General features: G+C 69.2%; 107 protein-coding genes, 1 tRNA gene, 1 other RNA gene and 1 pseudogene (1 of these 110 running past the window's edge). 66 read left to right on the top strand and 44 right to left on the bottom strand.

All coding sequences use genetic code 11. The annotated features are described in order from the left end of the window. On the top strand, positions 1-258 hold a 258-nt coding region (locus tag HH310_RS43185; RefSeq protein ID WP_211192251.1), incomplete at its 5' end, for a hypothetical protein. Positions 259-304: 46 nt separating this feature from the next. Next, positions 305-817: a GNAT family N-acetyltransferase gene (locus HH310_RS17190; RefSeq protein WP_169176577.1), complete on the top strand. Its 513-nt coding sequence runs from the start codon at positions 305-307 to the stop codon at positions 815-817. 69 nt (positions 818-886) lie between these two features. Here the strand turns inward: HH310_RS17190 and HH310_RS17195 are convergent, their stop codons facing one another. Both HH310_RS17195 and fabF (HH310_RS17200) read right to left on the bottom strand, forming a co-directional pair. Next, on the bottom strand, positions 887-2500 hold the full coding sequence (locus tag HH310_RS17195) for a class I adenylate-forming enzyme family protein (RefSeq protein ID WP_169176578.1): 1614 nt from the start codon (positions 2498-2500) through the stop codon (positions 887-889). Between the two features lie 39 nt (positions 2501-2539). Continuing rightward, positions 2540-3763, bottom strand: a complete 1224-nt coding sequence (fabF, locus tag HH310_RS17200; protein ID WP_169176579.1) for a beta-ketoacyl-ACP synthase II — start codon at positions 3761-3763, stop codon at positions 2540-2542. Between the two features lie 180 nt (positions 3764-3943). Between fabF (HH310_RS17200) and HH310_RS17205 the strand changes: the two genes are divergently transcribed. Next, positions 3944-5437, top strand: coding sequence for a M1 family metallopeptidase (locus HH310_RS17205; RefSeq protein ID WP_169176580.1), 1494 nt, complete (start codon positions 3944-3946; stop codon positions 5435-5437). 2 nt (positions 5438-5439) lie between these two features. Here HH310_RS17205 and HH310_RS17210 read toward each other — a convergent pair whose 3' ends face one another. Further along, complete coding sequence (locus HH310_RS17210; RefSeq protein ID WP_169176581.1) at positions 5440-6102, bottom strand: hypothetical protein; 663 nt, start codon at positions 6100-6102, stop codon at positions 5440-5442. Between the two features lie 144 nt (positions 6103-6246). Here HH310_RS17210 and HH310_RS17215 point away from each other — a divergent pair, with 144 nt between their 5' ends. Further along, the gene (locus HH310_RS17215) at positions 6247-7239 is read left to right on the top strand and encodes a DUF1996 domain-containing protein (protein ID WP_169176582.1); all 993 of its coding nucleotides are present in this window, start codon (positions 6247-6249) and stop codon (positions 7237-7239) included. Here HH310_RS17215 and HH310_RS17220 read toward each other — a convergent pair whose 3' ends face one another. Then, positions 7240-7554, bottom strand: a complete 315-nt coding sequence (locus HH310_RS17220; protein WP_169176583.1) for a DUF4333 domain-containing protein — start codon at positions 7552-7554, stop codon at positions 7240-7242. It abuts the gene before it with no gap. Positions 7555-7798: 244 nt separating this feature from the next. On the opposite strand from HH310_RS17220, the gene HH310_RS17225 reads away from it, so the two are divergent. Then, positions 7799-8350, top strand: coding sequence for a sigma-70 family RNA polymerase sigma factor (locus tag HH310_RS17225; RefSeq protein WP_169176584.1), 552 nt, complete (start codon positions 7799-7801; stop codon positions 8348-8350). Continuing rightward, the gene (locus HH310_RS17230; protein WP_312034151.1) at positions 8347-9078 is read left to right on the top strand and encodes a zf-HC2 domain-containing protein; all 732 of its coding nucleotides are present in this window, start codon (positions 8347-8349) and stop codon (positions 9076-9078) included. Before HH310_RS17225 ends, HH310_RS17230 begins: the two co-directional genes overlap by 4 nt. Here HH310_RS17230 and HH310_RS17235 read toward each other — a convergent pair. The 3 genes from HH310_RS17235 to HH310_RS17245 all read right to left on the bottom strand — a co-directional run bounded on the left by HH310_RS17235 (position 9059) and on the right by HH310_RS17245 (position 12411). After that, the gene (locus HH310_RS17235; protein ID WP_169176585.1) at positions 9059-10405 is read right to left on the bottom strand and encodes a neutral zinc metallopeptidase; all 1347 of its coding nucleotides are present in this window, start codon (positions 10403-10405) and stop codon (positions 9059-9061) included. The genes HH310_RS17230 and HH310_RS17235 overlap by 20 nt on opposite strands. Positions 10406-10480: 75 nt before the next feature. Next, a complete protein-coding gene (locus tag HH310_RS17240; protein ID WP_169176586.1) occupies positions 10481-11428 on the bottom strand; it encodes a hypothetical protein in 948 nt (315 codons plus the stop codon). A 140-nt stretch (positions 11429-11568) separates the two neighbouring features. Further along, the gene (locus HH310_RS17245) at positions 11569-12411 is read right to left on the bottom strand and encodes an SDR family NAD(P)-dependent oxidoreductase (RefSeq protein ID WP_169176587.1); all 843 of its coding nucleotides are present in this window, start codon (positions 12409-12411) and stop codon (positions 11569-11571) included. A gap of 59 nt (positions 12412-12470) precedes the next feature. On the opposite strand from HH310_RS17245, the pseudogene HH310_RS45810 reads away from it, so the two are divergent. From HH310_RS45810 to HH310_RS17265, 6 genes and pseudogenes are all read left to right on the top strand, one after another. After that, positions 12471-12647: pseudogene (locus HH310_RS45810) on the top strand (TetR family transcriptional regulator); the annotation flags it as partial. Between the two features lie 67 nt (positions 12648-12714). Next, positions 12715-12849: a hypothetical protein gene (locus HH310_RS45365; protein ID WP_312034152.1), complete on the top strand. Its 135-nt coding sequence runs from the start codon at positions 12715-12717 to the stop codon at positions 12847-12849. Beyond that, the gene (locus tag HH310_RS45370) at positions 12846-13214 is read left to right on the top strand and encodes a hypothetical protein (protein ID WP_312034153.1); all 369 of its coding nucleotides are present in this window, start codon (positions 12846-12848) and stop codon (positions 13212-13214) included. Before HH310_RS45365 ends, HH310_RS45370 begins: the two co-directional genes overlap by 4 nt. Positions 13215-13289: 75 nt before the next feature. Then, a complete protein-coding gene (locus HH310_RS17255) occupies positions 13290-13718 on the top strand; it encodes a cupin domain-containing protein (RefSeq protein WP_169176589.1) in 429 nt (142 codons plus the stop codon). Positions 13719-13757: 39 nt separating this feature from the next. Next, the gene (locus HH310_RS17260; protein WP_211192252.1) at positions 13758-15431 is read left to right on the top strand and encodes a glycoside hydrolase family 3 protein; all 1674 of its coding nucleotides are present in this window, start codon (positions 13758-13760) and stop codon (positions 15429-15431) included. An 18-nt stretch (positions 15432-15449) separates the two neighbouring features. After that, positions 15450-16127: a DUF4184 family protein gene (locus HH310_RS17265; RefSeq protein WP_169176590.1), complete on the top strand. Its 678-nt coding sequence runs from the start codon at positions 15450-15452 to the stop codon at positions 16125-16127. Positions 16128-16150: 23 nt separating this feature from the next. Here the strand turns inward: HH310_RS17265 and argS are convergent, their stop codons facing one another. Next, positions 16151-17791, bottom strand: coding sequence for an arginine--tRNA ligase (gene argS, locus HH310_RS17270; protein ID WP_169176591.1), 1641 nt, complete (start codon positions 17789-17791; stop codon positions 16151-16153). A gap of 279 nt (positions 17792-18070) precedes the next feature. Between argS and HH310_RS17275 the strand changes: the two genes are divergently transcribed. Continuing rightward, positions 18071-18535 (top strand): SRPBCC family protein, encoded by a 465-nt coding sequence (locus HH310_RS17275; protein WP_169176592.1) that lies wholly within the window; start codon positions 18071-18073, stop codon positions 18533-18535. 123 nt (positions 18536-18658) lie between these two features. Next, positions 18659-20452 (top strand): bifunctional UDP-sugar hydrolase/5'-nucleotidase, encoded by a 1794-nt coding sequence (locus tag HH310_RS17280; protein ID WP_169176593.1) that lies wholly within the window; start codon positions 18659-18661, stop codon positions 20450-20452. A 55-nt stretch (positions 20453-20507) separates the two neighbouring features. On the opposite strand, the gene HH310_RS17285 is transcribed toward HH310_RS17280, so the two are convergent. The 4 genes from HH310_RS17285 to HH310_RS17300 form a co-directional block, all read right to left on the bottom strand. Beyond that, positions 20508-21008 carry a GyrI-like domain-containing protein gene (locus HH310_RS17285; RefSeq protein ID WP_169176594.1) on the bottom strand — a complete coding sequence of 167 codons (501 nt, stop codon included), beginning with the start codon at positions 21006-21008 and terminating at the stop codon, positions 20508-20510. A gap of 51 nt (positions 21009-21059) precedes the next feature. Further along, the gene (locus HH310_RS17290) at positions 21060-22484 is read right to left on the bottom strand and encodes a serine/threonine-protein kinase (RefSeq protein WP_169176595.1); all 1425 of its coding nucleotides are present in this window, start codon (positions 22482-22484) and stop codon (positions 21060-21062) included. Positions 22485-22557: 73 nt separating this feature from the next. Next, a complete protein-coding gene (locus HH310_RS17295; RefSeq protein ID WP_169176596.1) occupies positions 22558-23133 on the bottom strand; it encodes a YdeI family protein in 576 nt (191 codons plus the stop codon). A 56-nt stretch (positions 23134-23189) separates the two neighbouring features. Continuing rightward, positions 23190-23642 carry a hypothetical protein gene (locus HH310_RS17300; protein WP_169176597.1) on the bottom strand — a complete coding sequence of 151 codons (453 nt, stop codon included), beginning with the start codon at positions 23640-23642 and terminating at the stop codon, positions 23190-23192. Positions 23643-23936: 294 nt separating this feature from the next. Between HH310_RS17300 and HH310_RS17305 the strand changes: the two genes are divergently transcribed. Then, complete coding sequence (locus HH310_RS17305) at positions 23937-24302, top strand: STAS domain-containing protein (RefSeq protein WP_169176598.1); 366 nt, start codon at positions 23937-23939, stop codon at positions 24300-24302. An 11-nt stretch (positions 24303-24313) separates the two neighbouring features. Here the strand turns inward: HH310_RS17305 and surE are convergent, their stop codons facing one another. The 4 genes from surE to HH310_RS17325 all read right to left on the bottom strand — a co-directional run bounded on the left by surE (position 24314) and on the right by HH310_RS17325 (position 27496). Beyond that, a complete protein-coding gene (gene surE, locus HH310_RS17310) occupies positions 24314-25156 on the bottom strand; it encodes a 5'/3'-nucleotidase SurE (RefSeq protein WP_169176599.1) in 843 nt (280 codons plus the stop codon). Next, a complete protein-coding gene (locus tag HH310_RS17315) occupies positions 25156-26085 on the bottom strand; it encodes a 1-phosphofructokinase family hexose kinase (RefSeq protein WP_248294103.1) in 930 nt (309 codons plus the stop codon). The genes surE and HH310_RS17315 overlap by 1 nt, the downstream gene beginning before the upstream one ends. Before the next feature lie 69 nt (positions 26086-26154). After that, positions 26155-26463, bottom strand: coding sequence for a hypothetical protein (locus HH310_RS17320; protein WP_169176600.1), 309 nt, complete (start codon positions 26461-26463; stop codon positions 26155-26157). A 121-nt stretch (positions 26464-26584) separates the two neighbouring features. Then, positions 26585-27496, bottom strand: coding sequence for a cation diffusion facilitator family transporter (locus tag HH310_RS17325; protein WP_169176601.1), 912 nt, complete (start codon positions 27494-27496; stop codon positions 26585-26587). A gap of 120 nt (positions 27497-27616) precedes the next feature. On the opposite strand from HH310_RS17325, the gene HH310_RS17330 reads away from it, so the two are divergent. Then, a complete protein-coding gene (locus HH310_RS17330; protein ID WP_169176602.1) occupies positions 27617-28525 on the top strand; it encodes an SMP-30/gluconolactonase/LRE family protein in 909 nt (302 codons plus the stop codon). Here the strand turns inward: HH310_RS17330 and HH310_RS17335 are convergent. Next, positions 28522-30642, bottom strand: coding sequence for an AAA family ATPase (locus HH310_RS17335; RefSeq protein WP_169176603.1), 2121 nt, complete (start codon positions 30640-30642; stop codon positions 28522-28524). The two genes, HH310_RS17330 and HH310_RS17335, sit on opposite strands and share 4 nt — an antisense overlap. A gap of 158 nt (positions 30643-30800) precedes the next feature. On the opposite strand from HH310_RS17335, the gene HH310_RS17340 reads away from it, so the two are divergent. Together HH310_RS17340 and HH310_RS17345 are read left to right on the top strand one after the other, a co-directional pair. Further along, positions 30801-31133, top strand: a complete 333-nt coding sequence (locus tag HH310_RS17340) for a metalloregulator ArsR/SmtB family transcription factor (RefSeq protein ID WP_312034156.1) — start codon at positions 30801-30803, stop codon at positions 31131-31133. Then, the gene (locus HH310_RS17345; RefSeq protein ID WP_169176604.1) at positions 31130-31591 is read left to right on the top strand and encodes an SRPBCC family protein; all 462 of its coding nucleotides are present in this window, start codon (positions 31130-31132) and stop codon (positions 31589-31591) included. The genes HH310_RS17340 and HH310_RS17345 overlap by 4 nt, the downstream gene beginning before the upstream one ends. A 52-nt stretch (positions 31592-31643) precedes the next feature. Here the strand turns inward: HH310_RS17345 and HH310_RS17350 are convergent, their stop codons facing one another. Then, positions 31644-32558, bottom strand: coding sequence for an alpha/beta fold hydrolase (locus HH310_RS17350; protein WP_169176605.1), 915 nt, complete (start codon positions 32556-32558; stop codon positions 31644-31646). Positions 32559-32692: 134 nt separating this feature from the next. On the opposite strand from HH310_RS17350, the gene HH310_RS17355 reads away from it, so the two are divergent. Further along, complete coding sequence (locus HH310_RS17355; RefSeq protein ID WP_169176606.1) at positions 32693-33313, top strand: carbonic anhydrase; 621 nt, start codon at positions 32693-32695, stop codon at positions 33311-33313. A gap of 63 nt (positions 33314-33376) precedes the next feature. Here the strand turns inward: HH310_RS17355 and HH310_RS17360 are convergent, their stop codons facing one another. After that, complete coding sequence (locus tag HH310_RS17360) at positions 33377-33703, bottom strand: hypothetical protein (protein ID WP_169176607.1); 327 nt, start codon at positions 33701-33703, stop codon at positions 33377-33379. Between the two features lie 233 nt (positions 33704-33936). Here HH310_RS17360 and HH310_RS17365 point away from each other — a divergent pair, with 233 nt between their 5' ends. After that, positions 33937-34428, top strand: coding sequence for a DUF3145 domain-containing protein (locus HH310_RS17365; RefSeq protein ID WP_169176608.1), 492 nt, complete (start codon positions 33937-33939; stop codon positions 34426-34428). Positions 34429-34474: 46 nt separating this feature from the next. Here HH310_RS17365 and HH310_RS17370 read toward each other — a convergent pair whose 3' ends face one another. From HH310_RS17370 to HH310_RS17395, 6 genes are all read right to left on the bottom strand, one after another. After that, complete coding sequence (locus HH310_RS17370) at positions 34475-35893, bottom strand: carboxyl transferase domain-containing protein (protein WP_312034157.1); 1419 nt, start codon at positions 35891-35893, stop codon at positions 34475-34477. A gap of 14 nt (positions 35894-35907) precedes the next feature. Then, the gene (gene fabF / locus HH310_RS17375) at positions 35908-37134 is read right to left on the bottom strand and encodes a beta-ketoacyl-ACP synthase II (protein WP_169176609.1); all 1227 of its coding nucleotides are present in this window, start codon (positions 37132-37134) and stop codon (positions 35908-35910) included. A gap of 1 nt (position 37135) precedes the next feature. After that, entirely contained in the window at positions 37136-37378 is a 243-nt protein-coding gene (locus tag HH310_RS17380) for an acyl carrier protein (RefSeq protein ID WP_169176610.1), read from the bottom strand. Between the two features lie 52 nt (positions 37379-37430). Then, on the bottom strand, positions 37431-38381 hold the full coding sequence (locus tag HH310_RS17385) for a beta-ketoacyl-ACP synthase III (protein WP_169176611.1): 951 nt from the start codon (positions 38379-38381) through the stop codon (positions 37431-37433). A gap of 25 nt (positions 38382-38406) precedes the next feature. Beyond that, a complete protein-coding gene (locus HH310_RS17390; protein ID WP_169176612.1) occupies positions 38407-39579 on the bottom strand; it encodes an acyltransferase domain-containing protein in 1173 nt (390 codons plus the stop codon). 165 nt (positions 39580-39744) lie between these two features. Continuing rightward, positions 39745-40941 carry a helix-turn-helix domain-containing protein gene (locus HH310_RS17395; RefSeq protein ID WP_169176613.1) on the bottom strand — a complete coding sequence of 399 codons (1197 nt, stop codon included), beginning with the start codon at positions 40939-40941 and terminating at the stop codon, positions 39745-39747. Positions 40942-41415: 474 nt separating this feature from the next. On the opposite strand from HH310_RS17395, the gene HH310_RS17405 reads away from it, so the two are divergent. The 3 genes from HH310_RS17405 to HH310_RS17415 are packed head-to-tail and all read left to right on the top strand — an operon-like array spanning position 41416 to position 43281. Then, positions 41416-41964 carry a TetR/AcrR family transcriptional regulator gene (locus HH310_RS17405; RefSeq protein ID WP_169176615.1) on the top strand — a complete coding sequence of 183 codons (549 nt, stop codon included), beginning with the start codon at positions 41416-41418 and terminating at the stop codon, positions 41962-41964. Positions 41965-42010: 46 nt separating this feature from the next. Then, complete coding sequence (locus HH310_RS17410) at positions 42011-42526, top strand: RNA polymerase sigma factor (protein WP_169176616.1); 516 nt, start codon at positions 42011-42013, stop codon at positions 42524-42526. Then, the gene (locus HH310_RS17415) at positions 42523-43281 is read left to right on the top strand and encodes a hypothetical protein (protein WP_169176617.1); all 759 of its coding nucleotides are present in this window, start codon (positions 42523-42525) and stop codon (positions 43279-43281) included. The genes HH310_RS17410 and HH310_RS17415 overlap by 4 nt, the downstream gene beginning before the upstream one ends. A gap of 10 nt (positions 43282-43291) precedes the next feature. Here the strand turns inward: HH310_RS17415 and HH310_RS17420 are convergent, their stop codons facing one another. The 3 genes from HH310_RS17420 to HH310_RS17430 all read right to left on the bottom strand — a co-directional run bounded on the left by HH310_RS17420 (position 43292) and on the right by HH310_RS17430 (position 46945). Continuing rightward, on the bottom strand, positions 43292-43960 hold the full coding sequence (locus HH310_RS17420) for a hypothetical protein (RefSeq protein ID WP_211192253.1): 669 nt from the start codon (positions 43958-43960) through the stop codon (positions 43292-43294). Positions 43961-44277: 317 nt separating this feature from the next. Continuing rightward, positions 44278-45687, bottom strand: a complete 1410-nt coding sequence (gene gltX, locus HH310_RS17425) for a glutamate--tRNA ligase (protein ID WP_169176618.1) — start codon at positions 45685-45687, stop codon at positions 44278-44280. 13 nt (positions 45688-45700) lie between these two features. Further along, a complete protein-coding gene (locus HH310_RS17430) occupies positions 45701-46945 on the bottom strand; it encodes an MFS transporter (protein ID WP_169176619.1) in 1245 nt (414 codons plus the stop codon). 252 nt (positions 46946-47197) lie between these two features. Between HH310_RS17430 and HH310_RS17435 the strand changes: the two genes are divergently transcribed. Together HH310_RS17435 and HH310_RS17440 are read left to right on the top strand one after the other, a co-directional pair. Continuing rightward, entirely contained in the window at positions 47198-47731 is a 534-nt protein-coding gene (locus HH310_RS17435) for a dihydrofolate reductase family protein (protein WP_169176620.1), read from the top strand. Between the two features lie 13 nt (positions 47732-47744). Beyond that, complete coding sequence (locus HH310_RS17440) at positions 47745-48071, top strand: metalloregulator ArsR/SmtB family transcription factor (protein WP_312034160.1); 327 nt, start codon at positions 47745-47747, stop codon at positions 48069-48071. On the opposite strand, the gene aceE is transcribed toward HH310_RS17440, so the two are convergent. After that, on the bottom strand, positions 48068-50806 hold the full coding sequence (gene aceE / locus HH310_RS17445; protein ID WP_169176622.1) for a pyruvate dehydrogenase (acetyl-transferring), homodimeric type: 2739 nt from the start codon (positions 50804-50806) through the stop codon (positions 48068-48070). The genes HH310_RS17440 and aceE overlap by 4 nt on opposite strands. Before the next feature lie 134 nt (positions 50807-50940). Beyond that, positions 50941-51345 (bottom strand): YjbQ family protein, encoded by a 405-nt coding sequence (locus tag HH310_RS17450; RefSeq protein WP_169176623.1) that lies wholly within the window; start codon positions 51343-51345, stop codon positions 50941-50943. A gap of 134 nt (positions 51346-51479) precedes the next feature. Here HH310_RS17450 and HH310_RS17455 point away from each other — a divergent pair, with 134 nt between their 5' ends. The 6 genes from HH310_RS17455 (at position 51480) to HH310_RS17480 (ending at position 63798) form a co-directional block, all read left to right on the top strand. Then, positions 51480-58643, top strand: a complete 7164-nt coding sequence (locus tag HH310_RS17455) for a fibronectin type III domain-containing protein (RefSeq protein ID WP_169176624.1) — start codon at positions 51480-51482, stop codon at positions 58641-58643. A 126-nt stretch (positions 58644-58769) separates the two neighbouring features. Next, positions 58770-61025, top strand: coding sequence for a thiamine pyrophosphate-dependent enzyme (locus HH310_RS17460; protein ID WP_169176625.1), 2256 nt, complete (start codon positions 58770-58772; stop codon positions 61023-61025). Positions 61026-61123: 98 nt separating this feature from the next. Beyond that, positions 61124-61555 (top strand): DUF3052 domain-containing protein, encoded by a 432-nt coding sequence (locus HH310_RS17465; RefSeq protein WP_169176626.1) that lies wholly within the window; start codon positions 61124-61126, stop codon positions 61553-61555. A gap of 67 nt (positions 61556-61622) precedes the next feature. Next, positions 61623-62096, top strand: a complete 474-nt coding sequence (locus HH310_RS17470) for a peroxiredoxin (protein ID WP_169176627.1) — start codon at positions 61623-61625, stop codon at positions 62094-62096. Between the two features lie 16 nt (positions 62097-62112). After that, positions 62113-62184: transfer RNA gene (locus HH310_RS17475), tRNA-Val, on the top strand. A 1203-nt stretch (positions 62185-63387) separates the two neighbouring features. Continuing rightward, positions 63388-63798 carry an NUDIX hydrolase gene (locus tag HH310_RS17480; protein ID WP_169176628.1) on the top strand — a complete coding sequence of 137 codons (411 nt, stop codon included), beginning with the start codon at positions 63388-63390 and terminating at the stop codon, positions 63796-63798. A 100-nt stretch (positions 63799-63898) separates the two neighbouring features. Here the strand turns inward: HH310_RS17480 and HH310_RS17485 are convergent, their stop codons facing one another. Beyond that, the gene (locus HH310_RS17485; RefSeq protein WP_169176629.1) at positions 63899-64477 is read right to left on the bottom strand and encodes a helix-turn-helix domain-containing protein; all 579 of its coding nucleotides are present in this window, start codon (positions 64475-64477) and stop codon (positions 63899-63901) included. A 47-nt stretch (positions 64478-64524) separates the two neighbouring features. Between HH310_RS17485 and HH310_RS17490 the strand changes: the two genes are divergently transcribed. Further along, entirely contained in the window at positions 64525-65358 is an 834-nt protein-coding gene (locus HH310_RS17490; protein WP_169176630.1) for an NAD(P)/FAD-dependent oxidoreductase, read from the top strand. Here the strand turns inward: HH310_RS17490 and HH310_RS17495 are convergent. Continuing rightward, entirely contained in the window at positions 65312-66178 is an 867-nt protein-coding gene (locus HH310_RS17495) for a hypothetical protein (protein ID WP_169176631.1), read from the bottom strand. The two genes, HH310_RS17490 and HH310_RS17495, sit on opposite strands and share 47 nt — an antisense overlap. A 228-nt stretch (positions 66179-66406) precedes the next feature. Between HH310_RS17495 and HH310_RS17500 the strand changes: the two genes are divergently transcribed. Continuing rightward, positions 66407-66934, top strand: a complete 528-nt coding sequence (locus tag HH310_RS17500) for a hypothetical protein (protein ID WP_211192255.1) — start codon at positions 66407-66409, stop codon at positions 66932-66934. Positions 66935-68969: 2035 nt separating this feature from the next. On the opposite strand, the gene HH310_RS17505 is transcribed toward HH310_RS17500, so the two are convergent. Continuing rightward, positions 68970-69584: a bifunctional DNA primase/polymerase gene (locus HH310_RS17505; protein WP_169176632.1), complete on the bottom strand. Its 615-nt coding sequence runs from the start codon at positions 69582-69584 to the stop codon at positions 68970-68972. 268 nt (positions 69585-69852) lie between these two features. On the opposite strand from HH310_RS17505, the gene HH310_RS17510 reads away from it, so the two are divergent. The 13 genes from HH310_RS17510 (at position 69853) to HH310_RS17570 (ending at position 81701) form a co-directional block, all read left to right on the top strand. Continuing rightward, positions 69853-71079 carry a helix-turn-helix domain-containing protein gene (locus tag HH310_RS17510; RefSeq protein ID WP_169176633.1) on the top strand — a complete coding sequence of 409 codons (1227 nt, stop codon included), beginning with the start codon at positions 69853-69855 and terminating at the stop codon, positions 71077-71079. Positions 71080-71113: 34 nt separating this feature from the next. Further along, positions 71114-71698, top strand: a complete 585-nt coding sequence (locus tag HH310_RS17515) for a flavoprotein (RefSeq protein ID WP_169176768.1) — start codon at positions 71114-71116, stop codon at positions 71696-71698. Between the two features lie 21 nt (positions 71699-71719). Next, positions 71720-72568 (top strand): Nif3-like dinuclear metal center hexameric protein, encoded by an 849-nt coding sequence (locus tag HH310_RS17520; RefSeq protein WP_169176634.1) that lies wholly within the window; start codon positions 71720-71722, stop codon positions 72566-72568. After that, the gene (locus HH310_RS17525; RefSeq protein ID WP_169176635.1) at positions 72565-73299 is read left to right on the top strand and encodes a zinc ribbon domain-containing protein; all 735 of its coding nucleotides are present in this window, start codon (positions 72565-72567) and stop codon (positions 73297-73299) included. Before HH310_RS17520 ends, HH310_RS17525 begins: the two co-directional genes overlap by 4 nt. Continuing rightward, the gene (locus HH310_RS17530) at positions 73296-74402 is read left to right on the top strand and encodes a bifunctional RNase H/acid phosphatase (RefSeq protein WP_312034162.1); all 1107 of its coding nucleotides are present in this window, start codon (positions 73296-73298) and stop codon (positions 74400-74402) included. The genes HH310_RS17525 and HH310_RS17530 overlap by 4 nt, the downstream gene beginning before the upstream one ends. 79 nt (positions 74403-74481) lie before the next feature. Beyond that, the gene (locus tag HH310_RS17535) at positions 74482-75759 is read left to right on the top strand and encodes a glycoside hydrolase family 18 protein (protein WP_169176637.1); all 1278 of its coding nucleotides are present in this window, start codon (positions 74482-74484) and stop codon (positions 75757-75759) included. 218 nt (positions 75760-75977) lie between these two features. Then, positions 75978-76205, top strand: coding sequence for a DUF3311 domain-containing protein (locus HH310_RS17540; RefSeq protein WP_169176638.1), 228 nt, complete (start codon positions 75978-75980; stop codon positions 76203-76205). Between the two features lie 4 nt (positions 76206-76209). After that, entirely contained in the window at positions 76210-77853 is a 1644-nt protein-coding gene (mctP, locus tag HH310_RS17545) for a monocarboxylate uptake permease MctP (RefSeq protein WP_169176639.1), read from the top strand. 87 nt (positions 77854-77940) lie between these two features. Then, positions 77941-78741, top strand: a complete 801-nt coding sequence (locus HH310_RS17550) for a 1-aminocyclopropane-1-carboxylate deaminase/D-cysteine desulfhydrase (RefSeq protein WP_169176640.1) — start codon at positions 77941-77943, stop codon at positions 78739-78741. Between the two features lie 13 nt (positions 78742-78754). After that, a complete protein-coding gene (locus HH310_RS17555) occupies positions 78755-79906 on the top strand; it encodes an MFS transporter (RefSeq protein WP_169176641.1) in 1152 nt (383 codons plus the stop codon). Positions 79907-79945: 39 nt separating this feature from the next. Beyond that, positions 79946-80404, top strand: coding sequence for a MarR family winged helix-turn-helix transcriptional regulator (locus HH310_RS17560; protein ID WP_169176642.1), 459 nt, complete (start codon positions 79946-79948; stop codon positions 80402-80404). Positions 80405-80515: 111 nt separating this feature from the next. Then, positions 80516-81139, top strand: a complete 624-nt coding sequence (locus HH310_RS17565) for a hypothetical protein (RefSeq protein WP_169176643.1) — start codon at positions 80516-80518, stop codon at positions 81137-81139. A 94-nt stretch (positions 81140-81233) separates the two neighbouring features. Beyond that, positions 81234-81701 carry a hypothetical protein gene (locus HH310_RS17570; RefSeq protein WP_169176644.1) on the top strand — a complete coding sequence of 156 codons (468 nt, stop codon included), beginning with the start codon at positions 81234-81236 and terminating at the stop codon, positions 81699-81701. 633 nt (positions 81702-82334) lie between these two features. Here the strand turns inward: HH310_RS17570 and rnpB are convergent. Next, an RNA gene (gene rnpB / locus HH310_RS17575) (RNase P RNA component class A) lies at positions 82335-82742 on the bottom strand. Between the two features lie 70 nt (positions 82743-82812). On the opposite strand from rnpB, the gene HH310_RS17580 reads away from it, so the two are divergent. Next, positions 82813-83517 carry a tyrosine-protein phosphatase gene (locus tag HH310_RS17580; RefSeq protein WP_169176645.1) on the top strand — a complete coding sequence of 235 codons (705 nt, stop codon included), beginning with the start codon at positions 82813-82815 and terminating at the stop codon, positions 83515-83517. Here HH310_RS17580 and HH310_RS17585 read toward each other — a convergent pair. Then, positions 83455-84339 carry an alpha/beta fold hydrolase gene (locus HH310_RS17585; RefSeq protein ID WP_169176646.1) on the bottom strand — a complete coding sequence of 295 codons (885 nt, stop codon included), beginning with the start codon at positions 84337-84339 and terminating at the stop codon, positions 83455-83457. The two genes, HH310_RS17580 and HH310_RS17585, sit on opposite strands and share 63 nt — an antisense overlap. Positions 84340-84456: 117 nt before the next feature. On the opposite strand from HH310_RS17585, the gene HH310_RS17590 reads away from it, so the two are divergent. From HH310_RS17590 to HH310_RS17610, 5 genes are all read left to right on the top strand, one after another. Continuing rightward, the gene (locus HH310_RS17590; RefSeq protein ID WP_169176647.1) at positions 84457-85800 is read left to right on the top strand and encodes an FAD-dependent oxidoreductase; all 1344 of its coding nucleotides are present in this window, start codon (positions 84457-84459) and stop codon (positions 85798-85800) included. Continuing rightward, complete coding sequence (locus tag HH310_RS17595) at positions 85797-86630, top strand: helix-turn-helix transcriptional regulator (protein ID WP_211192259.1); 834 nt, start codon at positions 85797-85799, stop codon at positions 86628-86630. Before HH310_RS17590 ends, HH310_RS17595 begins: the two co-directional genes overlap by 4 nt. A 13-nt stretch (positions 86631-86643) precedes the next feature. Continuing rightward, positions 86644-87405, top strand: a complete 762-nt coding sequence (locus HH310_RS17600; protein WP_169176648.1) for a sulfite exporter TauE/SafE family protein — start codon at positions 86644-86646, stop codon at positions 87403-87405. Positions 87406-87425: 20 nt separating this feature from the next. Then, a complete protein-coding gene (locus tag HH310_RS17605) occupies positions 87426-87614 on the top strand; it encodes a hypothetical protein (RefSeq protein ID WP_169176649.1) in 189 nt (62 codons plus the stop codon). A 980-nt stretch (positions 87615-88594) separates the two neighbouring features. Then, a complete protein-coding gene (locus HH310_RS17610; RefSeq protein ID WP_169176650.1) occupies positions 88595-89524 on the top strand; it encodes a catalase family peroxidase in 930 nt (309 codons plus the stop codon). Here HH310_RS17610 and HH310_RS17615 read toward each other — a convergent pair. The 4 genes from HH310_RS17615 to HH310_RS17630 all read right to left on the bottom strand — a co-directional run bounded on the left by HH310_RS17615 (position 89511) and on the right by HH310_RS17630 (position 93729). After that, positions 89511-90173, bottom strand: coding sequence for an HAD family hydrolase (locus tag HH310_RS17615; protein WP_169176651.1), 663 nt, complete (start codon positions 90171-90173; stop codon positions 89511-89513). The genes HH310_RS17610 and HH310_RS17615 overlap by 14 nt on opposite strands. A gap of 1 nt (position 90174) precedes the next feature. After that, a complete protein-coding gene (locus HH310_RS17620; RefSeq protein ID WP_169176652.1) occupies positions 90175-91080 on the bottom strand; it encodes a threonine/serine dehydratase in 906 nt (301 codons plus the stop codon). 11 nt (positions 91081-91091) lie between these two features. After that, positions 91092-92150, bottom strand: a complete 1059-nt coding sequence (locus tag HH310_RS17625; RefSeq protein WP_169176653.1) for a type I glyceraldehyde-3-phosphate dehydrogenase — start codon at positions 92148-92150, stop codon at positions 91092-91094. A gap of 346 nt (positions 92151-92496) precedes the next feature. Beyond that, positions 92497-93729 (bottom strand): MFS transporter, encoded by a 1233-nt coding sequence (locus tag HH310_RS17630; protein WP_211192261.1) that lies wholly within the window; start codon positions 93727-93729, stop codon positions 92497-92499. A gap of 91 nt (positions 93730-93820) precedes the next feature. Between HH310_RS17630 and HH310_RS17635 the strand changes: the two genes are divergently transcribed. Genes HH310_RS17635 through HH310_RS17645 form a run of 3 tightly spaced genes read left to right on the top strand, consistent with a single transcriptional unit; the run spans position 93821 to position 96522 of the window. Beyond that, a complete protein-coding gene (locus HH310_RS17635) occupies positions 93821-94729 on the top strand; it encodes a LysR family transcriptional regulator (protein WP_169176655.1) in 909 nt (302 codons plus the stop codon). A gap of 27 nt (positions 94730-94756) precedes the next feature. Further along, complete coding sequence (locus tag HH310_RS17640; protein ID WP_169176656.1) at positions 94757-95881, top strand: ABC transporter permease; 1125 nt, start codon at positions 94757-94759, stop codon at positions 95879-95881. Positions 95882-95919: 38 nt separating this feature from the next. Further along, the gene (locus HH310_RS17645) at positions 95920-96522 is read left to right on the top strand and encodes a D-alanyl-D-alanine carboxypeptidase family protein (protein WP_169176657.1); all 603 of its coding nucleotides are present in this window, start codon (positions 95920-95922) and stop codon (positions 96520-96522) included. On the opposite strand, the gene HH310_RS17650 is transcribed toward HH310_RS17645, so the two are convergent. Continuing rightward, complete coding sequence (locus tag HH310_RS17650; RefSeq protein ID WP_169176658.1) at positions 96519-97316, bottom strand: class I SAM-dependent methyltransferase; 798 nt, start codon at positions 97314-97316, stop codon at positions 96519-96521. The genes HH310_RS17645 and HH310_RS17650 overlap by 4 nt on opposite strands. Positions 97317-97418: 102 nt before the next feature. On the opposite strand from HH310_RS17650, the gene HH310_RS17655 reads away from it, so the two are divergent. The 4 genes from HH310_RS17655 to HH310_RS17670 all read left to right on the top strand — a co-directional run bounded on the left by HH310_RS17655 (position 97419) and on the right by HH310_RS17670 (position 101692). Beyond that, entirely contained in the window at positions 97419-98444 is a 1026-nt protein-coding gene (locus HH310_RS17655; protein ID WP_169176659.1) for an aspartate-semialdehyde dehydrogenase, read from the top strand. A gap of 147 nt (positions 98445-98591) precedes the next feature. Then, positions 98592-98798: a hypothetical protein gene (locus tag HH310_RS17660; RefSeq protein ID WP_169176660.1), complete on the top strand. Its 207-nt coding sequence runs from the start codon at positions 98592-98594 to the stop codon at positions 98796-98798. A gap of 85 nt (positions 98799-98883) precedes the next feature. Beyond that, positions 98884-100185, top strand: a complete 1302-nt coding sequence (locus HH310_RS43190; RefSeq protein WP_211192262.1) for a hypothetical protein — start codon at positions 98884-98886, stop codon at positions 100183-100185. Positions 100186-100270: 85 nt separating this feature from the next. Next, entirely contained in the window at positions 100271-101692 is a 1422-nt protein-coding gene (locus tag HH310_RS17670; protein WP_169176661.1) for an RNB domain-containing ribonuclease, read from the top strand. On the opposite strand, the gene HH310_RS17675 is transcribed toward HH310_RS17670, so the two are convergent. Both HH310_RS17675 and panB read right to left on the bottom strand, forming a co-directional pair. Further along, entirely contained in the window at positions 101689-102942 is a 1254-nt protein-coding gene (locus HH310_RS17675) for an ATP-binding protein (RefSeq protein ID WP_169176662.1), read from the bottom strand. The genes HH310_RS17670 and HH310_RS17675 overlap by 4 nt on opposite strands. Positions 102943-103172: 230 nt before the next feature. Then, positions 103173-104003: a 3-methyl-2-oxobutanoate hydroxymethyltransferase gene (gene panB, locus HH310_RS17680; RefSeq protein WP_169176663.1), complete on the bottom strand. Its 831-nt coding sequence runs from the start codon at positions 104001-104003 to the stop codon at positions 103173-103175. 172 nt (positions 104004-104175) lie between these two features. On the opposite strand from panB, the gene HH310_RS17685 reads away from it, so the two are divergent. Next, complete coding sequence (locus HH310_RS17685; RefSeq protein ID WP_169176664.1) at positions 104176-105528, top strand: glutamine synthetase family protein; 1353 nt, start codon at positions 104176-104178, stop codon at positions 105526-105528. A 36-nt stretch (positions 105529-105564) separates the two neighbouring features. Further along, entirely contained in the window at positions 105565-105990 is a 426-nt protein-coding gene (locus HH310_RS17690) for a DUF350 domain-containing protein (protein ID WP_169176665.1), read from the top strand. Between the two features lie 11 nt (positions 105991-106001). Here HH310_RS17690 and HH310_RS17695 read toward each other — a convergent pair whose 3' ends face one another. After that, positions 106002-107144: a low temperature requirement protein A gene (locus HH310_RS17695; RefSeq protein ID WP_169176666.1), complete on the bottom strand. Its 1143-nt coding sequence runs from the start codon at positions 107142-107144 to the stop codon at positions 106002-106004. 48 nt (positions 107145-107192) lie between these two features. Between HH310_RS17695 and HH310_RS17700 the strand changes: the two genes are divergently transcribed. From HH310_RS17700 to HH310_RS17720, 5 genes are all read left to right on the top strand, one after another. Next, a complete protein-coding gene (locus tag HH310_RS17700; protein ID WP_169176667.1) occupies positions 107193-107981 on the top strand; it encodes a type 1 glutamine amidotransferase in 789 nt (262 codons plus the stop codon). Then, positions 107981-110878 (top strand): bifunctional [glutamine synthetase] adenylyltransferase/[glutamine synthetase]-adenylyl-L-tyrosine phosphorylase, encoded by a 2898-nt coding sequence (locus HH310_RS17705; protein WP_169176668.1) that lies wholly within the window; start codon positions 107981-107983, stop codon positions 110876-110878. The genes HH310_RS17700 and HH310_RS17705 overlap by 1 nt, the downstream gene beginning before the upstream one ends. Positions 110879-111036: 158 nt before the next feature. Further along, the gene (locus HH310_RS17710; RefSeq protein WP_169176669.1) at positions 111037-111519 is read left to right on the top strand and encodes a hypothetical protein; all 483 of its coding nucleotides are present in this window, start codon (positions 111037-111039) and stop codon (positions 111517-111519) included. Positions 111520-111605: 86 nt separating this feature from the next. Beyond that, complete coding sequence (locus tag HH310_RS17715; protein ID WP_211192263.1) at positions 111606-112898, top strand: KGGVGR-motif variant AAA ATPase; 1293 nt, start codon at positions 111606-111608, stop codon at positions 112896-112898. Next, positions 112895-114364 (top strand): hypothetical protein, encoded by a 1470-nt coding sequence (locus tag HH310_RS17720; RefSeq protein WP_211192264.1) that lies wholly within the window; start codon positions 112895-112897, stop codon positions 114362-114364. Before HH310_RS17715 ends, HH310_RS17720 begins: the two co-directional genes overlap by 4 nt. A 679-nt stretch (positions 114365-115043) precedes the next feature. Here HH310_RS17720 and HH310_RS17725 read toward each other — a convergent pair. Further along, on the bottom strand, positions 115044-115343 hold the 3' portion of the coding sequence (locus HH310_RS17725; protein ID WP_169176671.1) for a GNAT family N-acetyltransferase. The gene runs 132 nt beyond the window's last position; the window shows 300 of its 432 coding nt (coding positions 133-432); the start codon falls outside the window, past its right edge; the stop codon is at positions 115044-115046.

Raw genomic sequence — 115343 nt, forward strand, 5'->3', positions numbered from 1 at the left:
CGAGCATGTCTCCGGACAGCCCGTCACCAGTTACGTACCGAACTTCTGCCTACGTGCTTAGAGGACTCGGCAGGCATCCTGATCCTCCTCACCATCGCCTCGATCGCCGTCGTTTTGATCTTGGTTTCGGCGACCCTTCGCCGCGCGACGATCGTCATAAGTGGGGACGACGCGGGACGACTGGCAGTCCGAATGTTGGTAATAGCGACCTTCGTTGCTGTCATCCTGGCAATGATTGTTACCGGTCGCTCGCGCTGAGCTCGATGGCTTTGTCTGGCGCGGCAGTAGAAGGCGTTTGGACAACTTGACGATTGACGCAATAGAGATCCGGCCGGCGGACGAGGGCGACCTGTCAGCGTTCGCCACGGATCCCGACTTTGGCCTGCTTCCGGAGCGGCTCGACCGGCGCGCCGCCGAGAAGGGCGAGTTGCTGGTCGCTCGCGAAGGAGGTGTGCCCGTCGGTCATGTGTACATCTGGGATGAACGTGCCGATGAACCGGAGCTGCGCAAGCACCTTGGCGATACGCCTCTGATCATGAACCTGTGGGTTCAGGAGGACCGCCGTCGGCGGGGTGTCGGCTCGAAGCTCATGACCAAGGCCGAAGACTGGGCGCGAGAGCGTGGCCATTTGCTGGTCGCTCTCGGCGTGCTTCCGGACAACGACGCGGCGATCAAGCTTTACCTCGGCCGTGGCTACCGCGAATGGGAGCACGGGGAGGTCAAGACGCATCACGATCATTACATTGACGGTGATCATTTCGAGACGAGTGAGATCTGCGTGATCTTCGTCAAGAAGCTGATGCCGGACTCGTCGTGAGCCGGACGGCGTGGACCTGCGCGCCGGCGTGGCAGCCGACCCATTCGTAGGGAGGCTGCCCGCGGGCGCTTACTCCGGGCGGGTCAGCTGGGCCACCTCGGCCGGGTCGGTCAGGCGTTGCCTGATCATGTAGTGCATCTTCTTGCCGGTGGCGGTTCGGGGTAGCTCGGAAACGAAGCGATACCGCCGCGGCCGCTTGAAGTCTGCCAGCATCGGGTGCGCCCTGGTGTGCTTGTCCAGCTCGCTCGCCGTCAAGTCGCCGCCGGTCGGCACCACGTACGCCACGACCAGCTGGCCCCAGCGCTCGTCCGGCAGGCCGACCACAATGGAGTCGCTCACCAGCGGATGCTCGTTGAGCACCTCCTCCACCTGGACGGGGTGCACGTTCTCGCCGCCTGAGATGATCATGTCGTCCTTGCGGCCCGCGATCGTCACGTACTCCTGGGCGTCCCAGGTGGCCAGGTCGCCCGTGTAGAGCCAGCCGTCGTGGAACTTCGCGGCCTGCTCGCGGTCGTTGTTGACGTACGCGTACCCGCTCTTGATCGACCGCATGATGACCTCGCCGGTCTCGCTGCCGTCCTTGGCCACCAGATCGGTGGGGTCGGCGAGACGGTCCTCATACACCCGCACCACGGCCACGTCGTCGTCCGTGCACGCCCGCCCGGCGGATCCCGCGTGGTCCGGCAGGTCGGCCGGGCGCAGGAACGTGTTCCAGAACGCCTCGGTGGTCCCGTACCCGTTGAAGATGCGCGGCGTGAGCACACGCTGGTAACGCAGGCAGGCCTCGCGCTCCAGGGGCGCACCCATGGTGACGATGCCGCGCAGTGTCGAAATGGTGCGCGGCCGGGTCTCCTGGGCCGCGGTCAGTAACGCCAGGTTGGTGGGCGCGCCGATCAGGAAGGTCAACCCGTGCGCCGACACCTGGTCGAGCACCGAGTCGGCGTCGAACGCACGCATCGTGACCGCCGCCGCGCCGACGTAGAAGACCGCGGTGGGGCCGCCCGGCATGATGCCGCCGCGGTGGAACCACGGGGTCATGTTCAGCGTCCGGTCGTCGGGGTCGAGCGGGAAGTGCATGCTCACGTCGTGCGCGCTCAGGACCTCGGCGATGCTGGGCAGCGACACCCCCTTGGGCATCCCGGTGGTGCCCGACGTGTAGAGCCGCAGCGTCTCGTCCCACGTCGTACCCGCGTACGGCTGAGGTCGTGATCCGTGTTCGAGCAGCGTGCCGAAGTCGCCGGTGCTCAGCGTCGTGCCGGGCCGATGGGACGCCAGGTGAAGAGCCTCGTCGACACTCGCGGCGAGCGCGGCGTCGTAGACGAACACGCGCGGCCGGCTGTCGTCGAGCACGTGCGCGGTCTCGCCCGGCGAGAAGCGGAAGTTGATCGGCGAGGCGATCGCCCCGAGATGCTCGCTGGCCAGGTAGAGCAGAGCGAACTCGGAGCCGTTGAACAGCTGGAACGTGACGACGTCGCCGGGGCCGACCCCGTGCTGCGCCAGGCCGGCCGCGACCCGGGCCACGTCCTCGCCGAGCTCCGCGTACGTCCAGTCACGGCCCTTGTCGGTGTCACGGAGAGCGAGACGCTCGGCGTAACGGTGGGTGTTGCGCCAGAACCCGGCCAGGAAGGTGAAGTGATGATCGAACACGTCCCGGAAGGCGGCCGGATCATACTGATAAGTCATAATTCCCCCAAAGCCGAGCAAACCGGGATGAACAGGACGTCACTCGTCGGCGACGAACACCGCCACACAGTTCTGGCCGCCGAACCCGAAAGCGTTGGCCGCGGCCGCCCGCACCGGCATGTGCCGGGCCACGTTCGGCACGTAGTCCAGGTCGCACTCCGGATCGGGGCTGGTCAAATTGATGGTAGGAGGCACGACGCTGTCCCGGATCGCGAGCAGCGCGGTCATCGCACCGAGCGCCCCGGCCGCCCCGATCAGGTGCCCGACCATCGACTTCGGGCTGCTGACCACAAGATCATCAACCTTTTTCCCGTACGCCGTACGCATGGCCATCGTCTCGGTCCGGTCGTTGGCCCTCGTGCCCGTGCCGTGCGCGGAGACGTAATCGATCTCCTCGGGGGCGACCCCGGAATTCTCCAGAGCCCGGGTGATGGCCGCCGCCGCGTACCGGCCCTCGGGCGCCGGCGCACTGATGTGGAAGGCGTCCGAGGTCAGCGCCCCGCCCGAAAACTCCCCATAAATCCGGGCACCACGCTCCCGGGCGTGGGTCGCCGACTCCATCACGAGCACGACCGACCCCTCCCCGAAGACGAACCCGTCCCGCTCCGCGTCGAACGGCCGCGACGCCCCGGCCGGATCGTCGTTCCGCTTGCTCAGCGCACCCATCGACGACAAGCCGGCGAACATGACCTCGGTGATCGCCGCATCGGTCCCGCCGCAGATCACCACGTCCGCGTCCCCGGCCAGGATCAGCCGCCGCGCCTCCACCAACGCGTAGTTACCGCTCGCGCAAGCAAGTGCGCTGGCCGTGACCGGCCCGTGAATACCCAGGTCGATCGCCACCTCGCAGGCCGGCATGTTGGTCAGCGAGGACGCCACGAAATACGGGCTGAGCCGATGATCGCCCATCAGCTTCGTCGCGCTCTCGATCGTGTCGAAACCGGCAACGGCCGCGTTGATCACCACGCCGGTGCGCGCGGGGTCGCTCACGGTCAGATCGGCGTCGGCGACGGCCTCGCGCGCCGCGGCAACCGCTAACTGCGCGAAGCGCGCGGTACGCCGCAGGCGCTTGCCCTCCAGAATCGTCGCCGGATCGAAGCCCTTGACCTCCGCGGCGATCTGCGTGGACATCGCGGACGCGTCGAAGGCGGTGATCGGGGCAACTCCCGAGCGTCCCGCCAGCAGCGCGGCCCAGGTGCTTTCCCGATCATTTCCGACTGGCGTGACCGCACCGATGCCGGTGATGACGACGCGTTCGGCCATGCTGGCCTCCGAAACCTTGCTTTGATCTTAAAATCAACTTTCGCGATCTTCGAAACTGAACCCTAGTACGGAAGTCCTCGCTGTGATCGGGGCCGATCGGTGGATGAGGTCTACGCCACGGGCCACACGCATGGGTGATTCTCGATACCCGTGTATTGGGGCGAACGGAAGGAACCAACCGTGCGACGACTGCTCGCGGCCCTGGTCGCCACCGCGTTGACGCTCGCCGGCACGGGCACGGCGGCGCACGCCACGCCCGAACCGGGCGGCGCCGGCATCGGCGACCCCTACTTCCCCCAGTACGGCAACGGTGGCTATGACGTCTCCCATTACGACATTCGGCTGCGGTACACCCCGGCCACCGATCTGCTGACCGGCACTACCACGATTCTCGCCACCGCGACGCAGGATCTCAGCAGTTTCCATCTGGATTTCTTGCTCGACGTCTCATCGGTGCGGGTCAACAACCGTCCGGCGACTTTTGCGCGGCAGGGCGACCACGAGCTCGTCGTCACCCCGGCCCGCCCGATCACCGACGACGGCGCCATGACGGTCGTCGTCCAATACTCCGGCGTGCCGTCGGAGAAGGTCGACGCCGGCCTCGGCTACTCCGCCTGGATCCGCACCCCCGACGGCGCGATGGCCGTGGGCCAGCCGGAAATCGCCTGGTGGTGGTTCCCGAGCAACGATCACCCGGCGGACAAGGCCACCTTCGACGTCTCCGTCGCGGTGCCCAACGGCGTCTCGGCGATCAGCAACGGCGACATGCCGAACTTCGGCCCGGTCCCGGAGACGCTCGGTTACTCCCGGTGGAGCTGGCGCTCACTCAAGCCGCAGGCGCCGTACCTGGCCTTCGTCACCATCGGCAAATACGACCTGTCGCTGGACACCACCGCGAACGGCCAGCCGATCTGGAACGCGTACTCGAAGCTCCTGCCGCAAGCCACCCGCAACGAGGCCCAGGCGAGCATCGAACGCACCGCCGAGATCACCGACTGGGAGTCCACGCTCTTCGGACCCTGGCCGTTCGAGGCGCGCGGCGGCGTGGTCGCGCCGCCCGGCACGCTCGGTTTCGCTCTGGAGAACCAGACCCGCCCCAACTACTCGTCCGCGTTCTGGTTCAGCGGGTCCAACACCTCGGTGGTCGTGCACGAGAACGCCCACCAGTGGTTCGGCGACTCCGTCTCACTGTCGCGCTGGCAGGACATCTGGCTCAACGAGGGCTTCGCCACCTACGCGGAGTGGCTCTGGTCGGAGAAGAACCACGAGGGCACCACCCAGGACCTTTTCGATTACCTGTACGCCACGAACCCGCCGAACGCGCCGATCTGGACCGCCGCGCCGGCCGCCCCCGGCGTCGCGAACCTGTTCGGTCCCGCCGTCTACGACCGCGGCGCGATGGCGTTGCACCAGCTCAGGCTCGCGGTCGGCGACGACGACTTCTTCCGGATCCTGCGCACCTGGGCGGCCGAGCACCGCTACGGCAACGCCACGACCGTTCAGTTCACGAGGCTGGCCGAGAAGGTCTCCGGCAGGGACCTGGACGCGCTGTTCCGGGCGTGGCTGTACACGCCGTCGAAGCCGGCCCTGACGACGATGGCCAAACGCGCGCCGCAGGCCCCGAAGTCGTGGGCACAGATCAGCCGCACCCACGAGCTGCTCCACGAGAACTGAGGTCACGACCAGCGGCGCCGGCGTTCGATCTCGCGCTGCACGGCCGGATCCCACGACATGGCGTCCCAATCGTCCGGGGTCGGCTGGATCGGGTCGCTTTCCCACGCGAACATGGTGCGGGTGTGCAGCACGCCGGCGATCAGCGCCGCCACCGCGACGACGCGCATCAGGGCCTGCACACTCAGCGCCTGCGTCATGGTGTCGAGCCGGCCGGGCACCACATAGCTGCCGACCAGGAGCACACCAAAGGCGATCGACCCCCAGAAACCCAGGTTGCCGTACGCCGGTGCGCCGCTCGACTCGCTGATCCGCCGTGCCGAACGCCACCAGAACAGCCAGGCGATCAGCAGCCCCAGTATCGACAGAATGGCCAGCAGCCGGATCAGGATCGACCCCAGTGCCAGGCTGGCCTGCGCCGCGGGATCGGAGTCGTCGGTCACCGACTGCAGGTCGGCCAGCGAGTGTGCCAGGAACGCGGCGGCGACCGACGCGGCCCCGAAGAAAATCGCGAACGAGACGACCCGCCGGTTGACCGAGGCCCACTCCGCCGCGGAGACCTCTGACGGGCGGCGGCTTCCGCAGGTGTGCGCTTGGCCGGCGTATTCGATTTCGGCGTCACAGATCCCACAGCGCACAAGTGACCCCCGGCTATCGATGCGGATCAACTCCGCCCAACTCTACGGCGTCGGCACCCCTGAACCCACCGTACGAAGCGGGTGAGAGAAAGGAGGCAAAACAGCGTCCGTGCGGTTGAGACGTCCGACATGGGGCGGGCTGGTTGGTTCGGGGGTTTGCGTATCGTTGGTGGCATGTCGATGCCGTCGCCGCGCCGGCGCGGGCTTGTTGGTTACATGCTGGCCCTGGAGGTGATACTTGCCGTGATCGTCGTCGTCTCGACGACTACGGTCAGTGCCTTCGGTGAGCGCAACCCGTCATCCGCCGACCTGGCGAAACGGCTCGGCCCGTTCTACACCGCGATGGACGGCACCGCGCACGTGCCGGCACCCGCGCCGCCGGTCGCCGGAGCGTCCACCGGCAGCTACACATGGGACTGCGGGCGCAACGAAGAGCATCACCTGAACACCGCGAACGTCGTGGTCACCCCGAAGTTTCCGGGGCCGCCGCACCACGTGCACGACTACGTCGGGAACCTCGGCGTGCAGGACGACTCGACCGCCGAGAGCATCATCGGGGCGCCCACCACCTGCCGCAACGGCGACGACTCCACGTACTACTGGCCGGTGGTGCGTTACGTGCAACCGGGTCAGGACGGGCACGGCGGGCCCATCCAGCTGCCGGTGTCGCTGACCATGTCATATACGGGGAGTCCACGCGGGCCGGTGCTGCCGATGCCGCGGCTGCTGCGGGCCACCGAGGGGGACGCCGTCGCGTACACCAACGGCGGCGCGCTGGCGCGCTCGTGGTGGACGTGCTCGAACACGCTGAGCAGGCAGACCTCCAAGTATCCGGTGTGCGACCCGGGGGCCGAGGTGGTGCGCATCCTCGACTTCCCCAGCTGCTGGGACGGTCGCCAGGTGGACAGTCCGGACCACCGCGCGCAGATGACGTTCCCGGTCGCGGGCGGTGGCTGCGCCATGGGGATGTTCGCGGTGCCGCATCTGCGGATCACGCTGGCCTACGAGATCCCGCCGGGTCAGCGGTATCAGATCGACGCGTTCGACGGGCAGGCCAACAGCCCCATCACCGACCACGCCTTCCTGATCAACCTGATGCCCGACACCCTGATGGCCAAGGTCGTCGACTGCCTCAACCAGGGGCGTGTCTGCAACGACGCGCTCTGACTAGAAGGGCCGGGACACCTGGTAGGTGCCGGTGGAGTTCAGGACGCGTACGGGAACGGGAAGTTGATCGGCGCCCACCAGGGCGTTGCAGCTGAACCGTAAGCCCGACGTCACCGGCACCCGGCCGGGGCAGGCGACGGCGGCCGCGTCGACCCGGAAGTCGCGGGTCAGCACCATCGCCACCCCCCGCTGCAGGGCCGCGGTGTCGAAGACCCGGTGCACGAGATAGCCGGGCGTCACGAAGGCGAGAACACCCACGGTGGCGACGGCGACCACCGACGTGGCGGCGGTGACCATCGTAAGACGGCGCAACATGCCCGGCACACGGTTGACGATCGTGATCGGTTCAGGTGAACCGGAACGTCGCCATGCGCGTGTGAGGCATGTCGCGTGCGGGCACGTCGTGTGTTGATCCGGAGCTGGCCGTCATCCGTAATCACCGGTGACAGCAAGCACATTCGGAACATCGACGTAGCCCGCTCGCCGAAGTTGGCCGCATGCTTTGCGCTGGCCAAGGTCGGAATAACGCGGTGGGGGTTGCCGCGAAGGGTGGGGGGAAATGCCTTTGCTGAAAAGCCAACGTCGTCGGGAGGTGGCGGATGAAGCCCTGGTCAGATCGCTGTTCCAGGAACATGGACGCGCCATGCTCGCGTATGCGACGCAGCTGACCCGCGACCGGGTGGCTGCCGAGGATGTGGTCCAGGAAGCGCTGGTCCGGGCCTGGCGACATCCCGACAGCCTGGTCAACGGGAAAGGCTCGGTACGTGGCTGGTTGCTCACGGTGATCCGCAACATCGTCACCGACCAGATCCGGGCACGTAACGCCCGCGCGCCGGAGAGTCGCGAGGAGGCACCGGATCTGGCCACCGACGACGACCATGCCGAACAGGTGGTCAACTCGATGGTGGTGGTGGACGCGCTCAGTCAGCTGTCCCCCGAGCACCGGGAAGTTCTGGAACAGGTCTACCTGCTCGGTAGTACAGTCCAGGAAGCCGCCAAGGAGTTGGGGATCCCGCCGGGAACCGTCAAATCACGGTCCTTCTACGCGCTCCGTGCACTCCGAGAGATACATGCGAAAGGCAACCTCGCCCGGACGGAGCGGTCAGCGTGAACACATCCGACATCAACGAGACCGGCGAACATGTTGACCTCGCCGGCTACCTCATGGAGACGCTCACCGACGAGCAGAAACGCGAGGTCGAGGAGCACCTCGCCGGCTGCGACGAGTGCCGTGCGGAGGTCGATTCACTGCGGGAGTGGACGGTGGCCCTAGAGGCAGTACCCGAGGCGATGATGCTGGACGGGCCGCCCGACGGCGGCGACCTGCTCCTGCAGAGAACGCTGCGGCAGATCAGAACCGAATCCACCGGGAGGCGTCATCGGCGCACCGCCATGGTCTCCTCAGCCGCCGTCGTCGTAGCGGCGGCGGTGATCGGCGGTGGCGTGTTCGCCGGACGAGCGACCGCACCCGAGCCGCCGCAGGCGCAGCCGACGATCGGCGCACCGGTCCAGTCCGAGCCGACCGCGGCGCTCGGGACGAAGGTGGCGACCACGGTCGACGCCACGACCGGCACCCGGATCAGCGTGTCGATGACGCCGAAGCAGGGCTGGGTGCAGCTCTACGCGGCGATCAACGGCATCCCGGCGGGGGAGAAGTGCCGCATCGAGGTGGTCGGCAAGGACGGCGCGACGGTGCTGGCCGGCAGCTGGCTGGTGTCCGCGCAGGGCGCGACAGCGGGCACGACGCTCAACGGCAGCGCGCTGATCGACCCGGCCGACGTCAAGGCGGTCCGGGTCGTCAACGAAGCGGGCAAGCAGTTCACCAGTGTGAATCTGTGAGGCAGGCGGCGACACCGGCGGTGCCGGTGTTCGCCGCCGCATAGCCGGCGCGGAACGCGTCCACCCGGGCGAAACCGGAGGGAACGGCCGCGCCGGCCTGGTCCGCGGCGATCAGCGAATCGTCGGCGAGCAACTCGGCGACGGCCTCGTCGAGGTCACCGGGCGAAAGTTCGAGGGCCTGATGGTGGGACGGGACGATCGAGCCCGCCCAGAGGCCGGTGAGGCAGGCGGTGCGCTGGGCCGCCACCAGGCCGGTCAGGGGCAGGCCGCGGGCGTGCTGGACGGACAGGGCCGCCCGTGACACGATTTCGCCGAATGCAGCGAAATCTCCGGAAATTTCCGACAAGCGGGCCAGATTCAGCGCAACGGAGTTGTCCGACGGGCAGAACCCTACGGCGTAACGGCCTACGCACGCACTGTCCGTAGTGAACGGTGCCACCGGCGTACCGAAAGCGCTCTTGATCGTGGTTTGCAGATCGTGCAGAGCGGCCGGATCGGACACCGCCAGCGAAGGCCCGGACGGCCCGTCCTCGGCCGGCGTCACCCGGCGGTTCACCTCGGCCGCGTCGATGCTCTCGCACCGCGGCACCCCGTCGCCGAACCCCAGCTGGAACGCCGTGACCCGGTCGAACGCCGTCCCGTGCGCGTCCGGTGACGCCGCCGAGGTGCCGGGCGTGTCGCGGATGAAGAACAGCGTGGACAGGATGTCGTTCAGGCCCGGCCCGGTGGAGATCTGGAAACGGGGCGAGTGACCCTCCGCCACGTAGCGGAAATAACTGCCCGCGTAGCAGTCGGCCTGCTGCTCACGCACGATCGAACTGGCCCCCGCGGCGCCGAGTCGCGTCTGGACGGCATGACCCAGCTCGTGCGCCAGCACCGCCACCACCGACATGTCCCCGAAGTCGTGCGCCAGCGTCGGCAGCAGCACCCCGCGGTCCCACGCGATACTGTCGTCGTTGCCGCAGTAGAACGCGTTCACCAGGCCTTTCGTGCTCTGGCCGCACAGCGAGCCGGTCGAGCTCCGCGAGTCGAACGAGCTCACGTAGATCACCGGGCGATAACCCGGCAGGACCTTTCCCCAGTACGCCTGTACGTCGTCTACGGCGTCCGCGGCGAGCCGATCGATCGGGCCGTTGTCGGTGCCCTGCACGGAAACGTGGGCGGGTGGCACACCGGGGCGCTCGCCGCTGGGCCCCGTCGTGATCGGCAGGCCCGCGACCTCGGTCGGATTCCATTGCTCTGCCGTCGGCGTACCGGAAATGGTCTTGGTGCAGCCGGCCAGAAGCAGCAGCGCGACCGCCAGGCCGGCCACGTGTTTTGTTCTCATCGCATTCCCCTGTTCACAAAAAAGAGTGGAGGGGTGTGCCCCCCCGGCACACCCCTCCACCGACCTGCTCGGATGTCAGCCCCCCAGCTTCACCGAGAAGGCCTTGTTGTCGAAGTTGACGATCTTGCCGGTGGCCTGGATCTGCGACAGGTCCCGCGTGTCCCCGTCGACGATGACCGACTCGCCCTTGCAGCCCGGCTGGCTCCAGAGCTTGAGGGTGCCCTCCGCGGTGAGCGAGGAGGCCACGCCCTTGCGCGGGAGGTCGATGCACTTGTCACCGGCGATGCCCTGCGACGCCCCGTTGTCGCCGAAGTCCTTGTCGTCGAACAGGATCGCGCTGGTCGCCGGCTTGCTCGGGGTGCCGGCGGCGTTGTCGACGCTGACCTCGTCGGTGTTCGGCATCGCCTTGCCACCGTCCGGGCGCAGACCGAACCAGGTGCCGCCGACGCCCTCGCCGTTGGTGTCGCCCTTCTGGGTGTCCTTGGCGAACCGGTACGCCGGCCAGCCCTTGACGGTGACCTGAATCCGGCCGTCCTCGCGCTTGAAGAAGCCGATGTCGCTCTTCTTGATGCCGGCGAAGAAAATCTTGCCGTGGTCCGCCACGGTGACCGGCGGCCAGGTCTGATCGCAGCCACCGTCGGCGTTGCAGGCCGAGGTCTTGGTGTTCGGCTTGTCCTTGTCGAAGCGGTAGAGCGTGAGCCGCGCGCCGTTGACGACCACCGGGTTGAGGTTGCCGGCCGAGCTGGCGGTCAGCTGCACCCACTGCTCGGCGACCGGCTCGGTCTGGGCGTCCGCGACGCCGCCGTTCTTCATCGCCAGGTCGCCGGTGTTCGCCGGCGCGTCGTTCGACTTGGCCGTTCCGGAGAGCAGGTTGAAAGCGGTGTCCGTCGCGGCCTGCGCCGTCGCCGGGGTTTGCGCCGCCGGCGCCGCGCCCACAGTGGTCGTCCCCTTCGAACACGCGGCCAGTCCGACAGTCGCGGCCGTGACGAGCACGGCGAGGGACAAAAGGCGCTTCGTACGCATCGTTTTCTCCTGATTCATGCGGCTCCGGGTGTTTTCCGGTGGCCGTTCGCGATGCACACGTGACGCCCTCGAGATCGGTTCAGGGCTGGTTCGCTCAGGGGGCCTCCGCGGGCCCCCTGAGCTGGCGATTGCGTTATGGATCACACGGGGATGTCGACCGGATACTTCGCTCCGTACGCGGCCGAGCTGCTCAGCTCCGCCCACTTGAGAGCCTCGGCAAGGCGGCGTTGTTCGAACTCGACCGCCATGCGCGCCGCGTTCGCGCCCAGCGGCAGATGCGTCGGGAGGTGCCCGGACTTCACCACCCGCACCAGGATCTCGGCGCCGCGCTCCGGGTCGGCCTGGGTCATGTTCGCGTCGCCGAGGCGCCGGGCCATCGCGCCCACCGTCGCGTCGTACTCCGGCGGGATGTCGTGGACCCGCATCGACGAGCCCGACCAGTCGGTGGCGAACCCGCCCGGCTCGACCACCATCGTGCGGATGCCGAACGGCGCGGTCTCCGCCGCCAGCACCCGGGTGAAGCCGTCGACGGCGAACTTCGACGCCTGGTACGAGCCGAGCCCGGGCTGACCGCCGACCCGGGCGCCGATCGAGGTGAACTGGACGATCGTGCCGCCGTGCTGCGCCTTCATGACCGGAAGCACGGCGCGGGTCACGTGGTAGACGCCCCAGAAGTTCGTCTCGAACTGCGTCCGGAAGTCGTCCATCGTCTCGATCGGACCGAGGTTGGCGTAGCCGGCGTTGTTGACCACGACGTCGATGCCGCCGAAGCGCTCGATGGCGGCGGCGACAGCGCTTTCCGCCTGGTCGGCGCGGGTCACGTCGAGCTCCGCCGGCAGGATGCCGTCGCCGAAGCGGGCGACCAGATCGTCGAGCTCGGACGGCTTGCGCGCGGTGGCGACGACTCGATCACCCGCCTGCAGGGCAGCGATTGCTAACGCGCGGCCCAGGCCGCGCGACGTACCGGTGATGAACCAAATCATGGCCCTAGTAAAACCCTGTTTCGTTATTATCGCAACCTCGTTGTGTTAGGGTTGGGGGCGTGCAGAGAGCTCGTAGCGTCGAGGCAAAACAGCAGCGTGAGCGCGCGATTCTGGATGCCGCGCGGGAGTTGGCCGAGGCCCGGACTGTCCGGGAGGTCACACTGACCGACGTGGCCGCGGCGGTCGGCATGCACAAATCGGCTATGTTGCGATATTTCGAGACGAGGGAGCAGATATTCCTCGCGCTGACGGCGGAGGCGTGGGTGGAGTGGTCGGCCTGGATCCGAGGGAATCTGGAGGCCGGTGACGGGCGCGATCGAGGCGCTGGTCAAGGGCGTGATCAAGGCGCTGGTCAAGGGCGTGATCAAGGCGCTGGTCAAGGGCGTGATCAAGGCGCTGGTGACGGGCGCGATCGAGGCGCGCACGCGGCCGCCGTGATCGCCCGCTCGCTGGCCGCCCGCCCCCTCTTCTGTGACCTGCTCGCGCACGCCGCGATGAACCTCGAACGCAACGTCTCGCTGGAGACCGCCTACGCCTACAAAACCTCCACCTTGGAGCAGGTCCTCCTGGTCACCGACCATCTCCGCGGGTTGCTCGACCTGACCGTGCAGCAGACCCGCGACCTGGTCGGCACGGCCACGAGCATGGCCGGCGCGTTTTGGCAGATGTCCGCCACGCCCGGCAGCCAGCTCGAGCAGATGTACACCGAACATCCGGACATCGCCCACGCCAACGTCGAGGTCGAGCCCCGGCTGACCCGCATCCTGACCGCGTTGATCGCCGGGATGCGCGTCAATCCCTGAGCAGCGTCCGCGCGGCCGACGATGCCGTACGCGCCAGTAACAACTGATAGCACCCGCGCCGTCGTAGTCTGCGCGATGATCGATGTTGAGGAGGGTTTCACCGTGACCGAGGTATTCGACACCCGCACGCTGGCCGAGGCGCCGGTGATCAGCGCGCCGGACGGCTCCGCGGTGCGTCCGCTCTGCGTGCTCCCGGGCGCGGGCAGCTTCGCGCACTTCCGGCTGGAGCCGGGCGAGATCGCGAAGGCCGTCGTGCACGCCACGGTCCAGGAGATCTGGTTCGTCGTGGCCGGCGACGGCAGGATGTGGCGTCGCCAGGAGGGCCGGGAGGACGAAGTGGACCTCCGTCCCGGCGTCTGCCTGACGATCCCGCTGGGCACCGAGTTCCAGTTCCGTTCCGGCACGGTGGCGCTGGAGGTCGTCGCCGCCACCATGCCCCCGTGGCCGGTGGAGAGCGACGACGAGGCCCGCCCGGCGCGCGGCCCGTGGCAGCCCACCTTCTGAGAGCTTGACACCGATCAATCGAAAGGTTTCGATGGTTTCGTGAAGCGGGCCTTGGCGTTCCTGGCGGTGGCGATCGTGTCGACGGCCGGGTGGAGTCCGCCCGCCCAGGCCGGCCCCACGCCCGCCCAGGCCGGCCCCACGCGCACGATGACGTTGGCCGAGAAGGTCGGCCAGATGATCGTCGGCTACGTGTACGGCGAGAACGGCACCACGGTGAGCGCGGCCGACGCGGCGTCGAACCAGGCGATGTACCAGGTGGACACCGGTGCCGAGGCCGTCGCGAAATATCACCTGGGCGGCGTCATCTACTTCACCTGGAGCCACAACCTCACCAGCCCGCCGCAGATCGCCGCGCTCTCCAACAGCCTGCAGCACGCCGCGATGGCCGACACCGGCATCCCGCTGCAGATCAGCACCGATCAGGAAGGCGGCATCGTCAACCGGATCGGCGCGCCGCTGGCCGTCTCGCCGGGCAACATGGCGATCGGGGCGACGTTCGATCCGCGTACGGCGTACGACGCGGCCAAGGTCAGCGGCACCGAACTCAAGGCGCTCGGCATCAACGTCGTGGACGCGCCCGTGGTGGACGTCAACACGAATGCGCTGAACAGCGCCGACGGCGTACGGGCGTTCGGCGACCGGACCGCCCAGGTCTCGCTGTTCGGCGTCGCGGCCGAACGCGGCTACCACGCGGCCGGCATCGGCACCCAGGCCAAGCATTTCCCCGGCCTCGGCGACACCACGGTGAACACCGACAACGGCATCGCGATCACCAACGAGACCCGCCGGCAGATCATGGACACGCACGTGCCGCCGTTCCGCGCCGCGATCGCCGCCGGAGCGCAGAGCATCATGGCCGCGCACATCGTCGCGCCCGCGCTCGACCCCTCCGGCAAGCCGGCCAGCATGTCCGAGCCGATCGTCACCGGCCTGCTGCGCGACACGCTGCACTACCACGGCGTGGTCATCACGGACGCGCTCGAGGCCGCGGCACTCGACGAGTACAGCAACGAGCAGATCGTGCTGGACGCGGTCAACGCCGGCGTCGATCAGCTACTCATGCCCCGCAACGTGCCCGGCGCGATCCAGGCGCTGATCGACGCGGTACACACCGGCGCGATCAGCGAGCGGCGCATCGACCAGTCCGTCCGGCGCATCCTCAAGACCAAGACCTATTCCCCGTACGTCTCGGAGCCGCCGGTCGTGGGTGGCCCGGCGCACCAGTCGACGATGTCGCGGATCGCCGCCAAGTCGATCACCGCCCTGCGCAGTGCCGCCCTGCCCCTGCGCGACGATCAGCAGGTACTGGTCACGGGCTGGGGCGTGTCGACGACGACCACGCTGGCGGCCGCGCTCGGCGCCACCCGCCTGTACACCGGCTCGCCGTCCGACGCGTTGATCCAGCAGGCGGTGGCGGCCGCGCAGACCGCCGACGTCACGGTCGTCACGACGTACAACGCCTGGGCCGACCTGACTCAGCAGAAGCTGGTCAACGCCTTGCTCGCCACCGGCAAGCCGATCGTGGTCGCGGCCGTCGGCGGCCCGTACGACATCGCCTCCTTCCCGTCGGCCACGACCTACCTGTGCGCGTACGGATATCAGCCCCCGTCCCTCACCGCGCTCGCCGACGTCCTGCTCGGACACACCCGCCCCCAGGGCCGTCTCCCGGTCACGATCAAAGGCCTTTTCCCGTACGGCTCCGGATTGCGCTAGCCCGCTAACGTTCGGCGCGTGCCGCTGACCGTTCCGACGCACCCGGCCGCGGTGTTGCCGCTCAAGCTGTGGCGGCCCGGGTGGTTCGACGGCGTGGCGCTGGTGCTCGGCTCGATGGTGCCCGACCTCGGCTACGCGTTCGACGGCGTCGACCTCGACCTGTACCACTTCGCCCACTCCTGGCCGGGCCTGCTCGGCTGGTCGCTGCCACTGACCCTGATCGGTGCCGCCCTCATCCGGCGCGCGGCCCCGGCCGTGGCGGCCCATCTGCCCGGCGCCGCACGAGACTTCGCCGTCCTCGGCACGTCCCGCCCGGCCTGGTGGGTGACGATCCTGTCCACGTTGATCGGCGCCGCGAGCCACCTGGTGCTCGATGACTTGGAGGCGTTGTCGCCGGTCGGCGAGTGGGCGGGTCATGTGGCCGGCTTCGTCTCGCTACCGCTGCTGATCGCCACGATCCTGCGGCGGCGCCTGCTGGTGCGCTGGCACGGGCCGCCACCCGCACCGCCACCGCGGTCGAGGACGTTCTGGCCGCTGGCACTGGCCATCACCGTCGTCGGCCTGGCGTCGATCCCGTTCCTGCCCGGCCGCTTCCTGGTGCACACCTCCGGGATACGTGCGCTGACCGCGCTCGGCATCGGCCTGCTGGTGGCAAGTCTGCTGACGACACCGGGCGCGCGAATCCTGCGGCGCTGATTTCCCCCGGTGGTGGCCAGGGGTCACATGGCTTTGGGGAGGGCTATGCCCAGCAGGGTCAGGCCCGACGCCAGCGTGCGGGACGTGCGGTCGGCGAGCGCCAAGCGGCTCGCCTGCAGCGGGGGCTCGGCGCGCAGGATGGGGCACTGCTCGTAGAACGCGGAGAACGCCACCGCCAACCCGTGCAGGTAGACGGCCAGGCGGTGCGGCTCGCGTGCGTCGATCGCGGCCTGCAACGCGGGCTCGAACGCGAGCACCTTCAACGCCAGGTCGCGCTCGGCCGGGGCGGTCAGCATGATCGGGCCGGGGGAGAGGGTCGCCTTGGCGAAGAGCGAGCGGATCCGCGCGTAGGCGTACTGCAGGTACGGGCCCGTGTCGCCGGTCGAGCTCAGCATGCGGTCCCAGTCGAAGACGTAGTCGGAGCGCCGGTCGCCGGCCAGGTCGGCGTACTTGATGGCGCCGATCCCGATGGCGGCCGACGACGCCCTGGCCGAAGCCTCGTCCAGCAGGTCGGTGAGCTTGATGGTCTCGCCGGTCCGCGTCCGCAGCATCTTGCCGTCGGGGCCGAGCACCGAGCCGAAGCCGACATGTTCCGCGGTCACGCCGTCGGGCAGCCAGCCCGCCGCGCGCGCCACGGCGTACACCATCCGGAAGTGGGTTTGCTGGGGTGCGCCGACCACGTAGAGCAACCGGTTCGCGCCGAGGACCCGCGTGCGGTGCCGCAGCGCCGCGAGGTCGGTCGCCGCGTACCCGAAGCCGCCGTCGCTCTTGCGCACGATCAGCGGAAGCGGATCACCGTCGCGGCCGGTGAAGCCGGGCGGGAACGCGCAGAGGGCGCCCTCGCTCTCGACCAGCAGACCCGAAGCGGTCAGCTCGTCCACCACGGACCCGAGTTGATCCTGGTAGAAGCTCTCGCCGACGAAGTCACCGGCGGCCAGCGTCACGCCGAGCCGGCCGTACACGTCCAGGAACGCCCGGTGCGACTGGGTGATCAAGCGTTGCCACAGAGCCCGGCTCTCCGGCTCGCCGGACTGTAACGTGACCACGCGCAGCCGTGACCTCGCACGGAAATCGTCGTCGTTGTCGAACTTGACCCGGGCCTGCCGATAGAAATCGGTCAGGTCACCGAGCGTGTAGCTGCCGCCGACGCCGCCCAGGTCGGCCAGGTGCTCGATCAGCATGCCGAACTGCGTGCCCCAGTCGCCCAGGTGGTTGACCCGGATGACGTCGTGCCCGGCGAACGCGAAGATCCGGGCCAGCGCGTCCCCGATGATCGTCGACCGCAGGTGGCCGACGTGCATCTCCTTGGCGGCGTTCGGCCCCGAGTAGTCGATCACCACACGGTCCGGTGTGGACACCGGCGGTACGCCCAGCCGGTCGTCCAGCCCGTCCAGCGCGGCGGTGATCACGTCGTCGGCGATGGTGAGGTTGAGGAATCCGGGGCCGGACAACGTGATCGAGGCGAGCCCGTCGAGGTCGGCTTTCGCGGCCACCTCGGCGGCGATGGCCCGGGGCGCGCGGCCGAGTTGCCGGGCCATCGCGAGCGCGGCCCCGGACTGCAGGTCGGCGTGCTGCGAGACGCGCACGGCGGGATCCACCGGCGCGCCGGCGACGGCCTCGAACGCCGGCGCGAGCCGGTCCGCGAGCAGAACTTCGAAATTCATGAGACACCCATCGTGTACGCGCGTAGACGGGTCGACCGGCGTCACACGAGGGACCGGCGGGCTCGACCCGCCGGGGAAAAGCAGCTTTCAGCGGCGGTCGTCGAAACGCCGGCGTCGCTCACTGAAGCTGACCATGGCAGCGACCGTACCGCATCCCCGGCACGTGCGGGCGCATTATGCGGCCGAGACGAGGAGATTCTCCGGCGGCAAGAAATCGGCGCGCTGATCAGAAGCGGCCACTACGCTGAATCAGCACGCCGTCACCCCTCGGAGGCATAGATGATCGTCGTGGAGCGTACGTTCGCCGTCGTCGCCGCCCCCGGCCCGGTCCTCGGTTATCTGGCCGACTTCGCGAACACGCCGCAGTGGGATCCGGCGGCCTGCAGCACCACGCGCCGCGACGCCGGACCGCCCGCGCCCGGATCGTCCTGGCATCACGTGTGCAAGGTCTTCGGGGTGACGGCCGAGCTCACCTACACGCTGGTCACCCGCGAGCCCGGGCGCCTGGTGTTCCACGGCCGCAACGAGGGCGCCACCTGCGTCGATTCGGTGTGGTTACGCGCGTGCGGCGGCGGGACCGAGGTGACCTTCCGGGTCGAGCTGGAGATGCACGGCCTGGCGAAGCTGGCCACCCCGGTCCTGAAGGGCGAGTTCGAGAAGCTGGGCGCCGAAGGGTTCACGCGGCTGCGCGCGGTCCTTGACTCGCTGGCCGCGCCGAGGACCGCCTTCGAGACCTCCACATAGGGGGTTACGCAAAAGTTTGGGCATCGCGCCGCCCCGATATTCCAAGATGTATACATAGACAGTTATGGTTCCTCTCCAGCGTGCTCACGAGGCACGTTCCATCGACACGAGAGGTTCCCCCACATGACCACCGGTGTTTCGCGGCGGGCCATGCTCGCCGCCTCGGCCGCCACCGCGGCCGCGCCGTTCGTCCTGTCCGAGGCGGCGCAGGCGCACCCCGGTAAGCCCGGCAAGCCCGAGGCGGACCCGACCTACCACCTCACGGTGCTGGGCACCTCCGACATCCATGGCAACGTCTACAACTGGGACTACTACCTGGACAAGGAGTACGACGACAGCGCGCACAACGACGTCGGCGTCGCGAAGGTCGCCACGCTGGTGAACCAGTTGCGTGCCAAGGCTAAGGGCGCCACGCTGCTGCTCGACGCCGGCGACACGATCCAGGGCACTCCGCTGGCGACGTATTACGCCAAGCAGGAGCCGATCACCACGACCGGCGAGAAGCACCCGATGGCCCGCGCCATGAACGTGCTCGACTACGACGCCGTGACGCTGGGCAACCACGAGTTCAACTACGGCCTGCCGCTGCTGAACCTCTGGATCCGTCAGCTCGGCTTCCCCGCGCTGGCCGCCAACGCCGTCAGCGCCAAGAACGGGCGGCCGGCCTTCACGCCGTACGTCATCAAGAAGGTCGATCTCGGCAAGCACGCGCCGACGCTGCGGGTCGGCATCCTCGGGCTCACCAACCCCGGTGTCGCGATCTGGGACCGCGGCAACGTGGCGGGCAAGCTCGAGTTCACGGACATGGTCGCGACCGCCGCGAAGTGGGTGCCGGAGATGCGCCGGCGCGGCGCCGACCTCGTGCTGATCTCGGCGCATGGCGGCGACAGTGGCACCTCCAGCTACGGCCCGGAGCTGCCGAACGAGAACCCGGCCGCGCTGATCGCCCAGCAGGTCCCCGGCATCGACGCGATCCTGTTCGGGCACGCCCACCTGGAGATCCCGCAGCGGTTCGTGGCGAACACGAAGACCGGCGCGCAGGTGCTGATGTCCGAGCCGTCGAAGTGGGGCCAGCGACTCACCAAGATGGACTTCGACCTTCAGCGCGACCACGGAAAGTGGCGGATCACCAGCAAAGCGGCGGCCACGCTGAACACGAACACCGTGACCGAGGACCCGAAGGTGCTGGCCGCGGTGCGGTCGCAGCACCAGAAGACCGTCGCCTACGTCAACCAGGTCGTCGCCACCTCGACCGAGACGCTGAGCGCGGCCACCTCGCGGTACGAGGACACCCCGATCCTCGACTACATCAACAAGGTGCAGACCGACACGGTCGCCGCGGCCATGGCCGGCACGGAGTACGCGGATCTGCCGGTCCTCTCGATCGCGGCGCCGTTCAGCCGCACCGCGGTCTTCCCGCAGGGCGACGTCAAGATCAAGGATGTGGCCGGGCTCTACATCTACGACAACACGCTCGAGGGTGTCGTGCTCACCGGTGCCGAGGTCCGGGCGTACCTGGAGTATTCGGCGAAGTTCTTCGTGACGCTCGCGCCGGACGCCCCGATCGACGTGAACGCGATAAACGACCCGTCGATCCCGGACTACAACTACGACACGCTGTCCGGCGTCGACTACGACATCGACATCAGCAAGCCGATCGGCTCCCGGATCACCCGCCTGCAGATCGCCGGCGTGGACGTGGCGGCGGACGCGCGCTTCGTCGTCGCGGTCAACAACTACCGGCGGTCCGGCGGCGGCAACTTCCCGGGCATCGTCAAGGAGCAGGTCTACAACGCGCAGCAGGAGATCCGCCAGCTCCTGATCGACTGGGCGCAGGCCAAGGGCGCGATCAACCCGGCCGACTTCTCCACCCGCAACTGGCAGCTGGTCCGGGCCGGCGTCCCCATCCAGTTCTAAAACCCTGTCTCCCGTACGCCGGTGGACCGTCCCCACCGGCGTACGGGCCGGGTGGTCAGATTTTGCGGACCGGCACCTGCATCTCGGTGACCCACTTGTCGAACTCGCCTGGCGGGCAGTCCAGATACACCTCGCGGGCCATCCCGGGCTCGACCATGACGTAGCCGTTCTCGTCCACCCAGTCGGCGAGCTTCTGACCGGTGCGGAACGCCTCGGACATCGAGCCCTGGTGCAGCGCGGTGGCCGCGTGCTCGATCCCGGGCAGCTCCACCACCTCGAACCCGGCGTCCGAACCGACCGTCGCCGGGCCGATCGGGAACGCCGCGTGGCAACGAATCGTCTCGTCGCCCGGGCCGGCCGGCTCCGGCGTGTAGTACGCGATCGGCGCCCCGGTCATCGCGACCCCGCGCCGGTCCATCAGCTCCATCAGCCGCGGGTACAGCGGGCTGAGGTTCTCGGTGATCGACGTGGGATCGTCGTAGCTGGTCGCGGTCGCGGAAAGCATCGCCAGGCGGGCCGGCGCGACGTTCTTGAGCACGACGTCTCCGGTGTCCATGTGCCCCTCACTCTCGATCAGCTCAGCCTCCGCCCTGACACCGTGGGAGGGTCAACCCCCCAGGTGGGGAAAGATGGCGTTGCCGGCACCGCCGCCGTCGCCGCCGTCGGTCGGCGTGGGCGGCGGCGTGGTCCCGGTCGGCGGCGTGCTCGGCTCGGTCGTCTTGACCGGCGGCGTCGTCGTCGGCGTGCTGGTGGGCGTGGTCTTGGCCGGGGTCGGGCTGGTCGACGGCGTGCTGCTCGGCGACAGCGACGGGCTCGGTGAATTCGTCCGCCGCGGGGTGTGCGGCGTCCCGCCCGGCTGGGCCGGCTGCGTGAAACTGGGCTCGTCGGTCGGCGGCAATGTCTCGTCGAACGGTCCGCCGGACGGCACCGAGGCACTGGGCGCGGCGCCCTCGCCGCCGACCTTGGCCTTGTCGTCCCCGTTGCCGCTGAGCGCGACCGCGACGCCGAGCCCGCCGGCCAGCACGAGCAGCGCGACCACCGCGACTAACAGCGCCTTCTGGCTGCGTGGCGGCCGCTTCATCGGGCCGGTCAGCGGTTCCGGCGCGGGGGAGAACGGCATCTCGCGCGGCACCGTCACGGTCCGGGTCGGCGTGGCCGGGCTGGACGGGGCGATCAGCGAGGTGCCGGACAGGCGTTTCCAGTCCATCGGGTTGCCGGCCGCGTACGCCGCCTCGGCGAACTCGGCGGCGGTCTCGAAGCGGTCGCCCGGCTGTTTGGCCATGGCCCGGGCGATGAGCTCGCGCACCGGCGGCGGCACGTGGTCGGGCAGCGGGTCCGGCTCGTCCTCCAGGTGACGCAGCGCGACCTGCAGCGCGTTGTCGCCGTCGAACGGCGGGTGGCCGGCGATGCAGTGGTACGCCACGGCGCCGAGCGCGTAGATGTCGGTGGCCGGCGAGACGTTGCCCTTGGCGACCTGCTCCGGGGCCATGTAGAGCGCGGTGCCGACGATCGCGTTGGCCGCGGTCACGCTGGTCACCTGCGCCGAGCGGGCCACGCCGAAGTCGACCAGCACGACCGCGCCGGTGGGCCGCACGATCAGGTTGCCCGGCTTGACGTCACGGTGGACGGTGCCGGCCTCGTGCGCGGCGTGCAGCGCCTCGGCCGCCTGCGCCACGATCGACATGGTCTCGGTGACCGGCATCGGGCCCTGCTTGACCCGCACGGAGAGCGGCTCACCCTCCACATACGCCATCACCAGGTAGGCGACCTGCTCCTCGTCGTCCTCCTGGGCGCTCGCGTAGTCGTACACCTCGACGACGCCGGGGTGCCGGAACGCGGCCATCATGCGCGCCTCGCCGTAGAAGCGCGCGGCGAATTCCGGATCGGTCAGCATCGCTGAACGCAGCACTTTGACGGCGATGACGCGGCCGAGCACGACATCGGTGCCCTTCCAGACGTCACCCATGCCGCCGGTGGCGATGCGCTCGTCCAAGCGGTATCGGTTGCCCAGGAGGTGTCCCGCAGCGAGCACCAGCAGACCTTATCTAATCGGTGGCCGCGGACGACCAAGCTCAACGACGCTCAACTGTACGACGAGGGCGCTTTCAGCGGGGAGCCAGAGGAGGCACCTTGCGTCCGGCCGCCGAGTCCTCGATGAGCTGAGCGAGCCGGCGGTCGCGGGTCTCCGGCCGCTTCGCGCTGACCACCCAGTGCACTGCCGAGCGTCGATATGAGGGCGATTGCGCGCAGAACCACTCCCAGGCGCTGGATCGGGCCCGGAAGGTGTCGATCTGTGCCCGGTCGAAGACGGCCTCGCTGGGCTGCTCGTACGAGTAGACCGCCACCCGATCGGGTTTGCGCTGGTCGAACGCCCGCCGCCCGGCCTCGTGCATCAGCCCCTGCTCGGTCAGTTCGGCGATCTTCGCAACGTTGATCTTGCTCCACACGCTGCCCTTGCGCCGCGGCGTGAACCGCACCTGGTAGCGCTGCTCGTCGATGCCCCGGCCGATGCTGTCGATCCAGCCGAAGCAGAGTGCCTGCTCGATTGCTTGCGGATGGGTCACCCCGGTACGCCCGCTGCCCTTCTTCCAGTAACCGACAAATAACTCGGGTGCGGTGTCGTGGTGGCGCTCGAACCAAGCGCGCAGGTCAGCCGCGGTATCGAAGAACTCGGCATCCATGTGCCACAGAGTAGGGCCGCCAGGGGTTTTCCGGGCGGCCCGTCGTCTGCGAGGTTTCAGCTTTCGCCGCGAGGAGTGACCACCACCGCGGTGTCGGCCAGCTCGAGTTCCTCCTCCTCGGCCTGGCGTTCCATCGCCGCGCGTGCCGAGCTCGCGGCGGCCCAGCCGATCGCCACGCCGAGCAGACCGACGCCGGCGACCAGGCCCCACGGGCGGCGGTTCCGGCGCCCGGCCAGCGCGGCGGCGGCCGCGTTGGCCCGATACCAGGCCTCGTCCGCGGCGTCGCTCGCCTTCGTGCCCAGGTACTGGCCGCGCTTCTCGGCCTTCGCCCGGACCTTCTGGCTCTGCTTGTTCGCCTTCTTGGCGATCTTCTGCCCCTTCTTACCGGCTTTGTCGGCTATATCACCAGCGGTCTCCTTGGCACTTTCCCCCGCCGAGGCCATGGCGGACGACAGATAGTCCCAGGCCTGGGCGGCCGTCCCCTCGCTCTTGCTGCTGGTCGCGAACATCTCTCGCTTACCTCCTGGTTCGCCTGCTGTTGTTTACCCTGCCCACCCCGATGGTTCAGCAAACGTGTCCGTTGTGGACGACGTCACGTTTCGCAAACGACTGGACAGCCACCGGTAGTCTTGACGCGGTTCACACGAGTCACTCAGGTGGCTGCCAGGTTCGGGCCCTAATCTTTCGGGCAGTTTCACCGAACCTTTCGGGGGTAGTCTCGGCTGCCGCCCGAAGCGCGCGCTAGGGGCACGCGCACCGAAGGAGCGACGCCCGGGACTCCGGGCGGGTGGAGGGAAGTTGGCGTGACGCTGTCGATAACGACGTCGACGCTTGCCGGCGACGTGGTGGAGGTTTCGCCGCACGGCGAGATCGACGTCGAGAACGCGTACGAGATCCGCGAGGCCGTGGCCGCGCAGCTCAGCGACGGGCATCTCACCCGTATCGAGCTCAACATGCAGGACGTCACCTTTATCGACTCCGTAGGCATCAGTGCCCTCGTAGCCGCTTTCCAGCTAGCAGCCGTCAGCGATGTGAAGCTGATCGTGACCCGGCCGAGCCGGTTCGCGCATCGTCAGCTTTGGGTGACCGGCCTGCTGGGCCTGTTCGGTAATCCACAGCCGTTCGTCGGGGTGGACTCCACGGAAGAGCCCGCCGTATCGGGGGCGTGACCTCCGGCCGCCTACTGCAGGGCTGACGCGTGCACCGGGATGGTTTCCAGGTTGAAGCGGACCTCGGGCATCTCGTGCGGCGGGCGGATCGGCGTCACCACGGCGTAGTGATCGGCCAGGGCGGCCAGGTCCGTCTCCGGCTCCAGCACCTCGTCGGCGGCCTGCACGGCGGTGCGGACGAAGCCGTCGCCCGCCTCGGCGATACTCATCTGCACCTGGCCGAACTGGGCCAGGGCGGCCCGGCGCAGGCCGCGGATGCCGTCCGGGTGCAGATCTGGGACATTCAGGTTGAAAACGGTCCCACGCGGGGTGTGCTGCAGCGTCGGGAGCAGGCGTACGGCTAGTTCGGCGGCGCTCGGCCAGTGGCGCTTCTCGTCGTCCTCGTGGTCCAGGGCGGCGATGGCCGCGCCGCCGCTGCGGGCTGAGGCGGCCCGTGGCGAGAGGACGTCCAGCGAGACGGCCAGGCCGTGCAACCCCGCGTACGAACCGGTCAGCGTGGCTCCCACGGTGCCCGAATGCACCACCGCGGCGCCGGCGTTGGCGCCCCGGTTGATCCCGGAGAAGATCACCTGCGGTAGCTCGCCGAAGGCGCCGCGCAGGGCCAGCAGCACGATGTACGCCGGGGAGGCCGCGACGGCGTACGCGGGAATGTGCTTGGCCCCGGGCAGCTCGCGCCGATGCAGGATGATCTTTCCGTGCTCCTCGACCGCGGTCATCGCGGCGCTGCTCCCGCTCGCCTCGGCGATGGGGGCCGCGACCACCACGTCGTGGCCGTCGCGGGCCGCGAAGCGAGCCAGCCACCGCAGGCCGGGGGAGTCGATGCCGTCGTCGTTGGTGACCAGGATTCTCGTCATCACGCCTTCTCGATCGGGGTGAGCTGGACCCGCTCGGTGAGCACCTGAACCGCGTCGAAATGTCCGGTGCCGAGCCCGTGCCGGGTCACGTTCAGCGCGCCGGCGGCCGCGCCGGTCCGGACCGCCTGGCTCATGTCGCCGCCCTGGGCCAGCACCGCGGCCACCCCGGCGGTCATCGAGTCGCCGGCGCCGCGGTGCTCGGCCGCGGTCAGCCGCGGCACCCCGACCCGGTAGATCTCCTCGTTGATCAGGGCCAGCGCCCCGGCGTCCGCCCGCGAGACCAGCGCCGACTCGGCCCCGTCGTCGTGCAGCTTCTGCAGGGCCTTGGTGAGCGCCTCGTCGGACTCGTCGGCGGCCAGCCCGTCCGCGATCAGCTCCTCGTGGCTGATCTTGATGACGTGCAGGCCGGCGTCGAGAACCGCCTCGAGGTGCTTGCCGCACAGATCGGCGATCACCTTGCAGCCGTTGGCCCGCAGGTCGCCGGCCAGCCGCCGGTAGACGTCCGGCTTGATCACCGAGGGGTGGGCCGGGCCGCTGAGCACCGCGACACCGGCCCGCAGGCCCTCGGCGAGCGCCAGGTTGTAGAGCTCGTCCAGCTCGTGCCGGGTCAGCGGGGTGCCGGGCTGCTCGGCGATCGAGTGGCGGCTGCCGTCCCGCCGGTCGTGCACATACCAGCCGCTGCCGGTCTCGCGGGGGACCGTGCGCAGCGTGACGCCCTTGAAGTCGAGCAAGGGTTTGAGCACCCGGCCGACCTCACCGCCCACCGCGGTGCAGAGAGTCACCTCGGCACCCAGTGAGGTGATCATCCGAGTCTGCCAGATGCCCTGCCCGCCCGGATGAACGTGCAGTTCTGGTGCCTCGTGCTGCTGTTCGATGGTCACGGTGAGTTGAGGTGCGGGTGCGAAGACCATTACCCGTGCGACGCCCATATCCGGAATTGTCGCTTTTAGTGCTGCAAAAGGCAGCAGAACCGTGAAAACGGCTCAGAGCTCTACGGCTTACAGTTCTCGGGCCACCGCCGTCAGGTCCCGCACCGTCTCGATCAGCTCGGGCCGGCTTCGTAACAGGTCCTCCAGCCGGACCCGCCACTTGCCCGTCTCGATGTCGCTCGCGTGCCGGTCGCCGCCGGTCTGCACCAGCGCGGTGAGCAGGCGGTGCCGGGTGTCCGCGAAATCCCCGTACGCCGCGCTGCCGAGCCGGTTCAGCACCTTGGCCGCGAAGTCGTCCGAATGGGCGCTCCCGGCCGCGCTGACGAAGGCGCGAGCACCGTCCCAAGCGACGCGAGGCTGATGAACGACCGTGGTCATGGCTTCCCTCCGTGTCTGCATGGCCACTCAGCGTAGGCGCAGGACGGTTACCCCGGTGAAGGTCCGCGCGCGCGGTGACCCGTGTGACCAGAGTGGACCTTTTTTGTGATGATCGCCACAATCACCAGTTGGCCGGGGTGCATCCGCCGCTGCTGACCGGCTCCACCTGCAGGGTCGCGTGATCGATGTCGAAATCCTCGTGCAGCGCCTCGCGGGCCGTGCTCAGCACGCTGCCGAGCTCGGCCGCCGGCTCCAGGCTCAGGTGCGCCGAGGCCACGTCCATGCCCGAGGTCAGCGTCCAGACGTGCAGATCGTGCACGTCGCAGACGCCCGGGACGGCGGCCAGCCGGGCGCGCACGGCGGTGATGTCCAGGTGCTCCGGGGCGGCCTGCACCAGGATCCGGACGGCGGACCGGCCCAGCGCGAACGTGCGCGGCAGGATCATCAGCGCCACGATCACCGCGACGATCGGGTCCGCGTACGACCAGCCGGTCAGCCCGATGATCGCCGCCGCCACGATGACGCCGACCGAGCCGAGCAGGTCGCCGATCACCTCGATGTACGCCCCGCGGATGTTGATGCTCTCCTTGGCGCCGGAGCGCAGCAGCCCGAAGGCGATCAGATTGACCAGCAGGCCGGCGACCGCGACGACCAGGATCGCGCCGGCCGGGACGTCCGGCGGATCGGTGAACCGGCGGATCGCCTGGACCACCACGACGATCGCGACCAGGGTCAGCAGGACCGCGTTGGCCAGCGCGGCGAGCACCTCGAGCCGGTACAGCCCGAACGTGCGGTGCGAGTCGGTCGCGGCCCGGCCGGCCGCGGTGATCGCGGCCAGGGCCATGGCGATGCCGAGCAGGTCGGTGAACATGTGGCCGGCGTCGGAAAGCAGCGCGAGCGAGCCGGTGAACCCGGCGGCCAGCGCCTCGATCACCATGAAGCCGGCGAGCAGCCCCGCCGACCACCACAGGCGGCCGAGGTGCCTCGCCCCCGCGCGCACTGCCTGCGCCCCGTGGTCGTGCCCGGCTCCCATGCTCTCAACCTCCGTCGGCCAATGTATGCGCACATCGCAATATGTGCAAGGCGAACCGTACGCCGTTACCCGCGGTATTCAATCGATGACAGCAAAATCCGCCTGGAAGGAACCAACTCCGTGTCCAGACGCTCCCTTGCGATTGTCATCTCCACGGTCCTCATCGTGACCCTGCCGGCGACCCCGGCCGCCGCGCATTCCCCTTCCACTCTCAGCCTGCCTCAAGGTTTCCAGCCCGAGGGCATCGCCATCGCCGACGCGCCGTACGCGTACCTCGGCTCCCGCCTCGACGGCGACATCTTCCGTCTCAACCTGCGCTCCGGTGAGGGGCGGGTGCTCAGCCAGGGCCCGGGCACCCCGCCGCTCGGCCTCAAGCTGGACGGGCGCGACCGGCTGTTCGTCGCCGGTGGCAGCGGCGGCGACGCCCGGGTGATCGACGTGCGGTCGGGCAAGCTGCTCAAGGCGTACCGGCTGCAGACCGGCACCGCCTTCATCAACGACGTCGTCCTGACCGGCGGCGCGGCCTGGTTCACCGACTCGGCCAACCAGGTGCTGTTCAAGCTGCCGTTCGGCAAGCGTGGCGAGCTGCCCGCCGCGGCCGTGCGGGTGCCGCTGACCGGCGACTTCCGGATGGCCGAGGGCAACAACGCCAACGGCATCTCGGCCACCCCGGACGGGCGCGCGCTCATCGTTGTGCAATCCAACACCGGCAAGCTTTTCCGTACGACGTACGCCGGCGTGACCCGGGAGATCGACCTGGGCGGGCAGACGGTCGAGAACGGTGACGGCCTGTGGTTGCGCCGGAACTCGCTCTACGTGGTGCAGAACCGGCTCAACCAGATCGCCCAGGTCGAGCTGAGCCGGGACGCCACCAGCGGCCGGGTCGTCTCGCGCACCACCGATCCGCGCTTCGACGTCCCGACCACCATCGCCGAGTCCGGCGACCGCTTCTACCTGCCGAACGCCCGCTTCACCACCCCGGCGACGCCCACCACCACCTACGACGTGGTCCGCATTCGCATCCCCTAGGGGTGCCAGCCGGGGTCGGTGCCGATCGTGGTCAGGCGCTGGGTGGCCCGGGAGAGCGCGACATAAAGGGTGCGGATGCCGGACCGGTCCTTCGTGAGGGATCCGGGCTCGACCAGCACCACCGAGTCGTACTCCATGCCCTTGGCCTCCAGCGCCGTCACCACCTGCACGCGTTCCGGCAGCCCGGACACCCATTCGGCCATCTCGTCCCGGCGCGGCACCGGCGTGATCACCCCGATCGTGCCGTCGACGTCGGCCAGCTGCTTCTCGGTCACCTCGCGCACCATCGCGGGCAGGCCGGCCGCGTCGGTGACGAGATCGACCGGGTCCACGCCGGTGCTGCGGACCGCGTTCGGCAGCGGCAGCTCCGGCATGATCGTGTGGATCACCGAGGCGGCCACCGCGAAGATCTCCGACGAGTTGCGGTAGTTCGTGGTCAGCGCGAAGCTGTGCCGCTTGCGGGAGCCCAGCGCACGGTCCTGAGCGCGTTCCAGCTCGGCGGGGTCGCCGGCCCACGCGGTCTGCGCCGGGTCACCCACGATCGTCCAGGACGCGTACTGGCCGCGCCGGCCGATCATCCGCCACTGCATCGGCGAGACGTCCTGCGACTCGTCCACCACCACGTGCGCGTAGTCGCGGTAGTCGTCGTCGCGCAGCACCTGCGGACGGGCCGCCGCCTGCCGATCCGCGTACGTGCTGACCTCTTGCACCCCGTCGCGTACGTGGAACGGGTTTTTGGTCTTCTTCGAGGCCTGCCGGGGCCGGCCCATCAGCTCGTCCAGCTCGTCCAGCAGCGCCACGTCCGCGATCGTCGGCCCGGCCTCGCCCAGGGCGTCGAACGACCCCTGGAGCTTGGCGATCTCCTCGCGCGACAAGATCCCTTCCCCGTACGCCCGTAGGCGTGCCGGGTCGGCGAACCAGCGCAGCACCCGCATCGGGGTCAGACGCGGCCACCACTGCTTGAGGAACTCCCGGAAGTCGGTCCGGTCGGCGAGCTCGGCCTCGAACTCGCGCTTCTCCGGCAGGCCGGTGACCTGCTGCTGGCGGGCCTGCGCCCAGAGCGCGTCGAACAGGCGGTCGAAACCGGCGCCGCGGACGTCGTTGCGCCGGGCGCCGCGCGGCAACGCCGAGCGCCGGATCCGGTCCAGCTCGCCCTTCTGCAACTGCAGCAGCGTGCCGCGGTAGAGCAGGCGCAACTCCTGCGGCGCGCCGGGGACCGCGTCGTGCGAGGCCCGCTCCAGCACCCGCCGGATGCGCAGCGAGCCCTTGATCGCGGCGACGTCCCCGGGATCGACCCGGCTCGCCTCGTATCCCGCGACCAGCGAACCCAGCGAACGCAGCGTCGCCGTGTCCTCGCCGAGCGCGGGCAGCACGGTGGCGATGTACTCCACGAAGACGCCGGACGGGCCGACCACCAGGATGCCGCCGCCGGCGAAGCGGTTGCGGTCCGAATACAGCAGGTACGCCGCGCGGTGCAGCGCCACCGCCGTCTTGCCGGTGCCGGGACCGCCGGTCACGATCGTGACCCCGGAGGCCAGGGAGCGGATCGCCTCGTCCTGCTCGCGCTGGATGGTCGCCACGATGTCGCGCATGCCGCGCCCGGTGGCCTTGGAGAGGCTGGCCAGCAGCGCGCCGTCGCCGACCACCCGCATGTCCGGCGGTGCCGCCTCGGGGTCGAGCAGGTCGTCCTCGATCCCGGTGACCTTCTCGCCGGTGGACTGGATCATGCGGCGGCGCACGACGCCGAGCGGCTCGGCGGCGGTGGCCCGGTAGAAGGCCGCGGCGGCGGGCGCGCGCCAGTCCACGACCAGCGGCTGCGAGGCGTCGTCGCGGATGCCGATCCGGCCCACGTAGTGGGTGGCCCCGGTGTTGTGGTCGAGCCGGCCGAAGACCAGGCCCTCGTACTCGGTGTCCAGCGCGTGCCGGCGCCGAGCCTGGTGGAACACCATGGCGTCGCGCTCGACCAAGGCGCCGAAGGTGCCGACGCCGGCCAGGCGGTAGCCCTCCTTCTCGGCCCGTGAGACGTCGCGGCGCAGTTCGGCAAGCCGGGCGTAGACCCGATCCACGTGCTGCTGCTCGACCGCGATCTCTTGTTCCCGGACGGTGGCGTCGCTCAAGTCGCTGTTTCTCTCTTTCCTGCGCCCCGGTGCACGCGTTCTGGCTGCGTGCTCGCGGTAGAGGGAGCACTAAAACCTACTCCCCTGGACGGGCTTGCGTCTCCTCCGGGCCGCTTTGACCACTTGACAGGGTCAGCGTGCGGCGAATACTTAAGCAAGTGCCTAACCATTCGTCGCTCGACCTGATGTTCGCGGCCCTCGCCGACGGCAGTCGCCGCACCATCGTCGACCGGCTCAGCCGTGGCCCGGCCACCGTCAAGGAGCTGGCGGCGCCGCTGACGATGTCGTTGCCCGCCGTCCTGCAGCACCTGCGGGTCCTGGAGGACAGCGGCCTGATCCGGTCGGAGAAGAGCGGCCGGGTCCGCACGTGCCGCCTGCAGCCGGCCGCGCTGCAGCAGGCCGAGCGGTGGATCGCCGACCGCCGGTCCGGCTGGGAGCACCGCCTCGACCGCCTCGAGACGTTCCTCAACACCGAAGGAGATCCGTCATGACCACGCGTTCCACCGTGCACGACTCGTTCCGCATCGAGCGCCATTTCGCCGCCGGCCCCGAGCGGGTGTTCCGGGCGTTCGCCGACCCGGCGGCCAAGGCCAAGTGGTTCGGCGGCCCCGAGGAACTGAAGCGGGAGGACGAGGAGTTCGACTTCCGCGAGGGTGGCCGGGAACGGATGACCACCGTTCTCGAGGACGGGACGAGGATCGGCTTCACCGCGACCTACACCGACGTCGTCCCGGACGAGCGGATGGTCTACACGTACGAGATGAGCATGAACGACCGGCGCATCTCGGTCTCGGTGGCCACCATCGAGATCCGTGGCGCCCGCGGCGGCAGCGACTTCGTCCTGGTCGAGCAGGGTGTCTACCTCGACGGGCTGGACAACCCGGAGCAGCGCCGCCAGGGCACCGAGCAGCTGATGGACGCGCTGGCGAAGTCCCTGGCCGCGTCGTAGCTGGGCGATCGTGAGGGCCGCGGCGTCGGCCGACGGCATTCCTCGCCCCCCGCTACGCCGCCTCTTCCAGCCGAGCCGAGGGCCTCGCCGCCTTTTTGACGATTTTGGCCAACATGGCGGACACCTCCTCGTGGCGTTCCATCGGCAGCATGTGCCCGGCGTCCGGCAGGACCGTCAGGGCGGCGCCGGGGAGCGCGTCGGCGATCGAGCGGGAGCACTCCGTGGGGGTCAGCCGGTCGCGGTCGCCCACCAGGACCGCGGCCGGCACGTCCCCGATCGCGGCGAGCGTGTCCAGGCGCTGCTGGGCCCCGATCGACTGCCGGAACCCGCCGATCGACCGCAGCGACGCCCGGCCGATACATCGCATGGTCATCTCCAGCGCCGCGTCCTCGCAGCGGTCGCCGAAGAGTAACCAGCGCAGGCCGGGCCGCAGTGCCGGCATGACGGCCCGGTGCGGGCGCCACGGCCCGGACCGGGCGAGCAGGCCGGCACCGACGGTCTCGCCCAGGCGCAGCAGCACGGCGAGACGCGGCGGCAGCCCGTACCGGGTGTGGGTGGTGCCTTCCGCGGAGGTCGAGACGAACACCAGCCCGGCGACCCGCTCGGTGAACTCCGCGGCGTGGCGGTGCGCGTACTCCATGATCGCCATGCCGCCCATCGAGTGGCCGGCCAGCACGATCGGGCCGGTCGGGGCGTACCGCCGGATGACCTCGGAGAGATCGTCGCCGAGCCGGTCGAGGGTGGCCGACGACAGCGTGGTGGCGCTGGAGCCGCCGTGCCCGCGGGCGTCGTAGGTGATGATCCGGCAGCCCAGCGGGCGCAGCGCCGCGATCTGGTGATGCCAGGTGTGCCGGTCCAGGCACCAGCCGTGCAGCAGCACGACGGTCACCGGTGCGTCGGCCGGCCCATGGGTCTCGACCCGCAGGCGCACGCCGTCGGGAACGGTGAGCTCGGACCGCTCGGTCATGGGCACCTCCGCGCGTCAAGGCCCCCGTGGTACCCCGGGCGTTAATCATTACTCGCCGGTAGTGATGTTGCCAACACAAATGACTTGGCGCGCGGTGGCTGTCCACGAAGGGCGCCTCGACGAGAATCGTTCACATGACCACGCACCCCGGAGCCAGCCCGTCGCCGCCCATCGTCTCCGCCGCGGACGCGCTGGCCGAACTGGTCGCCGGCAACAAGCGCTTCGTGACCGGCCGTCCCGAGCACGGGCACCGGGTCTCCGCCGCGGCCGCCGCCTCCGGTGGTCAGCAACCGCACGCCGTCGTCGTGGGCTGCATCGACTCGCGGGTCCCGCTCGAGGCGATCTTCGACCAGACGTTCGGGTCGATTTGCGTGGTCCGGTCCGGCGCGCACGTCGTCGACCGGGCGGTGCTGGGGTCGGTCGGCTTCGCCGTGGACAAGCTGGACGTGCCGCTGGTGATGGTGCTCGGCCACAAGCGGTGCGGCGCGGTGGCGGCCACCGTCAACGCGCTGCGCACCGACGAGCACCCGCCCGGCGACATCGGGTACCTGGTCGACGAGATCGCCCCGGCCGTCCGGGCGGTGGGCGTCGACGACCCGGACGCGCCGGACAAGGCGATGCGCGCGCACGTGGGCCGCACGGTCCGCCGGATGCGCGGGATCGACGTGGTGGCCGACGCCGTCGCGACCGGCCGGGTCGACGTGGTGGGCGCGGTCTACGACCTGGACACCGGCTCGGTGGATCTTTTGCCCTGATCACCACTGGGTGCGAAAAAGGCGCCTCCGATTCGGAGGCGCCTTTGTCGTGCGTACGGGCGGTCAGCCCTCGAAGACACCGGCGTCGACGAGGCGCTTCTCGGTGGCGGACCAGCCGTCCTCCGGGCTGGCGGCGTTGAGCGCCTCGAGCTCGGCGCGGATCTTGGCACCGTGCCCGGCGGCCGCCAGCACCCGGATCTCCTCGACGAAGGCGTCGGAGTCGGTCTTGAGGTGCGCGGTCTTGCCGTTGGTCAGGTTCCGCACGTAGGCGAAGCGGCCGTTGGCGAGGGGAATCAGGTATTTGTACTCACCGAGCACGCTGAGGGCGCCGCCCGTTCCCTGGCCGGCGCGGACTGATGCGCGGGCGGTCTTTGAGGTGTTGCTCGCCACGGCGGTACTCCTTGAGAAAGCAGAAAAAAGGCCGTAGTAACTCTACACGATGCCTGGTGGACCGTGCCGTCCGAGCAGGTCCGGCCGTTGAAGAGGATGTGCCACTACGGCCGTTCCGATGTCGATGTTGCCGATTCTCTGGCGCATCATCCGCACCACCCGGCATCATGGGACACGATCAACCGCGGTCGAGGTCGTAGGGGAAGACGCACCTCGGTCTCCGGGAGGTCACCGTGCCAACGTGTGGCGTCGTATACGTCCACTCGACCCCGCTCGCCGTGTGTCAGCACGTCGAGTGGGCGATCGCGCGCGTACTGACAGCGCCGGTCAACCTGCAGTGGACCGCCCAGCCGGTTGATCCCGGCATGCGGCGGGCCGAGTGCAGCTGGACCGGGCGCGCCGGTACCGGCGCGGAACTGGCTGCTGCCCTACGGCAGTGGCCCATGGTCCGTTTCGAGGTAACCGAGGAGCCCAGTCCCGGGATCGACGGCGAGCGCTTCATGCACGTGCCGGGCCGCGGGCTGTTCCACGGGGTGATGGGCGCGTCCGGCGACATCCAGATCGGCGAGGACCGGCTACGGACCATCATGGAGTCCGCGCGGGCGCCCGAGGCGCTCTCGCACGCGCTGGAGAAGGCGCTCGGCACGGCGTGGGACGCCGAATTGGAGCCCTACCGGTACGCCGGCGACGGCGCTCCGGTCACTTTGCTCACTCGGGTGGGCTGAAACAACGAACGCCCGGCCGACCGGCCGGGCGTCCGTCCATTGCGGTTTACAGCGGGATGTTTCCATGTGCCCCGTGGGCCGCCGGTGCCGCGGCCAGGGCCTCGGCGAGACGGCGGCGGGTGTCCTCGGGCTTGATCATGTCGTCGACCACGCCGATCTCGAGGGCCCGGCCGACACCGCCGGCGATCTGCGTCTGCTCCTGGATCAGGCGCTCGCGCACGGCCTCGCGCTCCTCGGCCGGGGCGGCCGCGAGCTTCTTGCGGTGCAGGATGTTCACCGCGGCGCTCGCGCCCATCACCGCGATCTCGGCGTTCGGCCAGGCGAACACCGCCGTGGCGCCGAGCGCCCGGGAGTTCATCGCGATGTACGCGCCACCGAACGACTTGCGCGTCACCAGCGTGACCCGCGGGATCACCGCCTCGGCGAAGGCGTGCAGCAGCTTGGCGCCGCGGCGCACCACACCGTCCCACTCCTGGCCCAGACCGGGCAGGTAACCGGGAACGTCCACCAGCACGATCAGCGGCACCCCGAACGCGTCGCACATGCGCACGAAGCGGGCCGCCTTCTCGGCACTGGCCGAGTCGAGGCAGCCGCCCAGACGCAGCGGGTTGTTCGCGATCACGCCGACCGTGCGGCCGCCGAAGCGGCCCAGCGTGGTGACCACGTTCGGCGCCCACTTCGCGTGCAGTTCCACGCCCGGCTCGTCGAGCAGCGCCTTCACGACGGGCTTGACGTCGTACGCGCGGTTCGCCTCGGCCGGGATGAGCGCACCCAGGTCGTGCCCGGCGGTGTCGTCGTGCACGTCCTCCGGGGTGAGCCGGCCCTGGTGGCCGAGCAGCCCGGTGAGCTTGCGCGCCTCGGACATCGCCGTCTCGTCGTCCTTGGTGGTGATGTGGACGACGCCGGAACGACGGCCGTGCGGCTCGGGGCCGCCCAGCCGCTCCATGTCGACCTGTTCACCGGTGACGCTGCGGACGACCTCCGGCCCGGTCACGAAGATCCGGCCGGCCTTGCTCATGATGACGATGTCGGTCAGCGCCGGGCCGTACGCCGCGCCGCCGGCCGCCGGGCCGAGCACCACGGAGATCTGCGGTACGCGCCCGGACGCCCGGACCATGGCCGCGAAGATCTGGCCGACCCCGTCGAGCGCGGTGACGCCTTCGGCCAGCCGCGCGCCGCCGGAGTGCCAGAGTCCCAGTACCGGGACGCGCTCGCGCACCGCGAGGTCGATCGCCTCGACGATGTGCTGACATCCCTCGATGCCCAGGGCACCGCCCATGCGGGTGCCGTCCGTGGCGAAGGCGACGGCGGGGGTGCCGTCGATCTCGCCGCGCGCGTAGAGCACGCCGGCGTCGTCGCGCGGGATGAGTAGCCGCAGCGTGCCCTGATCGAACAGGTTGCGCAGCCGCAGTTCCGGATCTCGGTAGTCGACGTCCGTGTCGGTCCCGGATGAGGTGGTGGTCACGACGTTCTCCAAACTCACGCGCGGGTGAAGATCAGCGCCACGTTGTGGCCGCCGAATCCGAACGAGTTGTTCATGGCCGCGGGAATGTCCAGCTGACGTGACTTGTGGGCCGCCACGTCCAGGTCGAGCCGCTCGTCCGGGTCGTCCAGGTTGATCGTGGGGGGAACCACGCTGTCCCGGATGGCCAGGATGGTCGCGATCGACTCGAGCGCGCCGGCGGCACCGAGCAGGTGGCCGGACATGGACTTGGTCGAGGTGATCACGGGGTGGGTGCCGACGGCGGCCTTGATGCCGAGGATCTCACCCATGTCGCCGGCCGGGGTCGACGTCGCGTGCGCGTTGACGTGCACGATGTCCGCACCGGTCAGACCGGCGTCGCGGATCGCGCGGCTCATCGCGCGGATGCCGCCCTTGCACTCCGGGTCGGGCTGCACGATGTCGTACCCGTCCGAGGTGATGCCGGCACCGGCCAGGCGGGCGTAGACGCGTGCGCCGCGGGCGGCGGCGTGGTCGGCCCTCTCCAGCACCAGCGCCCCGGCACCCTCACCGAAGACGAATCCGTCGCGGTTCTTGTCCCACGGGCGCGACGCCCTCTCCGGCTCGTCGTTGCGGGTCGACATGGCCCGCATCGAGGCGAATCCGGCGATGGGCAGCGGGTGGATGACCGCTTCGGTGCCGCCGGCCACGACCACGTCGGCCCGGCCGGAGCGGATGATGTCCAGGGCGAGTGCCATGGCCTCGGCGCCGGTCGCACAGGCGCTGGCCATGGCGTGCACACCGGCCTGGGCACCCAGGTCGATGCCGACCCAGGCGGCCGGGCCGTTGGGCATCAGCATCGGGATGGTGTGCGGGCTGACCCGCCGCGGTCCCGACTGCTCCAGGATGTCGTCCTGGCCGAGCAGGGTGAGGGCGCCGCCGATGCCGCTGCCGAAGCTGACCGCGAGGCGCTCCTTGTCGAGTTCCACGTCCGTCAGGCCGGCGTCCGCCCAGGCCTGCCTCGCGGCGACCAGGGCCAGCGCCTCGGAGCGGTCCAGGCGGCGCATCTTGACCCGGTCGATGACCTCGGACGGTTCGACCTCGAGCTGGGCGGCGATGCGGACCGGGAGCTGCTTCGCCCACTCCTGGGTGAGCGGACTCACCCCGGAGCGGCCGTTGAGCATGGCGTCCCAGGTGGACGCGACGTCCCCGCCCAGCGGGGTCGTCGCGCCGAGCCCTGTGACGACGACGTCAGGAATGCTCATGTCAGGCGTTCGCCTCGATGTAGGAGACGGCGTCGCCGACGGTCTTGAGGTTCTGTACCTCGTTGTCCGGGATCTTGACGCCGAACTTCTCCTCGGCCGCCACCACGACCTCGACCATGGACAGCGAGTCGACGTCCAGGTCGTCGGTGAAGGACTTGTCCTCGGCGACGTCGTCCGGGTTGACCCCGGCGACCTCTTCGAGGATCTCGGCGAGGCCGGAAGTGATCTCTTCGCGAGTTGCCATTTTTCTAGTGCTTCCTCTCGATGGTGGGGTTTCGCGTTGGTCAGGTGCCCGATCAGGGAACGCGGACGACCTGACCGGCGTAGGTGAGGCCGCCGCCGAAGCCGAAGAGCAGAACCGGGGCGCCGGAGGGCACCTCGCCGCGCTCGAGCAGCTTGGACAGGGCCAGGGGGATGCTCGCCGCGGAGGTGTTGCCCGACTCGACGAGGTCCTTCGCCACGACGGCGTCGGGGCTCAGGCCCAGGCGCTTCACGATGCCGTCGATGATCCGGGTGTTGGCCTGGTGCGGGACGAAGGCCGCGAGCTCCGACGGGTCCACGCCGGCCTTCGCGCACGCTTCGAGGGCGAACGGCGCGAGCGCGGTCGTCGCCCAGCGGAAGACGGTCTGGCCTTCCTGCTGGATGTAGGGCCGCCAGCCCTCGATCCGCAACGCGTCGCCCTTGTCAGGGGTTGAACCCCACAGTACCGGTCCGATCCCGGCCTGCTCACCGTCGGCGACGCCGGTGACCACGGCGGCGCCGGCGCCGTCACCGAAGAGCACGGCGGTGGTGCGGTCGGTCCAGTCGGTCAGGTCGGACAGCTTCTCGGCGCCGATCACCAGGGCGTTGCGCGCCGCGCCGGCCCGGATCGCGTGGTCGGCGGTGCCCAGCGCGTAGGAGAAGCCGGAGCACGCGGTGTTCAGGTCGAACGCGGCCGGGGCGGTGATGCCGAGGCGCGCGGCGACCCGGGTGGCCACGTTCGGGCAGCGGTCGGCCGAGGAACAGGTGGCCACCGCGACCATGTCGATGTCGGCGGCGCTCAGGCCCGAGTCGGCCAGCGCCTTCTCGGCCGCGTACGTGGCCATGTCGGCGACCGACTCGGTTTCGGCGATGCGCCGCTCGGCGATGCCGACCCGGTCCTTGATCCACGCGTCGTTGGTGTCGATCGTGCTGGCCAGGGCATCATTCGTGACGATTCGCGCGGGCTGGTAGTGGCCCATCGCGATGATGCGGGAACCCGCGCTCATCTGCGCTCTCCTGGGGATGTGAAGTTCACTGGGGGTGCCCGCCGATGCGGGCGACCGGCTGGCCCGGGGCGACCGGGTCGTCGGAGCTGGCGAGCCACTCGGTGAGTGCGCCCGCCGCGTGCGCGGTGACCTCGATGTCACCTTGCCGGGTCACGACGTGGCCGATGACCTGTCCGGACCGCACGTCGTGGCCCTCGTCCAGGCCGTCGGCCGGGCGGAAGGTGCCGGCGCTGGCCGCCACCACGACGCGGAACTGCGGACCCTGCTCGAGACTGGGGGTGACGCCGTGACGGGCGATCAGGTCGCGCGCCGCGGGCAGGTCGTCGGGCGTGTTCAGGGTGACGATCTCGGGCGCACCCTCGCCCTTGAGCTCGCGCTTGACCAGACCGGCGAGGGTGCCCGCCGGGGGCAGCTCGATGACGCCGGTGACGTTGAGGTCCTTCAGCGTGCGCATCACCAGGTCCCAGCGGACCGGCGCGGTGACCTGGCGGACCAGGCGCTGCAGCATCTCCCGGCCGTGCGCCACGGCGGAGCCGTCCAGGTTCGACAGCAGGATGCGCTGCGCGTCGGCGACGGTGACGCCGTCGGCGATCGCGCCGAGCGCCTCCTCGGCCGGAGCCATGTACGGCGTGTGGAACGCGCCGGCCACCTGCAGCGCGATGATCCGGGCCTTGGCCGGCGGGTCGGCGGCCAGCTTGGCCAGCGCGTCCAGCGAACCGGCCGCGACGACCTGACCGGCGCCGTTGCGGTTCGCGGGGTACAGCCCGTGGCGTTCGATGACGGTGAGCACCTCGTCCGGGTCGCCGCCGAGGATCGCGCTCATGCCGGTCGGTTCGAGGGCGCAGGCGGCGGCCATCTCGCGGCCCCGCACGCCGGCCAGCGCGACGGCGGCCTCGGCGGGGAGCACCCCGGCCAGCGCGGCCGCGCTAAGCTCGCCGACGCTGTGCCCGGCGACCAGGCCGACGTCGTACAGCGGTAACTGGCCGGCGGCCAGCAGTGCGGCGGCGACCAGCAGCGGCTGGGTACGAGCGGTGTCCTTGATCTCGTCGGCGTCGGCCTTGGTGCCGAGGTGGACGAGGTCGACGCCGGCGAGGGCGGACCACCACCTCAGCCGGGCATCGACGCCGGGAAGATCAAGCCAGGGGATGAGGAAGCCAGGCTTCTGTGAACCCTGGCCGGGGGAGAGTACGGCGAGCACGTCTCTGACTCTCCCGGATGTGAAGGCGTTGTGGGCTAGGCGACGTATACGAAACCCTACGACGCGGGTTGTGGGAACCCTACAACACCCCCCGTCACTCGTCCCACTTTGGCCGCATTTGTGGCAGCGGTCTCGTGTGAACGACCATTCAGAATTGAACGTGACTTATGTCGCAGGATCGAGCCGGCCGATGGTCATCGCCAGCCTCAGCGCGTACGCGTCGCGACCGTCCAGGGGCGACAGTCCGGTCACTTCGGAGATCCGTTTCAGCCGGTACCGCACGGTGTTCGGGTGCACGAAAAGCTCGCGCGCGGCACTCTCCAGCACGCCGCCGTTGGCGAAGAACGCGTCCAGCGTCTCGATCAGCCCGCCGCCGGCCCGGACCAGCGCGCCGTACGCGTCGTGCCGCAACCGCCGGCGCGCCTCCATGTCGCCGGCCAGCACCCGCTCGGGCAACAGGTCGTCGGCGGACACCGGCGAGGGCGCCCCGAGCCAGGCGCTGGCCGCCCGGAAGCCGGCCAATGCCGCGCGCGCCGACTCGGTGGCCTGGTCGAGCGACGGGACCGCCGGCCCGACCACCACCGGGCCCTCGCCGAAGCTGACCGCGAGCGCACCGGCCGTGGCCACCGGGTCGGCCGCGCCGCCCATCACCACGACCAGCCGGTCGCCGTGCACGCCGCCGATCACCTCGATCCGGGCGCGCCGTGCCGCGCGATAGACGGCGTGCAGCACCGCGGTGATGTCGCCGCCCGGGGAGCGGCCCACCACCACCGCGACCGGCGGTGCGTCCGCCCAGCCCAGCGCCGCGGCCCGGCTGGCCAGCACGTCCGACGAGTCGCCCCGCAACAGCGCGTCGACCAGCAGGGCCTGCAACCGGGCATCCCAGGCGCCCCGCGACTCGGCCGCACGGGCGTACACCCGGGCCGCCGAGAAGGCGATCTCCCGGCTGTACTTGAGGATGGCCTGCAGTAACGCCTCCTCCTCGCCGGCCGCGGCGAGCTCGTCGACCCGGGACTCGGCCACGTCGATGGTGACCTTGATGAGCTGGACGGTCTGGGTCAGCGTGATCGACCGTGCCAGCGCGCGGGGGGCCGCCGCGAACACCTCGTCGGAGATCTCCTGCGAGGAGGCGACGGCGGTGCCGCCCGAGCGCAGCCACTCGACCAGCGAGCGCACGCCGGCCTGTGCGACAAGCGTCACCCACGACCGTTGATCGGCCGGCAGGGCACGGAACCACGGAAGTGTCTCGTCCATCCGGGCCACCGCGGAGGTGGCCAGCGCGCCGGCGCTGCGCTCGACACGGCGCAGGGTCGCGGCGAGCGGGGGCTTTGCCGCACGTGGGGGCTTTGACGGGGCGGACACGACCCCAGGGTGCCATGCCGCCGCCGGTACGCCGACACTCGAACCCTTTTGACCGCTTTACGACATTTGCCGGGAGTAGCGGTGAGCCCCTCCCGCGATTCCGGTCGGTGACCTGGCAGTGTGTCGTCCGGGGATCCCCGGGAATGGGTAAGACCGGGTCCGGGGCTGCCGATGAAAGACCGCGACAGAGCTGCCCAGGCAGCTTAGGGGTGAGGGGAGGCGAGATATGCCGGACCGGGACGAGGCGTCGCTGTGCGCTGACGAAGAGCCCGCCCACGAGGACACTCAGGCCCTCTCGCCGGGCGACGATGAGCCGGAAGTACCGGGCCCGAGCCGGGTCGGCTGCCGGACGGAGCTGCGTGGCTGGGCCGGAGCCCATCTCCACGGGGCGGTCCGCCCACGGCGCCGAGCCGCCGGGCGCGGACGGCCGCCGGGGCGATGGTGCTGAACCCGCGTGGGTGAGCCGGTGATGCGGTGGACGACAAGAGACGCCTGATTCTCGACCAGGCGCTGGCACTCGTGGACGAGCGTGGCCTCGCCGCGATGTCGATGCGCGCCGTGGCCGAGCGGGTCGGGCTCACCTCGATGGCCCTCTACCCGTACGTCGGGGGTAAGGATGCCCTGCTCGACGGCCTGGTCGACCTCCTGCACCTGGAACTGGGCGCGCAGGTGGCCGCCGCCGAGATGGACTGGCGGCCCCGGTTACGCGCCCTGGGCCGGGCCGTGCGCGCTCTCGCGGCCCGGCATCCGGGCGCGTTCCCGCTGCTGCTCAACCGGTCCGCGGCGGGTTCGTCCTGGCTGATCGCGGCGTTACGCGGGGTGCTGCACGACGCCGGTCTGCCGCACGAACGGATCCCGCGGATGGCCCGGATGCTGCTGGCGTTCCTGCTGGGCTACGCGACCGGTGAGGTAACCGGCGGCCTGCCCACCGACGATGCCGCGGCCGAGTCGGCCGAGCAGGAGTTCGAGGCGGATCTGGCCGACCTCGTACGCCTCATCGAGGTCGCCGTTCGGGTCGGCTGATCGCGTTCCGCCCGTCTCGTCCGGATCCGCCACCTATAAAGGGACCATGTCCCGCCACGCTGAGCTCACCGACGAGCTCACCGACGAGGAGGCCCTGCGCGAGCTCGTGGCCGCGCGCCTCCCGCAGATGCGCCGTTCGGCGTTCCTGATGTGCGGCGACTGGGAGCAGGCCACCGAGCTGACCCGGGCCTGCCTGGCGCGCGTGGTGGCTGATACCCGGCGTGGTGTCGTGGCCGACCCGGACGTCTACGCGTACGCGCAGCTGATGGAGGCCTGCCGCCGCCGCAACCGGCGCCGGGAGCATGTCTTCGTGGCGTCCGCGACCGGTGGTGGCGTCGCCGCCGAGTCGATCCTGGTGCTGGACGCGCTGCACAAGCTGGCGCCGCGCTGCCGGGCGGTGCTGGTGCTGCGCCACTGGGACGGCTTCGACACGGACGCCACCGGGGCGATGCTCGACCTGGACGACGAGCGGGTCGAGGCGTACGAGCGGGCCGGCATGGCCGCGCTGGAGAAGCTGCTCATCGAGTCGGAGCAGGGCCTGCAGGCCTGGACGGCCGGATGAACGTGCGGCTGAGCGAGCTGCTCGAACCCGTCCTGGCCGGCGAACCGCCGCTGGCCGACGAGGTGGACGCGGTGTTCCGCCGGGCCGACCGGCTGCACCGGCGGCGCACCCGGATGCTGCTCGCCTCGGGCGCGGTCGCCGTGGCCGCGGTGGTGGCGGCCGGCTTCGTGCTGACCTCGGCGCTGCTGCCGCGCCGCGAGCCCGCGGACCGCGTCGCGCCGTCGATGGCCGCGCCGCCGATCATCACGGCCTCGGCCCCCACCCCGTCACCGTCGCCCACAAGGGACTCGGTGCGCGCGGTGGTGGGGCCGGCGGTCGGCGAGCGGGGTATGCACGTGCTGGCCGGCGAGCTCGGCGACGGCTGGCGCGAGTACCCGGTGCGCGACGCCGACGGCATCCGGCGGGGGATCGTGCGGGTGGCAATCTACCGGGTCGAGGGCGACCTCTGCTTCCCGGTGCTGGCCGCTCCGAGCCGCTGCGCGCGCGCCGAGCGGACGTCGTCGGGCATCGATTACGTCCGCTACGACGACGAGCACGACCCGGACCGGCAGGTGCACCAGACCATCGCGCACCGGGACGGCCGGGCGCTCGCGGTGATGGCGGCGGGGGAACGCGACATCGGCGCGAAGCGGGGCAAGCCCGCCCTGACCGGCAAGCAGGTCGAGAGGGTGGCCACCGACGAGCGGCTGTTCGACGCGTTCGCCGCCGAGCACTGCGGCGACGGCTGCCCCGACTTCGCCGTGCCGGTGCCTTAGTTCCGGCGCCCTAGATCTTGCGACGGATGAGGAACGCGATGCCGGCCAGTCCGGTCAGGATCGCCACCAGGACCGCGCCGTTGAGCAGCAGCAGCCGGCGCATCTGGTCGAGGAACGTGTTCATCCCGGCGACCGGGTCGAGCTCGTCGCTGTCCACGTTCTGGCCGAGGCCGCCGCCGCCGATGCCGCCGGCCACCACGTCCGGCTTGGTCTGCAGCGGGGCGCCGCTGACCCGCAGCGCGCCCGGCATGGTGAGCCGGCCGTAGAACCAGGCGTCGGCCTTCTTCCCGCTGGGCTGCGCGGCCGGGCGGTGCGCCCGGGGACCGCCGGCGGCTAACGGGTACAGCTCGTAGACCTGCAGCGGCGCCGTCTTGTTCAGCACGGTCAGCACGTACTTCGGACCGAGCTTGTCCGGCTTCGGTTTGGTGGTCTGGCCCTTCGGCGGGGTCGCCATCCAGCTGACCTCGCTCAGCATCGAGTCGAACAGCCGGCTCTGGCTCTGCTGCTGGATGACGATCTTGTCGGGCAGGTCGTTGCCGGTGATGTAGATGGCGGTCGGCTTCGCGACGGGCTTCGGCGCGGCCTGGGCGGTGCCGGGCGCGAGGCCGACCGCGAGCGCGGCGGCGATCGCCAGCGTGCCCGCCGCCGACACCAACCGTGTGATCGACCCTCGAACCATCGTCCGGCCTCCCCGCCCCGTGGTGGACATGGCTTCGCACATCGCCGACCGGTCCGCGATGGTGGATTCGCGGCGCGGCCGACGGGTTTCAGCCTTCCCGGACGCACGTCCGGACGCATCTATCGCCGGACGAATTGAAGCCATCTGGGGATGACCGATGACGACAATGGCCGTTGATCAGCGGCCGAATAGTACCTAGTCCTGTCGACACGTTGGGGGCCCGGTCACCTCCCCGGCGGATTTCGTTACCGGAATGACGGTTGGCGATGGCCAGCCGGGCCCCAAATACGGTAAAAGGCGGATATGCAGGGTCAGAGTCAGACCAGCTTGGCCCGCGCTGCGCGCAGCCGGCGCAGCGTCCGCTCCCGCCCGAGGACCTCGATGGACTCGAACAGGGGCAGTCCGATCGAGCGCCCGGTGACGGCGACGCGGATCGGCGCCTGCGTCTTGCCGAGCTTCATCTCGCGGGCCATGCCGATCTCCTCGACCGCGGCCTTCAACGGCTCGGTGGACCACTCGCCGAGCGCCTCGTACGCGGCGGCGGTCGCCTCCAGGATCTCGGCGGCGTCACCCTTCATGGCCTTGGCCCAGGACGCGTCGTCGATGACCGGCTCGTCGAGGAACAGGAAGTCCACATAGTCCACGATCTCGGACAGCACCGCGATGCGGGTCTGCGCGAGCGGCGCCACCGCGGTGAACGCCTGTGCGTCGAAGGAAGACGGGTCCCACGGCGGGGCGGGGATCGTGTCCGTCCCGGTCAGCCACGGCGTGCACATCTGGATGAACTCCTCGACCGAGAGGGCCCGGATGTAGTCGCCGTTGAACGCGCGCAGCTTCTTGATGTCGAAGAACGCGGACGCGTGGTTGACGTCCTCGAGGCTGTACTCGGTCTCGATCACGTCCCACGGCACGATCTCGCGGTCGCCGGACGGCGCCCAGCCGAGCAGCATCAGGTAGTTCTTCATCGCGGCGGCCAGATATCCCTCGTCGCGGTACGACTCGAGGGCCACCTTGTCGCGGCGCTTGGACAGCTTCTGCCGCTTCTCGTTGACGATGACCGGCACGTGTGCCCAGACCGGCGGGGTGTGACCCAGCGCCTCCCACAGCAGCACCTGCTTGGGCGTGTTGGGCAGGTGCTCCTCGGCCCGGATCACGTGGTTGATGCCCATGCTCATGTCGTCCACGACGTTGGCCAGCAGGAACACCGGCGAGCCGTCGCTGCGCGCGATGACGAAGTCTTCCATCAACTTGTTCTCGAACGTGGGCTTGCCGCGCAGCAGGTCCTCGACCACGGTGACGCCTTCGTCCGGCGTACGGAATCGCAAGGCTCGTCCCTCGCCCGGGCCGAGCCCGCGGTCGCGGCAGAACCCGTCGTAGCCCTTGTGTGAATCCCCGGTGCGGGCGATGACGTCCTCGCGCTTGCAGTCGCAGTAATACGCCCGGCCCTCGCCGAACAGGCGGGTCGCTGCGGCCTTCTGGTCGTCGGCGTAGGCGGACTGGAAGTACGGACCCTCATACGTCCCGCGCTCGATGCCGAGCCAGTCGAGCGCCGAGATGATGCCCTCGGTCCACTCGGGACGGTTGCGAGCGGCGTCGGTGTCCTCGATCCGCAGGACGAACACGCCGTCGTGCTGCTTGGCGTAGATCCAGTTCTGCAGGGCCGTGCGGGCACCGCCGACGTGGAACATGCCGGTCGGGGAGGGGGCGAAGCGTACGCGAACAGTCACCCGACAAGACTACCTAGCGCACCGAGCGGATTTTCACCACCATGACGGCTCCGAGCAGGGTGACCACGCCGGTGAGCGTGAACAGGGCCGGATAACCGCCCAGGTGGGTCACGATCGGGGCGGCCAGGACCGGGCCCAGCACCTGCGGCGCGGCCGTCGCGATGTTGATGACGCCCAGGTCCTTGGCGCGGTCGGTGGCCTTCGGCAGCACCTGGGTGATCAACGCGGTGTCGACGGCCAGGTAGACGCCGAAGCCGGCGCCGAACAGGAACGCCGACACGATCGACACCGGCCAGGTCGGGAAGATCGCCAGCAGCAGCGCCGCCAAGGTGATCAACCCACCGGACCAGATCACGAAGATCTTGCGGCGGCCGAGGCGGTCGGAGAGATAGCCGCCGAGCGTCGCCGTCCCGATCATGCCGACCGTGTAGATCAGGATCATGTACAGCAGGCCGGTGTCCGGATCGTCCAGTTTCACCGCGTCCTGCAGGAAGTACAGCAGGTAGAGCGTGCCCAGCGCGTTGCCGAGCATCACCAGGAAGCGGGTGCCGAAGGCCCAGGCGAAGTCCGGGTGGCCGCGCAGGTCCAGCTTCCATTCGGTACGCCTGATCGCGCCCTCGCCCAGCGGATCGTCGGGCGTGAGCAGCACGAACGGCGCGACCAGCAGGACCAGCCCGACCGCCATGATCGAGTACCCGGGGCCAGTGGTGGTGACCACCGCGGTGACCAGGATGGCCCCGAGCACCAGGCCCAGCGCCTGCGGCATGCCGATCCAGCCGGACACCAGTCCCCGCTGCGCGACCGGCACCCGGTCCGGGACCGCCGCGGTCAGCGTGGCCAGCATGATGTTCAGCCCGACCTGCGCGCCGGCCCACCAGAGCGTGACCGTGAGCAGGCTGGGTGCGCCCGCGAGCCCGAACAGCGAGATCGCCGCGAGGACGCCGCCGCCGATCGTCCAGACGTGCCGGCGGCCGAAGCTGCGGCCGAAGGCGTGCGGGCGGGTGCGGTCGCTGAGCGCGCCGGCGATCGGGTTCACCATGATCGCGACCAGGGCGCCGATGCCGGTCACGACGCCGAGCCATGTCTCCTTGCCGCTGGGCACGAGGTCGTCGATCTGCTCGGGCAGCAGCACCTGGATGGGCGTGAAGAAGGCCATCCACAGGCCGAGATTGGCGGCGAACAGCAGCCCGATCCACGAGCGACGAACCGGCACCACGGGCTCGGCGAGGGCGGCGACGCGGCGCTCCACGACGGCCATCGAGCCTCCTCGCAATGTTACAAATGCAAACGCGAAATTTCCTCGGAGGCTAGGGGATCTTCGTCTCCAGGGGAAGTTCCACTTCGGAAGCTAACGAAAAGTAGTCGCAAAGTCACCGGAGTGTCACCCTCTCCGGATCGGCGCCCATCCGTGAAACCGACTTTTCCGACCGTCATTGACACGCGTCATCGGGCGCCGTAGTTTACCAACTAGCTAATTAACCAGTTGGTAAAACATGAGGGAGTCAGGGACATGGGCAAGATCGTTGCGGTGGAGTACACGACCCTCGACGGCGTCATGGAGGAGCCGATGTGGAGCGGCCCGTACTTCAACGAAGAGCTCGGCAACTGGCAGGACGCGAACCTGCGCGAGGCGGACGCGCTGCTGCTCGGCCGCAAGACCTACGAGGGCTTCAAGGAGGCCTGGCCGAAGATGGAGGCGGAGACCGGTCACTTCGGCGTCAAGATGAACTCGATGCCCAAACACGTCGCCACCACCACGCTCACCGAGCCGGAGTGGAACGCGATCTTCATGCGGGGCGAGGTCGCCGACGCGGTGCGGGCGCTGAAGGCCGAGCCCGGCAACCTGCTGATCAACGGCAGCGGGGTGCTGGTCAACTACCTGACGCGGCACAACCTCATCGACGAGTACCGGATCATGGTCTACCCCGTGGTGCAGGGCGAGGGGCAGAAGCTGTGGGAGGACGGTACGAAGATCGCGCTGTCGCTCACTGATGCGTGGCGCACAAAGACCGGTGTCGAGGTGCTGACCTACGTCCCGGCCTGACACCATGTCGCCCGTGGCCACCGATCAGCTGAGCGTCATCTTCGCGGCGCTCGCTGATCCGACCCGGCGGGCGATTCTGGCCCGCCTGGCCGAGGGCCCGGCGACCGTCAACGAGATCGCCGGACCGTTCGACATGACGCTCCCGGCCGTCTCCAAGCACCTCAAGGTGCTGGAGCGGGCCGGGCTCATCTCCCGCGGCCGGGAGGCGCAGTGGCGGCCCTGCAAGCTGGAGGCCGAGCCGCTGCGCGAGGCCACCGAGTGGATGAGCCACTACCGCCGCTTCTGGGAGGGCTCCTTCGACAAGCTGGACGCTCACCTCAAAGCCCTCATGAAGGACTAGCTGTCGCCGCCGGTCTCGCCCACGGGCGCGGCGTTGACGTCGTCGATCGCGTACTTCTTGGCGGCCTCGCCCGGTACGTGCGACGGTACTTTGCCGCGTAGCGCGAGCTGGCGCAGCGTCGCCACGGCGACCGACTCGGCGTCCACGTGGAAGTGCCGGCGCAGGGCGTGCCGGGTGTCGCTCATGCCGAAGCCGTCGGTGCCCAGCGAGGTGTAGTCGTTCGGCACCCAGCGGGCGATCAGGTCGGGGACCGCCCGCATGAAGTCGCTGACCGCGACGACCGGGCCCTCGGTGCCCTCGAGCTTGCGCTGCACGTACGGCTTGCGGAGCTCGTCACCCGGGTTCATCAGGTTGTGCTCCTCGGCCTCGACCGCGTCGCGGCGCAGCTCGGTCCACGAGGTCACCGACCAGACGTCCGCACCCACGCCCCAGTCCTGCGCCAGCAGCTGCTGAGCCTTCAGCGCCCACTGCATGCCCGTGCCGGACGCCAGGATCTGCGCTTTCGGCCCGGTGGTCTGCGGTGCCGGGGCGTACCGGTAGATGCCCTTGACGATGCCCTCGACGTCGACACCCTCGGGCTCGGCCGGCTGCACGATCGGCTCGTTGTAGACCGTCAGGTAGTAGAAGATGTTCTCCTGCTTCTCGCCGTACATGCGGTGCAGGCCGCTCTCCACGATGTGCGCGATCTCGAACGCGAACGCCGGGTCGTACGACGCGACCGCCGGGTTGGTCGCCGCGATGAGCAGCGAGTGCCCGTCCTCGTGCTGCAGGCCCTCGCCGTTGAGCGTGGTGCGGCCCGCGGTGGCGCCCAGCAGGAAGCCCCGGGTCATCTGGTCGGCCGCCGCCCACAGCTCGTCGGCGGTGCGCTGGAAGCCGAACATCGAATAGAAGATGTACAGCGGGATCATCGGCTCGTCGTGCGTGGCGTACGAGGTGCCGGCCGCGATGAAGCTCGCCGTCGACCCGGCCTCGTTGATGCCCTCGTGCAGGATCTGGCCGTTGATCGCTTCCTTGTACGACAGGAAGAGCTCCCGGTCCACCGACGTGTAGGTCTGACCGAACGGCGAGTAGATCTTCTTGGTCGGGAACAGCGAGTCCATGCCGAAGGTGCGGGCCTCGTCCGGGATGATCGGCACCCAGCGGGCCCCGAACTCCTTGTCCTTCATGAGGTCCTTGAGCAGCCGCACGAAGGCCATCGTGGTGGCCACCTTCTGCTTGCCGCTGCCGCGCTTGACGTCGCCGAACACCTTGGGCTCGGGGATCTGCAGAACCTTGCCCTTGGTACGCCTCGACGGAATGAATCCGCCCAGCTCACGACGGCGCTCCAGCATGTACTGGATCTCCTCGGAGTCCTTCCCCGGGTGGTAGTACGGGGGAAGGTACGGGTTCTCCTCGAGCTGTTTGTCGCTGATGTCCAGGTAGAGGCGGTCCCGGAAGCCCTTGAGGTCGTCCAGAGTCAGCTTCTTCATCTGGTGCGTCGCGTTGCGGGCCTCGAAGTGCGAGCCCAGCGTCCAGCCCTTGATCGTCTTCGCGAGGATCACGGTGGGCTGGCCGGTGTGCTCGGTGGCCGCCTTGTACGCCGCGTACAGCTTGCGGTAGTCGTGGCCGCCGCGCTTGAGGTTCCAGACCTCGTCGTCGCTCAGCCCGTCCACCATCTTGCGGGTGCGCGGGTCACGACCGAAGAAGTTCTCCCGGACGTACGCCCCGGATTCGCCCTTGTACGTCTGGTAGTCACCGTCGGGCGTCACATTCATCAGGTTGACGAGCGCGCCATCGGTGTCCGCCGCGAGCAGCGGGTCCCACTCCCGGCCCCAGATCACCTTGATCACGTTCCAGCCGGCGCCGCGGAACCGCGACTCCAGCTCCTGGATGATCTTGCCGTTGCCGCGTACCGGGCCGTCGAGTCGCTGCAGGTTGCAGTTGATGACGAAGGTCAGGTTGTCGAGTTCCTCGCGCGCGGCCAGGCCGATCGCGCCGATCGACTCGACCTCGTCCATCTCGCCGTCGCCGAGGAACGCCCAGACGTGCTGCTGGCTGGTGTCCTTGATGCCGCGGTTCTGCATGTACCGGTTGAAGCGCGCCTGGTAGATCGCCTGCAGCGGGCCGAGACCCATGCTGACCGTCGGGAACTCCCAGAAGTTCGACATCAGCCTGGGGTGCGGGTACGACGGCAGACCGCCACCCGGGTGCGACAGCTCCTGCCGGAAGCCGTCCAGCTTGTCGGCGCTCAACCGGCCTTCCAGGTACGCCCGTGCGTACATACCCGGGGAGGCGTGGCCCTGATAGAAGATCTGGTCGCCACCACCCGGGTGGTCCTTGCCCCGGAAGAAGTGGTTCATGCCGACCTCGTAGAGGCTGGCGCTCGAGGCATACGTGGAGATGTGGCCGCCGACCCCGATCTCCGGGCGCTGGGCGCGGTGCACCAGCATGGCCGCGTTCCACCGGATGTACGCGCGGATGCGCCGCTCCACGAACTCGTCACCGGGGAACCAGGGCTCGTCCTCGGGCGGGATCGTGTTGATGTAGTCCGTGGAGGTCAACGGGGGGACGCCGACCTGCCGCTCACGGGCCCGCTCGAGCAGGCGCAACATAACGTAACGGGCCCTCTTCGTGCCGCGTTCGTCGATGACTCCGTCGAGCGACTCGACCCACTCGTTAGTTTCCTCGGGGTCGATGTCCGGTAGCCGGCTCGGCAGGCCATCGCTGATCACCGGGCGCTTGCGCTCCGTAGCCACAGGCAATCCTCTTGGTCGGTGGTGGGGGCCGGGCGTCTCATTGTGTGAGCCGCTCGGAGGTAGGTCTATCGTGCCCCCTCGCGGTGGGCGCCGTCACGCCTACCCCTCGTGGTCCAGGTACTCCCCGGTAACTTTCAGGCGGGCAGGAACGAGAACCGTACCGTGCGGGTCGGGTTGTCGCCGTTCGTGTCCACCAGGCAGATCGACTGCCAGGTGCCGAGTGCTATCCGGCCGCCGATGACGGGGAGTGAGGCGTACGGGGCAATCCAGGCCGGCAGGACGTGATCGCGGCCGTGTCCCGTCGATCCGTGCCGGTGCCGCCACCTGTCCTCGGCCGGCAGCAGCTCGTTGATCGCCGCGAGCAGATCGGTGTCCGAGCCGGCGCCGGTCTCGATGATCGCCAGCCCGGCCGTCGCGTGCGGGACGAAGACGTGCAGCAGGCCGTCCCCTTCGGACTCGACGAAGCGGCCGGCCTCGGCGGTGATATCCCGTACGACGGGGCTCGAACCGGTCCGGACGGTGATCACTTCAGTGCGCATGGGCCGAGTCTGCCAGCCGCTCTAGCACGTACCCCTACCTGGGTGAAGCCCTATTAACCCGTTTCACCCTCATTTACCCCCAAAATAGCTACCTTGTGTGGGGTGTAAAACAACCACACGCGGGGGTGTTCGGAGTGCGAGCAGGGCGGAGTTTCTCCAGATGGGCGCTGGCGGCCGCGACCGTGATGCTGTCCGCGGGCACGGTCCTGGCGAATCCTTTGCCGGCCGCCGCCGACCCGATCTCGTCGCCGGCCAGCGTCACGCTGACGCCCGGCCGACGGATGATCAAGGTCGAATGGACCGCACCGGTCAACCCCGCCAGCCCGGTGACCGCCTACACGGCGACCGCCAGCACCGGCGAGTCCTGCAGCTCCGCCACCCTGACCTGCAACATCACCCCGGTGGCGGCGAATACGCCGATCACCGTGGGCGTGGTCGCCTGCCCCGCGAACAGCGCTGACTGCTCGGCACCCACCGCGGCCGCGGCGGCGGTCAAGGCCGGACCGCCGGCCGCGCCCAGCGTGCCCACCGTCGTGTTCCAGGACAGCCCGACCAAGATGCGGCTGACCTGGACCGACAACGACCCCGGCGCCGGGATCGGCTCGTACAAGCTCACCGCGACCCCGGCCGACGGGCTGACCGGAACATGCGCCGCGCTCGTGACGGTGAAGACCTGTGACTACGAGACGCTCACGGTGGACACGGCGTACACGTTCCGGGTGACCGCGATCGGCGTCTCGAACAGCACCGGGACCACCGGTACCTCGCCGGCCGGGCCGGCCTCGGCCGCGAAGACCGCGGGTCCGCCGCACCAGCCGGCCAAGCCGAGCGTCGCGCGCGTCTCGAACACCGCCGTGACGGTGTCGTTCGCGAAGCCGGGCGGCGGACAGACCCTTTCCGGATACACGGTGAGCGGTACCGGTGGGAAGGGCTGCACGGCGGCCCCGGACGAGACCGAATGCACGGCCACCGGCCTCGACCCGAACACGGCGTACACGTTCACGGTCGTCGCGAAGGGCGAGAACACCGCCGCGGGAGACTCGACGGCCAGCGCCGCTTCCGACCCGATCACCCCCGGCAAGATCGCCGCGCTGTCCGCGCCGACCGTCGAGCTCGGTGCCCAGGCCGGTCAGGTCACCGTGCGCTGGGATCCGGCCGACACCACCGCGGGCGGCACCCCGGCCACCTACTCGGTGGTCTCGCAGGCGACCGACGGCGGGACGTCGCTGACCGACTGCACCGGGGTCGGCGCCGGCGTCACCAGTTGCGACTACAGCGGCCTGCAGAACGGCAAGAAGTACAAGTTCAAGGTGACGGCGACCAACGGCGCCGGAACGGTGGAGTCGGCCTGGAGCGACGAGATCGTCTCGCAGCTGCCGGCGATTCCCGGTACGCCCACGGCCACGCTCGGCAACGCGCCGGGCAAGGTGACGCTGAACTGGCCGGCGGCAAGCGGGGGCGGTCCGGTCGTCTTCTACAACGTGACGGCCACCCCGGCAGGGGGCACGAACGTCGGCACGAAGTCCGCGGGGTGTGGATTCAACCTGACCACCCCGACGTGTGAGATCACCGGGCTGTCCACCAATACGTCGTACACCTTCACGGTGACGGCGGTCGGCGACCTCGGCACGGCGACGTCGGCCGCGAGCAACTCGATCGTGGCGGACGCCCCCGGGGCGCCGCAGACGCCGGCCGTGGCGCTGACCGGCAACTCGGGCGAGGCCAACGTGACCTGGACCGCGCCGAACAGCGGGGGAACGGTCGCGAGCTACACCGCGACCGCCACGCCGGCCGGTGGATCCGCGATCACGACCGGTTGCAGCGCGCTTTCCGCGGCGACGTTGAGCTGCCTCTTCACCGGTCTGGACACCACGAAGGTGCACACCTTCACCGTGCAGGCGGCCAACACCGCCGGCCACAACGACGTAACCGCGGTCGGCACCCAGGTCCCGAATGCGCCGACAAGTGTCGCGGCCGCGCTCGGTGGCAGCGCCGGCGATGCGACAGTGACCTGGTCGGCCCCGGGGAGTGGACCGACGCCCGGACGGTACGTGGTCACGGCCACCTCGTCGGACGGCAGCACGCAGGCGGCTTGCACCAGCTCGCCGTGCGCCATCACCGGCCTCGATCCGACCAAGTCGTACACCTTCACGGTGCGGGCACAGAATCTGCTCGGTGGCACGTCCGCCGCGCCGACCGGTGCGGTCGTCTCGGCAGCGCCGGGTGCGCCGCAGAACGTGACGGCCACCGTCACCGACGACGGTGAGGTGACGGTGAACTGGACGAAGTCGATCACCGGCGGTGCTGTCGAACACTACGTGGTGGCTTCCAGCTCCTGCACCAACGTGGCCCCGAGGGAAACCGGCCAATGCGTGATCACCGGCCTGGACGCCTCGCCGCACACCTTCACGGTGTCGGCGGTGAACAACATCGGCTCGACGCCGGCACCGGCGACGGCCCCGGTTGTGGCGGCCGCGGCCGACGCACCCACCGATGTGAACGTCGCGCTCGGCAATGAGGCGGGCAAGGTGATCGTCTCGTGGACCGCAGCCTCGACCGGTGGAACCGCGACGACGTACTCCGTCACCGGAAGCAACACCGCTTCCGAGCAGATTCCCGGCACGTGCGCGTCGATAGCGGCGCCGACCACGACCTGCACGCTCACCGGCCTCCGGTCCGACGTCGCGTACACCTTCACCGTTGCCGCCAGCAACGATGCCGGCGGTGACGACTTCGGCCCGACCGATCCGATCATCCTGGCGGCGCCCGGTGTGCCGACGACGGTCCAGGCGGCGCTGGTTGCCTCGACGCCCGGATCGGTCACGGTGACCTGGGGTGCGCCGGTCACCGGTGGCGTTCCGACCGAGTACTCCGTGAAGCCCGTCGCGGGTGCCTCGACCCCGGCGGAGTGTACGAAAGCCGCGAACGCGACGAAGAGCTGCACGTTCAGCGGCCTGACCACGAGCGCGACCTACACGTTCGAGGTGCGGGCGACCAACGCGGCCGGTCCGTCGACCGCGGCCACCACCTCGTCGATCGTGCCGAACGCTCCGGGCGCGGCGACGAACCTCGTGGTGACCCTCGAGCCCACGCCGGGCAACGCGACGGTGACCTGGGACGCGCCGGCCGCCGCGAGCGCCGCGGTGACGACCTACGAGGTGTCGGCCTCGTCGCTGACCGGGGGAGCGGCGACGCCGACCCCCTGCAGCGTGGCCGGCAACGCGACGAAGACCTGCACGCTCACCGGCATGACCACGAGCGCGGCGTACACGTTCAAGGTCCGTGCGGTGAACGCGGCCGGTGGTGTCGACGCCACCACGACGTCGACCATCGTGCCGAACCTCGCGGGCGCTCCCACGGGCGTACAGGCGGTGCTGGGGAATGTGCCGGGCAAGGCGGTCGTCACCTGGACCGCGCCGACGGATCTCGGTCCGGCCCTGTCGTACACCGTGACGCCGGCCGCCACGGATGCCTCGACGCCGCCGGCGGCCTGCAACTGGACCCCCGGCACGCCGCTGTCCTGCACGTTCGAAGGCCTGGACGTGACCAAGTCCTACACGTTCGTGGTGCGCGCGTTCAACCCGTCCGGCGGCACCGACGCCGCCGCCACCACGGCGATCAAGCCGAACAAGCCCGGCCTGCCCACCGGCGTGACCGCGGCGCGGGTCACCGGGGCCGGCAACGCCACGGTGTCCTGGAGCGAGCCGACCGATCTCGGGGTCCCGGTGAGCTACCTGGTCACGGCCACACCGGCCGGCGGCGGGACGCCGACGACCTGCACGAAGGCGGCCGGGCAGACGACCTGCGCGCTGTCCTCGCTCGACGTGACCAAGCAGTACACGTTCAAGGTCAAGGCGATCAACCCGTCCGGTGACTCCGAGGCGTCCGCTGCCGAGACCTTCATCCCGAACACGCCCGCGAAGCCGGCCAACGTCGTCGTGGCGCCGGACAACACCTCGCCGGGCAAGGTGACGGTGACCTGGGATCAGCCGGCCGGTGCCGACGTCACCACCGGCTGGCGGGTGACGGCCACGTCGCCGGACGGTGGAACGTTGCCGGCGGCCTGCACCGTACTCGCGAACGCCTTGAAGTCGTGTGTGTTCACCGGCCTCACGACGGTCGCGTCGTACTCGTTCACGGTCCGCGCCACCAACGAGGCCGGCGACTCCGATTCGGATGCGACCCAACCGGTCGTCCCGAACCGGCCGACCGCTCCGGCGGCGCCGACCGCCCAGCCCATCGCGGACAACACGGCCCGCATCACCTGGACCGCGCCGACCGGTGGCAGCAAGATCACGAGCTACACCGCTACGGCGTACACGGTCAGCGCACCGCAGGTCGCGGTCAGCTCCACGCCGTGCACCAACGTCACCGGTCTCACGTGTGACTTCGGTGGGCTGCTCGCGACCGAGACGTACACCTTCGCGGTGACGGCGAACGGTCCGGGCGGCAGCGCGGCGGGTGAGCGCAGTGCCGCGGTCATCATGGCCGGCCCGGGTAAGCCCGGTACGCCGGCGGTGGAGCTGGCCGGCCCGGACGCCGTGCGCGTCACGTGGACCGGTCCGACCAGTGGGGGCCCGGTCACGGGCTACTCGGTGACCTCCAGCCCGGACCTCAGCGCCCCGGCCCGATGCACCGGCACGCTCGCGCTGTCCTGTGTCTTCGACCGGCTGGCCAGCGGCACGTCGTACACCTTCACGGTGGTCGCGGCCGGCTCGGCGGGCCGCACGGCGGCGAGCGATCCGTCGGTGGCCATCGTCCCGGGTCTGCCCGGCAGGCCGGGGCGGGTGACCGCGGCAATGGTCACCGGCGACGACACCAAGGTCCGGGTGAGCTGGACCGCGCCCAGCGGCGGCCAGGTCACGGGCTACACCGTCCGGGGGTACACCGCCGGGGCACCGGACGTTGCGATCACGTCGGCGGCCTGTACCGGCGTCACCGCTGTCACCTGTGACTTCAGCGGAGTGATGCCGACCGAGACGTACACGTTCACGGTCACCGCGACCGGTCCCGCCGGTACCGCGGTGAGCGAGCGCAGCGCCGCGATCATCACCGGCGGCCCGGGTAAGCCCGGTACGCCCGCGGTGGAGCTGGCCGGCTCGACCGGGGTGAAGGTGACGTGGACCGCGGCGAGCGGCCCGGTGACGGGTTACTCGGTGACCGCCAACCCGGACGTCAGCGCCCCGGCCCGATGCACCGGCACACTCGCGTTGTCGTGCGTGTTCGACCGGCTGACCAGCGGAGTGTCGTACACCTTCACGGTGACCGCGGCCGGCTCGGCCGGACGTTCGACTCCGAGCGAGCCGTCGGCGAGCATCACCATCCCGCTCGCGCCCGGCATGCCGGAACGGGTGACGGCCACGCCGACCGACACTGAGACGCAGGTTCTGGTGAGCTGGCAGCCGCCTTCGCGGGGTGGTCCGGTCGCCGGTTACGTCGTCGAGTCGATGCCGGGTGCCCTCGGTTGTACCGAGCCGGCGGAGGTCAGCTCCTGCACGGTGACGGTGGATCCGAAGACCGCCTACCGGTTCCGCGTCAAGGCCGTGGGCGCGTCGGGCGTCGACTCGTCGTTCAGCGCGCCGACCGCCGAGGTCGTCACCGGCAGCCCGGGTAAGCCCGGGACGCCCGCGGTGGACCTGACCGGCCCGAACGCGGTGACGGTCAGCTGGGACGCGCCGGCCGGCGGCGGCCCGGTGACCGGCTACACGGTGGTCTCCAGCCCAAGGCTCAGCGCCCCGGTCCGGTGCACCGACGTGCTCGCGAACTCCTGCGTGTTCGATCGTCTGGCCAGCGGCACGTCATACACCTTCACGGTGGTCGCCACCGGTGCGGCCGGCCGCGTGACGCCGAGTGATCCGTCCGAGGCCGTGACGCCGGGTGCTCCCGGCGTGCCCGAGCAGGTGACGGCCGCGCTGACCGGTGACGGTGTGCTGGTGAGCTGGCAGGCGCCGGCCGCGGGCGGCGACGTCGCCGGCTACGCGGTGGAGTCCTCGCCGGGCCAGTTCAAGTGTTCGGCCGAGGCGACGATGAGGTCCTGTCTGGTGTCGGGTCTGGATCCGAAGACCGGCTACACGTTCCGGGTCAAGGCGCTCGGCGCGAGCGTTGTCGGCGACTCGGCGTTCAGCCCGGCGACCGCGGCGATCACGCCGGGTGCGCCGGCGGCACCGACCGACGTGGCGGTGGCCGCGGGCAACGGGCAGATCGCGGTGTCGTGGACCGCGTCGGAGGGTCCGGTCGACCACTACGTGGCGCGGACCAGCACCGGCGGCCGGACCTGCATGACGACCACCGCCGACAGCACCGAGTGCGTGATCTCCGGGCTGACCAACCTGACCACGTACGCGGTCACGGTGGTCGCCGTGGGTACCAACGGCGTCGAGTCGGCGGCCAGCGAGCCCTCGGCCCGGGTCCGGCCCACCGCCGGCGCCCCCGGCAGCCCGGCCGAGGTGACGGCCGTGGCTCGCGACAAGAGTGCCGTGGTCAGCTGGAAGGCACCGACGACCGGTTCCGCCGTGGCCCGGTACGAGGTCACCGCGGTGAGCACGACCGGCAGCCGCACCTGCCTGACCGAGGGCACCGCCCTCACCTGCACCGTCGACGGCCTGACCAACGGGACGGCGTACTCGGTCACGGTGGTCGCCATCGGACGGTCCGCGAGTGGTTACTCGGCGCCCAGCACGGCGGTGCCGGTCACCCCGCGGGCGGCTCCGAGCACGCCGGTGAACGTGTCGGTCGCCTCGGGCGTCAAGTCGCTGGTGGTGAAGTGGACGGCCGGGGCCGGCACCGAGCCGGTGAGCAGCTTCGTGGCCAGCACCGGCGGCACGACGCCGCAGACGTGCAACGGCTCCAGCACGGCCACGACGTGCACCATCTCCAACGTCACGCCGGGCCTCTACCCGGTGTCCGTGGTGGCGAACGGCACCGTCTCGGGCGTCACGTCGGCGCCCAGTGAGGCGGTCACGGGCAGGTCCCTGCTCGCGCTCGCGCCCACCCTGGGGTCGACGGCGCCGACCGCCACCGGCACGCTGACCGTCTCGTCCACTTCGGGCAAGATCGGCAGCACGGTGACCGTCTCCGGTAACGGGTACGCCCCGTACACGGAGGTTGCGTTGGGGCTTTACACCCCGCTGGTCAAGCTGGGCACCGCCACCACGGACGACAAGGGCAATTTCGTCCTGGATGTGACGATCCCGGCGGGCACCACCACCGGCGCGAAGACGCTGATCGCGGGTGGGCTGCCGCCCACCGGCTCGACGCTGCGCTACTCGAAGGTGGCCTTCACGGTCAACGCGACCTGACCACTCGTCATCCCATGACGGGCCGGACGGCGAAAGCCGTCCGGCCCGTCGCGTTTCGCTCCACGTCAGACACCCGGCGCGGATCTTCGCTGATTTCTGACGTGGCAGGGCTGGCCTCGGTCCGGGATGCTGGGTCAGGTGACCACCCCGCAGAACCTCGACGAGCGATTCCGCGACGCGGTGTCGGCGCTGACCGCGCCCGGCACCCGCCGCGCGCCCGACGATGCCGTCCGCGACGGCTCGGCGCTCACCGGCGCACGCGCCCTCGAGCTGTTCGACGCACAACTGGCCAGCCGGCACCTCGACCTGGCCGCGCGTTGGTTGCGCAGCTTCAACGAGGGCTTCTACACGATCGGATCGTCCGGCCACGAGGGCAATGCCGCGGTTGCCGCCGCCGCGCTGCCCACCGACCCGGCACTGCTGCACTACCGGTCCGCGGCGTTCTTCTGTGCCCGGGCCAAGAGCACCACCGACGCGGCCCGGGACGTGCTGCGCGGCGTCGTGGCGTCGGCGCGGGAGCCGATCGCGGGCGGCCGGCACAAAGTCTTCGGAAGTGCCGAGCTGAACATCGTCCCGACCACCTCGACCGTGGCCTCTCACCTGCCACGTGCGGTCGGGTTGGCGTACTCGCTGGCTCGCCCTCGCCCCGCCAAGCTGGAGGAGCGCTGGCCGCGCGACGCCATCGCGATCGCCTCGTTCGGTGATGCCTCGGTCAACCACGCCGCCGCGGTCGCCGCGCTGAACACCGCCGGTTGGTTCGACCATTCCGAGGTACGCCTCCCGCTGCTGCTCGTCTGCGAGGACAACGGCCTGGGGATCAGCGTCCCGTCGCCGGACGGCTGGACCGCCGCGGCGCTGCAGTCCCGCCCCGGCCTGCGCTACACGTCCGCTGACGGCTGCGACCTCGCCGCCACCTACGACGCCGCGGTCGAGGCCGCCGGGTACGTGCGTCGCGAACGCAAGCCCGCCGTGCTGCACCTGTCCACCGTGCGGCTCATGGGCCACGCCGGGGCCGACGCCGAGACGGCGTACCGGACGGCCGCCGAGATCGACCACGACCTGTCCCGGGATCCGCTGGTCGGGACCGCCCGCCTCCTCGTCGAGGCCGGCCTGTTCACCCCCGACGAGGTGATCGGCCGCTACGACGAGATCGGCTGGCAGGTCCGCAAGGTGGCCGAGGAGGTGCTCGGCGAGCCCAAGCTCAACTCGGTCGCCGACATCGTCGCGCCGCTCGGCCCGCGCCGCCCGCTGCGCGTCTCCCACGAGATCACCGAGTCGGCCACCCGGGCGCTCGGTCCGCTCGCGGCCACCCGGCGACAGGCGTTCGGCGGCCGGCCACCGGAACAGGGCGGCCCGCTCACCCTGGCGCAGACGATCAACGCGACACTCACCGACGCGCTCGTCGCCACCCCCGGCATGCTGGTGTTCGGCGAGGACGTGGCGCGCAAGGGCGGCGTGTACGGGGTCACGAAGAAGCTCCAGGAGCGCTTCGGCGCCGAGCGGGTCTTCGACACGCTGCTGGACGAGACCTCGATCCTCGGACTGGCCCTGGGCACCGGACTGGACGGCCTGCTGCCGGTGCCGGAGATCCAGTACCTGGCGTACCTGCACAACGCCGAGGACCAGCTGCGCGGCGAGGCGGCGACGCTGTCGTTCTTCTCCTCGGGCGCGTACCGGAACCCGATGGTGGTGCGGATCGCCGGTCTCGCGTACCAGCAGGCCTTCGGCGGCCACTTCCACAACGACAACTCGGTGGCCGTGCTGCGCGACATCCCCGGCCTGGTCGTGGCCGTGCCGTCCCGCCCGTCCGACGCCGCCCCGATGCTGCGCACCTGCCTCGCGTCGGCCGCCGCGGACGGCACGGTCTGCGTCTTCCTCGAGCCGATCGCGCTCTACCACCAGCGCGACCTCTACGAGCAGGGCGACAACGAGTGGCTCGCGCCCTACGCCGGCCCGTCCGACTGGACCTCCGGTCACGTGCCGGTCGGCCGCGCCCGGACGTACCCGGTGGGCAACGCCGGCGACCTGACCATCCTCACCTACGGCAACGGGCTGCGGATGTCGCTGCGGGTGGCCGCCCGACTGGCTCAGGACGGCTACGGATCCCGAGTAGTGGACCTGCGGTGGCTCAGCCCACTCCCCATCGCCGACCTGGTCCGTGAGGCGTCCGCCACCGGCCGCGTGCTGATCGTCGACGAGACCCGGCGCTCCGGCGGGGTCGGCGAAGGAGTGCTCGCCGCCCTGGTGGATGGCGGTTTTGTGGGCGCCGCGAGGCGAATCGCGTCCGCTGACTCGCTGATTCCGCTGGGTCCGGCCGCACAGCAGGTGCTCGTAGGGGAGGATGCCATCACACAGGGTGCCCACGCCCTGCTGGCGCGGTAAATTGCCACACACCCGGTGCGCCACTTGCGCAGGCGCGCGCAAGTGTGTGGACTACCCCCAGGTTTTCATGCGATTTCTCGGCTAGGAGGACTTAGACAGTGAGCGCGACCGCTGGTCAGGCCGACGGCGTACGCAGCCTGGCGGACCGGTTCGGCTTCGAGCCGAACATGGTGGTCATGGAGATGGGCTACGACGACGACGTCGACGAAGATCTCCGTGAGGCCCTGACCGAACGCGTCGGTGATTTGGTTGACGAGGACACCGATGAGGTGGTCGACGCGGTGCTGCTGTGGTACCGCGACGGCGACGGTGACTTGTTCGAACTGCTCACCGATGCCCTTGGCCCCCTCGCCGACAACGGCGTGGTGTGGCTGCTGACCCCGAAGGCCGGACGTGACGGCCACGTCGAACCGAGCGAGGTAAGCGAGTCCGCCCCCACGGCGGGCCTGCAGCAGACCTCGACTCTCAACGCCGGCAAGGACTGGACCGGGGCCAGGCTGGTCTCTCCCAGGGGTGCGAAGAAGAAGTAGCTCACTGGCCGTGCTTTTGCCCGGTCGGCGCCCAGCAGGGGGCGCCGACCCGGTTAAGGTGTGCCCCATGGTGTTAGCAATCGGTGCCAAAGCACCCGATTTCACCCTAAAAGACCAGAATAATCAGGACGTACGCCTGTCCCAGTTCCACGGTCGCAAAGCCGTCCTGCTGGTCTTCTACCCGTCGACGTTCACCGGGACCTGTCTCGGCGAGCTCACCGCGGTCCAGTCGGCGCTGGCGTACTACCAGAACGACGACGTGCAGGTGCTCGCGGTGAGCGTCGACTCGGCGTACAGCCACAAGGTGTGGGCCCTGCAGGAGGGCTTCGACTTCCCGCTGCTGGCCGACTTCTGGCCGCACGGCTCGGTCGCGTCCGACTACGGCGTACTCGACCGCACCAAGGGCGTCGCTGGCCGCGGCACCTTCCTCGTGGACCGAGCCGGAATTGTCCGCTTCGCCGAGCTGGCAGACCCCGGCGCGGCCCGCGACCAGACCGCCTGGCAGCGGGCGATCGACGAAATTACCGGCAAGGTAATATGACGGCTCCGGTCATGCCGGGCGCGTAGCTCAGTGGGAGAGCACTCGCCTTACAAGCGAGGGGTCGCAGGTTCGAAACCTGCCGCGCCCACGCGAGTCGGGCCTCCCTGTTCGCGGAATGCGCTCACCGGGGCCTCGCGTCATATCTGCTCAGGGGGCCGAGCCCCCTGAAACCCCGCGGTGCGGTGGTCCCGCGGAGATGCCACGTCGCTCTGCGGGGCGCAAACACCACCGTCGCGCCGTGGGTTCAACACCCGCTTCGCTTGCGGTAGACCTCTCGCTTATTCGTGCCACCGATTTCACGATGCCGGGTGTCCGAGGCCGACGTCGCACGCCGTCGTTCTCATCCGTAACTTTCCCGAGCCCTTCGACACCCTGCCCGGCAACATCCAGGTCTGGCTGATCAAAGACGTCGACCAGTGGATCGCCGAGCACCGGCAGGCTGTCGAAGAGGAGCCCGAAGGAAGCTGGGCGAGTCTGTGCCGGTGCTTACCCACCGATTGTGGACGCCTCGCGTGGGCCCGCACGGCCGGCCCACCGCCAGCTGACGCCGTCGGCCCGCCGCCGCCACATCGTTCCGAGCCTGTTGCGGCCGATCCCGATGTCGCGCGGGTCGCGCCTCCGCGGCGGCAGCGGCATCCTGCAATCGACCCAGCGACAACAACGGTGTGGTCATTGCCGACTCGGCCGCCGAGATTACCAATGCGCCGCACATTGTCTCCAAGTCGACGCGCGCCTCGTCCATCAATCCCACTATGCGGCGAACGTAACCACATCCTGGACTTTCTTGTGACCTTGGAGACCTACGCCCATATGCGAGCCATAAATCTCCAAGGTCTACTAAACGCGCGGAAAGCTGCGGGATAAAGGGCGCAAAGACGAAGGAAAGACTATCTACTGTGGACTGGAATCCCGAATGGTGGACACGATGCCACAATGTGGTCGCCCGTCCCGCATAACGAGCAGAGGTCCCACCATATGAGCCTCGCGCGGTGGCGGGTGCCTGTTGACCATGCCCGGCTGGCGTCCGTCGCATGGCAATGCGCCTCTGCCGGCGCGCTGCGAGTCCGGCCGCCGCGCTGCGAGGTGGGAATCGCGCTCGCTTGCCGCTGAATTTGGTTGTCCGACCGGATCGCACGCACCAGCTCGCCGCCTCGGGCATCATCGACGGTGAATGGCCACTTACGGGAGCATCATGCCGACGTCCGCGGCGACCGCGTTCCGCCGCTTCTGAGAGGCGCGGCCCGGTATCGGCATCGCGGGGTGGCTTGACGCAGGCGGGTGGAGGTGGTGAGTGAACGAGTCCGGTGCTGACGAGCGGCCGGAGGTGGTGGCCGCGGTCATTGTCAAGGACGGGCGGGTGCTGCTCGTTCGGCGGCGGGTCGGTGAAGGGGGCCTGGTCTGGCAGTTTCCCGGCGGGGAAGTGGAGGCCGGGGAGAGTGGTGAGGAGGCCGCGGAGCGGGAGACGCGGGAGGAGGCCGGGCTTTCGGTGCGGGCTACCGGTCTGCTTGGGCGGCGAATTCATCCCGGCACCGGCCGGACCGTTGTCTATGCGGCCTGCGACGTCGTGGACGGAATCGCCCACGTGGGGGACCTTGACGAGATCGCGGAAGTCGCGTGGTGCGGGCGGGCGGGGCTCGCGGAATTTATTCGGTTCCCGTTTCATGAAGCCGTTCGGGCGTATCTGGACGCCAATCTCCGGTGACATCCGAGGATTGCCGGGCGGGACAGCCCGGTCGGGCGTGAGGAGATGTTGTTGCACTCAGCCGGGCGCGGGGCCGGGGGCTTTTCCTACGCGCGTACATCTACGATTTCTTGGGTCTTGCCCGCACGTGAATGCGCGCGCCCTGGCGGTCGAAAATGGACAGGAATTCGACCGGGCCGCCCTCGGCGCTGCCGAACCAATGCGGGAGTCGGGTGTCGAATTCCGCGGCCTCGCCCGGTGGCAGGACCAGGTCGTGCTCGCCCAGGAGCAGGCGCAGGCGGCCGCTGAGGACGTAAAGCCATTCGTAGCCCTCGTGCGTTTTCGGGTCGGGGGTCTGGCGTTCTCCGGCGGGGATCAGATGTTTGAAAGCCTGCGGGCCGCCGGGCTGGCGGGTGAGCGGGATAATTGTTTGGCCGTACGCCTGCATGGGGCGCGCATAGACGCGGGGATCGCCCGTTTCCGGGGCGCCGACCAATTCGTCGAGCGGTACCCGGTACGCCCGGGCGAGTGGCAGCAGCAACTCCAGCGTCGCGCGGCGCTGGCCGGACTCGAGGCGCGACAGCGTGCTCACCGAGATGCCGGTGGACTCGGCCAGGGCGGTGAGCGTGATCCCGGCCTTGCGGCGCAGCGTGCGCAGGCGCGGGCCGACCTCGCGCAGCACGTCCTCGTTTGCCGTCATGGCAAATATGTTTCCCCAAATCGGCTAACGGTGTCCACCATCGGAGCATGACCTATGACGTGGTGGTGATCGGCGGCGGACCGGCCGGGCTCAGTGGAGCGGTGGCGCTCGGGCGGGCGCTGCGCTCGGTGCTGGTGATTGACTCGGGGGCGCCGCGCAATGCGCCGGCCGCGGGCATCCACAACTTCCTTACTCGCGACGGTATGAAGCCGGCCGAGTTCCGGGCGGTGGGGCGTGCGGAGGCGGAGCGATATGGTGCCGAATTCGTCGACAGCGAAGTGGTGTCGGTCGATGGGAAAGTGGATGACTTCCGGGTCGTGACCGATGGCGGCGAATATCGCGGGCGGCGCCTTCTGGTGACCAGTGGGCTGGTTGATCAGCTTCCGGAGGTGCCGGGGCTGGCTGCACGCTGGGGTACGACGGTGCTGCATTGTCCGTATTGCCACGGTTATGAGGCGCGGGGCAAGGCGATCGGCGTGATCGGGTCGGACCGGGCGGCCGAGCAGGTGCGGTTGTGGAAGCAGTGGAGCCCGGACGTGCGGCTGCTGCCCGTCGAGGAGATCGCCCGGGTGGAGGACGGCGGCGTGCGGATGCGCGACGGCTCGTGGGTGGCCAGGGACTATCTGGTCGTGGCGACGAGGCTGGCGGCCCGGGCCGGGTTCCTTGAGGATCTCGGGTTGGTGGTTGTCGAGGGCGCTATGGGAACTTATGTCCCGGTGGTGGATCCGAGTGGGCGTACGGCTGTTCCGGGTGTCTGGGTTGCCGGGAATGTCGCGGAGCCGATGGCTCAGGTGATCACGTCGGCCGCGGCGGGGTTGACCGCCGGCGCGATGATCAACTTTGATCTGCTGCCGGAGGAGCCGACGCCGGCAGCGCCGTAAGATCCCGATATGCGCTGATAACGGCATTTGTCTGTTCGGCCAGCTCGCTGCCACTCCCGGCCGGTGGGGCGCCGGCACTCAGCGAGGTCAGCATCAACTCGGCCCGCCGCACGGTGTCGCCGAGGTGCCGCTCGCGCAGAAACGCCTCCCCGGCCCGGGCCGTCGCCTCGATCGCGTCCATGATGCGTTCGGCCTGCTCGGCGCTCTCGCGCCACAACAACTCGACTCGGTCACGCTGGTCGTCGAGGGCCAGCTTGGCGGGGCTGCCGGCCGGGACACCATCTTCCCGTACGCCCGCAAGCCCGTCCCGCAACCGCAAGATCTCCTGTCGGCGCGCCAGAACGGTGGCCAGATCGTCGAGAGCGCCCGTGAGAGCGTCGCCGGCGGTTACCGGATCGATCATGCCGGAGAGTGCGGGCCAAGTGCGGCGGATGCGACGGGCGGTGACGAGCGCGCGCTCGAAGGTGGCGCGTTCCCGCGTCAGTACGCGCGCGTCGGCGGGCGCTTCCAGGACGCCGAACTGGGCGGCGCGGGCCTGACGGCGCCAAACCGTACCGACGGTGACGGCCGACGCCATCGCGGACAGCCACCACGGGACGCCGGCGGCGTACAGAACGGCGCTGGCGAAGATCAATGGGAGAGCGAGGCGGGCGGCGAACGTGACGCGGTCCTCGCGACTACGCCCGCTCGGCGGGATCGGCAGCGCCTCGATCAACGAGCCGCTGCGGTGCCGGCGAATCCGGCCGGTGCGGGGCCGGACCGCGTACGGGGTGACGATGATTTTTTCCCGGTCGATGCCGATGTGCAGTTCCGTGGGCACCCGGGTCTCCTGTCACCACCAGCTTCCGGCTGGGCGGGCCCGATCGCCGAGGGGAATCCGACCGGGGCCCGCCCACCGCCGGGAACTCCCCGCCGGTGCCACAAGCAATCGGTGATCGGTGCGCCGGGTTGAGGTTTTCCGCGGCCCGGCTTCCCCGCATGGGCCGGCTCCGCTGATCACCTCGCCCAGGCCCCGAAAACTGTCAGGGGGTAGCCCTACTCTTCCGGCATGAACGACACCCCCCTCCAGACCTCACCCATCACACTCGACCGCCGCCTGGTGCTGGGCGAGATCGACTACCAGGTGACCGCCTTCCCCACCGACGACCACCGCATCGAGCTCTGCATCGTCAGCAGCGACGGCGACGGCCAGGTGGTGAGCGAGATCAGCGGCGGCATCGCACCGTCCGACCTGACCCCCTTGACCGACGTGCTCACATCCACGCTGGCCGGCTTGATAGCGATGACGCAGCCGCCGTTCTCGGTCCGGGCGGCGCCCCCGCCCGACCGCCGCGGCCGCTACCCCAACCAGGGCGCCCGCTGGACGCCCGAGGACGACGACCGCCTGATCGCCCGCTACCGCGCCGGCGCCCGCCCACGCGAGCTGATGGACGAGTTCGGCCGCAGCAACGGCGGCATCCGAGCCCGCCTGGAGTATCTGGGCGAGCTGGCCCCGGGCGGCCGGTGGCGCCCGCCCCCCACCGACGACTCACCGGAAGACACAACTCCCCCCACCGAGGAGACAGACGACGAGTAACGCGCAACGGGGCGGGCCCGACGCCATCCGGCCCGCCCCGTGGCTCCAAGCCACCAGGCATCGAGCGTGAGTTCGGCTCGCCGGCCGTTCCGGTCCCCATCGGGCAACGCTTAGGAAGGAGGCCACGCAGTGTGCCGGTCGCGCCGGCACCGGTCGCGGTGATCGGGTTGGATCTCGACGCCCCGGTCAGTTCTCCACAGAGCCGCGCCGCAGCCGCGACGCCTGCCATTCGCGGACGGCAACCGGCCGCCACACAGGGGACCCGACCGAACATGCGATCGGCTGCCGGAGCCTGGCCGCGGGACACATAAGCCGCCCAGGTGGCCCGAGTGACCGGTGCCCCGGCCGACCCCAGGAACGTCAGCACGTCCTCGGTCGTCCACCAATCGTCAGGCAGTTCGCTGTCGCTCATTAGGGGCGAGGTACGCGATGGGGGCTGCGCGATCCTGCAGCAGGATTCTCCAGGTCTACAGTGCCGCCCGCAATCGCCGACCCTCCGCTCTTGACGTAGTTCTCACCGCTTCCGCGCCTCCTGCGCTTGGACCCGCGGCCACGCCCTGGCTCGTTCAATTGTGGAGCACCGCCACGGACTGAGTTGCAGGAGCTGAGCCCGCGCGGAGCCATAACGCCGTGCGCTCCGAACAGAATGAGGCGTGCCACTCGTGCGCGAAACGCCGGGCGCGAGGGCGGGCGCGAGGGCGGGCGGCGGCCGATCCTTTCCGTAAACGGGGAGTGCCGGCTCCGCGCGGGCGCAGCAGGTTGAGCCCGCGACTCCTCGCTTGTGCGCGAGTGTTCGCTGTCAGGCTCCTTGCGTAGCCGGCACCTGGACGAATCTCTACGGGTCAGCGGGATCAAGGTGAACGCGGCCCACGCCGTCTCCGCCGCCGATCCATTCTCGCCGTCTCGTCATGTGAGACCTGTGTCCGCTGTGCGGGACTGGCGCCCACATCGTGGCGTGTGGTCCGCAATGTGAGATCCAGGTCCACAGTAGAGAGTGTTTTACACCCTTTTACGTCTTATATTCGGCCGCTTTTGACTACGTTTCGTGGACCTTGGAGAGTTGTGGTCAAAATATGGGCGCAAGTCTCCAAGGTCTCAGGAAAGTCCACGATGTGGTCGGGACCGTCGCATAGTGGGATCGGTAGAGGAGGCGCGCGTCGGCCCGGAGAAATGTGTGGCTCGTTGATCATCTCGGCGTCCGATGCGGTGCCGCACGCTGCCCCGGCGCGGGTGCTCGGCTGGACTCGCTTGAGGACCACGTCGGGGCGCCGGACGCCGCCCGGGCGCGGGTGCTCGGCTGGACTCGCTTGACGAGTACCTCCCGGGGCACCGGAAATTTCAGCCTATGTGGAGGCTTATCGGCGTGAGCGGTGGGGATTCGGCGCGGAAGCCGAGCTGGGCCGGTGGTGGGAGCGGTGGGTGGGCGGCGCGAGCGGCGACATGTGGCGGCGGGTACATCCGGCCGACAGCAGTCAGCGGCGATATTCGGCGTGTCTGCGGTGGGCTGGCGGCAGGCCCGCAGTGGGCTGCCGGCGGGCCGGGGGTTTGCTGGCGGCGGGCTAGCGGCGCGCCGGCGGCGGGCTAGCGGTGGACCGGCGGCGGGCTAGCGGTGGGCCGGCGGTGGGCTGGCGGCGGGCTAGCGGCGGGAGTGGCGGTGCGTGATCGGGGGGCGGGAGCCTGGTGGGCGGGAGCCGACCGGGCGGGAGCCGGTAGGGCGGGTGCCTGCCCAGCGGTCACGCACTTTCACTCCATTGAGTGACTCGACCGTCACCCAGGATGCGATTACGTTTTCATGCGACATGCGTGCCCCCGCCCATGCCTGTGAACCGTCCGTCACGTGCATCAACGATTCGGCGGTCGGGCGGTGGCTGGCGTGTCTGCTCGCCGTGGTCGACGAGGAGCTTGGTCGGGGAAAGGGGCTCGATCAAGCTCGCGGGCATCGCCGGCTCGGACGCAAGGTGGACAGACGCGAGGTGGACAGCAGGCGGGAGACCCTGGGCCCGTGTCACGCGGCTCGCGGTCGTCGGGCGGGGGGTCAGGCGGCTCGGCGGGAGGTGGACATCTGGCGGGGGACCGTGGGGGGTGGGGTGCGTACCGAGCCCAGCGCGTCGGTCAGCAGCGCCTGGATTGTCGCTGGGTCGGGCAGGTGCCAGGCGCACTGCTCGGGGCGCACCGCCCAGCGCACGAAACCCTCCAGCAAGCGGCTCGGCGGCGCCGGGATCCACGAGCCCAGCGCGTGCCGGACGATGTCCAGGCGGCGGTCCAGCTCGGGGCGCAACGGCACCCCGGGGCGCACCAGGAAGGTCCAGCGGCCGGCCGCGGTCACGGCCACCGGGCCGAGGGCCAGCGAGCGCAAGCGGGCGCCGCCCAGGACCCGGACGCCCAGGGCCGCGGGGACCTCCAGCGCGTCGAAGGTGCGGCCGGTCGCCAGCAGGACCGTGTGCGGGTGGGAGCGCCACCACTCGTGCACCGTGGGGGCGAAGACCGAGGCGGTGTCCTCCCAGGAGTCCAGCGCCGGGTGGCAAGCCATGATGGGGCGGCCGGGGCGGCCGCAGACGAAGCGGTGGCCGGTCAGCCACGCTCCGGGGGTTACCGGCCAGCCGTGTGCGGCGTAGCGCAACGCGGCCCGCCGCAGGCGCAGCCGGTCCATCTGGTCGACAAAAGACGCCGGTATCAACACTGATAACCCCCGATCTAGGTGGCGCCGTGCTATATCAGCCGAAGGTGCCGTATCCAAGCGAGACACGCCTCGTTTGTTTCGGCAGATCCGCCCCTTTGCAACTTGCAAAGAAAACTACGAGCATCGGTGAGCAGACGATCACACACGCTGTGCGACGTGCGCGGACGTGGTGGGGTCAAACTGCACATGACAGAAGGGCTCGCCGGCGGCGGTCGCCGTGCGAGCCGGGGGAGGCACCGTGGACGAGCTGCCGATCGGCCGCCGCGTCGCCTATTGGCGCGGCCGACGCAAGATGTCCCAGCAGGTCTTCGCGGACCGGCTGGGAAAGTCCAAGAGCTGGGTCGACAAGGTGGAGCGGGGCGTCCGCCGGCTCGACAAGTTCTCCGTCGTCTACGAGATCGCCGACGTCCTGCAGGTCGACTCCCAGCTGCTGCTGGGCAAGGACGTCGAGCGCCGGCCCGAAACGCAGAACTGCATCGACCAGGTGGAGGTCGAGGAGATTCGCGCGGCGCTGGAGCGTTATGACCAGATGAGCGCGTTCTTCCAGCCGGTGCCACACTCGCCGCCGCTGCTGGAGATGCGCAAGGCGGTCAGTCATGCCTGGCTGACCTACCAACATGCCAAGTACGGCGTACTGGCGCGCACGCTGCCGAAACTGTTGCGCGACGCGCAGGCCACCGACAGCGCCCACGCGAACAGCGAAGAGGCGCCGCAGGCCGCGCACCTGCTCGGGCAGGTCTATCAGATCGCCTCCTCGGCGCTGCGCAAGGTCGGCGAGCACGAGCTGTCCTGGCTGGCCGCGGACCGGTCGATCGCGGTGTCGCAGCGGGCCGGCGACCAGCTGCTGGCGGGCCTGGCGAGCTATCGGGTGGGCAGCGCGCTGCTGGCGCTGGGCCGGGTCCGGCCGTCGCTCGAGGTCAACGTCAACATCGCGAACAGGCTCGCTCCGGGGCATGACAGGACCAGAGCGGACCAGCTTTCCGTGTACGGGATGCTGTTGCTCAACGGTGCGATGGCGGCCGCCCGGATCGGCGACTCGGCGACGGTGCGTGACCTGCTGTGCGGTGCCGAGCAGGCGTCCCTGCAGCTCGGCGGCGACTTCAACCACTACTGGACCAGCTTCGGCCCGACCAACGTGCAGCTGCACCGCTGTGCGACGGCGGTCGAGCTGGGCGACGGCCGCACCGCGGTGGAGACGCACGAGGGGATCGACCAGGTCGGGTTCAACGCGCTGTTACCGGAGCGCCGGGCCCATCACTATCTGGACATCGCCCGTGGTTACACCCAGATCGGCAACATCGAGAAGGCGAGCGAGATGCTCCTGGAGGGCGACCGGCTCGCCCCGTCCGAGATCCGCTGCCGCCCGCTCGCCCACGAGGTTCTTTCCGACGTTCTCCGCCGCACGCGGGGCGCGCCCCCGGCTCCGATCGCGGAGCTGGCCGAGCAGATGGGAGTCGGCGTATGAGGGTCGGTCCACCTATGGGGTGGGTCTGCACGTGATGAACGGCAACCCCTCACAAGGTGTGCTCTACATCCTCGTCTGCGGTTCACCCATCGCCCGTGACGTCGGCGTCCTGGTGAGCATGGCCAAGCAGGAAGGCTGGGAGGTCTGCGTCATCACGACGCCCGACGGACGCAAGTTCGTCGACGTTCCCACGCTGCAGGCGCAGACCGGGCACCCGGTGCGCACCTATTACAAGGGTCCCGGCGATCCGGACATGCTGCCCCAGGCGGACGCGATGATCGTCGCGCCGGCCACGGTCAACACGGTGAACAAGTGGGCCGCCGGGATCACCGACACGCTGGTCCTCGGCCTGCTGGTCGAGGGGTACGGGTACGGCGTACCGACCGCCGTCGTCCCGTACACGAACAAGGTCATGGCTCTTCATCCCGTGCTGCACGAGAGCCTGGCGAGGTTGCGGGACTGGGGGGTGCACGTGCTCTACGGCGAGGACGTGTGCAGCCTGGGCAAACCGGGGCAGACGGATCGTCACCGTGCGCAGTTCCCGTGGCGGCGGGCCTTGCAGGCGGTGAGCGATCCCGTGTCGATGAGCAGCCGAGTCGAACCGGACGCGGTGTCGTAGCCCCATATAGAGTTGTCGGCCGTGACCGACGCTTCCGCACCACCCACCGTCCTCGACGTGGTCGACGCCCTCGACCGGCGTTATCCGCGGGAGTGGGCCGAGTCCTGGGACCGGGTGGGATTGGTGCTCGGCGATTTCGAACGCCCGGTCCGCCGGATCCTGTTGGTGGTCGACTGCGTGCCGGAAACCGTGGACCAGGCGCTCAAAATCGGTGCTGACCTGGTCGTGGCCCACCACCCGCTGCTGTTGCGGCCGGTCTCCTCGATCGCCCCGGACACGTACAAGGGGCGGATCATCCATCGGCTGATCAAGGGCGACGTCGCGCTGTACGTGGCGCACACCAACGCCGACACGGCGAACCCCGGGGTGTCCGACGCGATCGCCGCGCTCCTCGACCTGAGTGACCTGCGTCCCTTGGTCCCGGCCGAGGGCGCCGCGGCGGGCGACGGCCGCGGCCTGGGCCGGATCGGGGTGCTGCCCGAGCCGATGACGCTGAGTGAGCTGACCGGCTTCGCGGCGACCCGGCTGCCGGTCACCCGAGCCGGCGTGCGGTCCGCCGGCGACCCCGAGCAGACCATCCGTACGCTGGCGGTCTGCGGCGGCGCGGGCGATTCGTTCCTGAAAGACGCGACGCGGGCGGGTGTCGACGCGTACCTTTGCGCTGATCTTCGCCACCACCCGGTGAGTGAGCATCTGGCCGACGGCGGTCCCGCCCTGCTCGACGTCGCGCACTATGCGACGGAGCGCCCCTGGCTCGATGACGTGGCGGCCTGGCTGCGCGACGAGTTCGGTGCCGACGTCGTGGTGTCTGATGTGGACACCGATCCATGGACCGGGCATGCGCCCGAGATGAAGGAGACCCAACTGTGAAGGCCTCCCCGGAAGCCCAGCGCCGCCTGCTCGACCTGCAGGCCGTCGACACCGCCCTGGCCCAGCTCGCGCACCGCAGGCGGACGATGCCCGAGCTAGCCGAGATCGACTCGGCGGCCCGGGAGATCTCCGCGCTGGAGGACGAGCGGGTCCGGGCGCAGGTCGTGGTCGATGATCTCGATCGGGACATCACCCGGTTCGAGAAGGACATCGAGCAGGTCCGCACCCGCAAGGAACGCGATCAGGCCCGCCTGGACGCGGGCGGCGCGGTCCGCGAGATCGAGGGCCTGCAGCACGAGCTCACCACGCTGAACCGCCGGCAGTCCGAGCTCGAGGACGCCGAGCTCGAGCTGATGGAGCAGCGGGAGAGCGCGTCCGGCACCCTCGGCGACGTCCAGGGCCGGCTGGCGACCGCTAACGACAAGCGCGACGCCGCCGAAAGCCGCCGCGACGAGGCGCTCGCCGACATCGACAAGGACGAGGAGTTCAAGAAGGCATCGCGCGGGCCGCTCGCCGCGGATCTGCCCGCCGATCTGGTTGCTCTCTACGACAAGATCCGGCTGGAGTCCGGCCTGGGTGCCGCGTTGTTCCAGTCGGGCCGGTGCGGCGGGTGCCGCATCGAGTTGTACGGCGCGGACCTCGCTCGCGTGAAGGCGGCGGCGCCGGACGACGTGGTCCGCTGCGAGGAATGCCGCCGGATCATGGTGCGTACCAAGGAATCGGGCCTGTGACGCGGGTCATCGTCGAGGCGGACGGCGGGTCGCGGGGAAATCCGGGGCCGGCCGGGTACGGCAGCGTGGTGCGCGAGCCGGGCGGCGGGGTGCTGCTCGAGCGGTACGCCTCGCTGGGCGTGACCACCAACAACGTCGCCGAGTACACGGGTCTGATCGAGGGGCTCAAGGCCGCGCGCGAGCTGAACGCCACCCAGGTCGACGTCCGGATGGACTCGAAGCTGGTGGTCGAGCAGATGTCCGGCCGCTGGCAGATCAAGAATCCCGGTCTGCGCACGCTCGCCGCCGAGGCGGCCGGCCTGGTCAGCCAGTTCGAGCAGGTCACCTTCGAGTGGGTGCCGCGGGAGCGCAACAAGGCCGCGGACGCGCTGGCCAACCGCGCGATGGACGAGGCCGCGGGCAAGCCGGTCGCCGCCCCCGAGGTGTCGGTGGCCGAGGACGTGTCCACGGCTCCGGCGCCGTCCTGGGCGCCGCCCTCGCTCGACAACGCGACAAGATTCATTCTCGTACGCCACGGCGAGACCTCGATGACGCGATCGGGCCGGTATTCCGGGCGTGGCGACGTGCCGCTCACCGACGAGGGCGAGGCGCAGGCGATGGCGGCGGGCGGCCGGGTCGCGGGCATCTCGCGGGACGTGACGGCGGTGGTGAGCTCGCCGCTGCGCCGCTGCGTGCGGACCGCCGAGCTGATCGCCGCCGAGGTGGGTGGCCTGCCGGTGACGGTGCTGGACGACCTGATCGAGTGCGACTTCGGCGAGTGGGAGGGGCTCACCTTCGCCGAGGTGCGCGAGCGCTGGCCCGCCGAGATGACCGAGTGGCTGGCATCGGTCGATGTCGCGCCGCCGGGTGGCGAGTCCTTCCGGGCGGTGGCGGCGCGGGTCCGGCGGGCGATGGGGACGGCCCTGGAGGCGTACGCGGGCGGGGTCGTGGTTCTGGTTTCGCACGTCACGCCGATCAAGCTGGCGCTGCAGGACGCGCTGGCCGCGTCCGATGCCTTCCTGCACCGGCTGTATCTGGACGCGGCCGGCGTCTCCACGATGGATGTGTGGCCGGACGGCAACATCGCGGTGCGGTCGGTCAACGAGACGGCACATTTGCGCTGACCGATTGATTGACCGGATGCATCGATACGTTTAGCTTCCAGAATCAGGAAACCTTCTTTCCTGATTCTGGAGGGCTCTCATGCGCGGGTTCACCCGCCGTCTCATCGCCGTCGCCGCCGTGGCCGCGGTCGGTGTGACGGTCGCTCCGGTCGCCGCCCAGGCGACCACGAAGCCATATCTGAAGGTCGGCTACTTCACGCAGTGGGGTATCTACGGCCGCGACTTCCAGCTCAGCAAGGTGCAGAACTCGGGTGCGGCGGCGAAGCTCACCCATCTCAACTACGCGTTCGGGCCGGTGACGGCCGATGGCGTGTGCGCGTCGGCGGACCCGTGGGCGGACTGGCAGACGCCGTTCTCGGCGGAGCTCAGTGTCGACGGCGTCGCGGACGTCGCCGGGCAGCCGATCGCCGGGAACCTCAACCAGCTCGCCGAGCTCAAGAAGAAAAACCCCAAGCTGCGGGTGCTGATCTCGCTGGGCGGGTGGACCGGGTCGGCGTATTTCTCGGACGCGGCGCTGACCGACGCCTCGCGCAAGAAGCTGGTGAGCTCGTGTGTGGATCTCTGGCTCAAGGGCAACCTGCCGGATCTGCCCGCGGGGGTGGCCGGCGGGATCTTCGACGGGGTCGACCTCGACTGGGAGTGGCCGGGGTCGGACGGCAACGCGGGCAACGTCATCCGGGCCGCGGACAAGCAGAACTTCACGCTGCTGGCGGCGGAGTTCCGCAAGCAGCTGGACGCGCTGGGACGGTCCACGCACAAGCACTACGACCTGAGCGCGTTCCTGCCCGCGGCGCCCGCGAAGATCACGGCCGGGTTCGAGGGTACGAAGATCTTCAAGTCCCTCGACTTCGCGACCGTGCAGGGGTACGACTTCCATGGTTCGTGGGAGTTGCGGACGAACCAGCAGTCGGCCCTGTTCGTGCCGAAGGGTGCGCCGGACAACCCCGACTTTTCCGTGGATAACGCGATAAATGCGTGGGTGAAGGCGGGAGCGCCCAAGAAGGAGCTCGTGCTTGGCGTGCCGTACTACAGCCAAGGGTGGACCGGGGTCACCGGCGGCGGGAACGGGCTGTTCGGCCCGGCCACGGGACCGGCTCACGGCGTGTTCGCGGACGGTACCGAGGACTACAAGACGGTGAAGAACCTGCCCGGGTTCAAGGTCTACCGTGATCTGCGGGCCGGGCACGCCTGGCTGTACGACGGCACCACGTTCTGGACCTATGACGACCCGGCCCAGATGCTGGCGAAGGCCCTCTACATCCGGGCGAAGGGCCTCGGCGGCGCGATGATGTGGTCGCTCGACGGCGACGACGCGAACGCGTCACTGACGAAGACACTCGCGACGGGCCTGCGGTAGAAGCGCACGGGCCGTCTCCGGCCGGAAGCCGGAGACGGCCCGGACGCCGCGGGTGAGTAGCCGTAAAACCTGGGGGACTTTTCGCACGCCGTACCGGATATCGAAGTTTGCCGTTCGGCGCAGGACCGCGCCCGTTCGGCGCACGATGATCGACTTTCCGGCGCCTCAATCGTTAGCGTGACTGTGGACCTTATCCGCGCTGATGAGGAGGTCGGCTGATGGCCGAGCCTGAATCTCCCGAGGCGGTACCCGCAGCCCGGCATGATCGCAGTCCGTGGAACTGGCTGTTGCTCCTGCCCATCGTGCTGCCGTTGCTGACCCCGCTGTTCAATCACGACTCGCCGCGGCTCTGGGGCTTCCCGGCGTTCTACTGGGTGCAGTTCCTGTTCATCCTCGTCGGCGTGGCGACCACCACCGTCGTCTACCAGATGACGAAGAAGCGGTGACGACATGGGCGACCACGTAACCGAAATCATCATCTTCACGTTCCTGTTCCTGCTGGTCAGCGGGATGGGCTTCGTCGCGGCCCGGTGGCGCGCGCCGAAGGACATGGCGCACCTGGACGAGTGGGGGCTGGGCGGGCGCAGCTTCGGCGCCTGGATCACCTGGTTCCTCGTCGGCGGCGACCTCTACACGGCGTACACGTTCGTCGCGGTGCCGGCGCTGATCTTCGGAGCGGGCGCGGCCGGGTTCTTCGCGGTCCCGTACACCGTGATCATCTATCCGATGTTCTTCCTGATCCTGATCCGGCTCTGGTCGGTGTCGCACCGGCACGGGTTCGTGACGCCGGCCGACTTCGTGCGGACCCGGTTCGGATCGCCGACGCTCGCGCTGCTGATCGCGATCACCGGCATCGTGGCCACCATGCCGTACATCGCCCTGCAGCTCGTCGGCATCGAAGCGGTGCTCAAGACGATGGGCGTGACCGGTGACAGCACGCTGGCCCGGCACGCGCCGATCATCATCGCGTTCGCGATCCTGGCCGCGTACACCTACCAGTCGGGTCTGCGCGCGCCCGCCCTGATCGCGTTCGTCAAAGACATCCTGATCTACCTGGTGATCATCGTGGCGGTGATCTACCTGCCGGCGAAGCTGGGCGGCTGGGGCAGCATCTTCGACTCGGCCAAGGCCAAGTTCGACGCGTCCACCAATCCCGGCGACGGGATCCTGCTGAACGCCAACAACCAGCTGCAATACATCACGCTGGCGCTGGGCTCGGCGATGGCGCTGTTCCTCTACCCGCACAGCGTCACCGGCGTGCTGGCCAGCAAGAACCGCAACGTGATCAAGCGGAACATGTCGGCGCTGCCCGCGTACAGCTTCCTGCTCGGCCTGCTGGCCCTGCTCGGCTACGTGGCGATCGCGTCCGGGGTGAAGCCGCTGCCCGGGGCCAAGCCGGGCAGCCTGGACAGCAACACGGTGGTGCCGCTGCTGTTCGACATCCAGTTCCCGTCCTGGTTCGCGGGCATCGCGTTCGCCGCGATCGGCATCGGCGCGCTGGTCCCGGCCGCGATCATGTCGATCGCCGCGGCGAACCTGTTCACCCGCAACATCTACAAGGAATACCTTCGTAAGGATGCGACCCCGGCCCAGGAAGCGAGCGTCTCGAAGATCGCGTCGCTGGTCGTGAAGGTCGGTGCGGTCGCGTTCATCGTGTTCCTCGACCCGCAGTTCTCGATCGACCTGCAGCTGATCGGCGGCGTGATCATCCTGCAGACGGCGCCGTCGGTGGCGCTCGGCCTCTACACGCGATGGTTCCACCGGGGCGGGCTCATCGCGGGCTGGGCGGCCGGCATGGCACTGGCGTTCTGGATGCTCTGGCAGATCCCGAACGCGGCCACCGGGCGTGCCCACTTCGGCGGGTCGGCGTTCCTGCTCTCCGAGTTCGGCTTCGACACCAAGAAGACCATCTACGTCGGGTTCGTGGCCGTGCTCGTGAACCTGCTGGTCGCCGTGATCGTGACGCTGCTCCTGCGGGCGCTCAAGACGCCCGACGGGGTGGACGGCACGACGCCGGACGACTTCTTCGCCGACGAGGGCGACCCGCGCATCGACAAATCCGCGACGCCGGTGCAGACCGTCTCGTCGACATGAGGTTTGGCCCGCTCCCGGGTCGATAACGAGGGCGCCGTGCCCCGCCAGGCACGGCGCCCTCCTCGCTTGGCCTGCGATGATGGGTGCGTGCAGGAGATCGCCGACGACAGATTGGCCGCCGCGGGAGTGCGGCTGCTGCTCCAGCGCGACGATCTGCGCCATCCCGAGCTGCCCGGCGGCAAGTGGCGCAAACTCAAGCACAATCTCGACGCGGCCGGCGGGCGGCCCATTCTGACGTTCGGCGGCGCCTGGTCGAATCACATCCGGGCGACGGCGTTTCTCGGGCACGAACGGGGCTTCCCGACGATCGGCGTGATCCGCGGTGAGGAACGTCCGACACCGGTGCTGGCGAGTGCGGCACAACACGGCATGACATTGAGGTACGTCACCCGCGGCGAATACCGTGCCAAGGACGTCGCGCCGCTGCGGGACGAGTTCGGCGACTTCCACCTCGTTCCGGAGGGCGGGGCCAACGCGTACGGGGTGCGAGGCTGCGCCGAGCTCCCGGCCGAGATCGACGAGGATTTCGACGTCTTCTGTTGTGCCGCCGGAACGGGCACGATGCTCGCCGGGGTGGCGTCCGCGCTGCGGCCGGGGCAACGCGCGATCGGGTTCTCCGTCCTCAAGGGTGGCGCATTCCTTCGCGACGATGTCGCCCGGCTGCAGGAAAGCGCAGGCGCGCCCAGCCGCAACTGGTCGATCGAGACGGAATTCCACTTCGGTGGCTACGCACGCCGTACGCCGGCGCTCGATGCTTTTCTCGACGATTTCCGGGTACGCCACGACGTGGTGCTCGACCGCGTCTACGAGGCCAAGATGATGTACGGGCTGTTCGAGCTGGCGGCGCGCCGCGAGATCACCGGGACGGTCGTGGCCCTGCTCGCCTAGGTACCGTCTATGCATGACCGTCACTGTCCTGGCGCCGGACCGGACGCTGCGCCGCGCGCGATTCGCCACCTCCGCGATCTTCGCGGCGCACGGCGCCGTGGTCGGCACGTTCGCGGCGCGCGTGCCGTGGATAGCCGACCATGTCGGGGTGGGCGCGGGCGGGCTCGGGGTCGCGCTGATCATGCCGGGGGTGGGGGCGCTGCTGGCGATGCCGGCGTCGGGGCGGCTGGTGCATCGGTTCCCGCTGCGCGGGCTCACGCGCGTGCTGATGCTGCTGTGGATCCTGGCGTTGATGTTGCCGGCGTTGCCGACGTCGCTGGTGCTTCTGTGTGCGGCCCTGGTCGTGTACGGCGCGGCCGCCGGGGTTGCCGACGTGGCCATGAACGCGCACGCCGTGCTGGTGGAGGAACGCTACGGGCGGTCGGTGATGTCCGGGTTCCACGGCTGGTGGAGTCTCGGCGGGCTGGGTGGCTCGGCGGTCGCGGCGGTGGCGGCGCGGGCCGGGATCGGTGCGCCGCTGCACTTCGCGATCACCGCGGCCGTGCTGATCACGGTCACGCTGCTGGTCACGCCGTGGCTGCTGCCGTACCGGCCGGAACCCGACGTGGACGCTCCGCCCGCGTTCGCGCTGCCCGCCCGGGAGGTGCTGCCGATCGGGCTGATCGGGTTGTGCGCGGTGTTCGCCGAGGGGGCGAGCCTGGACTGGTCCGCGGTCTACGTACGCGACCTGCTGCATCATCCGGCGTCGACGGCGGCCGCGACGGTCTCGATCTTCTCGGTGTGCATGGCGGCGGCCCGCTTCGGCGGCGACTGGGTGGTGCGCCGGCTGGGCCCGGTCACCGCCGTGCGGCTTTCCAGCCTGTGCGCCACGGTCGGCGCGGCGACCGTCGTGCTGGCCTCGAACGTGGTGCTGGTGATCGCCGGGTTCGGCCTGCTCGGCGTCGGCATCGCGGTGGTCGTCCCGCTGATCTTCGCGGCGGCCGGGCGGACGGGCGAGCATCCGGGCCGCAACATCGCCGGGGTGGCCGGGATCGCGTACGGGAGTGGTTTGATCGCGCCGGGCATCATCGGCGGGATCGCGCACGTGAGCTCGCTGACGGTGTCGTTCGTGGTGATCCTCGCGCTGATGGTCGCGATGGGGCTGAGTGCACGCGTCGTGCGGTAGCTTGCTTGTGTCTCCTGATTTTAGCTGTATTATACAGCTATGACCACGGCGGATGATGTCCTGGGGACGATCGAGACCCAGGTGGCTCTGCTCATGCGGCTCGGCGAGGCGACCCGGCGCTCGACCGGGGGCCGGGCGCATCGGGCGCTCGACCGCGCGGCGTACGTGATCCTGCGCCGCCTCCAGTCCGATGGCCCGCTGAACGTGTCGGCCCTCGCCGACGCCCTGAATCTCGACGGCTCGACCGTCACCCGCCAGTTGACGACCTTGGAGAACGACGGGCTCATCGAGCGCCGGCGTGACCCGTCGGACGGCCGTGGCACGGTGGTGGAGGCGACGCCGAAGGGGCTGACCCAGGTCGACGCGGTGAGTGAGGCGCGGCGCGAACTTTACCGGCAGTGCCTGGCCGACTACTCCGAGGCAGACCGGGAAGAGCTGGCGACGACCCTGGAGCGGTTCAACGGGGCGCTCGACCGATTCATGCGCTCGTCCCGCTGATCCGGCCGTTCGGACATTTCGCCACGGCGTACGGGGGTCGCGGGTGTGGCGGTCGTCCACTTCTTGCCCGGTCCCGTGGCAAACCCGGTCACGGTGGGTAGTTTCGGCTGCATGCCTTCTACCGGCTCACGATGGGCCGCGCTCACCGCCGCCGTGGCGCTCACCGCCTGCAGTGTCGGCGCCTCGGCTCCCACCGGCAACTCCACCGGCTGGGAGCTGACCGTCTACTACACCGCCGTGGAGTCGTTCCACACCGACGCGAAGGTTCAGGTCGTCGGCTGCACGAAGCTGAACTGCAGCAACGGCCATGACGACCTGGGCATGCACCCGAAGAGCTTCGTCCAGGCGGTCAAGGACGAGGGCACCGGGCGGATGACCGACGGCAAATACCTGAACTGGAGCTACGACACCGGCTACTGGGTGGACACGGCGCCACGGAACTCCAGCGGCGGGGCACTCGTACCGTTCATGTCGGCCGCTGCCGATACGTCCGTCCTGCCCCAGGGCACCCGTTTCACCATCACGGACTGTGGTCACATCGAGGACAACGCCAAGCCACCGAAGGACGTGTGCGCGAAGCTGTCCGCTGCCAGTTGGAAGATCGTCGACGAGTTCACGCCCGGGCTGGGTGGCGAACACCATCTCGATCTCTACATCGGCGAGGAGACGCAGCGGAACTTCACGAAGACCGACTGGTACATCACGCTGTCCGACGCCAAGCTCGAGATCGCCTGACTCCACCGATCCACGGTGGCCGAAGGCTACAACCGAGGCCTGCTGGGTCGGTAATTTACTTCCACGTCGGTCGCTGGGGGTACGTTACTTCGCCATGAGCTATGACCTGATGTTCGTCCCCAAGTCCGACGACCAGTCCTGGGATGAGGCACTGGCGGCCGCCGAGCAGGATGACAACAGCGGCCGCCCGAGCCCCGAGGTCTGGGCAAGCCTCGTGGCGGCGGCCCGTCAGGTGCTGGGCGAGGTGTCCGTGTCCGACTCCGAGAGCTCGTATGAGCTGGACCACTCGCCCACCGGTATCCAGCTGAGCTACTACGCGCGCGAGGCCGACATCACGGTGCCGTACTGGTACAGCGGCGAGCGGGCGAGGGCGATCGTGAGCTCGATCTATCAGTTGGCCTCGGCCGTCGAGAAGGCGACGGGCTTCCCCGGGTATGACCCGCAGGTCGACTTGCCGGTGACCGAGGCCACCGACCGGCCCGAGCTGGCCGTCGACTCCTTCGACCAGGTGGCGGCGTCGTTCGCCGAGCGAGGCATCACCAGCCCGAGCAACGCCAGCTGACGGAGCAGCAGCGGCGGTACTCGTCGCGATGCTCACACGCGGCACTAGAAGTCTTTTCGAGGTCGGGGTCCGAGCTGGCCACGCGGCCTCCCGATGTCGTGCTGGTCGAGCCCCCGGCGCTCGCAACCGGTATTCCGCAGCCCGCGGGTCGGCAGTCCGCATGCAGCTGGCAGCTGGCAGCCGGTGGGCCGGCAGTCCGCAACCCGGCCGTGGCAGCTGGCAGGCCCCAATCGACATCGCCGCCGAGATGACTAACGTGGCGTATCGCTAGGCCGATGCCGCGCCTCGTCCATCGATCCCGCGATGCGACAAATCCCGTCCACATTCTGGGCTTTCTTGAGACCTTGGAAACTTACGCCCACATGCGAGCCATAAATCTCCAAGGTCTACGAAACGTCGGGGAAAACGGCAGAACAAAAGTCGCAAATCGGGAGGAAAGTCACTCCACTGTGGACCGGGGTCTCACATTGCGGACTCGGCGGCCACGATGTGGTCGTGAGTCCTGCACAGCGGACACAGGTCCCACATCATGGGAGGTGCGGTGAGCGGGGGCATCGGCCGGGCTGAGGATTTGGGCTCCTTTGTGTGTGTTCAGCTCGACACAATGCTTCTGAGACTCGGGCTTAAGGGTGACGGACGAGTCGGCCTGTACGCCGGATTCTGTGGCCGGCGAACTACGTCGCCGGTGGCGGCCATCCATCTCGGCCGGCCGTTGCCGGTCGGCTCTTGCGGCCTACCCGCAAGCTCGGGCGAGCAGCCCTCAAGCACTTGCGCCGGTCACCGCCTCGCGGCGGTGGCCATTCTTGGCCTTGCTCCGGGTGGGGTTTACCTAGCCACCCCGGTCACCCGGGGTGCTGGTGAGCTCTTACCTCACCGTTTCACCCTTACCGGTCACCTGGAAGGCGCCGGCGGTCTGTTCTCTGTGGCACTGTCCCGCGGGTCGCCCCGGGTTGCCGTTAACAACCACCCTGCTCTGCGGAGTCCGGACGTTCCTCGGCGGCAACCTCGAAAGGGTGCCGACGCGGCCGCCCAGCCGACTCGTCCGTCGGCTCCGATCGTACGGGAAACCGGGGTTGACTCTCCCCCTGGGGCAGACGGCAACCTGAACCGCATGGAAACGCTGAACTGGCCGGGTGGGCGCAATGTCCGTGATCTCGGCGGCCGACAGTTGCGGGGTGGCGGCACGACCAGGCACGGGCGGGTGTTCCGGTCGGGGGCGCCCGAATATCTGACCGACGACGGGTGGGCGAAGGCGAAGGAGGCGGGCGTCCGCACGGTGATCGACCTGCGCAACGCGCCGGCCGAGACGCAGCGAAGACCGGAGCATCCCGCGATCCGGAGCGAGTCGCTGGAGGGGCTCGTCTTCGTGAACGCGCCGACGGAGGACCCGGAGGACACCGAGTTCCTCGCCGTGTGCGGGCCGTATCTCGACCATCCGCGCGCCTGGCCGGACAACGTGAGGCTGGCCCACGACCGCATCGAACGCGTCTTTCAAGCGATCGACGAAGCCGACGGGCCCGTCCTCATCCACTGCGCGGGCGGCCGCGACCGCACCGGCATGATCTCCGCGATGCTGCTCAAGGCCGCCGGCGCCACCGAGCAGGCAATCATCGACGACTATGCCGATGGCTGGCGCGGCGCGGCGGCGTACGGAGGCCATGCATGGGTTTACGACCTCGATCAGAAAGGCTGGCGAAGTCAGGAGAAAACGCCGGAGGACCCGGAGCCGAAGATTGACGAGCGCATCCCCGCTTTACGGGAGTGGATAAACCTCCCGGACAGCATCGGCGAACGCTTCGGGCGCCTCCTGAGGTAGGTTGTGGCCCGCGTCCGCCACCTGGTGATGCGTGCGCGGCCCGGTGAAATGGGGGCCGCCGCCGAGAGTGGCCGGGAAATTGCCGTCGGCGGTGCCGTCCAGGGTGACCGTCGGAACGGTGATCGGTGGCAGTTCGGCAAGTGCCGCTTCCGCTGCCGCATAAAGGGGCGCTCCCGGCGCCTGCCCAAGCCTGTGCCGATAGGAGTGAATGACGACATGGACGTAATCGGGATTGTCGAACGCCGTCGCGGCCCGGTCCAGATCCGCCGGCGAGAAAGCCCACTTCGGGGAGTTCCGCCGCCAGATGACCTCGGCGACTCCGCGCGGGTCGGCGGCCAGACCGGCCTGCCCGCGCGGGGTCAGAAAGTAGAAGAAATACCAGAAACCGGCCTCCAACGCGGGCGGCAGCGGCTCCATCGACGTGCTGATGTCCTGAATGAGATAGCCGTTGACCGAAACGAGCCCGCTGACCCGAGACGGATGCAGCGCCGCCGCCACGCAGGCCGCCCGCCCACCCCAGTCATAGCCGGCGAGCACCGCGCGCGGCAGCGACAGAGCGTCCATCAGCGCGATGACGTCGGCCCCGAGCGCCGCCTGCTGCCCGGAGCGCGGCGTCTCCGAGAAGCGAAACCGGGTCGGGCCGTGTCCGCGCAGGTACGGCACGATCACCCGGTACCCGGACGCGGCCAGCATCGGCGCCACGTCGGCGTAGCTGTGGACGTCGTACGGGAAGCCGTGCAGCAGGATGACCGGGGGGCCGTCATCCGGGCCGAACGCCTGGTAGGCCACCTCGAGAACGTCCGTCGTCGCGTAGTGAATCATGTCTCTAGGACCGGACAGCCTTGCAATCTGTGACGACGCGGACACATGGCCGTTGACGTGTCACAAATCGGTGATCTACAGGGTCTACTTGGTGACATCAAGAGATAAGAGGACACCGTGCGTACGATTCTGGTGGTCGGCGGCGGCTACGCGGGCTTCTACACAGCCTGGAAGCTGGAGAAGAAACTCCGGCGGTACGAGGCGAAGGTCGTGCTGGTCGAACCGCGTCCGTACATGACGTATCAACCCTTCCTGCCCGAGGTGCTGGCCGGCTCGGTCGAGTCTCGGCATGCGGCCGTGTCACTGCGGCGGCACCTGCACAAGACCCAGATCATTTCGGGCTGGGTCACCTCGGTCAATCACGCGGACCGGACCGCCACCGTGCGCCCGTTGGAAGGCGACGAGTTCGAACTGCGCTACAGCGTCATCGTGGTCACGGCCGGCGCGATCACCCGTCAGCTCGGCGTTCCGGGGGTTGCCGAGGAGGCGATCGGCCTCAAGCACGTCGAGGAGGCCGTGGCGATCCGCGACCAGATGCTGACGGCCTTCGACCGGGCGGCGACGATGAAGGCCGGCCCGGAGCGCTCGAAGCTGCTCACCGTGACCTTCGTGGGCGGCGGGTTCACCGGCGTCGAGGGGTTCGGCGAGCTCCTGGGGCTGGCCACGGCGCTGACGAAGAAATACCCCGAGCTGTGGCCCGAGGACCTCAACTTCCACCTGGTCGAGGCGACCGGCCGGATCCTGCCCGAGGTCACCCAGAAACCCGGCGAATGGGTGGTCCGCTCGCTGGAGAAGCGCGGCGGCCACGTGCACCTCGGCACGACGGTGGAGTCCGCGAAGGACGGCCACGTGGTGCTGTCGAACGGCGAAGAGTTCGACACGAACCTGATCGTGTGGGTGACCGGCATCGCCGCGAACCCCATGGTGCACAACCAAACCGACCTGCCGATCAACAACAAGGGCATGCTTGTCGTACGCGCGGACCTGCGCGTCGGCACCGAGGAGAACCCGGTCGAGGACGCTTGGGGCGCCGGCGACGACGCGGTGGTTCCCGACCTCGCGTCCGGACCGGGCGCCTACACCGTGCCGAATGCGCAGAACGCCGTACGGCAGGGAAAGCTTTTGGCCAAGAACATCCTGGCGAGCCTGCGCGGCCGGAAGGTGAAGCAGTACCTGCACCACAGCCTCGGCACCGTCGCCACGCTGGGGCTCGGGCACGGCATCTTCCAGTACAAGCGGATCGTCATCAAAGGCCTGCCGGCCTGGCTGATGCACCGCGGGTACCACGTCCTGGCGGTGCCGAGCTGGGAACGCAAGGTCCGCGTGCTGGTGATCTGGCTGGCCGCCTTCGTGTTCGGCCGCGACATCGTCTCGCTGGCGTCGGTACAGACGCCGCGTGAGGCGTTCGTGACCGATGGCGAGCCGCCGGCCGCCGTTCCGGTCCACGCCATGCGGGAATGATCGTGGACCGCGCGCGGCTGGCCGAATACCTGCGGACCAGGCGTGAGGCGCTGCAACCCGAGGATGTCGGACTTCCTCGAGGGCAGCGCCGCCGCACCAAGGGTCTGCGCCGCGAAGAGGTCGCGGTGCTCAGCAACATGTCGATCGACTACTACAGCCGGCTGGAGCAGCCGCGCGGCCCGCATCCGTCGGCGCAGATGCTGGCTTCTCTCGCGCAGGGTCTGCGGATGTCGCTGGAGGAGCGGAACCACCTGTTCGGCCTGGCCGGGTACGCGACGCCGCAGCGCCCGGCCGACTCGGAGCACGTCAACCCGGGGATGATGCGCATCTTCGACGGGCTGCGCGACACGGCGGCTCAGGTGGTTTCGCCGCTGGGCGAGACGATGCTGCAGACCCGGTTGTCGGTGGCGCTGGTCGGCGACGAGAGCGTCTATTCGGGGCCGGCGCGCAGCAAGCACTATCGCTGGTTCACCGATCCCGCGTCGCGCCTCCTCGTTCCCCCGGACGACCGCGACGCACAGAGCCGGCTGATCGTCGCGGACCTGTACGCGTCCTATACGCGCGACCTTCCCCGGGCGGCCTCGGTGGTTGACGAGCTGCTCACGTCCAGTCCCGAGTTTGCCTCGTTGTGGCGGTCACATCCGGTGCCCGGCCCATACTGTGGACCGGTTCGCTTCCAGCACCCGTCGGTGGGGACGCTCGAACTCCACTGCCAGCGCCTCATCGATCCGGATCAGTCGCAGCAGCTCGTGGTTTACACGGCCACGCCGGGCACATCGGACTACGACAAGTTCGAGCTGCTGTCCGTGATCGGAGCCCTCGCCCCGTAGATTCATGGTCACCATGGATCTCCCACATGTGCTTCTGCTGATCGTCGCCGGGTTCGCCGCCGGGGGCGTGAACGCGATCGCCGGCGGCGGCTCGCTCATCACGTTCCCCAGCCTGATCGCCACCGGCCTGCCCACGGTCGACGCGAACGTCACGAACTCGGTCTCGGTCTTCCCCGGGTACGTCTCGAGCGTCGTCGGCAGCCGCGCCGACCTGGCCGGTCAGGGCCGCCGACTGCGAGCCATCGTCCCGATCAGCCTGCTCGGCTCGGGCGCCGGATGCGCGTTGCTGCTGCTCACCCCCGCACGCGCGTTCGAGGTGATCGTGCCGTTCCTGGTGCTCGGCGCCGCGGCGACGTTGGCGTTCCAGGAGCGCCTGCGAAGTCTCGTCGGCCACCCCCGCCACATGTCCCCCCGCCGCGCCTCGATCACACTGCGGGTGGTCGTCTTCATCGGCGCGATCTACGGCGGCTATTTCGGCGCCGCGCTCGGCGTCATGTACGTGGCGGCGCTCGCGCTGATCCTCGACGAGCCGCTGAACCGCATCAACGCCCTCAAGAATGTGCTCTCCGCCTCGGTCGGCCTCGTCACCGTGCTGATCTTCGCGATCTTCGCCCCGGTCCATTGGGGTGCCGCGCTCACGCTCGTGCCCGCGACAATCCTTGGCGGGTACGCCGGTGCGAAGCTGGCCCGCCGGTTACCAGCCCGGGTGCTGAAGTATTTGATCGTGACGTTCGGGACGGTGATCGGGTTGATTTTGCTGGTCAGGGCGTTCTGACCCGCGCCTACGATGAGGTGGTGCTGGACCCCGGATTCCTGGTCGCCCGCGGCGTGACTTTCCCCGTCTTCGACACCGTGGACCCCATCGCGGCCGAGCCGGCTTGGAACGGCCGGATGGAAAACACAGCGTCCGCGGCGACGCACGCCTTGGCGGCAGCTTTCTTCTCGGCGCCTCCGACGCTGTCGTTCCGATCGATCGCCCGATAGCCATAAAAGCTGCGCGAGGCGACAAAATTTTAGGGGTAAGCAGGCCACAGAATCCGGCGTGCAGGCCGACTCGTCCGTCACCCACAAGGTCATCGGCATGGCCTGCTCCGCGAACGACCCTGATCGCTAGTCATCAATGGTTGTTTGTGGCCGCGGGTTGGTCTCTCGGACGCCCCGCAGCCTGCGCATGTCCGATATTTCCAGTGATCAGGGTAGGTCGGCAGGACCGCTGGAGTGTGCGCCGGCGGGCGGCGCTTCCATTTCGTGGGACTCGCGGCCGCATGCTGGGACCCGCGACCACGTTCTGGACCCGGCGTCCGCGATGTGGGACTCTCGTCCATTGTGGAGTATAATTTTGCTCAATAATGCGGCTTTCGCCCGGCGGGCTTTGACGGCCAGATGTGAACCTTGGAGAGTTATGGCTCGTAGGTGGGCGTAGGTCTCCAAGGTTCGTGAAAAGCCCACGATGGCAGCGCGATGTGCACAAAGCGGCAACGCTCGGACCGCCACTGATTGCCGCGCGACCATGACGACCGGTACGGCGCAGACCGAGGCCGGCGCGACAAGATCTCCGCGACGCGGCGACAACTTCAGGCGAGCTGCCGGTGGACTGAGCTGCGGGCGGGTGCGATGAATGCGCCGCCGGAACTCAACGGGCGCGACTTGCTTGCCGGCATCCCGAGGGCATCCCCGCCCAGCGAAGGCCGCGGACGTTCGCGCGGAACATTCACGGGCGGTGGGTGGTCGAAATGTGATGGGCGGTGGGTGGCCGAAACGTGACGGGCGGTGGTGGTCGAAATGTGACGGGCGGTGGGCGGCCGAAACACGAGGGGGTGAGTGGCCGAATTTCTGTGGCCGGGGACGGGGCTCGCGCGGGAAATGGCTCCTGAATTGCAGGGAATGTCCCATGATCAGTGTCTCAGGGGGAAATGGTGGTGCGTTCCTACCGGTTGCGTGCTCGCTCGTGGAGCATGGCCTGCATGGGATTCGACGATGCGGCGGCCGTCGCGCGCACGGTTGACAATTTGGAACGCAACGACGGCAAGCACCCCGGGTTCCGGCGGGCGCAGGCGCGCGGAACGGTCCTGACCGGGGTGTTCACGCCGTCCGGGGCGGCCGCGGAGCTGACCACGGCGGCCCATCTGCAGCAGGACGAGGTGCCGGTGACGGTGCGGTTCTCGAATTCGAGCGGGAACCCCGACGTGCCGGACACCGCCCGGGTCGTCCGGGGCATGACGGTGCGGTTCGCGCTGCCCGGCGGGGCGTACACGGATCTGATCGGCGTTTCGATTCCGGTTTTTCTGGCGCCCACCCCTCAGGCCTTCATGGAGGCGGTGGACGCGATCGAACCGGATCCGGCGACCGGCGCCCCGGATGTGGCGAAGGTGGGTGCGTACATCGTCAAATATCCGCGCACCGCGGCCGCGTTTGCCACCGCGAACGAGCAGCCACCGGCGAGTTACGCGACCATCCGTTACTGGGCGCTGCACGCGTTCGTGTGGCGCGGCCCGGCCGGTCGTACGCAAGCCGTGCGCTACCGCTGGGAGCCGGACGCCGGGGTGGCCGGGCAACAGGATCTGGACGGCCTGCCGTTCGACTATCTGACACGCGAAATCGAGACCCGCGCGTCGGCCGGGTTCAGTCTCCACGTGCAACTGGCCGAGCCCGGCGACCCGACCGATGACGCGACGCAAGCGTGGCCGGACGACCGGCCCGAAATAGTCGCCGGCCATCTGCAACTGACCGGGCCGGTGGCGGACCAGGCCGGCTGGGACGCCAAGGGCTTCGACCCGACGAACCTGACGGACGGCATAGAGCTTTCCGACGATCCGCTGCTCGCGTTCCGGCACGCGACCTACGCCGAGTCGGTGCGCCGCCGCAGCGCGGAACGCGGGCTCACCCGTCCGTAGGCAGCGCGGTCAAGGTGCCGATCACGTGCGTGGCGGTCAAGGATGGCGGAAGGGCGCGGCCGTCCCGGCTGAGGAATGCCGTGGCGATGCCGAGTTCGCCGGCGCCTCCGACGTCGGAGACCGCGGAGTCGCCGACGTGGATCACGTCGCCGGCGGTCAATCCCAGGTGCCGCAACGCCATCCGGAACGGCTCGGCGCGTGGCTTGTACGCGCGGGCGTCGGCACTCGTCACCACCGCGGCCACCGAGATGCCGTGATGGGCCAGGGCCGCCTCCAGAGTCTCCCGGTCGGCGTCGGAGACCAGGCACACCGGCACGTCGAGCGCGGCCAGGAACGGCAGGCTGTCCGGGAACAGCGGCGCTGAACGCCAGAACTCCATCTGCCGGCGGCATACCGTGGCGGCGTCGACGCGTACCCGGAAATGGGTTGCGGTCTCCGCGAGGCTGCTGACGTTCAGGTCGGCGAGGCTGCGGAAGTTGTCGCCGTGCGCCTCGTCCGCCATCGCCCAGATCCGCGACGACCATTCGGCGGCGACGGCAGCGGGCGAGACCCCGGCCAGGCCGGCGACGAGTGACGCGACCTCCATGACGTACGCGTCGTCGTCCTGCATCAGCGTCCCGTAGACATCGAGGAGGACGGCCCGGTACACGCTAGGCGAGGTCGGACGGATTCGTGTTGGCGCCGCAGAGCAGGACCACCACGCGCTCACCGGGCGCCGGCACATAAGCGCCGGACGTCAACGCCGCGTAGGCCGCCGCGGTGCCGTGCTCGACCACGATCCGGTAGTCGTCCCACAGACGGCGGCGGGCGTCCACGATCGCGTCGTCCGCAACCAGCACGGACGGCACGGCGAACTCGCGCGCCATCTCGAAAGCGATCGCGCCGGCCTGCCGTGCGCCGAGCGAATCGGCGGCGACGCCGGACACCGGCACGTCGACCGGCGCCCCGGCTTCCAGGGCCGCGTGCAACGCCGTTGCCAGCGCAGGTTCGACGGCGACCACCCGGACGCCGGGGCTCAGCGCGGCGATCACCCCGGCGATCAGGCCCCCGCCGCCGACCGCCACCAGCACCGTGTCGAAGCCGGACGGGATCTGATCGAGCAGTTCCAGACCCAGGGTGCCGTTGCCGGCCACCATCAGCGGGTTGTCATAGGCGTGGCAGAACAGGGCGCCGGTCGACGCGGCATGAACAACAGCTTCCGCGTACGCCTCCGCGTACTCGCTGCCGACCTGGACCACGCGCGCGCCGTATTTGCGCAGCTTGGCCACCTTGATAGCGGGGGCCGTCTCGGGCACGAACACCTCGGCGGGAAGGCCCAGCTCGCGGGCCGCGTAAGCCGCCGCCAAGCCGGCATTGCCGCCGGACGCGACCACGATGCCCGCGGCCGGCACCGAGAGGGCGCCCAAGATCTGGTTGAGCATGCCGCGCGTCTTGAACGAGCCGGCGTGCTGCATGTACTCCAGCTTGAACCAGACGTCGCCGCGCATCACCGGGGTGCGGCGGATCCGGTCGCCGATGCGCTTGTCCGCGGCCAGGACTTCATCAAGGTCAATCATCGCCTCCGACTCTAGGCGATGCTCCACGTGACCCGTCTCGAGGTGACGGGTGATCGTTCACCCACGAGGCGCGCGAGATCTACCAGACGGTTGGAGAAGCCCCACTCGTTGTCGAACCAGCCGCGCACCTTGACGCCCCGATCGGCCGTGGTCTGGGTGCCGGACGGGTCGAACAGGCAGGACGCCGGATTGTTCTTCACGTCGATCGAAACCGTCGGATCCGGGTCGTACGCCAGGACGCCGCGCAACGGTCCGGCAGCCGCCTCGGCCATCGCCCGGTTGACCTTCTCGATGCTCACCGGGCGGTCCACCTGACCGGACAGTTCGGCGAGTGACCCGATCGGGGTGGGCACGCAGTAGTAGCTGTAGCGCATCTCGCCGATCTCCGGCAACGCCACCCGCACCAGGTCACCGACCACGTAGTTGTGCGGGATGATGCTCTCGATCGCCGAGCGGCCCAGCCGCGGATCGTCGCGTGAGGTGCCGACCACCGAGTCCTGCACCTTGCCCCAGCCCTGGGTCGCCAGCACCACCGAGGTGTTGACCGCGCTGAGGCCGAATCGATCCAGCAGAACCTTGGCCATCACGGTCAGCGCGTTCACCCCGCAGGACGCGGGGGAGACGACGTCGTGGCGGTCCGGGTCGTAAGACTCGTGGTTGGCGCCGTAGACGAGGAAGGCGTCCGGGTCGTCGGCCGACGCGCTGATCACCACCTTGCGCGCGCCGCCGTGGGTGATGTGCTTGCGGGCCGTGGTGCCGGCCCGGAAACGTCCGGTGGCCTCGATGACCACGTCCACTCCGCAGTCCGCCCACGGAATGCGTTCGGGCCGTTCGTGATGGAACACGCGGATCGCATGGTCATTCACCACGAGCTGGTCGGTCCGCGCGGTGACGGTGCCCGGAAATGAACCACGAATGCTGTCCCGGCGCAGCCCGTAGGCCATTTTCTCGGTCGACGCAAGGTCGTTGACCGCGGCAATGGATAACCCGGGATCCAGCGATGTCGCGAGGACCCGGGCGACCGTGCGGCCGATCCGCCCGAATCCGTTGATGCCGATGGTGACAGTCATCGAGGAGCTCCTAGGCCGCTTTGATCCTGTTCTATCCGTTCTGGCAACGGGATGGAACCCCCGGTGTTCCACGGGCCGTCACGCCCTCGACACTATGAGTTGTGCAACTTGCACGTCAACGCGCGACATCCCGCGCGCGGCAGCTGATCCACTTTAGAGGGCCCCCGGGCAGGGCATCCTCCTCCAAAAGCGGGATTTCGCCCACCGAAAGAGGGCACTGCGTCATCCGGATGGCGGTTCGTTTTCCGGCCAGCGATAGTCCAGAACGTGGTCGAAAAAATGAATGAATACAATCACGCGCGGGCCGTTCCGGCATTGCCGGAAACGGCCCGCGTGTGATGTTAAATCAGGCTGACAATCGGGCCTGGCGGCGGCTGTGCAGCACCGCCACCCCGGCCAGCAGCACCAGGATCGCGCCGGCGAACCAGATCACCGCGGTCGTCGCGGGAACGGCCTGAGTGGCCAGACCCATGCCGAGCGCGGGCACGGCCAGTCCGACGTAGCCGATCAGGAAGATCCCGGCGAGCGCCTCACCGCGCTCGTGCGGCGCCGCGATCTGGGCGATCGAGGAGACCGACGTCTTGAACTGGATGCCCGCGCCGGCCCCGGCGATCATGCCGCCGGCCAGGAACACCCACAGCGAGGGCAGGTTCATCCCGGCGACCAGCAGCGGCAGACCGGCCGCGAGGGCGACCATGCCGAGCAGGTAGCGCTGCCGCGGCGACATCAGACCGGAGAGGGCCTGCGTCGCGGCGCCCATGCCGATCACCAGGAAGATCACCAGGCCGGCCAGGAACCGGCTGGGGTGGTGCAGGGTGCCGGCCACGAAGCTCGGCGCGAGCGAGGTGAACAAGCCGAAGACCGCGAACGGAACGAACACTCCGACGGCGGCGATGAGGTACGCGAGCTTGTCGTTACCGGCCACCCGGGGCCGCTGCGGGCGGTACGCCGGACGCTGGGCGGGGGCGGTCACCGTCTCCGGCAGGGTCGCGACGGCGACGGCACCGAGCGCGAGCAGAACCAGGAAGACCTCGTACGGCGTGTGCAGCGGGGACCGGACCCACTCGGCGAGCGCGCCGGCGATCAGCGTGCCGGTGCCGAGCCCGCCCAGGTTCGCGGCGGCCGAGACGACCTCGAAACGGGTCCGGGTCCCGCCGGGCCGGTGCGCGCTGTGCAGCTCCAACAGGTACGCGGTGGCGGTCGCGGTGATCAGGCCGATGCCGGCGCCGGTCAGGAACCGGGCCAGGATCAGGCCGGGCAGCTCGCTCCAGACCAGGAACAGCACCCCGGCGATGGCCTCGGAAGCCAGGCCGGCCAGCAGCATCCGCTTGCGTCCGGTCCAGTCGGAGACATGGCCGGCGAGCAGCAGCGCGGTGATCACGCCGATCGCGTACGCCGCGAAGATGACCGTGATCGTGAACGAGGAGAAACCGTCCTGCCGCTGGTACAGCGGGTACAGCGGAGTCGGAACGGTGGAGAACGCCAGCGCCACCGTGAAGACGGCGGCAACGATCCAGAAGGCTGCGCCGTGCCGGGAGGAACCGGTCTTCTGGCCGACCTCCTGGCGCGATGAGGTCATCAACGTCATGACAAGAGACTGCGTCGGGCCGACCATCAACACCAACGATGATTAATGCTTGATTGCATCACGACGTGTGATGATTGGCGGCATGGATCTGCGGCATCTCGAGTACTTCGTCGCGGTGGCCGAGGAACGCAACTTCACCCGGGCCGCCGCCCGCCTGCACGTCGTGCAGTCCGGCGTCTCCGCGGTGATCAAGTCGCTTGAGCGTGAACTCGGCGCCGAGCTGCTCGAACGTAACTCGAAGAGGGTGACGCTGACCAACGCCGGGGAGGTGCTGCTGCCCCGGGCGCGGGCCGCGCTGGACGCCGTGCAGGAGGCCCGCGACGCCGTCGACGAGGTGCGCGGCGGGCTGCGCGGCACCGTCCGGGTCGGCACCCTCACCTCGATCACGCTGGTCAACATCCCGGCGGTGATCGGTGAATACCATCGCCTGCACCCCGGCGTCGTGCTGCGGCTCACCGTGTCGCCGAACGGCTCGATCGGCCTCGTCGAAGCGGTCCGCGACGGCATGCTCGACGTCGCCTTCGCGTCGGTGCCCGGGCGGCCGCCCGCGGGAGTGCGGGTGCGGGAGCTCTTCCGGGAGCGGATGGGCCTGGCGGTCCCGCTCGGTCATCGGCTGGCCGAGGCGGACGACATCGGTCTGGCCGACCTCGAGGGGGAGTTGTTCATCGACTTCCCGCCGGGATACGGCAACCGCATCGTGGTCGATCAGGCGCTGGCGGCGGCCGGCGTGCACCGGCACGTCGCCATCGAGGTGACCGACGTGGGAGAGGCCGCCGATTTCGTACGGGAAGGGCTGGGGTTGACCCTGCTGCCCGAGTTCATCGTGCGGAACCGTTCCGGCCTCGTCCTGAAACCGGTGCGCGACGTGAACCTGGAGTGGCCCCTCGGGCTCGTGACGTCGTCGGTGCGTCCGCTCAGCGCGGCCGCGAGATCGTTGCTGGCGCTCATCGAGGGGAAGGTCCAGAGCCAAAAGCCCGAAACGGTCTCATGATTGCCTTTCGTCCGTAAAGCTCTAGGAATGGCGGAGCAGTATCCACCGGAGCCGGTCCGTAAGTTCCGGCGGTTCGCGCTGGCGGTCTGCGTGATCGGGGTGCTCGTGCAACTCGGGCTGACCTCTTACTACCTGGCGATGGGCCACAAGGCGCAGCCGCACCAGGTGCCGGTCGGGCTGGTCGCGCCGGCCGAGAAACGCGCCCAGGTGCTCGGGCTGCTCACCGCCGACGGGCGTTTCCGGGTCACCGACTACGCCACCGCGGACGATCTCGGTACGGCGATCCGGGAACGCGACGTCTACGGCGGGGTCGACATCACCGGCTCGCGGCCGCGTCTCTACATCGCTTCCGCCGCCGGACCCGCCGCGGCCAATTTGCTCCGTACGACGTACGTGTCGGTCATGCAGCAGCAGACCGAGGCGGCGCTCGCGCAGATCAAAGGCGCGCAGATGCCGGTGTCGCGGGCCCGTGAGCTGAACACGCCGCCGCAGATCACCGACGTCGTCCCGCTACCCACCGACGACGTCAACGGGGTGTCGCTCGGCTTCCTCACCCAGGCGCTCGCGCTGGGCGGAACGGTCGCCTCGATGGGGCTGGGACGGCTCATCCCGCGCACCCGCAAATCCTGGCGCCGCGGCATCGCGCACGTCAGCATCCTGGCCGCGTACGCCGCCGGTTCGGCCGCCGTCGTGCTGTGGTCGATGGGGTGGTTCGGCGTGGGTATCACCGCCGACCGTGGCGAGATGTTCGGCATCTTCGCGCTGATCTCGCTGGCCATCACGGCGTCGACGGCGGGCGCGGTCGCGGTCTTCGGGCCGGCCGGCGCACTGGTCGGCGCGTTGTACTTCACGCTCGGCACGGTCATCTCCGGCGCCAGCATCCTGCCCGAGTTCCTGCCCGCCTTCGGCCGCTACGCCGGGGAGAACCTGCCGACCGGGGCCGGTGTCCAGGCCGTACGGGACGATCTGTACTTCCCGGATGCGGCGATCGACCGCCACCTGCTCGTGCTCGCGCTGTATGCCGGAATCGGCGCGGCGGTCGTGCTGGTCACCAACATGCTGCCGAACCGCCGGGATAAAACGTCAGAAATCGACCTGGAACTGGTCGAACGGTTCGAAGGTTCCGAGCGCCGCGAATCCGTCCCGCTCTGACCCGCTCAGATTTCCCGGTAGCAGCCGAACAAGTCAGCGTGGGAATCGACAGGGTGCATTCGCGTATCGCCAACATCCAGAGCCGGATCATCGCGCTGCAAACCCAGCAGGCCGCGCCGACCGTGCAATCGACCCAGACGACGCAGAAAACGACCAGCAGCGGCGACACCTTCGCCAATTACCTGCAGGACGCGGTGGCCGCCGCGCCGACCGCGAACAAGAGCTACAAGCTCAACGCCAAGGGCATTCCGGAAGACCTCGCGGCGTACGGCAACGGGCGCATTCCGGCGGACGCGCTCGAGAAGGTTGGAAACACCCGGCACAAGCTCTGGGCGCCGGCCGCGGAATCGCTGACCCGGATGATGGCCGACGCGGAGAAGGACGGCGTCAAGATCGGGATAACCGATTCGTATCGGCCGTACACCGAACAGGTCGATCTCGCCCGGCGCAAAGGCCTCTACTCCCAGGGTGGGCTCGCCGCCAAGCCCGGCACCAGCGAACACGGCTGGGGCATGGCGACCGACCTCGACCTGAACAGCAAGGCGCTCGGCTGGATGAAACAGAACGCCGACAAATACGGGTTCGTCAACAACGTGGCCCGGGAGAACTGGCATTGGGCGTACAAACCGAAGTCGGTTTAAACCCGGGCGAGGATCTCGCCGTGCAGCAGCGACATCCAGCCGTCGGTGTCGGCGGCCCAGGCCCGCCAGCCGTCCGAGATCCGTCGCAGGTCGTCGGCGGTCGCGGCGCCGCTGCTCAGAGCCGTCTCCGCCATCGCCGACTGCAGGACCCGGTCGGCCCACATACCGCCCCACCACTGACGATCCGCGGGCGTCGCGAACAGCCAGGTGCTCGAGCTCGCGGTCACCTCGCGCAGGTCCGCCGCGTGCGCCCAGGCGAGCAGGTGACGGGCCGCGTCGGGCTCGCCGCCGTTCGCCCGCGCGACATGTTCGTAGAGGTCGAGCCACTCGTCCAGGGCGGGCAGCCGCGGGTACCAGGCGAAGGCCGCGTAGTCGCTGTCGCGGACCGCGATGACGCCGTCCGGTTTCGTCACGCGGCGCATCTCCCGTAACGCGCCGACCGGGTCGCCGAGATGCTGCAGCACCTGGTGGGCGTGCACCACGTCGAAGGTGTCGTCGGCGAACTCCAGCGCGTTCACGTCGCCCACCACGAAGTCGACGTTGGTCAGCCCGCGACGGATGATCTCGGTGCGGGCCAGATCCAGCGCACCCTCGCTGACCTCCATCGCGACCACCCGGGCGGGGGTGACCAACGTCGCGAAATCGGCGGTGATCGTGCCCGGTCCGCAGCCGACGTCGAGCATCGTGGTGCCGGAGGAAAGGTGGGGCAACAGGTACCGGGCCGAATTCTCTGCGGTGCGCCACCGGTGCGAGCGCAAGACCGACTCGTGGTGTCCATGCGTGTACGTCGCCATGTCCCGTACGCTATGCAATCGATCCCTGAGTGTGGGATGACAATCCCGCTATATGAACATGTCGATTTCTTCGTACGCAGTTCAGGCCGTACTTTGGTGCGTATGAGGATCGGCATTGTGGGCGCGACGGGACAGGTCGGCGGCGTCATGCGCCGGATCCTGGCCGAGCGCCACTTCCCCGTTGACCAGCTCCGGCTCTTCGCGTCCGCACGCAGCGCGGGCCGCACCCTGCCCTGGCAGGACGGCGAGGTGACGGTCGAGGACGCGGCGGCCGCCGACTTCCGCGGTCTGGACATCGTGTTGTTCTCGGCCGGCAAGGGCAGCTCCAAGGAGCTGGCGCCGCGGGTCGCCGAGGCCGGTGCGGTCGTCATCGACAACTCGTCCGCCTGGCGCATGGACCCGGCCGTCCCGCTGGTCGTCTCCGAGGTCAACCCGGACGCCGCGCGTCACCGGCCCAAGGGCATCATCGCCAACCCGAACTGCACGACGATGGCGTTCATGCCGGTCATGCGGCCGCTGCACGACGAGGCCCAGCTGCTGTCCATGGTCGTCACCACCTACCAGGCGGTGTCCGGGGCCGGTCTGGCCGGCGTCAGCGAGCTGCACGAGCAGGTGCAGAAGGTCGCCGATCACGCGCCCGAGCTGACCCACGACGGCCGTGCCGTCGAGTTCCCGGCCGGCCACAAGTTCCCCAAGACCATCGCCTTCAACGTGATCCCGCAGGCCGGCTCGTTCGTCGACGACGGTCTCGGCGAGACCGACGAGGAACAGAAGCTCCGCAACGAGAGCCGCAAGATCCTGGACATCCCGGCTCTGCTGGTCTCCGGTACGTGCGTGCGGGTCCCCGTTTTCACCGGCCACTCGCTGCAGGTCAACGCCCGCTTCGCCCGGCCGTTGCCGCCGGCGTGGGCGCGGGAGCTGCTCACCGGCGCCCCCGGCGTGGAATTGTCCGACGTGCCGACGCCGATCGAGGCGGCCGGCCGCGACCCGTCATACGTGGGGCGTATTCGTGCCGACGAGACGGCTGAGAACGGTCTGTCGTTCTTCGTCGCCAACGACAATCTGCGCAAGGGCGCGGCCCTGAACGCCGTGCAGATCGCCGAGCTGGTGGCCGCCGAACTGGCCTGAGCACGCTTCGAAAAAGCCGCGGCACGGGAGTGTGCCGCGGCTTTTTTGTGCCCGATCCGGGGAATTCCACCCCGTTCCAATGTGGAAATCTAGGACTTTTTGCCCGAATCGGTGGCGGATGGTCGATTTGAGGTGCAGAGTGATGGCATGAACGACAGTGGGCCCGGCGGAGGCGCCTATTTCTGGTGCCTTCGTCATCACCGGGTCGAGACCGGCGACGACCTATGTCCCGCCCAGTATCGGCTCGGCCCCTATGCCACGGCAGACGAAGCGACGCGGGCACTCGAAACGGTCGAGAAGCGCAATGCCGAGTGGGATGCCGAGGACGCCCGCTGGACCGGGGAGAACGACTAATACCGGCTTTTCCAATGTCCAAGCCGGAATCTCGGAGTCTCCAGGCGGAGACGAGCCCGCAGTCATTCGCAAGGAGGAAACCCTGATGGCCGCTGCCAATAAGGCGTCCAGCAAGAGCGTCAAGAAACCCGCAACGAAGACCGCACCGCGTCGCACCGCGGCCGCCGTCTCGAAAGGCCCCGGCATCACCACCGCCTCCATCGAGGACGAGTCGATGAACGGGGCGACCGTCGCCGCCGACATGGTTCCGTCGGCTTCGAAGCCCGCCAAGAAGAAGGTCGCGTCGGCGGTGCGCAAGGCGACCAACGCGGTCTCCCGCACGGCGGCCGCGAACCGGGCCGCGGCGAAGTCGGCCGCGAGCAAGACGGCGGCGAAGAAGATCGCCAAGGTCGCGAAGGCGGCGAAGACCGGGCCGGCGAAGAAGTCGACCGCCAAGAAGGCGCCGGCGTCCGCGACGACACGGACGGCTACGAAGGCGACCGGGACGGCGCGGAAGGCGGCCACCGCGAAGAAGGCGGTGGCGAAGAAGGCGACCGGTACGACCCGGGCCACCGCCGCCAAGAAGGCTCCCGCGACGAAGAAGGCGACGACGGCGCGCAAGGCGACGACGGCCCGGAAGGCCACGACGGCCCGTAAAGCGACGACCGCCCGGAAGGCCACGACGGCTCGTAAGGCCACCACGGCTCGTAAGGCGGCGACCGCCCCGAAGGCCACCACCGCACGTAAAGCCACGACGGCTCGTAAGGCGACGACGGCCCGTAAGGCGACGACCGCCCGCAAGGCCACCACCGCCGGAAAGGCCACGGCCCGTAAGGCCACGACGGCTCGCAAGGCCACCACGGCCCGTAAGGCGGCGACGGCCCCGAAGGCCACAACGGCCCGTAAGGCCACGACGGCTCGCAAGGCGACGACGGCCCGTAAGGCCACCACCGCTCGTAAAGCCACCACGGCTCGCAAGGCGACGACGGCCCGCAAGGCCACCACCGCTCGCAAGGCCACCACGGCTCGCAAGGCCACCACGGCTCGCAAGGCCACCACCGCTCGCAAGGCCACGACCGCTCGTAAGGCCACCACGGCTCGCAAGGCCACCACGGCTCGCAAGGCCACCGCCGCCAAGAAGGCGCCGGCCAAGCGCGCCGCGGCCCCGCGAACGGCGACCACCCGCGCGGCCAAGGCGGCCAACAAGGCGACCACCAAGCGAGCGGCCAAGACGGCCAACGCGCCCAAGGCCACCCGCACGCCCAAGACGTCGTCGACGAACCGGGCCAAGGTCGCCAAGGCGACCACGCCCGCGGCGGCACGGAACGCGGCGGCCCGCAACACGCCGACCGCGGGACGGGGCTCGACGCGTACGGGGGCAAGGAAAATCGCCGCCCGGCGCGCTTGATCGACCACGAGTCCCCCGGTTGCTGTCGAACCCAGACAGCGGCCGGGGGACACAGGGCCGGTCGTGTCCGTAGTAGGAATGAGCGGTGCCGATCAGACGCGTTTGGGCTCCGCAGATCGACTTCTCGGTGCTGCGGCGGGAGCTGAGGCTGCCCGCGGACTTTCCGGCGGCTGCGCTCGCCGAGGCCGAACAGGCCGCCACGGGTACGCCGATGCCAGTCACCGACCGCACCGACGTGCCGTTCGTGACCATCGACCCGGCCAGTTCGAAGGATCTCGACCAGGCCATGCACCTGAGCCGCCGCGCGACCGGCGGGTATCGGGTGCGCTATGCGATCGCCGACGTCGCGTCGTACGTGCGGCCGGGTGGCCCGCTGGAGGCCGAGTCCTGGCTTCGAGGTCAGACCGTGTATCTGCCGGACGGCCGGATTCCGCTGCACCCGCCGGTGCTCAGCGAGGGCGCGGTGAGCCTGTTCCCGGACGTGGACCGCGCGGCCGTGGTGTGGACGATCGACCTGGACGCGGACGGCGAGACGGTCGGCGTCACGCTGGAACGCGCCCGGGTGCGCAGCCGGGCCAAGCTCGACTACGCGTCGGTGCAGCGGCAGGTCGACACCGACACCGCGGCGGAGCCGATCGCGTTGCTGCCGGAACTGGGCGAGCTGCTGGCCAAGCGCGCGGCCGATCGCGGTGCGGTGAACCTGCCGATGCCCGAGCAGGAGGTCGAACGCGACGGCGAGGGCTGGCGGCTGGTGTTGCGCGCGCCGCTGCCGATCGAGGACTACAACGCGCAGATCTCGCTGCTCACCGGCGTGGCCGCGGCGTCGATGATGCTGGCGGGCGGGGTGGGACTGCTGCGCACGATGCCCGCGCCGCGGCCGGACGCGGTCGAGCGGTTACGGGCCGCGGCGGGTTCGCTGGACGTGGACTGGCCGGACGACATGCCGGTGGGCACGGTGATCGCCTCGGTCGACCCGGCCACCCCGCGCGGTGCCGCGTTCCTGGACCAGGCCGCCGACCTGCTGCGCGGCGCGACCTACACGGCGTTCGACGGCACCGTCCCGGCGGAGACCGGGCACGGCGGGGTGGGTGCGCCGTACGCCCACGTGACCGCGCCGCTGCGGCGGCTGGCCGACCGGTACGCCACCGAGACGTGCCTGGCGCTGGTGTCCGGCGAGCCGGTTCCGGACTGGGCGCGCGAGGCCCTGCCCCGGCTGCCGAAGGCGATGGCCGACACCGACCGGGTGGCCGGCGCCGCGAATCGGGGCGCGATCGAGCTGGCCGAGGCGGTGCTGCTGCAGCATCGCGTCGGCGAGCACTTCGAGGCCGGCGTCCTGGACCGCGACAACAACGCCAAGCCGGGCCGCCCGCCGTCCGGCACGGTGGCGATCGACGACCCGGCGGTGCGCGCCCGCTGCCTCGGCGACCTGCCACTGGGCGCCCGTATCCGAGCCCGCCTGACGGTCGCCGATCCGGCCACCCGAAAGGTCGAGTTCGAACGAGCCTAGGGCGCGGAGACCTGCCACAGCGCGCTGACCGGCATGGCCCGCAACTTGGTACCGAACGGCAGAGTCGACGTGCCGGTATAGAGAACAACCCCGGTCACGAAATCGTCGCCAAGCCGCTCGGCCAGCCGTTTCAGGCCGCGAAAGTCGTCGGGCCCGACCGTCGACGCCGCCTTGACCTCGATGCCGACAACCTGCCCGCGACGATTCTCCAGCACCGCGTCGACCTCGAACTTGCTGTGGTCGCGGTAGTGGTAGAGGTCGGCGAACTGATCCGACCAGGTGAGTTGCCGGGACAATTCGGACAGCACGAAGGATTCGAGCAGCGGACCGAACGGGGCGCCCGGCCGCAGAAGCGCGTGAGCGTCGAAGCTCATCTCGTGAGCGGCGATGCCGGAGTCGACGAAAACCATCTTCGGCGCCGCCGTCGCGCGCGTGCCCAGGTTGCGGGACCAGCCCGGAATCCGCTTGACCAGGAAGATCTCTTCGAGGGCCTGGAGGTAGCGGGCGATCGTCTGACGGGCCAGGCCGAGGCTGGATTCGAGAGCCCCGGCGGCGATGATGGTGCCGGACCGAGCCGCCAGCAGGCGCACCAGCGTGCGTAACTCGCCCTTGTGCTGAATCTCCGAAAGCTGGCGTACATCGCGGTCGATGAGCGCCTGAACGTACGAGTCGAAGAATCTCGCGCGGCGACGGGCGTCGGTGCGGCTGACCGCCTCGGGCAGACCACCACGCACGATGCGGTCCGCATAGCCGGCCCGCGCGACAGCCGACTCATGTCGCAAATCGGGGCCGGCGGCGAACACCGCGTCGACGAAGCCGTCCGGTTCACTGTCGATCTCGCCTTGCGAGAACGGCCAGAGTTCGACCGTCTCCATCCGTCCCGGCAGAGCATCAGGTGCGGCGATCATCCCGAACAACCTGGAGGAACCGGTCAGCAGGAAACGCCCGGGGCGGGTGTCCTCGTCAACCGAGGACTTGATGGCGAGCAGCAGGTCGGGGGCTCGCTGTATCTCGTCGATCACCAGCAGACCGGGCGCGTCGACGAAGCCGACCGGGTCGGCCAAGGCCGCCGCACGATCCTGGGCGCGGTCCAGGTCGCGTCTCTCGGCCAGGCGTTCGCCCGCTACGACGCGCACGAGGGTGCTCTTGCCGGCCTGGCGGGCACCGTTGATGAGGACGACGCGAGTGTCGCCGAGCGCGGCATCCACCTGGGCGGCGATGCGACGGGGAACGAGGTCAGGCGGGGCCACACCAGGAAGTCTAGGTCTCAAACTCTCGTTTTGCGACGGGGTGACTCTCGTTTTGCGGCAACGCGACTCTCGTTTTGCGGCGGATCGGTGCTCGATTTGCGGCGGGCCGAAGCGGCTGTGGGCTGGGGATTTCGTTGCAGGACAGCCCGGCGGTGGGGCAAGGGGGTGACCGGGCAATCGCCCGGCCTGCCGAAGCGGGACCGGGCGAAAACCTCGTATGGGACAAGGGTTTAGAAGGTGTGCTCCTGGGCCGGGAAGACGCCGCCGCGCACCTCGTCGGCGAAGTCGCGGGTGGCCTGGGAGAGCGTGCCGGCCAGGTCGGCGTACTGCTTGACGAAGCGTGGCGTGCGGCCGGTGCGCAGGCCGGCCATGTCCTGCCAGACCAGGACCTGGGCGTCGGTGTCCGGGCCCGCGCCGATGCCGACCGTGGGGATCGGGAGCTCCTTGGTGATGGTCTTGGCGACCTCGCCGGGGACCATCTCGAGGACCACGGCGAACGCGCCGGCCTCGGTGACCGCGTGCGCGTCGGCGACGACCCGGGCGGCGTCGTCCTCGCGGCCCTGGACGCGGTACCCGCCGAGGGTGTGCTCGCTCTGCGGGGTGAAGCCGATGTGCGCCATCACCGGGATGCCGGCGCCGGTCAGGGCCTCGATCTGTGCGGCGACCCGGCGGCCGCCCTCGAGCTTGACCGCGTGCGCGCCGCCCTCCTTCATGAAGCGGACCGCGGTGCGCAACGCCTGTGCCGGGCCCTCCTCGTAGCTGCCGAAGGGCATGTCGGCGACGATCAGCGAGGTTTTCGTGGCGCGGACGACCGCGCGGACCAAGGGGAGCAACTCGTCGACGGTGATCGGCAGGGTGGTCTCGTAGCCGAACACGTTGTTGGCGGCCGAGTCGCCGACCAGCAGGACCGGCACGCCGTTCTGGTCGAAGATCGACGCGGTGTACTGGTCGTACGAGGTCAGCATCGGCCAGCGGTCGCCGCGGGACTTGGCGGCCTGAAGATCGCGGGTGCGGACCCGGCGAGTGGGCGGACCACCGTAAAGGGTGGGGATGTCCGTCATTTTGTCTCCTTCGTCCCTCGAGGCCGCGCGGTGCGGTCCCCGGGTCCCTCGATGGTCGCACCGCTACCAGCGGCCGGGTCAGGGGTCAGTGGAGGTTTTCACAGGCGTGTTCGAGAGCCGACGGTGCGGCCAGCGTAATCTCGCCGTAACGACACAAGGGGAGACTTTCCACGTGGACCGACAGCAGGAGTTCGTGCTGCGCACCCTCGAGGAGCGCGACATCCGTTTTGTCCGGCTTTGGTTCACTGATGTGCTGGGCACGCTGAAGAATGTGTCGGTGGCGCCGGCCGAGCTGGAGTCCGCTTTCGAAGAGGGCATCGGCATCGACGGCTCGGCGATCGAGGGTTTCGCGCGAGTCTACGAGTCGGACATGGTGGCCATGCCCGATCCGACGACGTTCCAGGTCTTCCCGTTCGAGGGCGGCTCCAGCGGCGAGAGCGCCCGGATGTTCTGCGACATCCTGCTCCCGGACGGCAGCGCGGCCTGGGCCGACCCGCGGCACGTGCTGCGCCGGGCGCTGGCGAAGGCGGCGGAGAAGGGGTTCACCTTCTACACCCACCCCGAGATCGAGTTCTTCCTGATCCAAGAGGGACCGCTGGACGGGACGGTGCCGGTCCCGGTGGACACGGGCGGCTACTTCGACCACACCACCCACTCGTCCGCCCGCGACTTCCGCCGGCAGGCCGTGCTCGCGCTGGAGCGGATCGGCATCTCGGTCGAGTTCAGCCACCACGAGGTCGCGCCCGGCCAGCAGGAGATCGACCTGCGGTACGCGGACGCGCTGACCACCGCCGACAACATCATGACCTTCCGGCACGTGGTGAAGGAGGTGGCGCTGTCCCAGGGGGTGCGCGCGACCTTCATGCCGAAGCCGTACACGGATCAGCCCGGCAGCGGCATGCACACGCACCTGTCGCTGTTCGAGGGGGAGCGCAACGCGTTCTTCGACGGCGACGACCCGATGAAGCTGTCCAAGACGGCGCGGGCGTTCATCGCGGGGCTGCTGGTGCACGCCCGGGAGTACACGGCGGTCACCAACCAGTGGGTCAACTCGTACAAGAGGCTGTTCCCGCTGCAGCTGCCGGACGCGGTCACCGAGTCGCCGGCGTCGGTGAGCTGGGGCCACCTGAACCGGTCGGCGCTGGTCCGGGTGCCGGCGTTCGGCAAGCCCAACTCGGCGCGCGTCGAGGTCCGCTCGATCGACTCGGCGACCAACCCGTACCTCGCGTTCGCGGTCATGCTCGGCGCCGGCCTCAAGGGCATCGAGGAGGGGTACGAGCTGCCGCCGGGTGCCGAGGACGACATCTGGTCGCTGTCCCCGGCCGAGCGCAAGGCCATGGGCTACGACGCGCTGCCGGAGAACCTGTCCGAGGCGATCGACGTGATGAGCAAGTCGGAGCTGGTCGCCGAGGTGCTCGGCGAGCACGTCTTCGACTTCTTCCTGCGTAACAAGCGGTCCGAGTGGGAGCAGTACCGCCGCGAAGTGACACCGTACGAAAGGCAGCGATACCTCGGCGCGTTGTGAGAAAGTCTCTCCTGAAACCACCACAAGGGAGAGACCGTGCTGCAGGATTTGCTCGAAGGTGCTGGTCGCAGCATCGTCTTCGGAGTCATCGGCATCGGGCTCATGGCGGTCGGATACCTGCTGATCGATATCCTGACGCCGGGCAAGTTACGCGATCTGATCTGGCACGAGCGCAACCCGAACGCCTCGCTGCTGCTCGCCGCGAATCAGCTCGGTATCGCGATCATCGTGTTCACGGCGATCTTCACGAGCTACGACTCGTTCGGCCAGGGCGTCGCGTCGACGGTGCTCTTCGGGCTGCTCGGCATCGTCCTGATGGGCCTGGCGTTCCTGGTGCTCGACTGGATGACCCCGGGCAAGCTGGGTGAGGTCATCTGTACGCCGGAGCGGCACGGCGGCGCGATGGTGAGTGCGGCGTCGCACTTCGGCGTGGCCTTGATCGTCTGCGCCTGCATTTCCTGATTTTTCCGGATTTATCCGGTCCGGCCGAAATCTCCGATCGCGGTGCTTCCGGTGCGGCGCATCTCGGGCACGTCCTCGATGATGGCGACGGCGGCCATGATGACGACGATCGCGGCGAGCTGAGCGATGGCTATTGTGCGGCCGAGCGGGATCTCCGCCAGGATCAGCGCGGCGGCGGCCAGCCGGTAGTAGACGCCGCGGAGGTGGGTCAGCCTCAGGAAGAAGGCGTGCCCGAGCAGGTAGAGCGCCACGCCGCCGCTGAGCGCGAGCGCCGCGTCCCAATGCAGTTCCTCGAAGGCGTGCCCGACGGTCTTCTTGATGCCCACCGCGAGGATCACGATGCCCAGCAACATCACATAGTGGGCGTACCCCCAGGCGTTCAGGCCGAGCCGCGCCCGGCGGAACGGGTCGGTCATGTCCGCCAGCACCCGCTCGGCCCGCGCGTCGTCGCCCGCGAAGTAGAACCACCACAGGTAGTAGGCGACGCACAGGGCGAGCACCGCCACCAGAACCGCCCCACCCGACAGGGGTACGCCTCGGAACCCGAGCCCGATCGCAATGATCGACTCACCGATCGCGATGATGATGACCAGCGCGTGGCGTTCGGCGAAGTGCCCGGCCGCGATCGCGTGCATCTCGATGCGCTGCACGTAGCCGCCGCCGATCTGCAGCAGCGGCGCCGCGATCCAGCAGAGGTGCCGCCACGGCTCGGGCACCAGGCCACCGATCAGCACCAGCGTCGCCGCCGCGATGTTGATCGGGGCGAGCACCTTCATGCCGGCCACCGCCCCGCTGCCCGCGGTCAGGAAGAGCCCGGAATGAACCAGGTTGACCACCAGGTAGCTGACTCCGAAGATCCAGCCGTAGTCGCCGAACGCCTCCGGGATGGCCAGCGCCATCACCAGGAAGCCGGCCATGCCGGTCAGCAGCAGGGTGCGCCGGGTCGTGCTGGTCGGCGCGACCGCGTTGGTCAGCCACGCGTACCCGGAATACATCCACCAGACGACCACGAGGATCAGCACCGTGTCGCCGAGGGTGCGCAGGTCCAGGTGGTCGCCGAGCAGCTCGGCGAGCTGCGTGATGGTGAAGACGAAGACGAGGTCGAAGAACAGTTCCAGCGTCGAGACCCGGATGTTGGGCGTGCGCTCGGCCATTGACGCAGCCTAGAGGGTGTGGCCCGGGTCTCGCGCTAGCCTTCTACGGTGGGAACCGCACTTGTCATCGAGAACGACCCGTCCGACGATCTCCGCGTGCTGGGGGAGTGGCTGACCGAGGCCGGATTGGAGCTCACCGTGCTGCGGCCGCACGCCGGTGACGCCCTTCCCGAGTCCCTCGACGACCACCTCGCGCTCATCGTGCTCGGCGGGGACCAGAACGCCTATCCGGCGAACGACGGCACCCCGGGTGCCCCGTGGTTCCCGGCGCTGGAGGGACTGCTGCGTAAGGCGGTCCGTAACCATCTGCCCACGCTGGCGCTCTGCCTCGGCGGTCAGCTCCTCGCCCAGGCGCACGGCGGCCTGGTCGAGCGCAGCACCTCCGGTCCGGAGATCGGGCCCGGCCTGATCGGCAAGCGCGACAAGGCCGACACCGACCCGCTGTTCAAATGGGTGCCGCTGATGCCCGACGTGGTGCAGTGGCACCGCGACGAGATCACCGAGCTGCCGCTGCAGGCGGTTCTGCTCGCCGCCTCGGGGACGTATCCGCATCAGGCGTTCCGGCTCGGCGACCGGGCCTGGGGGCTGCAGTTCCACATCGAGTGCGACGCCGCGATGATCCAGGCGTGGGCCGCCGCCGACCGCGCGACCATCGACGAGTTGGGCTACGACGAGGAGGCCGTGGTCTACCACACCTCCGCGGTGCTGCCCGACGTCGAGGAGGTGTGGCAGCCGTTCGCCGCCCGGTTCGCGTCGCTCGCGCTCGGCACCCTGCCGGACGCGGACATCCCGTTCAGTCCCGGTCCGGGCACGACCCTGCCGCTGCTGGGTCACTGATGACCCGGCCCGGCCGGCTCGCTCGATACGGTTTCCGCACCGCCGACCTGGTCCAGGGGCTGCGGCTGTGGGACGACGACACACAGGCGCCGACCAGCGACGACGCCGGTGAGCTGCTGCAGGCGCTGTCGCACGCGGCGGATCCCGACCTGGCGCTGCGCCAGCTGCACCGGCTGGCCGAGGCGATCGAACGCAAGGCCACGGCGGCGGAGCTGATGGACGCGCTCGCCGCCGACGCGGGGCTGCGGCGCCGGCTGGTCGCGGTGCTGGGGGCGTCGTCGGCGCTCGGCGACCATCTGGTCGCTAATCCGGATGACTGGCGTGAGCTCGCCACCTGCGACACCGGGATGCCGCCGAACGCGGTGGGCAACCTGGAGGTCGAGGGCGAGCTCACCGTCGCGGGACTCCGACGGGCGTACCGGAACTCGCTCTTGCGCATCGCCGCGGCCGACCTGACCGGCGGGCGCGGGCTGGAACCGACCATGAGCGCGCTGTCGAACCTGGCCGACGAGACGCTCAGGGCGGCGTACTCGCTGGCGGTGGCCGGCCTGCCCGCGTCCGTGACGCCGCCGCGGCTGGCGGTCGTGGCGATGGGCAAGTGCGGCGGCAACGAGCTGAACTACGTCTCCGATGTGGACGTCATCTTCGTCGCGGCCACGGACGACGACCTGGGCCCGGCCACCACGGTGGCGGCCCGCCTGATCGAGATCGGCGGGCAGGTGGCCTGGCCGGTGGACGCCGCGCTGCGCCCCGAGGGCAGCAGCGGTCCGCTGGTCCGCACGCTGGCCAGCCACCAGGCGTACTACCGGCGCTGGGCCCGGACGTGGGAGTTCCAGGCGCTGCTCAAGGCCCGTCCGGCGGCCGGCGATCTCGACCTGGCCCGGGAATGGATCGACGACCTGGCACCGCTGGTCTGGCACGCGGCCGAGCGGCCCGAGGCGGTCGCCGACGTCCGCGACATGCGCCGGAAGATCATCGACAACATCCCGCCGGACAGGGTGGACCGCGAGATCAAGCGGGGGCCGGGCGGGCTGCGCGACATCGAGTTCGCGGTGCAGCTGCTGCAGCTCGTGCACGGCCGCGCGGACGAGTCGCTGCGCTCAGCGGGGACGCTGCCGGCGCTGCGGGCGCTGGTCGCGGGCGGTTACGTGGGGCGCGAGGACGGCGAGACGTTGCTGCGCGGGTACCGCTTCCTGCGCGCGGTCGAGCACCGGTTGCAACTGCAGCACCTGCGGCGTACCCACACGGTGCCGGACGACCCCGCGCAGCTGCGGTGGCTGGCAGCCTCGCTCGGCTACTCGGCCGTGCCCGGCCAGGACGCCGTCTCCGCGTTCCGGGCGGACTGGGTGGGGCACAGTTCGCAGGTTCGCCGCCTGCACGTCAAGCTGCTGTACCGGCCGTTGCTCGAGGCCGTCGCCCGGGTGCCGGCGGACGAGCTGCGGATGACCCCGGAGTCGGCCCGGCACCGGCTGGTGATCCTGGGCTTCGACGACCCGGCGGCGGCGTTGCGGCACATCGAGGCGCTGACCGGGGGCGTGACCAGGACCGCGGCGATCCAGCGGACGCTGCTGCCGATCCTGTTGCAGGAGTTCGCCGACGCGCCCGAACCGGATCGCGGACTGCTGAACTATCGGCAGGTCTCCGACAAGCTGGGCAGTACGCCGTGGTATTTGCGCCTGCTGCGCGACGGCGGACCGGTGGCGAGGCGACTCGCGCGGGTGCTCAGCCTTTCCCGGTACGCCACCGATCTGCTCGGCCGGGATCCGGAAGCGCTACGCCTGCTCGCCGACGACGCCGAACTCCAGCCGCGGAGTCGTGAGTCCCTGATCGACGGATTCCTGGCGGCCGCCGACCGGTACACCGAGGATCCGGTTCAGGCCATCGTGGCGGTGCGGGCGCTGCGCCGGCGCGAGTTGTTCCGGATCGCGTCGGCCGACATCCTCAGCCGGGCCGGCGACCTCGCCCCGGCGGATCCGCTCGACGTGGACGCGGTGGGGGTGGCGCTGTCCGACATCACCGACGCGACCCTCAACGCGGCCCTCGCGGTGGCTCGCCGGTCGCGGCCCGACCTGCAGTTCGCCATCATCGGGATGGGCCGGCTCGGCGGGTACGAGATGAGCTACCCCTCCGACGCCGACGTCCTGTTCGTGTACGACGGGCCGGCCGACGCCGCGCTCGCCGTCGCCGAGGAACTGCGGCGGCTGCTGGGTGCGCCGGCCCCCGACCCCGCGCTGGGCGTCGACGCCGACCTGCGTCCCGAGGGCCGGCAGGGTCCGCTGGTGCGCACGCTGAACGCGTACCAGCAGTACTACGCGCGCTGGTCGCATCTGTGGGAGGCGCAGGCGCTGCTGCGGGCCCGGTTCGTCGCCGGCGACGCCGCGCTGGGCCGGCGGTTCGAGCAGCTCGCCGACTCGGTGCGCTATCCGGCCGGTGGGCTGGCCCGCGAGCAGGTGGTCGAGATCCGCCGCATCAAGGCGCGGGTGGAGACCGAGCGGCTGCCCCGCGGCGCCGACCCGCAGACGCACACCAAGCTGGGCCGGGGCGGACTGTCCGACGTGGAGTGGGCGGTGCAGATGGTGCAGTTGCGGCACGCGTACGCGGTGCCGTCGCTGCGCAAGACGCGCACGCTCGAGGCGCTGGCCGCGGCCGTGGAGGCCGGTCTGGTCGACAAGGCGGACGCCGTGGCGATGGGCGCGGGCTGGACGCTGGCGTCGCAGGTGCGTAACGCATTGACGCTGGTGCGGGGCCGGCCGACCGATCAGCTGCCCCGGCACGGTGTCGAACTGGCCGGCACGGTCCGGTTGCTCGGCGGCGGCGACCCGGGCGAATTCGTCGACGGTTATCTGCGCACGGCGCGCCGTTCCCGAGCAGCCATGGAGAGGGTCATGGAGTCGTGACAGTCGGAGGCTGCGCCGGATTGCCATTCGGTAAGGCGCTGCCATGCTCGCCTTCCGAGCTACCGTGGACGGTGGCAGGAGCCGCCGGACCTGGCATCCTCGCGCCTCAATGAACCCGGCATGCCCACATTGGAATAGCTCTGGCCTATGATCCTCACGTGTCGGGGAGTCAAGCGCAGCACCACTACGCCCATGCCGCGGTGCGGCATTACAACGATGCTGTCTACCTTCAGGATGGCGACCGCGTACCAAATGCTGATCATCTATTCGGTTTCGCGGTTGAGTGCGCCCTCAAAAGCATGCTCCTGCGATTCACCCCGGCAACCATGAATCCGAAAAGGCCGGGTAAACCACCAGCCACGCGACCCTGGGTCGCGGACCCGGCGACCGGCAAGGTCGACCGAGAATTTGGCCATCTTCCCGGGATTGCTACGGACGTTGCGCTACTCACGCATGGCAGGTCTGCAGCGCGCCTTTCGGCCGCGATCCGCAACCTTGACGCCTTCGATACGTGGTCCGTAGATGATCGTTATCTTGATGGCACCGCGATTGTTGAAGAACATGTAATGCGGCGTCGTACCGTAGCTGAAGAAATTCTCGCTCTGCACCAGCAAGCCGTGATCACCGGAAGGCTATTGTGACTCTATCCTCTGATCGGGTTCGATTCGATGAGGCGCTGCCTCGTGCGCTGACCATAGCGTATGACGTGGCGGCCGCGGGTGTCGACGTGCTGCTGGTACGAGACGTTCTGGGGCGTTGCAGTCTGATCGTTGACGATCGTGAGCACCACATCACGTCGGAAGTCGCTGCCGACTGGACGGAGCGGCTGAACTCCACGCTTCGGCCCTACGCCGCCGATCGCCCTCTAGTCTTTGTTACACAGCTGTTCGCGGCAGATGAATTGCTGGGGTCTAAGCGCATTCAATCGGATTTGATGCACCCCCGCGATAAAGGTCATGGACAAGTCCGAATCCTCGAAAATACAGTGGTCGGGGAGGACTGGGCCCAAGTCTCCACTCCCACGGTTGAGACAGATGGTTCAAGGACACATCGCACCGCTCTTTACGGCTTCAAAGGTGGCGTCGGGCGTACTACAGCGACCGCTATGCTGTCGAGGCATCTTACTGATCGTGGCTTTGTGGTCTTGGTGGTCGACCTCGACCTGGAATCGCCAGGTGCAGGCCCGCTCCTTATTGCTGAAGCTTTGCTCCCACAGTACGGGATTGTCGACCAACTGGTCGAATCCGCTGTTGCCAACGCTGAAGGATTGGACCTCGTCGCGTCGACAGGCTATGCCCCCCCCAGCGGGCGAGGCGAGCTTTGGGTGGCGCCGGCGCGTGGCCGAGGCGCACGCGGGGCACCGTACGCATATGTTGACAAGCTGAACCGAGTTTACAGTGACATACCAGGGGCGACGTTTGCAGATCGTATTGAGTCCGCCGTGCGGGCATGCGAGCTTGCCGTAGCAAGAAATACGGAAAGTGGTCGACGTCCTGACGTTGTACTGCTGGACAGTCGGGCGGGAATCCATGATATTGCCGCTATTACAATATCGCGCCTGTGTGATCTAGCTTTGCTATTTGGTGCGGATAATACGCAGACTTGGGAAGGCTACGGAGATCTTTTTGCGGCGTGGCAATCTTCCGGTCAGGCCCGTCAGATTCGTGAGAAACTGCGCATGGTTGCATCTATGGTCCCAGATTCGCCGCAACGCCCGATGGACGCATACTTGACATCCTTCCGAGAGCACGCCTGGGAATGTTTCAGCGCATTGTATGACGATGACGTACCCCTGCCGGCGACAGGTGAACTTGTTCCAGGTGCTTTTACGCCTTCGCTAGAAGATGATTCAGCGCCGCACTACCCAATTCCTATATTGTTTGAGCAGGGCTTGGTTGGTCTCGACGCGCAAAATTCGCCTGGCTGGCAAAGTCGCGCGTTCGTGCAAGCTGCGTACGGCGACTTCCTGTCGATTGCAACTCGTCTGATTACGGCTGATCCGCAGAATGAGGCAACGTGATGACAACCTCGCTTGGTGTTGAGCAGTACCGAGATGTACTTTCCGTTGCGCTGCCGGAAGCAACGGACGCCGACACCGTGCTGCCTGATCTGCATACACTATTTACGCCCGATAGTCATCGGGCAGCTCTATATGTCGACAGCACGGTTGTCCGCGGGGGACGGGGGGTGGGTAAAACGTTCTGGTATCAGTCCCTGCTTGATCCAACTCTCCGCGAAGTAGCAGCTCACGAGTACGGGATCGAGCGGCTGAACCACCTCAATGTGTCCGCAGGGTACGGCGCATCCGTCAAACCAGCTCTCTATCCGGGTACCAGTGTTCTCGGACAGCTGACGGATACAAATGTCCGGCCCTTCGACATTTGGTACGCCGTGTTGCTGTCGGCGCTGGGGCAACCCGAATTGCATCAGTTGCTCGAGTGGCGAGACCGAGTCGCGTGGGTGCGAGCAAATCCCGGGGCGGCCGAGCGCACGGTGCAACAGGCGGACGAACGAGCCCAAAATCAAGGGACGACGCACCTGATCCTCTTTGATGCTCTGGAGCATTTGCATCGCGCGCGGGCTCAGGCGGATCGCCTAGTTAGCGGAATTTTGGAATTGGCGCTTGCCATGCGACTCGGAACACGTAATATCCGATGCAAGGTTTTCATCCGGCCGGACATGTTTGACGGTGCATTGCTTCATTTCCCAGATGCGTCTAAACTGACGGCAAACGCAGCCAGCCTTTCTTGGTCCCGTGCAAGCCTATATGGCCTCCTGTTTCATTACATGGGCAACTCCAGCAGCAGTGAAGCTGATTCGTTTCGCCGGATAACTGAAGGCTGGAATGCTGATGCAGATGGTCGTCGGCATCTCCTGCCTTCGGTGCTAAGCGGAGACGAGGTATTCCAAGAACAGCAATTCTCTCTTATTGCAGGACCGTACATGGGTGCCAACTATCGCAAGGGAAACACCTACACGTGGCTGCCAAACCATCTGATGGATGGCGTCGAGCAGGTTAGTCCGCGTAGCTTCCTTAGTGCACTCGGAAAAGCGGTTTCCGAAACGCGGGAAAAATACGCTGGCCATGATCACGCAATTCATCACGAGGGCATACGACGAGGCGTTCAAACTGCGTCAGAAACCAGAGTGCGCGAGATTGGCGAGGATCTGCCGTGGGTTCGACTGGCGGTTCGCCCGCTTGCCGGAAGGCAAGTCCCGATTGACGAGGAAACGGTGGTCGACCTGTGGCGGGAGGTCGAGCTGGCTGAAGCTCTCCGAAAAGACGCAGAACGCTATGTCACAGCCGATGACACGCAGGTACGTACTGGCCCTCGACACCCGGACGACGCTAAGCTGCTGATCGGTGAGCTCATTGCGCTGGGCGTAATGCGCCGGCGCCGGGACTCCCGCATCGATCTGCCCGACGTATATCGGATCGCCTTCAATGTCGGGCGTAAGGGCGGGGTGCCGCGTGTTGCGGGTTGACCATGCACGTCAAGGATTTTCGTCGACGGTGCGCCCTCCGGGCCTGACCTGCCGTTCCGACTAGCTGTCCATCGGTGGCCTTCGCGCCTGGCTCGCCGCCGCCAGAAGAAGGGGCATGGATTCGTAGTCGCAGATTCGGCAAAGACTTGGGCGTACGGTCGAGGTCCGCGTTTCGGCGCTGTTCTCCGGCAACGCGGGTGTCCAGGTGAACGCGGGGCCGCGCGACCAGGCCGCGGTGCGCAAGCTCGACATCGTTGACTCGGCCCGGATGTTCGCACAGGTGGACATGACCGTCCTCGACGCGCTCATCACGACGCGGCAGGCGAAGTCGTTCTGGGGTACTGGCGTCCGATTGCCGCGATGCAGCTCGCTGAGACGGACGGCAACCGCGCGACGACGCCGGATCGCACATGGACGCCGTCGTGGACCACGCCGAACTATCCTGACCACGTGCGCGGGTACAACGCGGTCATCGCGTCCGCGTCACGGGAAGCAGCTCAACCTGACGCTTTTCTACCGCGATTCCGGGACAGACCCGGCGTTGCGACAGTGGCGCGCGACTGCGGGCCGATGTTGTGGACGCAACATCCTGCTCGGCGTCGACTTCCGTACGGCCGATGAGGCAGCTCGCACGCTCGGCGTCGACACGGCTGACTGGGTGACCCGGGCACTATTCCCGTTAGACGCCGTAGCGGTAGACGTTCGTCTCGCGGGGCGCGAAACCGACCCGCTGGTACAGGCGGTTGGCGGCCTCGCGGGACGGGCGGGAGGTGAGGTCGACGGTGCGGGCTCCGGCCGCCTGGGCGATGAGCACGGCCTCGTTGGTGAGGGCGGCGCCCACGCCGCGGCCGCGTGCCTCCTCGTCGACGACGACGTCCTCGATCCAGGCGCGCATGCCGGTCGGGATCGGGAACGTGACCAGCGTCAGCGTGCCCATGATCCGGCCGTCCACGCGGGCGATCAGCAGCCGGGTGCCGGA

This window comes from Actinoplanes sp. TBRC 11911 (assembly GCF_012933445.1).
Taxonomy (GTDB): Bacteria; Actinomycetota; Actinomycetes; order Mycobacteriales; family Micromonosporaceae; genus Actinoplanes.

Bases quoted from the DNA above. Each gene is read 5' to 3' on its own strand.
- HH310_RS17195 (WP_169176578.1), bottom strand. From the start codon at position 2,500: ATGACTTATCAGTATGATCCGGCCGCCTTCCGGGACGTGTTCGATCAT.
- fabF (WP_169176579.1), bottom strand. From the start codon at position 3,763: ATGGCCGAACGCGTCGTCATCACCGGCATCGGTGCGGTCACGCCAGTC.
- HH310_RS17215 (WP_169176582.1), top strand. From the start codon at position 6,247: ATGTCGATGCCGTCGCCGCGCCGGCGCGGGCTTGTTGGTTACATGCTG.
- HH310_RS17220 (WP_169176583.1), bottom strand. From the start codon at position 7,554: ATGTTGCGCCGTCTTACGATGGTCACCGCCGCCACGTCGGTGGTCGCC.
- HH310_RS17225 (WP_169176584.1), top strand. From the start codon at position 7,799: ATGCCTTTGCTGAAAAGCCAACGTCGTCGGGAGGTGGCGGATGAAGCC.
- HH310_RS17235 (WP_169176585.1), bottom strand. From the start codon at position 10,405: ATGAGAACAAAACACGTGGCCGGCCTGGCGGTCGCGCTGCTGCTTCTG.
- HH310_RS17240 (WP_169176586.1), bottom strand. From the start codon at position 11,428: ATGCGTACGAAGCGCCTTTTGTCCCTCGCCGTGCTCGTCACGGCCGCG.
- HH310_RS17245 (WP_169176587.1), bottom strand. From the start codon at position 12,411: ATGATTTGGTTCATCACCGGTACGTCGCGCGGCCTGGGCCGCGCGTTA.
- HH310_RS17255 (WP_169176589.1), top strand. From the start codon at position 13,290: ATGATCGATGTTGAGGAGGGTTTCACCGTGACCGAGGTATTCGACACC.
- argS (WP_169176591.1), bottom strand. From the start codon at position 17,791: ATGAATTTCGAAGTTCTGCTCGCGGACCGGCTCGCGCCGGCGTTCGAG.
- HH310_RS17275 (WP_169176592.1), top strand. From the start codon at position 18,071: ATGATCGTCGTGGAGCGTACGTTCGCCGTCGTCGCCGCCCCCGGCCCG.
- HH310_RS17280 (WP_169176593.1), top strand. From the start codon at position 18,659: ATGACCACCGGTGTTTCGCGGCGGGCCATGCTCGCCGCCTCGGCCGCC.
- HH310_RS17285 (WP_169176594.1), bottom strand. From the start codon at position 21,008: ATGGACACCGGAGACGTCGTGCTCAAGAACGTCGCGCCGGCCCGCCTG.
- HH310_RS17295 (WP_169176596.1), bottom strand. From the start codon at position 23,133: ATGGATGCCGAGTTCTTCGATACCGCGGCTGACCTGCGCGCTTGGTTC.
- HH310_RS17300 (WP_169176597.1), bottom strand. From the start codon at position 23,642: ATGTTCGCGACCAGCAGCAAGAGCGAGGGGACGGCCGCCCAGGCCTGG.
- surE (WP_169176599.1), bottom strand. From the start codon at position 25,156: ATGACGAGAATCCTGGTCACCAACGACGACGGCATCGACTCCCCCGGC.
- HH310_RS17315 (WP_248294103.1), bottom strand. From the start codon at position 26,085: ATGGGCGTCGCACGGGTAATGGTCTTCGCACCCGCACCTCAACTCACC.
- HH310_RS17320 (WP_169176600.1), bottom strand. From the start codon at position 26,463: ATGACCACGGTCGTTCATCAGCCTCGCGTCGCTTGGGACGGTGCTCGC.
- HH310_RS17325 (WP_169176601.1), bottom strand. From the start codon at position 27,496: ATGGGAGCCGGGCACGACCACGGGGCGCAGGCAGTGCGCGCGGGGGCG.
- HH310_RS17345 (WP_169176604.1), top strand. From the start codon at position 31,130: ATGACCACGCGTTCCACCGTGCACGACTCGTTCCGCATCGAGCGCCAT.
- HH310_RS17350 (WP_169176605.1), bottom strand. From the start codon at position 32,558: ATGACCGAGCGGTCCGAGCTCACCGTTCCCGACGGCGTGCGCCTGCGG.
- HH310_RS17355 (WP_169176606.1), top strand. From the start codon at position 32,693: ATGACCACGCACCCCGGAGCCAGCCCGTCGCCGCCCATCGTCTCCGCC.
- fabF (WP_169176609.1), bottom strand. From the start codon at position 37,134: ATGAGCATTCCTGACGTCGTCGTCACAGGGCTCGGCGCGACGACCCCG.
- HH310_RS17380 (WP_169176610.1), bottom strand. From the start codon at position 37,378: ATGGCAACTCGCGAAGAGATCACTTCCGGCCTCGCCGAGATCCTCGAA.
- HH310_RS17385 (WP_169176611.1), bottom strand. From the start codon at position 38,381: ATGAGCGCGGGTTCCCGCATCATCGCGATGGGCCACTACCAGCCCGCG.
- HH310_RS17410 (WP_169176616.1), top strand. From the start codon at position 42,011: ATGTCCCGCCACGCTGAGCTCACCGACGAGCTCACCGACGAGGAGGCC.
- HH310_RS17415 (WP_169176617.1), top strand. From the start codon at position 42,523: ATGAACGTGCGGCTGAGCGAGCTGCTCGAACCCGTCCTGGCCGGCGAA.
- HH310_RS17420 (WP_211192253.1), bottom strand. From the start codon at position 43,960: ATGGTTCGAGGGTCGATCACACGGTTGGTGTCGGCGGCGGGCACGCTG.
- HH310_RS17430 (WP_169176619.1), bottom strand. From the start codon at position 46,945: ATGGCCGTCGTGGAGCGCCGCGTCGCCGCCCTCGCCGAGCCCGTGGTG.
- HH310_RS17435 (WP_169176620.1), top strand. From the start codon at position 47,198: ATGGGCAAGATCGTTGCGGTGGAGTACACGACCCTCGACGGCGTCATG.
- HH310_RS17450 (WP_169176623.1), bottom strand. From the start codon at position 51,345: ATGCGCACTGAAGTGATCACCGTCCGGACCGGTTCGAGCCCCGTCGTA.
- HH310_RS17460 (WP_169176625.1), top strand. From the start codon at position 58,770: ATGCTGGGTCAGGTGACCACCCCGCAGAACCTCGACGAGCGATTCCGC.
- HH310_RS17470 (WP_169176627.1), top strand. From the start codon at position 61,623: ATGGTGTTAGCAATCGGTGCCAAAGCACCCGATTTCACCCTAAAAGAC.
- HH310_RS17485 (WP_169176629.1), bottom strand. From the start codon at position 64,477: ATGACGGCAAACGAGGACGTGCTGCGCGAGGTCGGCCCGCGCCTGCGC.
- HH310_RS17490 (WP_169176630.1), top strand. From the start codon at position 64,525: ATGACCTATGACGTGGTGGTGATCGGCGGCGGACCGGCCGGGCTCAGT.
- HH310_RS17500 (WP_211192255.1), top strand. From the start codon at position 66,407: ATGAACGACACCCCCCTCCAGACCTCACCCATCACACTCGACCGCCGC.
- HH310_RS17505 (WP_169176632.1), bottom strand. From the start codon at position 69,584: ATGGACCGGCTGCGCCTGCGGCGGGCCGCGTTGCGCTACGCCGCACAC.
- HH310_RS17515 (WP_169176768.1), top strand. From the start codon at position 71,114: ATGAACGGCAACCCCTCACAAGGTGTGCTCTACATCCTCGTCTGCGGT.
- HH310_RS17535 (WP_169176637.1), top strand. From the start codon at position 74,482: ATGCGCGGGTTCACCCGCCGTCTCATCGCCGTCGCCGCCGTGGCCGCG.
- HH310_RS17540 (WP_169176638.1), top strand. From the start codon at position 75,978: ATGGCCGAGCCTGAATCTCCCGAGGCGGTACCCGCAGCCCGGCATGAT.
- mctP (WP_169176639.1), top strand. From the start codon at position 76,210: ATGGGCGACCACGTAACCGAAATCATCATCTTCACGTTCCTGTTCCTG.
- HH310_RS17555 (WP_169176641.1), top strand. From the start codon at position 78,755: ATGACCGTCACTGTCCTGGCGCCGGACCGGACGCTGCGCCGCGCGCGA.
- HH310_RS17560 (WP_169176642.1), top strand. From the start codon at position 79,946: ATGACCACGGCGGATGATGTCCTGGGGACGATCGAGACCCAGGTGGCT.
- HH310_RS17565 (WP_169176643.1), top strand. From the start codon at position 80,516: ATGCCTTCTACCGGCTCACGATGGGCCGCGCTCACCGCCGCCGTGGCG.
- HH310_RS17570 (WP_169176644.1), top strand. From the start codon at position 81,234: ATGAGCTATGACCTGATGTTCGTCCCCAAGTCCGACGACCAGTCCTGG.
- HH310_RS17580 (WP_169176645.1), top strand. From the start codon at position 82,813: ATGGAAACGCTGAACTGGCCGGGTGGGCGCAATGTCCGTGATCTCGGC.
- HH310_RS17585 (WP_169176646.1), bottom strand. From the start codon at position 84,339: ATGATTCACTACGCGACGACGGACGTTCTCGAGGTGGCCTACCAGGCG.
- HH310_RS17595 (WP_211192259.1), top strand. From the start codon at position 85,797: ATGATCGTGGACCGCGCGCGGCTGGCCGAATACCTGCGGACCAGGCGT.
- HH310_RS17600 (WP_169176648.1), top strand. From the start codon at position 86,644: ATGGATCTCCCACATGTGCTTCTGCTGATCGTCGCCGGGTTCGCCGCC.
- HH310_RS17610 (WP_169176650.1), top strand. From the start codon at position 88,595: ATGGGATTCGACGATGCGGCGGCCGTCGCGCGCACGGTTGACAATTTG.
- HH310_RS17620 (WP_169176652.1), bottom strand. From the start codon at position 91,080: ATGATTGACCTTGATGAAGTCCTGGCCGCGGACAAGCGCATCGGCGAC.
- HH310_RS17625 (WP_169176653.1), bottom strand. From the start codon at position 92,150: ATGACTGTCACCATCGGCATCAACGGATTCGGGCGGATCGGCCGCACG.
- HH310_RS17630 (WP_211192261.1), bottom strand. From the start codon at position 93,729: ATGACCTCATCGCGCCAGGAGGTCGGCCAGAAGACCGGTTCCTCCCGG.
- HH310_RS17635 (WP_169176655.1), top strand. From the start codon at position 93,821: ATGGATCTGCGGCATCTCGAGTACTTCGTCGCGGTGGCCGAGGAACGC.
- HH310_RS17640 (WP_169176656.1), top strand. From the start codon at position 94,757: ATGGCGGAGCAGTATCCACCGGAGCCGGTCCGTAAGTTCCGGCGGTTC.
- HH310_RS17650 (WP_169176658.1), bottom strand. From the start codon at position 97,316: ATGGCGACGTACACGCATGGACACCACGAGTCGGTCTTGCGCTCGCAC.
- HH310_RS17655 (WP_169176659.1), top strand. From the start codon at position 97,419: ATGAGGATCGGCATTGTGGGCGCGACGGGACAGGTCGGCGGCGTCATG.
- HH310_RS17660 (WP_169176660.1), top strand. From the start codon at position 98,592: ATGAACGACAGTGGGCCCGGCGGAGGCGCCTATTTCTGGTGCCTTCGT.
- HH310_RS43190 (WP_211192262.1), top strand. From the start codon at position 98,884: ATGGCCGCTGCCAATAAGGCGTCCAGCAAGAGCGTCAAGAAACCCGCA.
- panB (WP_169176663.1), bottom strand. From the start codon at position 104,003: ATGACGGACATCCCCACCCTTTACGGTGGTCCGCCCACTCGCCGGGTC.
- HH310_RS17695 (WP_169176666.1), bottom strand. From the start codon at position 107,144: ATGGCCGAGCGCACGCCCAACATCCGGGTCTCGACGCTGGAACTGTTC.
- HH310_RS17705 (WP_169176668.1), top strand. From the start codon at position 107,981: ATGACCCGGCCCGGCCGGCTCGCTCGATACGGTTTCCGCACCGCCGAC.